The sequence below is a fragment of the Pedobacter sp. HDW13 genome (genome assembly GCF_011303555.1).
GTDB lineage: Bacteria > Bacteroidota > Bacteroidia > Sphingobacteriales > Sphingobacteriaceae > Pedobacter.
In genome coordinates, this window is sequence record NZ_CP049868.1 from 2,941,247 (window position 1) to 3,056,589 (window position 115,343).

Consider the following 115,343-nt stretch of genomic DNA (forward strand, 5'->3'; position numbering starts at 1 on the left):
CCACAATCAGCTCCGATCCTAAAATAAATGAAGAATCATCAGAGGCGAAGAAGGTAATTGTTTTGGCAATTTCTTCGGCATCGCCAAACCTGCCTACCGGAATTTTTTGGGTAAGGCTGTCGCCCATTTGCTTTAAATCTTCTGTCGATAAACCAAGCTTATCTGTACTATGTAAAGGCGTAACAACCGGGCCAGGGCTTACAGCGTTTACCCTGATTTTGCGATCGGTTAATTCGGCCGAGAGGTTTTTGGCCAGGGTTAGCAAAGCTGCTTTACTTGCGGCGTAAACCGTTGCACCTGCCATGCCAATGTGCGCGTTTATCGAAGTGTTTAGTATTATCGATCCACCATTATTAATTAATGGTAATAATTGTTGTAAACTAAAATAAGCACCTTTAAAATTGATGTTCATAATTTCATCAAATGTTTCTTCGGTCATGGTGACCAGCGCATCAAACTTTCCTACTCCTGCATTTATCACTACAATATCGAGTGTTGGTGTAATGGTTTTTACCTGCTCGGCCAGTTTGGTAACTTCTTCCATGTATGCGCTATCCGAAATTATGCCGTAAGCATTGTCACCCAGTTTGGCTAATGCTTCATTTACCGATTTCTCGTTTCTGCCTGTAATAATTACTTTGGCGCCCTGAGCTAAAAAATCTTTTGCTGTTGCGAAACCTATACCGCTGTTTCCTCCTGTAATGATGGCGGTTTTACCTGCTAATTTTTTCATATCTTTATGTTTTAATAGCTCAAAGAGACGGTAAATCCCCATGCCCATCAAGTAGGTACTTTTTGGTTCGGTACGTACTTTTTTGTAAGAAATGCCCCGAGTTTCTTTAAATACCTGTAGCAAAATTTTATATGACAAAGAAAAGACAAGCCTATTATACCTGTTCAATGGAAGCTGCCTTAAATGTAATTGGAGGGAAGTGGAAACTAACGATTTTAAACCGTCTATTATCGGGGCCTAAACGGTATGGAGAGCTTCATCGCAGCGTTGCAGGCATTACCGAAAAAATGCTTACCCAGCAGTTGCGCGAGCTGGAAGAAGATCGGGTAATTGCCCGCACAATTTATCCGGTAGTACCACCCAGGGTAGAATATGCTTTTACCGAATCGGGAGAAAAACTGAGCGATGTTTTTAAGGCTTTAGAAATATGGGGGAGTAATTTTCAGTACCGCATTAACCCGATATCAGGTAATGCAGATCACGATAAAAGCTGTTATGCCTTTAAAGAAGAAGAGCAGCCAGATCAACTTATCCACAACCCATAAGCACATGCCGGTTTAATTTAAAGGAAAATCGGATATTTGCAGCTGCTTATCCTTTATTCCTTTATGAAACCCTACCTGCAGCTTTTCGATTTTTCGAAGAAAATTAATTACCGGACTGAAATTCTTGCAGGCTTAACCGTTGCCATGACCATGATTCCCGAATCGTTGTCGTTTGCCATACTGGCTGGCTTCCCACCGCTAACTGGTTTATATGCCGCTTTTATTATGGGGCTGGTAACGGCCATTTTGGGTGGCAGGCCAGGTTTGGTTTCGGGCGGTGCAGGAGCAACGGTAATTGTGCTGATTGCTTTAATGAAAACGCAGGGTATCGAATACGTTTTTGCTGCCGTAGCCCTCGCGGGGTAATTCAGATTTTAGTTGGCTTGTTTAGGCTGGGCAAATTTGTAAGGTTGGTGCCGCAACCCGTAATGTTCGGTTTTGTAAACGGGCTGGCGGTAATTATTTTCATGTCGCAGTTGCAGCAGTTTAAAACGCTGGTTAACGGTACCGAAGTATGGTTAAGCGGTACTCCGTTATATATCATGCTTGGGCTGGTGTTGTTAACGGTTGCTATTGTAATTGTGCTACCTAAAATAACCAAAGCGGTACCGGCATCGCTGGTGGCCATTATTGCTGTGTTTATTATTGTATTGGGTTTCGGCATTCATACCAAACTGGTTAAGGATATTGCCTCTGTAGCGGGTGGTTTTCCGCCGTTTCATATTCCAAATGTGCCTTTAAACCTCGAAATGCTTAAAATTATTTTCCCTTATTCGCTGATTATGGCTGGGGTAGGCTTAACCGAGGGCTTGCTAACCTTAAACCTGGTTGATGAAATTACGGCCAGCAAGGGCGATAGAAACCGCGAAAGCATGGCACAGGGGGTAGCCAATATCTTAAATGGTTTTTTTACGGGTATGGGCGGCTGCCCGATGATTGCACAAACCCTGGTTAACCTTTCGGCAGGAGCAAGGGCACGCTTATCGGGCATTATTGCGGCGTTAACAATTTTGCTTATTATTTTAATTGGTGCCCCGGTAATAGACCGTGTACCCATGGCTGCCCTGGTTGGGGTAATGATGATGGTTGCCATTGGTACATTTGAGTGGATGAGCTTTAAGGTAATTAATAAAATGCCTAAGCAGGATATTGTAATCGGTATTTTAGTGGCATTAATTACCATCTGGCTACATAATCTGGCTCTTGCGGTATTGGTTGGGGTAATTATCTCAGCACTGGTGTTTTCATGGGAAAGTTCTAAGCGCATTAGGGCTAACCAATATATAGATGAAACTGGTACAAAGCATTATGAATTATTTGGTCCCTTGTTTTTTGGCTCGGTAGCCAATTTCAATGCCTTATTTGATATTGCAAACGATCCGCAAAATATAACAATAGATTTTAAGCACAGCAGGGTTTTTGATATGTCGGGGATTGATGCTTTGAATAAGCTAACCGAAAAATACCATGATGCAGAAAAGAAGTTGCAGTTAAGGCATCTGAGTGATGATTGCAAACGTCTGCTTAAAAATGCCGACAAAATTATTCAGGTTAATATTGTTGAAGACCCCACATACCGTGTGGCTACAGAAAGATAATTCAATCTACATTTCGTTTGCCAATCCGTTTTACCTTCTTTAATGGGTAACATAATTGCTAGGTTTTATCAAATCTTTTACAGACACTGAAAGGCTTAAGGCTTTCGTATCTGAAATGTTGCTTTTTGCTAAAACGTTTAACTAGTTCTGGAATTCGCAACTAAAAACCGGTTGTTTTATTGTGATCTGCTCGCTGTTTTTTCTTTAAATGCTGTTTTATAGGATGTTAAAATATCAATATATTTTATTAATATTTAATTTTTTATCTGTCCATTCGACAATTAAATTAGGACAATTAAATATTATGCCCTCATTTTATAAAAATTTCATAAAAATGACAATTCTATATTAAAACGTTTTAGTATTATATATATTTGATTTAACCAAATACTAATTATATGAGAATTACTAACCTTTACTATCAAAGTACCCGTCTTCTGAACTTGAGACCCATCTTGCCGTTTCCGAAAAAATAAGTTTTAGAAAATCATTTTTTTACCAATTAAAAGATCCATTAACTATGCGATACTTATGGGCGTGCCTTGTCTTTTTTGCAGTGTTTACGTTAAACGTTTTACCGGTTTTTGCTGGCGCTAATAAAATGCATAAAGGCCTATCAATTAAATCCTTTGTTCTTCAGGATACGACGAAAATCAAGTTCGTTTCCTTAAAAGATTCATTGAGAAAAGACAGCTTAAACCAGATTAAGCAAAAAACAATTTACAATAAGTTATCTGGTGGCGTACAGAAAAACACCGGCAACTTATCCCTTTTCCCTGCCATCTCATTACAGCAAAATTTAAAGGGCAATTATGCTGGTTTGTATGTTCAGGAACCATCGGGCGAACCTGGTACCATACAGAATATGTTTTTGAGGGGAGCACCTATGCCACTCTTATCCAAAAAGGATGTATATGCCTCGCAGCCTTTAGTGGTGCTGGATGGGATTCCGCTCATTGGCGAACATCCCTTCGCTTTTGATATTCAGCAGTACGATTTTAACAGGATTGGTCCGGCTACCAATTTGTTGAGCACCATCGATATTAACAATATCGCATCGGTTGAAGTATTAAGCGATTTAGCCAGTACGGCCATTTACGGGCCAAGAGGCGTAAACGGCGTAATTCTGCTCAAATCAAAATCGCCTGATGGCATTGCACGCAGCATTAGCTTTAACTCTTACATCGGTATGGTGCAAAAGCCAACCGTTAGTACCATTAATGGTAAGTACGAAAACACATTCAGACAGCGCTTTTATGATATTTATACCACAAACGGCAGGTACTCTGACGATGAGGCCTATCCGGTTTATTTAAGCGATTCGTTAAATAATGTATATAGCGGTAAGTCTGACTGGACCGATTTATACTATAAAAATGCACTTGTTTATGGTATCAATTTAGGTTTAACAGGAGGTTCGGACAGGGCCAGTTTCAGGTTCTCGCTCGGTAACACCAAAAGTGAAGGTGTGGCAGATGGAACGGGATTAGACCGTTACAGCGCCATGTTTAATATCAACATGAAACCGGTCAAATGGTTATTGTTCTCGGCAATGATTAACGGTAACCGTTTAAACCGCACCCGCAACAGAAGTTTAAGGGACCGCTTTGCACAGATTAACTATTTCCCGGATTTAAGCGCGCCACTGGCGCCCAATAAAGATTATTATGCCAGCTACCTGAACGAGTACACTAAAGGTTTTGACGATAATAAAACCAATAGTATACAGGGCTTTGCCAAGCTGGTGGGTACTTTGGGTAAATTTAAAATCAGCTCATCGTTTAATGTAGATTATAACGAAGGGTACCGTGATGTTTTTTATGCCCGTACTTTATTGCAGGGAAATAGCTATGCCTCTAACTATTACGGCTTTAATCAGCGTTTAATGATGGATAATAAGGCCACTTACGACCTTAACCTTAAAAACGTACACGATTTTCACTTTGAGCTGGGCCAATCCATGATGTGGGATATTTATAAGTATAACAATGCTTATGCTTATAAAGGCGCCAACGATTACATTAAAATTAACCTGTTAGATTCCAAGCCTAAAAACGATGATGGTTCGGATAATGGCAATTATTTAACCCCAACAGCTTTTCCAAGAGAATTAACTTATCGTTTCTTAGATAAAACAGCTGATAACCTGTTATCATTCTATGGTAAGGTAAATTATTCGTACAACGATAAATATTTCGTTTCGGGTACCTTACGCCTGGATGGTTCATCAAATGCGCAACCTACCAAACGCTGGTTTTACTCGCCGGTACTTTCTGCCGCATGGAACATTAAAAACGATCTGTTAAAAGATACTAAACTGGTTGATGATCTGGTATTGCGAGCTAGTGTAGGTAGAATGGGCCGCGCTTTTACATACGATAACTATGCACAAGGCCCGCAGTATACTGCATCAGTTGGTTATACCGGAAACTTAACCGTACCGGGTTATAACGCTATTGGTGTGCTTACTAGGCCTTACTCTTTTGGTTGGGTGGGTTATGGTGTGCCATGGTCATATTCCGATCAGCTTAACATCGGTGTAGATGTGGCGATGCTCAAAAACCGCCTGCATGTATCGGCCGATTTTTATACCAAGGCTGAGAAAAACCAGCTGCTGGGCATTCCATCGTATGCTGAGTATGGCTACAAACAATCGATAGAAAGTGGCCTGAATATGAGCAACACCGGGGTAGATTTAACCATTAGTGCTTTGGTAATTGCACAAAGCAAATTCTCATGGAATTCGGCCCTTAACCTTAACCACAACAGCAATAAGTTAACAGCATTGCCAAGAGGTTTAAATGAAATTATTATTGGCAACAGATTCTTAAAAGTTGGCCAACCGGTAGATCAGTATTGGTTATTGGAAAACGAAGGCATTTATACAGCAAATAGCCAGGTACCTGTAGTAAACGGACAACCTTTAAAATACAATGGTACGCCTTTAAAAGCAGGCGACCCACGCTGGAAAGACCAGAACGGCGATAACATTATCGACGAGAAAGATAAAGTATTGAAAGGCCATTCGCTACCGGTTTTATCGGGTGGTTTCGATAACTCTTTTACCTACGGTAACTGGAGTTTAGGTACCAACCTGTATTTCAACCTGGGCCGCAAACTCATTAACCAGGACATGGCTAATCGCTTTGATTTTGTAAACCGCGAAGGCAATACCGATGTATCGTCGGTAAAGGAAATTACTTTCTGGGAAAAAAGAGGCGATTACAGCAAATACCCACTGTACAATCCATGGAGCACTGTAATTCCTTACCGTACCGATCAGGATTTGTTTTTAGAAAATGCTTCATTCCTGAAACTGAGATCTGTTTCACTGGGATACGATTTAGGAGCGGTACTGAAAAAGAAGAACATCAAAATCAACAAGTTTTTTGTGTACGGATCGGTAAATAATGTATTTGTAATTACGCCTTACACCGGGCAAGATCCTGAGCTGGTAAGTTACGATGGTATTGATACCGGTTATGGCCAGCCTATACCAAGAACGTATACTCTGGGTGTTAAAATGGAATTATAATATGGAAAGCAATACGAACAAAACATCAACAATGATGAAGAAGATATTATACACATTTCTGCTGGCTACAGTGGTTTTATCAGGTTGTAATAAAGCCCTTGAAACCGATTCGACGCGCGTTGTGGGCGAGAAAAACATGTGGAACACCGTAGAAGATGCAAGGGCAGGTATTATGGGTGTTTATGCGCTTACACGTGCAGCACTATCTGATAACAATGGCCACTGGATTTACGGCGACGTGAGGCCTGGGGAGTTTACAAGCCCGAAAAGACAAGACCTGAAAGCCATTATCAGCAACAATTTAAATGCATCTTACCCGGTAGTAGAATCGCTTTCTGATTGGACCAGGTTTTATGCCATTGTAAATGGTGCGAATGTTTTTATGGAAAATGTAGCCCATGTAAAAGCGACCGATAAACGTTACTCGGATAACAACATGACGGTAGATATTGCTCAAGCTAGGTTTTTAAGGGCTTTTGCTTATTTCTACATGGTACGCATCTGGGGCGACGTACCTTTCATTATCTCATCAAACGAAGGGGTATTTGAAAACAAACCGCGTGAAAATCAGGCCAAGATTTTAGCATGGGTAGAAAGTGAAATGTTAAAGGCCGCAGCCGATTTACCTTACATTTACAGCGGAGGTGACATTCAGCAGCCCAGCAATTATTACAATGAAGACAGAAGCCGTTGGGGCGGTGCGTTGGCCACTAAAGTGACTGCTTATGCTGTTTTAGCACATGTTGCAGCCTGGACAGCCGATTATTCGAATGTGGCCAAGTATGCCAAATTTGTAGAAGATAATTATGGCAAAAGTGGTGGTGGTTTTACTTCGAGCACCGATTTGAGCAACTCAAATGGCTTTTTCTACAATAAAAACACCAGACAAATGTTTGGCTTTAACTCTGATTATGGCCACATCGATGGTTCATCAACCGGACATATCGAAGAGCTAACACTGGCCGAACCAATTATTACCAAAGCCATACCGGATATCTATTTACCGAAAGATTCGATTCTGAAATATTTTAACTGGCCAAATGATGAACGTTTTGCAGTGGATACCTTAGGTCAATCTAAGTACGACCGGTATTTCACTAATTTAAATGGTAAGTATCCCATTTTTAGTAAAATAAAGGTAATTCAGGGTGGAAGTACCGACCCCAACTTCAGGTACTTTACAAGTGCGCTTATTTTTACCCGCTTAGAAGATATTGTGCTTTTAAGGGCCGAAGCACTATCGGTTTTAGGCGACCAAACCGGCGCTGCTAATGAATTGCTGAGTATCCTTCTGCGAAGAACAGTACCGGGTACATCTATTAGTTTTAATGCGAATGGCGATTTGATCAAAATGATTTTTGAAGAAAGGCACCGCGAATTATTGGGTGAGGGGCAACGCTGGTACGATTTAATCCGCTACAATAAAATCAGACAGAACGATGCCAAATTTATGAACCTGATCAATTCGGGCGGTATTTACTGGCCAATTTCGCGTAGGCTTTTGTTGCAGAATAATTTATTAACACAGAACCCTTACTGGCGCTAAACAATAAAGAAATGAAACCATCATCATCTTTCAAATCGCACTGCGAAATGCTTAAGCTCATGATGGCTTCATCACCATTAAAATATAATCAGATGAAAAAATTTGTAAAATATGTGGGAGCCATAACCATGCTTTTATTGCTAGCCCTGGTGTATTCGGCTTGTAAAAAGAACGGAGGCTATTACGAAGCTGCCGGTGAGACCGCGCCGTTTTCGGGAAATATATATGAATATTTAAAAAGCAAGCCTGGTGTTTACGATTCGCTAATTGTAGCGGTTGACAGGATGGGGCTAAAAAAGACACTTACCGATAGTAATGTGACCTTGTTTGCCGTTACCAATCCTAGTTTTCAGCTGGCTTTACGTAATTTAAATGCCCTAAGAAAGCAATCGGATAAAGATCCCTTGTTTTTAGCCAATATTGATGGCGTACAGTTGGATACGATGATTTCTTACTACATCATCAGAGGGGTAAAACCAACCGATTCGTTAAAACTACAGGATGGTTTGAATTTAACCAGCGTAAAGGTTGCTTATCCCATGCATGCCAAATCGGTAAAAGGATCGGCATCGGGCCAGGTGGGGGCCGGACCCGAAGTAATTGAATTCAGTAATACCAAAAAAAGCAAGTTTATCAGAAACTGGTCTACCAGTACTACTGCTTCAAATAATATCCGCACCAAAAACGGAATTGTACATGTAATCAGTCCCGATCACCTTTTCGGTTTCGATGGTTTTGTTACCCGTTTAACCTTTGTTCCGCCTCCGCCAAACTTAATGACTATTGTAGGAGGTACATTTTCTACCAACCGCGAAAACGGTGGTGGGCCAACCAGTGGTGAGAACTCTAAAAAGGTAATCGATGGCGACGATCATACCAAGTTTTTATGCGATTTGAACGGCTTTTTAACGATGCAGTTTAAACTTAAAACACCAGAGGTGTCGTCTGTTTATACCCTAACATCAGCTAACGATGCGGTAGAAAGAGATCCGAAAGCCTGGACGTATGAGGGGTCTCAGGATGGTGTAAACTGGACCGAATTACACCGCGTTTCCAACTTCTTCTTCGAAGAAAGGTATCAGCAAAAAGTATTCAGGTGTACCAATACAGTGGCCTACCAGTACTACCGCGTAAATATTACCGAGTTAAGAAGCGGTGGTGTATTCCAGCTGGCCGAATGGACAATTAATAAAACGAAATAGATGATGGAGTACGGAAAAAATAAATTAGAAAAACTTATGAAGTCAATCCTAAAAAAGGAACATCTTTTTGTAGTGTTTGCGCTGGTTGTTTTTAGCGGATGTAAAAAACTATACAATTTGCCTGACGAAAAAGATTACTTAAGTAACAATGTAAATTTTAGCAATAAAATTCTGGAGCCGATTATTGGCCGTAATAATTTAATAGGTGGTTTTAATGGCGATAACTCAACAGCACCAATCACTTTCGAAATTTTAAATGCAAGGTTTGGAGATGGAAGGCCGGTGAACGATATTTTTCAAAAAGTACCTACTTACGTTTGGATCGCCCCATACACGGGTTTAGAAAAAAGCCTGGCTGAGATTGAGGCCAAAAGAAAACTCGAGGAGCATTCTTTATTGGAAATCCGTTCTTCAGGACAGTTTATTTTGTGGGCATCGGCAACGAACCAACTGATTAAGCCAAGGCCTATAGATAGTACCAACTTTTCGCAGGATACCCGTTTTTTCGATGTAAAAGTTAAAAATACAGGTGGCGAGCGATTAATTAAAGATTTCCAGATCAGGCCGTTCAGGGAGCGCCCTTATGAGCCTTCTAACGATTTTAATGCTTACACAGGCTTGCCTGCACCTGATCCTAAATTCCCGCTTGATAAAAAACTAAGGGATTATATCCGCCCTTATTTAAACAATGTAGTTGGCGCTAATAGTAATAAAAATCTGGTAAGCAATAACGACCTTAAAGATGTGGTGGTTTACATCCGTCCGTTTACAGGCGGCAATGGGCATTCGTTGCGAATCAAAGCTTTAAATAAAGATTCGGTAGAAATCAATCCGGCCTTTTTTAACGAAACCGTTTGGGATAAAATGATACATGGCTTTAACATGCAGAAAACCGATAAGTACGTACAGTATGATGTGGCTTATCCAATTCCACTGGTAGAAGTTCCAACCTCGTACGCCACTGGTGGTTCGAGAGCAAAGGCCGAGCTGAGCTATTCAAGAGGCGCTTTTGGTGGTGGTCGTATCATTGCCAATTTCGGTGTCGATTTCGCCATTTACCGGGCAGGAGATTGGGAAGTTGTATTTCACTTTAAAACAGATAACCCAAAATTTGCAAACGAGTAGGCAACATTTAAAGCTAATATTATGAGAAGAAATATACTTTTTTATGCATTGCTTATAGTATGCATAATGTTAGGCACGAGTGCTTATTCGCAAGAAAAATACATCATTGTGAATGGTACAGTTGTCGATAAAGAAACAAAACAAGGCGTACCCGGGGTTTCAGTAATTTTAGAAGAAACCAACAAAGGTTTAACCCAAACCAATGGTAAAGGCCAGTTTACGGTTAACGTACCGGTGGGTGGAACCTTATTGTTTAAATTTTTAGGTTTTAATACCCAGAAAACAAAAATTACAGGAGCTACCAATATAACAGTAACCATTAGCGAAGACCGCAAGGCACTGGATGAGGTAATTATTGTAGCTTATCAGAAAAGAAGTAAGGAAACCACTACGGGTTCGGCTACTTTAATACAGGCAAAAGAAGTTCAGGATATTCCGGTATCAAACGTAGAGCAGCTTTTGCAGGGTAAAGTTCCGGGCTTAAACATCCAAAATAACACCGGTGCACCTGGTTTCAGGGGTTCGGTGCAGGTGCGTGGTCTTTCGAGCTTAAGTATTTCGGGTAGTGGTAACGAATCTTTCTTACAACCTACATCGCCACTGTACATTATTGATGGTGTGCCTTTGGATGCCGATAAAGCTGCAGAGTTTGGTTTTCAGAGCCAGGGCCCGGGAGTAAGTCCGCTTTCATTAATTCCGCAAGAAGATATCGAAAATATCCAGATCCTGAAAGATGCCCAGGCAACTTCGATGTATGGATCAAGGGGTGCTTACGGGGTAATTATCATCACTACAAAAAGAGGTAATTCTAAAGTGCCACGCATTAGATATGTAACCAATGCCTTCGTTAATGCGCCACCTAAACTGCGCGAAACATTAGGCGGAAATTCCGAGCGCTCGTTAAAAATTCAGCAGATTATCCTTAATGCCCAAAACGTAAACGATATCCGCGCCATTTCTAACACGCCTTTTCTGGCCGACAGTTTAAATGCATACTGGAATAACTCTACCGATTGGCAGAGCGTATTTTACCAAACCACTTACAACCAGAGTCACAATTTGGCACTAGATGGTGGCGACCCTAAATTTAACTATAAAGCCAACGTAGGTTACTATACCGAAAAAGGGGTAATTAAAAATACAGGTTACGACCGTTACAACCTGAACATGAACATGGAGTTTAAACCAAACGATAAATTCAGGTTCTTTGGTTTCATTAACGGTTCAGTAGGTAAGCAAAATAAAGGTAACGGGGTAGGTTTACTTCAATCGGGTGTTGCTGCCAACGGGCAAGCTTCTACTTTGTTGCCGCCGCCATCTTTCTATCAGGCTTCGGGCGGGGTATTATCGGCTTTACAAACCTTAAACGATAACAACTCGAGGAACTTACGTACCAACGTAGAAGCGCGTTACGAATTTATACCAGGTTTAGCGGCCTCTTCTACCTTAAGTTACGATTATACTTCCGATACTGAATCAACATTTACACCTGCTGCTGCCAATGGTCAGTATGCTAAACTATATGATTATGTCGGCAGAAACTTTCAGTTGTATAACCGTAATGGTATCACTTACGCTAAAAGTTTTGGCGAAAAACACAACATTTTCGTAAACACCTTTAACGAGATTTACAAACAAGGTGCTCAGGCTGGTATTACCCGTCAGGAAAGATTGCCTAACGACCAGTTGCAGGGCCCAGCGGGTTACGATGCTTACAACTCAAGAGGTGGTGGTGTATTAAGCAATTACAGAAACGCAACCATTGCATCGTTTGCCGGATCACTTTCTTACGACTACGATAAAAAATATGTGGCCGAATTTTCATACCGTTTAGATGGTACCTCATCAAGCGGACTGGAGAATCCATATTCTAAAAACCCATCAATAGGTTTAAGGTGGAACTTCAACAAAGAAAACTGGTTAACCGATTTAAAATGGCTTTCGTATGGTAGTTTGAGGTTAACCTGGGGACAAAACATTGTACCAACCGGCAACCTGCAAAGTATTTATGGTATTTATAACCTTAATGGTAACTTTAACAACAACCCTACTATTGGTATCAATTACGATCTGGTTCCGAATCCGAATCTTAAACCAACCACAACTACGCAGTATAACTTTGGTTTCGATTTAGGTTTGTTTAACGACAGGTTATCGCTAAACTTCGATACCTATTACAAAAAGGTAGATAACCTGTTGTTCGATAGGTTTTTATCGAATACTACAGGTTTTAATAAACTGGCCAGTAACGATTTGGGTATTGCCAACTACGGTAGTGAGTTAATGGTAACCTTCAGGCCGGTAGTAAGCAAAGATCTCGATATTTCTGTATCGGTAAACGGAGCATTAAACCGAGATGTATTGTTGAAACTTCCTGCCGAATATAATGGCCAGTATATCAGGTTCGATGGTTCGGGTTATTTACAGCACAATGTTTTCCGTGTTGGTAGGAATACCCTGTCTAACTATTTAAGAATTAACCAGGGCGTTTACAGAACCGATGCCGATGTGCCGGTAGATCCGGTTACCGGAAAAAGGTACCAGAGCAGTGGTCAGTTTTTCTTAGGTGGCGATCCGATAATTAAAGATGTAAATGGCGATTATATTTTAGATAACCGCGATTACGAAATTACAGGTAACTCACAGCCTTTGGTTACAGGTGGTTTATCAACCAATATCAGGTATAAAAACTGGGGCTTAAACGTGTACGCAACCTACACTGCAGACCGTACCATTTTAAACAACGCCCTTGCTGATAGGATTGCCATTATGCGTAACCCTTTCTCGCAAACCTCGGTGGTGCCTTTAAACGATCTGGATATCTGGAGAGCACCAGGCGATGTAGCTAAATACCCTTACCCTTATGATTATGCCCGGTTCGATCAAATTCAGCCTTTGCGTGCCGACCAAACCCTTTGGCAGGAAAGCGGAAGCTATTTGAAAGTAAGTAACGTAACGCTTTCGTACATGTTTGATAAGAAATGGATCAGAAGATTTGGACTTAACCAATTGCGGATTTACGCTTCGACCAATAACCTGGTTACTTTTTCGAAATACAGTGGACCTAACCCTGAGAACGTAACCACATTAGGTCGCGATATTTCGAATGGTTATCCTGTACCACGTACTTATAACCTTGGTTTAAACTTAGAACTTAATACAGGCAACTAATCAATATTATTATGAAAAAAGTTATCATTTATACTATAATTATGGCGGCAACTTTCTGTTTGCCTTCCTGTAAAAAGTTTTTAGATGTACAGCCGCTCGATAAACTAACCGGAAACAATTTCTTCCAGTCAAAAGAAGATGTGGTGGCCAACATTTATAATTTATCGCGTATTGTTTTTGGCAAGTACAACGAAACACACTTTGTTGGTGCAACCGGCGAGTACCGTTCGGGCGAAGTGCTTTACGAAAGTCAGTCGGATTTGGCACCTGCCCGCGAGTTTGTTGAGATTTTGGGTAAAAACAACATCTTGTTTTTAATTTCTGGCGGCAGGCCATGGGATTTCTACAACTTTAGCCGCATTACCGATTGGACTGCCTATTATCAGGCCATTCAGGGTGCAAATATTTTAATTGCCAAATTGGATGAAGGTGTTCCCGGCGTTTCAGAAGCCGAGAAAAATTCTTTCAAGGCCGAAGCAGCATTTATCCGCTCGCTGAGCTATTTCACTATGGTGCGCTTATATGGCAATGTGGTTTACTATACCGATGCATTCCACTCTACCGCACAACCTAGAGAAAACTTTGTTTCCGTGTTGAATAAGTGCATCGCCGATTTAAAAACTTATAAAAACAGTATCGCCTGGACGTATACCGATCCGTCATTAAAAGGTGTACGTGCAAGCAGGGGCAGTATTGTGGCATTAATGATGGAAATGAACATGTGGAATGCAGGTTTCGATCCCGCCAATGCCCAAAAATACTATCAGGAAACAGCCGATTTAGGTAAAGAACTTATTGCAAGTAATGCTTACCGTTTATTGCCAATTAACGAATGGGCAACTGTGGTAAAAGGCCGTTCGGATGAGAGCTTATTTGAGTTTTACCGCAGTATTAACTACGGCGATGCAAACGCAAATATTGCCCCTATTGCCGATATGTTTCTGCACTATCCGTACAAAAGACCAGAATATACGCACCGCGTAAGTTTTGCCTACTACCGTGGAGAATACATGCAGAAACTTTTTCAGGATGGCAGCGACAAGCGGATTACAAGCTGGTTTAACGAAGATATTTTTGCCGATAATGGAAAGTTTATGATGCTGAAGTTTGCACAGAACTCATTTTCTACAGGCGAGGAAGATGCCAACCCTGATAACACCTTTATGGTTTTTCGGTATGGTGGCGAAATATTACTGGCTGCAGAGGCATTGGCAGACTTAGGCGAAGATGCAGAATCTATCAAGTTGTTAAATATGGTTAGAGATCGCGCACAAGCCTCAAAATATACTGGTGGTGGCGGTTCGGCCCTTAAAGATTTTATCTTTTACGAAAGATCGAGAGAGCTGATTGGCGAAGGCCACCATTATTTCGACCTGGTGCGTACCAAAAGGATTTTAAGCAACCAATGGTCGTACAACGTATTAACGGCCGATAAATTTAGCCGTGGTGCCTGGACCTGGCCAATAAACTCAAGTGCATTAAACAATAACCCCTTCATGGTACTGAACGAGTACTGGGTTAACGGCGGTAATTAATTTGATTAAAAAGATTAAGAAGAAGATATGAAAAAGCTAATGATGATATGTGCGGCACTTTTACTCTTGTTAAACGCTTGTAAACGTGACGAATATTATATAGATGGCGGCAGGGCCAACCCCGAATATCAGGGCAATATGTTGCAATACCTGAAAGATAAAAAAGTTCCTTTCGATACCGTAGCACAAATTGTTAAGCTGGCTGGTATGGAAGAGCAATTTAGTAAGGAAGACTTTACCTTTTTTGCTTTCGATGATGATGTGATTAAAAGAACAATTGGCGACATACACACTTTCGAGAGGAATAAAAATCCAAGGTTACAATCTTTAAACCAACTGCTTTACGAAGCAGGAAAAGATACCGTAAAAACACTTGATCAGATTAGTCCGCTAATTTGGCGCAAGTATCTGCAACGCTACATGTTTAAAGGTGTAAATGCATTAAAAGATTATCCGCAGATTGATATGGATTTAAAAAGCATTTACCCTGGAGCCCTCCATTATGATTACAATAACGATGTATCAAACATAGGGGTGGTTTATAACAGTGCCAACGGTATTAAGTACATAGGCTACAGGCAATTGGTACTTTCTTACATCCCTGATATTTCAAAACCAAGTGATAATTGGTACATCAGTTATGTGGCGTCATCCGATATTAAACCAACCAATGGCATGGTGCACAGCCTTCGCTATCAGGGCGCATACATTGGATTTAATCTCTACGAGTTTTTTAATGATGTGTACAATACCGGTTTAACACCAAGTAACAAATAATTAGCCTGTTGTAATTTTAAAAGAACAAAAACATGAAAAAAATAAAATACATGCTAATCGTATTTTTTCTTTGCTCCTTAGTTATTCAGGGATGTAAAAAAGAAGAAGAATTGGGTAGCGATCCGTATGCAGATGGAAAGGCTGCTTTGGGTATTGGTATTAGCCAGACTTTACTGCCTGTTCCGGCAGAAGGGATAGTAGGCACAACGGTTACCGTTAAGGCCACAGGGCTTTTACCTTATAAAGATCAGTTAAGCTTTATGTTTAATGGCGAAAAGGCACAGGTGTTAAGCGTAACCGCAACCGAAATTACGGTTAAGGTACCCGATGCCGGAAGTACAGGAATCACTTCAATTGCCATTGGCGATCAGTTAATACTTGGTCCGCAGTTCGTTGTAACAGGTATCATCAAAAATGATGTAACCTGGAAAGCAATAGCCGGTACAAATGGTTACGTAAGCCAGTTTTACGAAATGCTGGATGGCCGTGCACTGGTAATTGGTGCTTTTAACAACTACGATAATAAAGGGATTATTACCAATATTAACCGCATTGCCAGAACATCGTTAGATGGCGATTACGACCGTACTTTCAGAACGGGTAGAGGTGCCAATGGTTCATTATCTCGGGTAATCGAAATTGGCGGGAGGTTTATTATTGCCGGCGGTTTTAGTGGTTACAACCAGCGTACCGAAAACATCAGCAACATTACCAGCTTATACCCTAATGGAGCGATTGATACCATTAAAATACAAACCAAAAAGAAACCAACCTTAACCGATACGGTTACCCAAAAATGGTTTCCTAAATTTAATGGCGGTACCAACGAATATATTAACCGTGTTTATCCGCATCAGGGAAAAATTCTGGCAACAGGTAATTTCAGGTATTATGTAAAACGTACATACGATAAAGATAATTACGATTTTACACGCGATACGGTTATTCTGGATAGTACCGAAATCCGTCAGATATTGAGGTTCAATCTCGATGGTTCTTTAGATAAAACCTATCGTTTCAATACAGGAACAAACAAGGGTAACGTAAGCGCCAATGGCCCTATCGATACCTACATGCATACCGATGCAGCCAACCTCGAAAAGCTAATGGTCTTTGGTAATTTCAACACTTTCGACGGGCAACCTGCTGTACGGATATTAAGGCTTGCAGCCAACGGAACGGTAGACCAAAGCTTTAACCCGGGCAGCGGGGTAGATAATGGTATCGGCTCGCTTACTTACAATGCTACTACCCACAAGTATTTAATCACCGGAACCTTTACCCGTTACAATGGCAAACCTGCCAATGGAATGGCCCTGATTAACGAAGACGGAAGTTTAGACGAATCGTTTAGCGCGCGGGCATTTGAGGGTGGCTATCCTGGTTTTGCACGGCAAATTACAGGCGGACTGATTGTAGTAGGTGGAGGCTTTAAAAAATACAATAATGTAACCCGTAATGGTTTTATGGTACTTACCGCGGCAGGTTTACTTGCACCGGGATATAATGCCACAGGCCCATTCTCCGGAAACCTGTCGGATGTGGTTGAAACCAAATCTGCCGATGGTAAAAAAGCCTTGTTGCTGATTGGCGGCTTTAACCGTTTCGATAACCAGCCCTATAACAATATTGTAAGAGTAACTATTGAATAAGCCCAGTTAAATATAAATTAAGATGAGCATAATGAAAAAATATAAATTATTGATTGGTCTCATGGCCGCAATAATTACAACCGCCATATTTTCTTGTAACAAAGATTTCGATAGAACGCTTACCACTAAAGATGGTACCGATACTACCAAGGTAAGGTATGGCAGCCGTAAGGTTTTGTATCTGGTTGTTGATGGTGCAAGAGGACAATCGGTAGCGGCGGCCAATATTCCAAATATTACCGCTTTACTGCCAACCTCTATTTACAGTTGGGTGGCCTTAAACGAGCCTGAATCTACCCAGAACGCCAGCAATTGGGCAAACATGTTAACAGGGGTAAAGAAAACCAAAAGCCTGGTAAACGATGATGCGCTGACCAATAATAACCTGCAGAATTATCCGATTATTTTTAAACGGATTAAAGAAAGCAGGCCGCAGACTAAAATTGCGGCTTATACCTCGTCGGCAGTGTTTAAGAGCTTAACCACCGGTGCCGATATCAGCGATCTGGTAGCTGGCGACGATCAGGTAAAGGCAGCGGTAATTAATCAGCTGAATACCGATACAGCCTCTGTGGTTGTTGGGCATTTTACCGATGTAGATAAAGCTGGTGCCGCTTCTGGTTACGATAATTCATTTCCTGCATATAAATCGGCAATCGAAAAATTTGATGCCGGTGTTGGAGAGATTATCACCGCTTTAAAGAAACGTAAAAACTATGCAAATGAAGATTGGCTGGTCGTAATTGCCTCGAGCGATGGAGGTGCATTTACACTTCCACCGAACGCCGACGATCAAACCATTTTTAGTAAAACAGCCAATAACGCATTTGTAATTTATTACAGCGCAAGTTATAAGAAAAGGATACTTGTTAAGCCATTTACCGGTAACCGCTACCTGGGCAAAACAGTTAAACTGGTTGGACAAGATATCAGGGCAGAAATTGCAGGTACTGATGCAAGTGTTTATAACATAGACGATACCACAAAAATGACCATAGAGCTCAAGGTGAAAAAAAACAAAGAGCAGTTTTTCTGGCCAAGTATTTTGGGTAAAAGAAACGAGTGGTCGGGCGGTCACCCTAGCGTGGGCTGGGTAATTTACCTCGAAGACCGCTACTGGTATTTTGAGTGGAGAGGAACCAAAGACGGCGATTATAAGCAATGCAGAGGTGGCGACCTCATTCAGGGGCGCTGGGAAAATCTTTCGGTAAAATTAGAGCAGCGTGGCAATCAAAGGTTTATCCGTACCTACACCAACGGAACTTTCAATAACGAAGTTGAAATTACAGCTTCAGGCTCACTGGCTAATTCGAATGCACTTAAACTGGGCTATTTAAATGGTCAGGGTCACGGAGAACCTGATGTTTACGTTACCGATATCCGTTTCTTTAAACTAAGCGTACCCGATGGCGTTATTGGGCAATACGCCTGCGAAACAGCTATTGATCAAAGTCATCCTTCTTATAACTTTTTGGTTGGTTATTGGCCTGCAACCGACGGAAACGGCGATAAAATGATCGATCTTTCTTCTCAGGCCCGCGATTTTAAATTGCAGGGAGCATACGTTTGGGAGAATTTTAACGATCTAATCTGTCCGCCTGCTGCCAGTACTCTGGCAGTGATGGTACCACAAACAGCCGATATACCAGTTCAGGTAATTAACTGGTTAAAGATAGCCAACAAGCAAACCTGGGCGCTTGATGGTAGAGTGTGGTTAGATCAATAAAATTTTGCGGATCATTTAAAAATATCGAAAATGAAAAAAATTATATACACTGTATTAATAGGCCTAACCATTATTATTGGTGCCTATTCATGTAAAGAATCGCAGATAGAAGATTTGAAATTGCCTGATAACGAAAGTAGTAGTATCACAGGAGAAGGAATTGTTGTTGGTAATGTTTCTATTGATAATCAATTTGTTAGGGTGCCATTTAAAATTTCCCTAACAAATGCTGCACAAGAAGCTTTTCAGGTGGGTTTAACCTTAAATAACGATACCGTTGCACAGTTAATCAATAACGGTACTTTAACCAATGCTGTACTAATGCCTTCAACAGCGGTAGAATATCCTACTGTAATTAATGTATCGTACGGTGCAAATAGTGGCGAAGGTATTGCCATTGTGCGCAAGGCTGCACTAGAACGTTATTATGGTAAAAAAGTAGTTTTTGCCTTAAAACTGGCTGCACCTGGCAAAGGTAACAAAGTAGCCAATGGTAAATCGAACATTTTGGTTGTAATCAATACAAGCGAACTCTTTAAATCTACCGATATCCATTATTTAACTTTTCAAGGTGGGGGCATTTATAATGTTGCCCAAGGGCCTAATTATCAAGTGGGGCCTGCAGGTGTTACTATTCCTTTAATTATCAGTTTAGAAAATGCACCTACGACAGCCTTTAACGTAAAAATTAAAGATAATGTAGATACGATTGCAACGTTGCTTTCGGCAGGTACCCTTACAAATGCCATTCACCTTGCCGCTAAAGATTTTACGATTGATACTTTGGTGAGGTTTAATACCGGTGCAAGCAGTGCAACAGTCAGGTTATCCATTCCGTGGCCGGTTTTCGATGCCAACATTGTAGCCAATAAAAAATTCGCTTTTGCATTGAGCTTGTACGATAACACCAATCACGTAATCCACCCAACAAAAGGTAAGGTAATTGTAGTTGTAGATCCAAATGTAAACCTCGATAACAACTCGCCGATTATTGGCAATGGTACCGGTTTAATTGCCAAATACTATACCAATACCCAGCTGGCACCAGATGATGGCCGTGAGCCTTTTGCTACCCGCGTTGATGGTACGATTGAGTTTTCGGGCGATGGCTGGCCGGATAACGTAAAAAATACTTCTGGTACATCTTTAAGCCGTGATAATTTTGCCACAAAATGGTCTGGCGAATTTTTGGCACCGGTAAGAGGGGATTATGTTTTCTACCAAACCCGTTGGGATGATGGATCGCGGTTATTCATTAATGGTAAGGCAATTATTGATGACTATACCACGCAGTGGGATAAACCAGAAAGAAAAGCAACTATCCGTTTAGAACGCGGTATCAGATATAGGATTGAAGCGCACCACCGCGAAAATGTGGGTGGTCAACAAGCTTACCTCGAATATGAGGTGCCATCAGCTGGTATAACAGGTAAACGTGCTGTACCGAGAACACAATTATTTCCAACTCCATAAACATAAATAGATATGAAAAGTAACATGAAAAGATTATTCAACATCTGTGCGCTTTTACTGCTTATCGTTGTGTTAACGGTAAAGTGCAAAAATAGCGATACGGAGGAGGTTGTTCCCGTAGTGGAAGAACCCAAACCATTGGTAGCTTTCGATTACAAAATACCAGATCCGGTAAAATACCAGGAGGTACAGTTTACGGCCGAGCTGAAAAATTATAAAACCTTGTTGTGGCAGTTTGGCGATGACAGTACTTCGGTTGAAGTTTCGCCTAAACACGTGTACCGCTTTCCGGGCACTTACCGGGTAATTTTAACCATCCGTAACGGACAGGGCTACTCTGCAACCAAAGAGATTAATTTGAAAGTTGTCGATCCGAATTTCGACCCGACCAAATATGGCGAAAACTACATGAAAACCATTGGCGGTAAATTTTCGGTTAACCTCGAGGCCGGCGCCGGCCCCGATTCGAACGAGGGCTCTAAAAAGCTGGTTGACCAGGATATTAACACTAAATTTTTACAGGCAGGTTTTGATGGAACGCAGCGCTGTACTTTCGAACTCAATACCCCACAAGTGGTGGGTGCCTATACCATGACTTCGGGTAACGATGCAGCCGACCGCGACCCAAGGTACTGGATTTTACAGGGCTCGTTAGATGGTATTCAGTTTACCGATTTGCACACCGTAACAGTTTGTCCATGGGCCAATGAGAACAGTGGCGTAAGCAGGAAACAGACTAAACTTTTCCACTTCGATAATTACATTGCCTATAAGTTTTACAGGCTTTACATCAAATCGAACAGGGGAAGCCGTATATTCCAGCTTGCCGAGTGGACAATCAATAAAAAACAACCATAAGTAACATTCTCTCCACACCATTTGAAAATACATGAGGCCTAAAAACTTCATGTATTTTTTTTGAGAAGATTTTACTGATATCTATCGTTCAAATTTAATTGTCAATTTGACAATTAAAATCTGAATTCTCTCGTCTAATTAAATTATATTTTATACTTTAGTAAAACGTTTAACTAACGCTGTTTCTAACCGGAATATAAATTTCATTACACACACAATTATGAACAAAATCAAAACTTTAAAATTTTTAGGCTTACTGGGCTGCATGTTTGCAGGTGGTTTATTAAAAGCGCAGGACCGAAAGGCACCGGCTTATCCGTTAATTACGCACAATACCTATTTCAGCATCTGGTCTAACACCGATAAATTAAACGAATCGTCAACCGAACACTGGACAGGAGCAGAGCATTCGCTTTTAGGGCTTATTGATGTAGACGGGGGATTTACCGTTTTTTAGGTAAAGAAGCTACGAATTACAAAACCATAGTGCCTGCTTCTGACGAAAAAGGCTATCAGGTAAATTATACCGAAACCGAGCCAATAGGCGATTGGAAAGCTGAAAACTACAACGCTGGTAGCTGGCAAACAGGTACTGCACCCATTGGCGATGATGCCAAAACCGTTAAAACCTTATGGAAATCTCACGATATATGGGTGCGTCGAACATTTAATGTTGCCAACCCTAAATCAATAAACGAGCTGTTTTTAAAAATAAACCACGATGATAACATTGAGGTTTACCTTAACGGCAAGAAAGTATATACCAAAGAAGGTTGGACCAATACTTTCCAATACATTGCCTTAAGCAACAGCGATAAAAATGCATTAAAGGCTGGTTCAAATGTAATTGCAATCCATTTACTTAATACAGCAGGTGGCCGTTACCTCGATTTCGGCCTGGTTGATAAATTAAAAGATAACGCGGAAAAAGTACAGCTGGCTAAACAAAAAAGTGTTGATATTAATGCCACGCAAACCATTTACAACTTTACCTGTGGTAAAATCGATTTAAAATTAACCTTTACTTCGCCATTGTTAATGAACGATTTAGGTTTGTTTGCTCGCCCGGTTTCTTATGTTTCCTACCAGGTGAAAGCCAACGATGGTAAAACGCACCAGGTTAAGGTTTATTTAAGTGCATCAACCAATATTGCAGTTTACAGACCTTCACAAGTGGTAAATACTACAAAATATAACACGCCAAAATTATCGGTTTTAAAAGCAGGTACGGTAGAGCAACCAGTGCTTCAGAAAGCAAGCGATGACATGCGGATTGACTGGGGTTATTTTTATGTTGCTGCCCCAAAAACCAGCAATGCTATCCAGTTTGTAACTTCCGAAAAGGATGCTGCAGATGCTTTCAGAAACGGAAATTCAGCCTCAACAGCTAAGCAAGGCAAAATGCTGGCGCTAAATACCCTTATTCCTTTTGGCAATGTGGGCAAAACGGCTGTAGAAAAATTTGTTGAACTGGGTTACGATGAAATTTATTCAGTACAATATTTTAACCAGAATTTAAGGCCCTGGTGGAATACTTCTGGCAAGGAAACCATCGAAGGTCAGTTAACTGCTGCAGCTAATGAGTACAAATCGGTGATCGCCAAATGCGAAGCCTTTAATAAAACAGTGTATGCCGATGCATTAAAATCAGGCGGAAAAGAATATGCAGATTTGTGCCTTTTAGCTTACCGCCAGAGCATTGCCGCCCACACATTGGTAAAAAGCCAGCAGGGCGAAATTTTATGGCTATCAAAAGAGAACAATAGCGGCGGTTTTATCAATACCGTTGATGTAACTTATCCATCAGCACCATTATATCTGATTTATAATCCACAATTGTTGCAAGGTATGCTAAATGGTATTTTCTATTTCAGCGAAAGCGGAAAATATCCTCACCCTTGGGCTGCACACGATTTAGGTACCTATCCTTTGGCAAACGGTCAAACTTATGGCGAACCCATGCCGGTTGAAGAATCGGGCAATATGATTATTCTAACTGCTGCTATTGCTAAAGCACAAGGAAACGCCGACTATGCTAAAGCACATTGGAAAACACTAACTACCTGGGTTGATTATTTAACGAAAGAAGGTTTAGATCCAAAAACACAACTCTGTACCGATGATTTTGCCGGTCACCTGGCGCGCAACGCAAATTTATCGGTAAAAGCTATTGTAGGTATTGCCTGTTATGCGCAAATGGCACAAACTTTAGGTTATACAGATGTAGCTAAAAAATACCGTGACATTGCCGAAAGCATGGTACCAAAATGGATGGAAATGGCAGATGCTGGCGATCACTACGCTTTAACCTTCGATAATAAAAATACCTGGAGCCAAAAATACAACCTGGTATGGGATAAGGTTTTGGACTTAAATCTCTTCCCGCAAAAAATTTACGATACCGAAACCAAATATTACTTAACCAAACAAAATAGGTACGGTATTCCATTGGATAGCAGAAAAGCTTACACCAAAAATGATTGGATTTTATGGACAGCTACATTTGCACCAACCAGAGCAGAGTTTGAGGCTTTGGTACATCCGGTTTATAAACATGCTATAGAAACAGAATCAAGAGTACCATTAAACGATTTCTATGATTCGAATACCGGTATTCGCGATAATTTTAAAGCCCGCAGTGTAGTTGGTGGTTTTTACATGAAAATGTTTGCCGATAAACTAAAAGCCAAATAGGATTTAATTTAATACCCTTTAAACAATCGAAGGTCCTGTATTTAATGCAGGACCTTTTTTATTTAGCACTTTTGGCTTATGCGCGTTTATTAACGCGTGCACTTTAGCTTCGCGACTCTGTCGCATTTTTAATTCGTTGCAAATGAATAGCTATTTCTATACAACCTGTAAAAACGAACTTGAACGAATACGCTTATATGCCCTTAAATGTCTCATATGGTAAATAACAGCAGTAGACTAAAATTCAAACTCCAGCTGGTTGCTTTCCGGCTTCTCAACCGGTCCGTCCTCATAAAAGCGCGACAAAGTAATGCCGAGCAGCCTTACTTTTGATGCACCCAGCTCTGCTTCTTCAAGCAGCTTAACCGCTTCCTTATACATTACCTCTGCCTGGTAAATAGGTGTAGAAAACGACCTGCTACGTGTAATGAGCTTAAAATCGGCAAATTTTATTTTTAAGGTAACTGTTTTACCACTCAATTGGTATTTTTCCAAACGTTTGCTTACTGTTTCACTAATCTGTTTCAGCAAATCGTGCATTACAGCATCGTCGTTGGTATCTTCGGGGAGTGTATCTTCAGCACCAACTGATTTTGTTTCGCGGTGGGCTTGTACCGGTCGCTCATCTATTCCACGTACAATTTTATAATAAAACCTACCCGATTTACCGAACTGAGCAACCAGCTGCGATTCTGTTAAATTCTTTAAATCGGCTCCCGTGTTAAGCTGCATGGCTTTCATTTTGCCGGCGGTTACTTTACCCACACCAAAGAACTTTTCAACCGGAAGTTTTTCCATAAAAGCCTTAATCTTTGATGGGCCAATAAACGTTAAGCCATCTGGTTTGTTCATATCAGAAGCTACTTTGGCCACAAATTTATTAACAGATACCCCGGCTGAGGCTGTTAAGTTCAATTCGTTTTTAATGGCGTCTTTAATCGACTGGGCAATATCAATTGCCGATCCAATGCCCAATTTATCTTCGGTAACATCCAGATAAGCTTCATCAAGAGATAAGGGTTCTATAAGATCGGTGTAACGGCTAAATATTTCTCTGATGGCCTTTGAAACAGCAGAATAGGCATCGAAACGCGGATATACAAAAATAGCCGTAGGACATAGCTGGTAGGCTTTACTACACGACATGGCCGAACGGATCCCAAATTGGCGGGCTTCGTAACTTGCAGTAGCCACCACGCCACGACTATCGGGTTTACCGCCAACCACAATTGGTTTGCCCCGGTATTCCGGAAAATCGCGCTGCTCTACCGATGCATAAAAAGCATCCATATCAATGTGGATTATTTTCCTTAAAACCGTATTGTTTTCTTCCGACATGAATGGTTAAAACCTAACCCGCAGTAACTCCTAATGAAGGTTGCAAATTAAAAAAGCAAGCCAGAGTAGGGGGTAGCAGGGATTAATTTTGCTTAAATTTCGCTATTTTTTTTAGCATTATTGGATTAGATTTTTTTTCTTTACAAAAGATGGAAAGATCGATCCGCTTTTATAAAAATGCAAAACACGAATGGTATGCCGATATTCCAGAATGGGCCGGAGCTTCCGGCGACCTGCAAATGGTTGAGGGAGCCGATGATTTGCTAAACTGGATTGCTGCATCGGCAGGCGAATGTAAATTGCTCATGGCGGATCAGCATTTTGAGCAGGCCGAAATTTTAGAACTCGTTTACGTGCGCGATGAAAACCTGGGTGGCGGTGGCGATTATATACTGGAAACCTTTAAAGGCGAAGTTAAAAACCACAGGCTTTGGCTTTGCCATGTTACTGAATTTGTATTTAAACAATTGCCTGAGCGGATTTATTTTAAAGCGTTAGATTAGTAATGGCAAGACGCTTAGTTTAAAAGATGATCTACCTTATTGAGCAGAGAATCCATTTCGAAGGGTTTTTCCATAAAATCGTTGGCTCCGGCATCCATAGCTGATTGTCTGATATCCCTGCTGGCTGAAATCATCAGGATTGGGATTCCGCTGTATTTCGGATCATTTTTTAATTGTTTGCAGATATCCCTTCCGTCGTAACCACTCATCCAGATATCGAGCATAATTAAATCTGGCTTATTTTTTACCGCATCTATTACCGCCCCGCCGTCATAAGTATAATCAACATCATAGCCCATCACTTCCAAAATCATCGTCACAGCGTCAACAATGCCTTCGTCATCGTCTGCAATGAGTATTTTCTTATTTCCCATTTTGTAGTTTTATTTCCATTCAGTCTTCTTTACATTTTGTAAAAGCAAACATGATCATTAACCTTTAACTATTAATACATTAAATATGCTTTTTGTTTTAAAAAAGTAAATATTTATTTGCTAGTTCAGGGCCTTAAAAATGATATAATTTATTGGGAAAACAATTAAAAATCACGGGTAATTTAACTCGGTTTTCCTTTGTTTGGTTATGTGTTCTTAATTTTTTTTAGCCCTACTAAACAGATAATTTGCAGTGCTTATAAATTATTTAGGATTTTTATGCTTTATATTTACAGCATTAATTCAGGTTAATTGAATTTAATCGCCAAAAATGGATAGTATTAATATTAAGAAATTAGCGAAGGCTTTAAATTTATCTACTTCAACAATTTCGAGGGCTTTCAGGGATAATAGCGATATTAACGTGGCTACCAAAGAGCGCATACTAGCCAAGGCAAAAGAATTAAACTATCAGCCCAACCACTACGCCAGCAATCTGCGCGAGCAAAAAAGTAAAACCATTGCAGTTATTGTGCCCGAACTGGCCAATAACTATTTCTCGCAGGCTATACACGGCATAGAACGGGTAGCACGCGAAAACGGTTACCATATCCTCATTTACGTAACCGACGATGATTACAAAAAAGAGGTTACTTTTATCCGCCACCTGCACAATGGCAGGGCCGATGGTATTATCATGTCTGTATCTGGCGAAGCCAACGACCACAATTACCTGAATAAATTTGGGGCAAAACGGCTACCTCTGGTATTTTTCGATAGGATTTACGAAGATATTGATACCCCCGCGTAATTACAAATGATTATGACAGCAGTTTTCTGGCTACCGAACACCTGATAGAACAAGGCTGCAAGCGTATTGCCTATCTGGTGGTAAATAAAAGTTTATCTATTGGTAAAACCCGTATGCAAGGCTATATTGATGCGCTTGCTAAATACCAGGTTCCGTTTGATGAGCACTTGATTGTAGATTGCAGTAACAGTTACGAAGAAAACAGCATCATCATTAAAGATGCATTAACCGGATTAAAACCCGACGGGGTTTTTACTTCTGTAGAACGTTTGGCTTTTGCTACCTACTACGCATGTTACGATTTAAAGATCGATATCCCGACTGATTTAAAGGTGATCAGTTTCTCCAGTTTGGAGATTGCACCCTTACTCAACCCGTCACTTACAACCATAACCCAGCCGGCCACCGAAATAGGGGAAGAGGCGGCCCGGTTGCTGTTCTCTATTTTGGATGATAACGCCAATAAAAACACTGCAAATGAGGTGGTTTTGACCTCTAAAATCATCAAAAGAAATTCGACTTCAACAGGCTAAAAAACGGCCTGAAAATCCGCTCTTTTTTTAGCTCAAAAATTTCAAAAAAAATCGACACTTAGTGTAAAATACGCAGAATTTCGACTTGTTTTCGGGAACGTTCCCGAAAATTGACCCGAAAATGATTCCGATTTTTCGGGAACGTTCCCGAAAAATCGGTTAAAAGTGGCTTAGTGTAAAAAATACACTTTATTTTTAAATTTAACATTTATAATTAATTGATAATTAGATAATTAATGAATTAACAATAATTTAAAGTTGAATTTAGTTATGTCGAAAAATGAATTTTTTAGCCAGAAATTTCGGGCCAAAAAATGGTGCTAAATATATTTTTTAAATAAATTTTGAAATGTCATTATGTGCTGTAAATTAGGCCTATGTGTAAATCACTATAATATTTAACCAAATTTTTATACTTAAACGAGCTTCAAATATGAGAGTATTTTACCTGTTAAAACAGGGGCTTTTGGTGCTGTTAGTTTTTTCAGCATTAATGGTAAAAGCACAAACCGGATCGGTATCTGGTAAAGTGCTTGATGAAACCGGCTTACCATTACCTGGTGCTTCCGTAATTGTTAAAGGAACAACCAGAAGTACATCGACTGATGCGAATGGTGTTTTTAAACTGGCAGGATTATCAAACGGTTCTATAACCGTATCTGCAAGTTTTATCGGTTATCAAACCCTCGATAAAACGGTGAGCGTTTCGGCAAACGCTACTGTTAATTTCCAATTGGTACCCGATGCACAAAAACTCAACGAAGTTGTGGTAATTGGTTACGGTACTGCCGAGAAGAAAAACCTAACGGGATCTATCACTACTGTAAATGCCAAGGATTTTCAAAAAGGTACCATTACAACACCCGAGCAGCTTATCCAGGGTAAAGTAGCAGGGGTTAACATCGTTTCCAACAGCGGTCAGCCAGGTGTGGGAAGTACCATCCGTATCCGTGGTGGTGCATCGCTTAATGCCAGCAACGATCCTTTGGTGGTAATTGATGGGGTACCTTTCAGCGGAAACTCAATTGGCAATGCACCAAGTCCGCTATCATTGGTTAACCCGAACGATATCGAAACCTTTACCGTTTTAAAAGATGCGAATGCAACAGCCATTTATGGCTCGAGGGCATCGAACGGGGTAATTTTAATTACCACTAAAAAAGGTGCTTCAGGCGCTCCGGTAATCAATTTCAGTACGAATAACTCTATTGCAACTGTTGCTAAAAAGGTAGATATTTTATCTTCTGAACAAATCCGCAGTTTTGTAAATGCCAATCCAAATGCTTCGTATGATGATGGTAAGAAATTTACCGCCTTACTTGGTGGCGCTAATACCGACTGGCAGGACGAAATCTATCAGAATGCTTTCTCAACCGATAACAGCTTAAGTATTGCCGGTTCATTTAAAGGCGTGCCTTACCGTGTTTCGGCAGGTTATTTAGATCAACAGGGACTTTTACTTACCGATCATTTTTCGCGTGGTACAGGTGCAATCAGTATTTCACCAAAATTATTTCAGGATCACCTGAAAATTGATTTGAACCTGAAAGGAGCTTTAACAGATTCGCATTTTGCCAATTCTGGCGCTGTAGGTTCTGCTATTCAATTCGATCCAACCCAATCGGTTACCGCCAGCAACAAATTTGGTAATTATTTCGAATGGTTAAGAAGCGATGGTTCGGTAAACCCGAATGCACCACGTAACCCGGTAGCCCTGATTAGGCTTAACGATAACAATGGTAAAGCCGAAAGAAGTTTTGGAAATGCACGTTTCGATTACTCTTTTCACTTTTTACCTGAATTGCACGCTAATTTAAATTTAGGTTACGATGTATCTAAAGGTCACGGGGCTGTGCATGTTCCTATTTTTGCGGCTCAAAGTGTAGCCACACAAGGTTCCTACACGCATTCTTTAAATACTGAAACCAATAAGCTTTCTGAGTTTTACCTAAACTATGCACATACGGCGGCAAGTATTAAAAGCCGTTTCGATGTAACAGCAGGTTACGGTTATTACGATAACTCAAAAACAGGTTACAATTTTACCTCGTACAAAGGAACAGGTGAGGTGCAGGTAGTACCAGTTTTCCCTTTCTCTACTGATCGCGATAAATTGCTTTCATACTACGGAAGGTTCATTTATACTTTGGCCGATAAATATATTTTATCTGGTACTTTAAGGGCCGATGCTTCTTCTAAATTCTCGGAGAAAAACCGTTGGGGTTATTTCCCTTCAGCTGCCTTTACCTGGAGAATTTCGAACGAAAATTTCCTTAAAAACAGCGAATCGGTTTCTGACCTGAAATTGCGTTTAAGCTACGGTCAAACGGGTAATAAAGATGGTATTGGTTATTACGATTACCTATCTAAATATTATGCCAACAGCAACACCGGTCAGTATCAGATTGGTAATACTTTCTATAATTATTACACACCGGCTGCTTACGATCCGGATTTGAAATGGGAAACCACTACAACTTACAACGCAGGTTTGGATTACGGTTTTATGAAAGGCCGTTTATATGGAAGTATTGATGTGTACTACAAAAAAACTTCCGATTTGTTAAGTAAAATCAACATTCCGGTGGGTACCAACTTCAATAACGAATTAACCACCAATGTGGGTAATATGGATGTAAGGGGTGCTGAGGCCAGCTTAAATTTCGCTGCCATTAAAACCGAAAACACCAGCTGGGATCTAGGCGTAAACGTTGCATACAACAAAAGAAAGGTAACCAATCTAACACTTAATCCCGATCCGGCTTCGAAAGTTGGTGCTGGCGATATTACTGGCGGTACTGGTGTAACCTTAAAATACAATGCGGTTAATCAGATTCCAGGATCATTTTATGTGTATAAACAGGTTTATAATGCCGATGGCAAACCATTGGAAGGTGTATATGAAGATTTGAATAAAGATGGCGTAATCAATACCAGCGATCAGTATTTCTATAAATCACCAGATCCGAGTATTACTCTTGGCTTTAATACTTCTTTTTCTTACAAAAAATGGAGCTTTACGACATCACTTAGGGCCAATTTCGGCAACTATGTGTACGATAACGTTTCATCAAACTTTGGAATCAGATCAAATATCTTAAGTCCGTCGGGGGTAATCAACAATGCATCAACCGATTTCTTGTCTACCAATTTCCAGAACAACCAATTCCTGAGCGATTATTATGTTAAAAACGCTTCGTTCCTGAAAATGGATAATGCAGGTATTTCTTATAATGCCGGAAAATTATCTAAAAACGGAACTGCTTCGTTAAGGATTTCGGCAAACTGCCAGAACGTTTTTACGGTAACGAACTACAATGGAATTGATCCTGAGCTAAGTAGCGGTATCGATTACAACCTGTATCCACGTCCGCGTACATATACCTTAGGTTTTAATGTTGGTTTTTAATAAAGAGATAGAGATGAAAAATTCATTTAGAACGATATTGGCATCAGGTATTTTATTGTTGTCATTAAATTCATGCAAAAAAGGAGACCTGAACGTTTTGCCTACCAACGATGTTACTTCGGCAACCGTTTATGCTACTCCGGCAGGTTATAAACAAGGTTTGGTTAAACTGTATGCTACTTATGCATTAACCAGTTCTACCGGATCGGATAATAGTGATATTGGTGGATTAAACTCTGGTTTCGCAGATTTTTTACGCTTATTCTGGACCTCGCAGGAGCTGGTTACCGATGAGGCCATTTGTGCCTGGGGCGATACTGGTATTCCTGAACTGGATTATGGAACGCCAAGTGTAGATAACCAGTTTTTAAGAGGTTTATATTCGAGAAGCATTTTACAGATTACAGTTTGTAACGAATTCCTTCGCGAAAGTACGCCAGAAAAACTGGCCTCGCGCAATATTACAGGTGCCGATGCTACTGCTATTGCAAAGTACCGCGCTGAAGCCCGTTTTTTACGCGCATACCAATACTGGGTATTGTTAGATGCTTTTGGTAACCCACCTTTCGTTACCGAAAACGACGAGATTGGTAAAGTGGCTCCAAAACAAATTCAGAGAGCTGCATTGTTTTCTTATGTAGAATCAGAACTTAAAGCAATTGAAGGCGATTTAGCTGAACCACGTACCAATGAATATGGTCGTGCAGATAAAGGTGCCGACTGGGCTTTATTGGCGAGGTTATACCTAAACGCACAAGTGTATACCGGTACAGCTAAATATACTGAAGCCATTACTTATTCTAGTAAAGTAATTGCAGCTAACTATAGCTTAAAAGCTAATTATATGGATCTTTTCAAAGCTGATAATAACATCAACAACACCGAAAACATCCTGACAATTAATTATGACGGCGTAAATGGTACCAATTATGGTGGTACTACTTTCATCATCAACGCCGGTATTAATGCCGATATGGGTACTGCCTCTTACGGTGTGCCAAATGGTGGCTGGGGAGGAAACAGAACCCGTCAAAACCTGCCTGCGTTATTTCCTGATGCAAATGGAAATGCCGATAAACGGGGTACTTTTTTCGGTGCTAAAAGCACAGTTGATGAAATTGGTGTATTTACCGATGGATTGCGTGTAACCAAGTTTAAAAACATTATAGGTACCAATACTATTCCTGCATCATTAAACGGAACTTTCAGCTCGCTTGATTTTGCTTTGTTCCGTTTGGCAGAGCAATATTTAATTTATGGTGAAGCAGTAGCACGCGGTGGTTCTGGTGGTACAGTTGGTCAGGCATTAACTTATGTAAATGCACTACGCCAACGTGCTTACGGTAATGCAAATGGTAATGTTACTACAGCGGCTTTAACGGTCGATTTTTACCTGGATGAGCGTGGTCGCGAGTTGTATTGGGAAGGTCACCGCCGTACAGATTTGGTACGTTACGGAAAATTTACCGGTTCTACTTACTTATGGCCATTTAAAGGTGGTGTTAAAGCCGGAACATCCATTCCAGCTCACCGCAACATTTACCCGATTCCGGCAGCAGATTTAATTGCCAACCCGAATCTGGTTCAAAACACAGGTTATTAATCTTAATATTTAATAAGATATGAAATCAATATTTTTCAAAACCTTAGCCTTTTGCTTCATCGCCTTATCGCTTTGGTCGTGCAAAAAAGACGAAACCCAAACGGTTTCAGTGGTTGGAACGGCAGGAACGCTTACTGCATCAACTACTACATTAAATTTAGTACAAGCCAGCGGGGCACAGGTAGCGTTAACACTAAGCTATCCTTTGGCTACATCAACAGGCTATGTGGTACCTGTAAACACCACCTTGCAGTTTGCTTTAAAGGGTACCGACTTTGCTGCCCCGAAAGAGATTGTGGTTACCGCTAAAACCTATGCACCAACGGTAACCGAAATCAATAACATGATTTTAGCTTTAGGAGGAAAAATTGGAGTGGCTGCCCAGGTTGAAGTGCGTTTAAAATCGGGCGCAGCAGTAAACGATTTAACCTATTCGAATATCATTACCTTAAGTGCAACGCCTTATTTGGCCTCAGCCTGGATTTATGTTCCTGGTAACTATCAGGGCTGGAACCCGGCAACTGCCGATAGTCTGGTTTCACTAAGCAGTAATGGAACGTACGTGGGTATCATCAAGTTTGATGGTGGTAATTTTAAAATCACTCCCGAAAAGAAATGGGATGTAGCTTATGGCGATGCAGGTGGCGGAGCAATTAGCACTTCGGGTGGAGATATCGCTTCAGGTGTTGCCGGCTTAAAACAAGTAACGGTAAACATGACAGCCAAAACCATTAAAATAGAGGATGCTAAAGTTTGGGCAATTATTGGCGATGCAACTCCCGGCAAATGGGATACCGATACCGACATGAAATTTATCAATGATGGTAAAGGAACCTGGAAAGTAACAACAAACCTCACTGTTGGTTCAATTAAATTCCGACAAGATCACAAATGGGATGTTAACCTTGGTGGCAGTGGTGGCAATCTAACTGCTGGTGGCGCTGATATAGCAGTAGCTACTGCTGGTAATTATACCATTACGCTGGATGTAGCAGGGAATAAATATACCCTCGTTAAAAATTAATCATTAACTAAAATCGCCCTGTGAGGATCATTTGATCTTTGCAGGGTTTTTAAACCTTTTCAAAGTTTAAGCATGATCAGATTTCTTACCTCAGCTATTTTTCCTTCCGTTCTTTCTTTAAAAAATAATGCTCAAACTAAAATCCATGCCTGTACAAATGGTATGCGATTAACAAAAGTATTCCTTACCCTGGTTACGCTGTTAAGCAGTGTTAACCTATTTGCCCAAAAATTAGAACGTATCGAACCGATGTTCTGGTTTAGCGGTATGCAAAACCCGAAATTGCAATTGCTGGTACATGGCAATCAAATTGCCAATGCAACTGTTACCTTAAATTACCCTGGCGTTAAACTGGTTAAAATTAATAAGGTCGAAAACCCAAATTATCTTTTCCTCGATTTAAGCCTCTCATCAACCGTAAAGGCGGGAACGTTTCCAATCAATTTTCTGATAAACGGCAAAAAAATATTCAGTTACAGCTATGAATTAAAAAACCGCGATAAAAGCGCTGGCCGGATTCAGGGTATAACGCAAAAAGATTTCATTTACCTGTTAATGCCCGATCGTTTTGCCAATGGCGATAAAACCAACGATGTGGTTAAGGGTTTAAAGGAAACAGCTTTAAGCCGCGATAGTATGTACTACCGTCACGGTGGCGATATACAAGGGGTAATAAACCACCTCGATTACCTTAAAGATTTAGGCGTAACCACCGTTTGGATGACTCCGGAGGTAGAAAATGATATGGCACAAGCCTCTTATCATGGTTATGCCGTAACCGATCACTATAAAATCGACCCCCGCTATGGCACCAATGCACTCTACAAACAATATGTAGAACTGGCCCATACCAAGGGGGTGAAAGTGATTAAAGATATTGTACACAACCACATTGGTACCCAGCATTGGTTTTATAAAGATTTACCAATGAAAAGCTGGTTAAACCAATGGCCAAAATATACGCAAACCAGTTACCGCGATCAAACGGTAATGGATACACATGCCGCTACTGCCGACCGTAAACAAATGTTGAATGGCTGGTTTGTACCTTCTATGCCCGATTTAAACGAGCAGAACCCTTACGTGCAAAATTATTTAACTCAAAATCACATCTGGTGGATCGAATATGCCGGAATCGACGGCCTGCGTTTGGATACTTATCCTTATAACGACCCTGTTTATATGGCCGATTGGGCAGTTAAAATTAAAGCCGAATTCCCCAGACTGTCAATTTTTGGCGAAACCTTTGTAAACGGAGTGGCCAATCAGGCCTTTTTCACCCAGGGCAATACGGTAAACCGAGGTTTCGATACGCATTTACCAGGTATTACCGATATGGCAGTTAAAGATGCCATTTACGAAGCTTTGAATGGTAAAAATGGCTGGACAGATGGCATAAACCGTTTATACGATGTAGTTGCACACGATTTTTTATATCAGGATCCAACCCGGAACTGTATTGCACTCGATAACCACGACATGAGCCGTTTTTACTCGGTAGTAAACGAAGATTTCGATAAGTATAAAATGGGAATGGCCATATTATTAACCATGCGCGGCATTCCGCAAATGTATTATGGTACCGAAATTCTGATGAAAAACTTCTCCAATCCAGATGGTCTGGTACGTGCCGATTTTCCGGGTGGATGGGAAGGCGATAAGAAAGACAAATTCCTAGCCGATGGTCGTACAGGGAAAGAAAGCGAAGCCTTTAATTTTGTTAAAACCCTGGCCAATTTCCGAAAAAACAGTACTGCCCTGCATAGTGGAAAGCTAATGCAGTTTGTGCCACAGGATGATGTTTATGTTTATTTCCGGTACACAGCCAATGTAAAAGGTACGGTAATGGTAATTGTAAACAATACTGAAAAAGAGAAAAACTTAAACACCGAAAGGTTTGTTGAACGCACAGCCGGAATTACAGCAGCCAGAAATGTGCTTACCAACGAAACTATAGTTTTTAAAGAAATTAAAGTACCGGCCAAAACAACTTTGGTACTGGAGCTAAATTAAAAAAGCTAAAAGTAGAAAGACTAAAGCGGAAAGTAAAACCAGGTATTCTATCTCGATACTCACTACTTGATACTCGCTATATGATACTTGATAAAAATATAACAAAATGCAAGATACAAATCATACCCAACCTTCCACCTTTAACCTTTCGCCCTCAGCCTCCATTAAGGCCTGTCTTTTCGATTTAGATGGTGTACTGGTTGATACAGCTGTTTACCACTATAAAGCCTGGAAACGTTTGGCCAATACCATGGGCTTCGATTTTACCGAAGAGCAGAATGAGCAATTGAAAGGGGTAAGCCGGGTAGAAAGTTTAAACAAGATTTTGGCCTGGGGAGGTGTAGATAAAACCGATACCGAAAAAGAAGAACTGGCTACCTTAAAAAATAGCTGGTATGTAGATATGATTGCCAAAATGACACCTGCAGAGGTTTTGCCGGGCACAGTCGATTTTCTTACAACGATACATCAGGCGGGTTATAAACTGGCACTGGGTTCGGCAAGTAAAAACTCGGCAATCATTTTAGAACGTACCCAACTTGCGCATTTTTTCGATGAAATTGTAGATGGCAATAGGGTTACCAAATCAAAACCCGATCCCGAAGTTTTTTTAAAAGGCGCAGAACTCTTGGGCTTTAAGCCAGAAGAATGTGTGGTTTTTGAAGATGCCGTTGCAGGGGTAGAAGCAGCCAAAAGAGGTGGGATGAAAGCCATTGGAATTGGTGAAAAAAGCGTGCTTACCAAAGCCGACAAGGTAGTAAGCGGATTGGATAAATTAACAGTTAAAGATTTAGAGGAGTTGTAAAGGCGTAGCAAGTATCAGTTAAGTAATAAATATTAGGCTGGATTTTGAGGCGATATTTTAGCTAATCTTGATCCTCATTACTTGATACTCATAATACTAATTACCCGACACTCCCTTTAAATAATATAAAATAAAGTTTGGTCACGTCTTACAGCTGGATACAAACTACTTGATATTAGAAAATGAAAAATTACATTAAAGCAGATGAGTGGAACATTATCGAAGAAGGCTTTGATCCACATTTAAATAAAATTTCGGAAAGTATTTTCAGTTTGGGTAACGGCCGGATGGGGCAGCGAGCCAATTTTGAGGAAACTTACACCGGCGAAACCCTATTGGGTAATTATGTAGCAGGCGTTTATTATCCAGATAAAACACGTGTGGGTTGGTGGAAAAACGGTTATCCTGAATATTTTGCTAAAGTTTTAAATGCAGCAAACTGGGTTGGTATCGAAGTTAAAATAGACGAAGAAGTGCTCGATCTGGCTACTGCAGAAGTAAGTGATTTTAAACGTGTATTAAATATGCACGAAGGATACCTGGAACGTACTTTCACCGCGAAATTAAAAAGTCGTAAAACAGTTAAAGTTAAATCTACCCGCTTTTGCAGCATTGCCGATGATGAAGTAGGTGCCATCCGTTACAGCATTACACCTTTAAATTTCGATGGAACCTTAACATTAACCGCGTTTATTGATGGTGATGTTAAAAACCAGGATAGCAATTACGATGAAAAATTCTGGGATCAGGTAACTGACGAAATTTCGGGTGCTGAAGCTTACATTCAGTTAAGTACCAAGAAAACCCAATTTGAAGTTTGTACCGGAAGCCACATTCAGGTTTACCAAAACGGCCAGCAATTAAATATTGGTGCCACTGATGTACGCAAAGAAAAATTTGTGGGTCAAACATTTTCTGTAGCTGTAAACGCAAATGAAGAAGTAACACTAATTAAAATCGCGGCTAATTTATCTTCCGAAAATTACCCTAAAACAACTCTTTTAAAAGAAACCAAAGCAGTTATTGCCAAAGCCACAGCTAAAGGCTTCGACACCTTATTGCAAGAGCAAGCAACGGCCTGGGCAAGCAAATGGGAAGAAAGTGATATCGTTATTGAGGGCGATGTTTCTGCACAACAGGCTATCCGTTTTAATATTTTTCAGCTGTTTCAAACCTACACTGGTAAAGATGATCGCCTGAATATTGGCCCGAAAGGATTTACCGGCGAGAAATACGGAGGTTCTACCTACTGGGATACTGAAGCTTATTGTGTGCCTTTTTACTTGGCCACTGCTCCGCAGGAAGTAAGCAAAAACCTGCTGGTTTACCGCCACAAACAATTGGGTAAAGCTATTGAAAATGCAGCTAAGCTAGGTTTTAAAGATGGAGCAGCGCTGTATCCGATGGTAACTATGAACGGCGAAGAATGTCACAACGAATGGGAAATTACTTTCGAAGAAATTCACCGCAACGGTGCCATTGCCTTTGCCATTTACAATTATATCCGTTACACCGGCGACGAAAGTTACCTGTCTGATTACGGTTTGGAAGTACTCATCGGCATTGCCCGTTTTTGGAAACAACGTGTTAACTGGAGTAACGAAAAACAGCAATACGTAATGCTTGGCGTAACCGGACCTAACGAATACGAAAACAACGTAAACAACAACTGGTACACCAATTTGCTGGCTACCTGGTGCATGAAATATGCGACTGAAGCTGCTAAAACCGTAAAACAACAACAACCAGAAAAATACAACAGCCTGATTAAAAGCTTAAAATTCGATCAGAAAGAATTTGCAGATTGGGCCGATATCATCGAAAAGATGTATTATCCTGAAGATAAGGAACAGGGCATTTTCTTACAGCAGGATGGTTATCTGGATAAAGAGCAGATCCTGGTTAAAGATTTGCCAGCAAGCGAAAGGCCGATTAATCAGAAATGGAGCTGGGACCGCATATTACGTTCATGCTTTATCAAACAGGCTGATGTTTTGCAAGGTTTATATTTCTTTGAAGAAGATTACGATCTGGATACCTTGAAACGTAATTTCGATTTTTACGAACCGCGTACCGTTCATGAAAGCTCTTTATCACCTTGTGTGCATAGTATTTTAGCAGCAAAATTGAATGATGAGGCCCGTGCTTACGAATTTTATCTGCGTACCGCACGTTTAGATCTCGACGATTATAATAACGATACCGAAGATGGTTTGCATATTACCTCGATGGCAGGTACCTGGATGAGCGTGGTAGAAGGCTTTGCAGGCATGCGCGTGCGTAACGGCAAACTACAATTTAACCCTTTCTTGCCGGGCAAATGGAAATCGTTTTCGTTTACCATTGGTTTCAGGGGAGCTACCTTAAAAATCAATATCACCGAAAATGGTATCAGCATAAAAAATAATACCGCTGTAGGTTTAGAAATCGGAATCAGAAATCAGGTTTATAAATTGGAAGGAAATGCCGAAATTGAAGTAAATAACGCCGAGTTGGTATGATAAAGGTAGAGGGTTTAAAGATTGAAGGTAGAAGGGAAGCCCCGCAATCTTCAATTAACAAGAAAAATTTTCAAATATCACTCTTGTCTCCCTTTGGAAGGGGCAGGGGGAGGATGTTAACCCTTTTCTCTATCTTTATAATACTCGCTACCCAATCCTTTGCACAAAAACAGCACGGAAAAATGAACGATAAACAAATCGTTATCTATCAGTTACTGCCCCGTTTATTCGGGAATAAAAACATAGCCAATATTCCTTACGGTACCATCCAACAAAATGGTTCGGGTAAGTTTAACGATATAACCGATAAAGCTTTAGATGGCATTAAAGAGCTCCACGTAAATTATGTTTGGTACACTGGGGCCATTGCCCACGCCAGTTTAACCGATTATTCTGCTTATGGAATAAAGGTAGATGACGCCGATGTGGTGAAAGGAAGGGCCGGTTCGCCTTATGCCATCCGTGATTATTATGATGTAGATCCCGATTTAGCTGTTGATGTTAAAAACCGGATGAAGGAGTTCGAAGCACTGGTAAAAAGAACACATGCTAAAAACCTGAAAGTGATTATCGATTTCGTGCCCAATCATGTTGCGCGGAGCTACCATTCGTATGCCAAACCCAAAAATGTAGTGGATTTTGGTGCGCAGGATGATGTAACCAAAGGTTTTAGCCCTAAAAATGATTTTTATTACATCCCCCGTCAAAAATTTCAGGTACCTCAATATGAACCTAAACAAACGTCCGTTGCGGTTTTACAAGACGGAACATTTGATGAAAATCCGGCAAAGGCCACAGGGAATAATGTATTTGCGGCGCAACCTAAATACGATGACTGGTTCGAAACCATCAAGTTAAATTATGGTGTAGATTACCAGAATGGAGAGAAAACCTATTTTGATCCTATCCCACCGGTTTGGTTAAAAATGCGTGATATTTTAATTTATTGGACCAATAAAGGAGTTGATGGTTTCCGTTGCGATATGGCAGAAATGGTGCCCATTGCCTTTTGGAACTGGGTAATCCCGCAGGTTAAAAAAACAAAACCGGATTTAATTTTTCTGGGTGAAGCTTATAATCCACAAGTTTATAAACGATATTTAGACGAGGGTAAATTCGATTATTTGTACGATAAAGTTGGTTTGTATGATGGCTTAAAAAGGTTGATCAGGAACGAATCAAACGCTGATGTAAAAGATATAGGTAGGGTTTGGCAGAAAGAAAGTGCCGGGTTTGGCGATCGCATGTTACGCTTTTTAGAAAACCACGACGAAGAGCGTATTGCTTCTGCAGGCTTTGCAGGCAAGGCTGAATTGGCGCTCCCTGCTATGGTTATTTCGGCAACTTTAGGCGCAGGCCCTGTAATGCTTTATTTCGGTCAGGAAGTTGGCGAACCCGGAAAAGGCGAGGAGGGTTTTGGCGGCGACGATAACCGCACTACAATTTTTGATTATTGGGGTGTTCCAAATCAACAGCAATGGATGAACGGAGGTTTTTTCGATGGCGGCAAATTAACTGCTGATCAAAAAAAGCTAAGGGCCTATTATCAACAACTTTTAAAGGTAAGCACAAGTAGCGATGCTGTTTTACATGGCGAAATTTATGAGGTTCCGGTTAGTGGCAATATGAACAATCGCATGTATGCATTTATCCGTTACTCAGGCAAGCAGCGGCTGTTAGTGGTAGCCAATTTTGATCGAAGCCAAACTTTAACGGCCAGCATCGAAATACCCGATCACATTTTAAAAGTAAAATCTTCATCTCCGGTTACGGATTTGCTGAGTGATAAAAAATTAAATATTCCGGCAGGAACGGCTATACCAGTAACATTGGCGCCTATAAGCGCACAGGTAATAGAATTTTAACAATATTAACCACAGCGTACACAAAGAAAAAGCACAGACAAAACAGAGCAGATTTAATACTCAGTGTTTTCTGTGTAAAACTTAGTGCCCTCTGTGGTAAAACAAATTAAGTACCATGAGTTTAAAAACAGTATTCGAGAACCCGAAATTAACACTGGTTCAGATTATCAACATGAGCGTTGGATTTTTCGGTATCCAGTTTGGTTGGGATTTGCAACGGGCCAACATGGGGCGTATTTACGAAAACCTTGGTGCCAATCCCGATCAGGTTCCTCTATTGTTTTTAGCAGCTCCTTTAACCGGACTTCTGGTACAACCGGTAATTGGTTATCTGAGCGATCGTACCTGGCATCCTAAGTGGGGCAGAAGAAGGCCATATTTTTTAATAGGGGCTATTGTTAGTAGTATTGCATTGATTTTTATGCCGCACAGCAGTGTGTTGTGGATGGCTGCCGGTTTATTGTGGATTTTAGATGTTTTTGGCAATATCGCCATGGAACCTTTCCGCGCATTTGTAACCGATAAACTACCCGATAGTCAGGTAAACCGGGGCTTTATTATGCAAAGCATGATGATTGGTTTAGGTGGGAGTGTAGCTTCGGCTTTACCGTGGATCATGAACAATATTTTTCATTTAACCAATACTGCGGAGCAGGGCAGCATTCCCGAAAATGTAAAGTTCTCTTTTTATATCGGTGCATTTTTCTTTTTTGCCGCTGTAATGTGGACGGTACTTACAACCAAAGAATATCCCCCGCAGGATGTTAATTTCAAAGAAAAAGTAAAAGCAAGTAACAGTGGTTTTGGAGGTGGGATCAGAGAGATTTTTCATGCCCTGCGTAATATGCCTAAAAGGATGCAGGTGGTATCGCTTGTGCAATTTTTTACCTGGCCGGGCTTATTTTTAATGTGGTTTTATTATACCACCGCGGTTGCCGTTAATGTTTTTGGGGGTAAAGATGCGGCCGATCCGGTTTATGCACATGGTGCCGATTTTGGTAGTTTAACGTTGGCATACTACAGCGTGGTTACATTTCTCTTTGCCTTGGTACTTCCTAAAATTGCAGATGCTTTAGGTCGAAAAACCACACACGCCCTTTGTTTAATTTGCGGTGCTGTTGGTTTAATTAGCGTGGCCTGGGTGCACGATAAAAATATGTTGTATTTATGTATGACAGGGGTAGGCATTGCCTGGGCAAGTATTCTCTCTATGCCATATGCCATGCTAAGCGGTTCGTTACCGAAAGATAAAATCGGTATTTATATGGGGATTTTCAATTTCTTTATTGTACTGCCCGAAATTATTGCCTCACTAGGTTTTGGCTGGTTAATGCGCAATGTGTTAAATAACGACAGGCTGCTGGCCGTTCAGTTGGGTGGCGGCTTAATGATTCTCGCCGCTGTAATTTGTTATTTATTTATCCGCGAAAAGAAAACCGACCAGGTGCTGGCTTCTAAACTGGAAGTAGAAGAAAATAGAAGTGTTTAACCTTTTTACTTATAAGTTAAACGTCATTGCGAAGAGGAACGACGAAGCAATTTAATGCGGTCGTAGTAAGATTGCTTCGTTCCTCGCAATGACGAGAGTCTATAAAAAAATAATTTCTAACCAAATGAAAAAAGTATTTTATCTCTTGCTGTTAATGGCAGCAACGCATACCGCCTGCAAAAAAGCGACTAACAATACGCCTGAACCTACGCCGGTAAACCAAACATCCGATTTACCCGCCGGGGCAAAAGATGGCGTTATTTTTATTAATAATGGAACATCGGCCATTGTAACGCTTTATGCGCCAGGAAAAAAAACGGTTTCTTTAATCGGTGAGTTTAACAATTGGTCTACCACCTCATCGGCAATGAAAAATACTCCCAATGGAAATTACTGGTGGATTCAGTTAGATAACCTGAACCCTAATACAGAATATGCCTATCAGTTTTATGTTGATGGAAACCTTAAAGTGGCTGATCCGTATTGCGAAAAGATTTTAGATCCCGATAACGACAGTTACATTTCGGCGGCTACCTATCCCAATCTGAAAGCCTATCCAACCGGAAAAACGACCGGAATTGTGAGCATCATGCAAGCCAATCAGCCGGTTTACAGCTGGAAAAACACCAGTTTTAGCCGACCTGATAAAAACAACCTGGTTATTTATGAGCTATTGGTACGCGATTTTACTGCCGATCATAACTATGCTTCAACGCTGGCCAAATTAGATTACCTGATCGGTTTAGGCATAAATGCGATAGAACTGATGCCTGTTAATGAGTTTGAGGGCAATTTGAGCTGGGGTTATAATCCATCATTCTATTTTGCACCCGATAAATATTATGGTACCAAAACGGCTTTGCAAAATTTTATCGATGAGTGCCACGGAAAAGGTATTGCGGTAATTATGGATATGGTACTGAACCACTCCTTTGGTCAGTCGCCGATGGTGCAGCTATATTTTGACGGTTCAAAGCCAACTGGTTCGAGTCCATGGTTTAATGTTGATGCCAAACACCCTTTCAACGTAGGTTACGATTTGAATCACGAAAGTGCGGCAACGAAAAAGTTTTCAAAAGATGTCATCAAATTTTGGATGGAGCAGTACAAAATTGATGGTTTCCGCTTCGATCTTTCCAAAGGCTTTACCCAGAAATCATCAACCGATGATGCACAATTTAGGCTTTATGATGCCGGCCGTATTGCGATCTGGAAAGACTACAACAGTTATATTAAAAGTGTAGATCCTAATTTTTATGTAATACTGGAGCATTTTGCAGAAGAAACAGAAGAGAAGGTTTTGGCCGATGATGGTATGATGCTTTGGAACAACCTGAATCACGATATGAACGAAGCTACGATGGGCTGGCTGGGCGGTTCTAATTTTCAATGGGGCTTTTATACCAACCATGGTTTTGTTAAATCAGAAAACCTGGTAAGCTATGGCGAAAGTCATGATGAAGAACGCTTAAATTTTAAAAACATCAGCTACGGCAACGGATCAGGTAGTTATATGATAAAAGGCAATCTGGCTACTTCTTTGAAAAGGGAAGAATTAATCGCTGCCTTTTTATTCAGCATGCCGGGCCCTAAAATGATTTGGCAGTTTGGTGAGTTGGGTTACGATGTGAGCATCGATTTTAATGGCCGAACCGGCGATAAACCCATCAGGTGGGAATATTTTATCGATCCTAACCGCAAGGCGTTATACGATGCCTATGCAAAATTCATCAGGCTAAAAAAGAACAACAGTATTTTTAATTCAACCAGTTTTACTTATAATCTGGCCGGAGACGTTAAATACATTAAATTAACCGAAGGTACCAATACTGTAATTGTGGTAGGCAATTTCGACGTGGTAAATCAGGCCGCTAATATCGATTTTGGAGCCACCGGTGCATGGCTCGATGCTACTGGCACCAGCATGAGCTTATCTTCCAACACCTACACCGCAAATTTGGCTCCTGGTGAGTACCATATTTTCAGTAAAACGGCTTTAAAATAATTTCTACCCCCACAGGATTTAACGCCTGCGGGGATGGCTGGATCCTTTTAAAAACCTGCGCGCTTTATTAAGCAAGTTGGTAATAATCTTGTTGTTTTTAGTTAATATTGCTTTAACAACAACGCATTTTCAATGAAAGATAAACTAACGCATCACTTACTCTGGGAACGGCTACGCGCCGGCGATAAGGATGCGTTTTTTGATCTCTATGCAGAACTTTATTATCCGTTGGTTAATTTTGGGATTAGGGTATGCGCCGATGCCGATACTTCAAGCGAAGCTACCGATCAGGTTTTTACCACCATTTGGGAAAAACACGAAACCCTGGCAAGGGTCGAAAATGTGGAAGCCTATCTCCGAACCTTTCTTAAACGTAAACTGCTACGGATTCTCGAAAGAAAGCGCAAAATTAACGATGCCCTTTTTAATGCAGGTGCCGATGGCGATTGGATGGAAATGAGTTATGAAGAATTTATTGTAAAAGTACAAAGCGATGAACTGGTGAAACATCAGCTCAAAAGTGCTTTAGAAAAACTAACCTTCCGCCAAAAACAGCTTATCCATTTAAAGTTTTTTGATGGTTTTAGTTATGAGCAAATAGCCGAACAAACCAATCAAACTATTAAAACAGCCTACAATACCATTTACGATGCACTCAAAATATTGAGGAAAGAGTTTAAGGGCTAGTTCATTCGATCATTTGCTTACCGGTAATTCATTCACGGTTGTGCACCGTCCTATTTCACTTGCCATTAATTAGCGAATAAATAGACCATTTTGTTGAAATTAAATTTCCTTCTCCCGAGCTCTTCAGGGCATATATTTCGTTGTGTTAAAAAAAAGTTAAAATTTCCTTAGGAAAAAGTAAAGCTTTTAGGCACTGATATATAAAAGGCAAAAATAAAATGGTTGATAGAAGTAAATTCAATGCAGAAGACTTCCTTGTCGATAGTACTTTTCAGCAGTATTGTGCTGGAACAGATGCACTCTGCATTGGATATTGGGAGAAATACATTAATGCCCATCCCGAGCAGGCATTGGTGATAGCAGAGGCAAAAAAATTATATGTGATACTGAGTGGAAATAAACGCCCCTTAAATAAACAGCGCGAAAATTTAGCAGAAACGATGTTTCCGGTAATTGAAACTGTAAAGCTTAAAAGTTATGGTTGGTTAAAAATCGCAGCAGCGATAGTTTTGGTGTTGAGCTCAGCACTTTTATATCGCTTATATTTTAATAAAGGTAACCAGAACGCAGTACAGCAGTTATATAGTTTTACCACTAAAAGCGGCGAGCGTAAAAAAATTATGCTGCAGGATGGAACCTCTGTTTTGCTGAATGCGAAAAGTAATTTAACCATTACCAAAGGTTTTAACGATAAATGCCGCGAGGTAACCTTAACCGGAGAAGCTTTTTTTGATGTGGCGCACGATAAAAACAGACCTTTTAAAGTACATACCAGCGATTTTAACATCAATGTGCTGGGCACTGCATTTAACGTTAAAGCTTACCCCGACGAAATTACATCAGAAGCAACACTGATTCGCGGTTTAATTACCATGGAAGCCGTAAGTGGTAATGGCGGTACCATTACTTTAAAACCCAGCCAGAAAGTTACTTTTTATAAAATTGTGGCTCCAAAGCAGCATAACAAACTGGTTAAACCAACTACACCAAAGCCAGAAATTACTATAAACCATTACACTAAAATTAAAGATAGTACCATTGTAGAAACCGCCTGGACCCAGAACCGGATCGAAATTTACGATCAGGATTTTGATGAAATTAAAAACGTCCTCGAAAAATGGTATAACGTAGAAATCAGCTTCAAAGATCCTGAGATCGAAAAATACCGTTTTACAGCAACCATTACCAACGAGAGTATTGAAGAAGTTTTACACGCATTAAAAGCAACCGAAAATAATTTTAAATATGAGATAAAAGGAAAACAGATAACCATTTCGAAATAAGGCCAAAAAAAGGACGGTGTTGGAGCACCGCCCTTATAGGTTTCTTTCTTGATTAATTAATGGCAGTTTATGCGCAAACAGATTGCTGCCAAGAACTTATGCAACCAAAAAAAACAAAAATATGATTTATTATTACTTACTGCAAGGGCATCCGAGATACAGGATGCTTTTAAAATTCATTATGCTAATGAAACTAGCCTGTATTATGGTTTTCATTACTTGCCTTAATGTTTCAGCATCTGTTTTTTCCCAGGAAAAAATTTCGTTAGATGTCAAGAAAACAAAGCTGGCAAAGGTTTTACAGATTATTGAGCAGCAGAGCAGTTACCATTTTGTTTACAGCTCTTCTTACGTACCTGTAAACCGGGATGTAAGCATTACTGTAACCAATACTTTGGTTACGGATGTGCTGGCAGCTATATTAAATAGAACCAACCTGAAATATTCTGTTTCTGATGGCGGCTTAATTGTCATTAGCAAGAATAAGGAAGTCCCGATTTCGGGAACGATAAAAGATGCACTTGGAGGTGCTTTACCCGGTGCCAGTGTGCGGGTAAAAGGTACCGGTATTGGTACCTCTACTGATATAAACGGTAAGTTTGCATTAAATGCTCCCGAAAATGCAGTTCTGGTTGTGTCTTACGCAGGCTTTCAAACCAAAGAAATTTCAATCGGGACTAAAACCATTATTGATATTGTGTTAACAGAAGATACCAAGCAACTAACCGATGTGGTAGTTACTGCTTTAGGTATTAAGAAAGAAAGAAGAGCATTAGGCTATTCGGTTACACAAGTGGGCGGCGAAACCTTAACCCAGGCAAGAGAAAATAGTGTATTAAACTCATTGGTAGGTAAAGTTGCCGGCTTAGATGTTAGTTCAACGTCAGGTGGTGCTGGTGCAGCAACCAGTATTATTATCCGCGGTGTTTCCAGTCTGGGCCAAAGCAGTCAGCCTTTATATGTAATTAATGGTATTCCCATGGAGAGCGAGCCGGTGGGCAGATTCAACGCAAACTCCGTTGGTAACTCTGGCGGGCAATATGATAATGCGCCCGACCGTGGTGATGCCATCGGCAATTTAAATCCCGATGATATTGAAAGTATTTCGGTTTTAAAGGGGGCGGCAGCAGCAGCATTATACGGTTATCGTGCCAAAGCTGGTGTAATTTTAATCACCACAAAAAGTGGTAAGGGAAACAGCATAGAGTTTAACAGCAACTATGTGGGCGAGCAGGTGATGGACAGGACAAACTGGCAGTATGTTTATGGTCAGGGTGTAAATGGACAAAAACCAGCTACTCAACTCGCTGCAGCCTCTACGGGCGGATCGAGTTGGGGTGCGCGATTGGATGGCTCGAATGTGATACAATTTGATGGAGTAAGCAGGCCTTATTCCGCTCAGCAAAGTAATATCGAGGATTTTTATAAAACGGGAAATAGCTTTACCAATACTTTAGCATTAAATAAAACCTTTACCGGCGGGGTAATCCGCGTTTCGGGAAGCGACTTGCACAACAATTCTGTTGTACCTAACTCAGGCCTGAACAGACAGAATTTTACCCTGTCAAGTACTTTCGATCCGGTTAAAAACCTGGTTGTGGATGCGCGTTTTAACTATATTTTAGAGCAAGCTAAAAACCGTCCAATGGTTTCGGATGGTGCTGGTAATGCCAATTACAACGCTGCTTTTTTACCAACCAGTATAAATATTAATGATTTAAAACCATGGAAAAACGATAAAGGAAACGAAATCCTTTATAATACAGGTAATCCTTACGCAACTAATCCCTGGTTTGCAGCTTACGAATTTATCCATAACACCAAAAAAGAACGTTTACTAAGTTCGGCCAATGCAAAATATACTTTCGATAATGGATTATTTTTGCAGGCAAGAGCTGGTAGAGATGCGTATAACGAGACCTATTTGGGCGTAACACCTTCCGGAACGGCTTACGATCTGGATGGAGGTTACACTGAACAGTTAACAAATTTTTCTGATATCAATGTGGATGGTTTAATCGGTAAATCTTTCAAAATAGACGATTTTTCGATTACGCCAAATATCGGCGCTAGTTATCGCCGCACCAAATTAACGCAAACTACTAACCAGGGCGGTTCCTTCCAGATACCTGGAATCTATACCCTATCCAATACCGGCGGGAAAACGGTTAGCGTTACCCAAAGCGATCAGGAAACACAATCCATTTATGGTACTTTAGAATTTACTTATAAAGATATCTTTTACTTAACGGGAAGTGGAAGAAGCGACTGGTTTTCTACTTTAGCAACACCAGGAAAAGATAATAAACTAAGCGTATTTTATCCCGCCATTAGCGGTTCGTTCGTTTTTTCCGAACTATGGAAGCCATCTTTCTTAAGCTTCGGTAAATTAAGGGCAGGATACGCTGTAGTGGGGCAAGGAGCCTTACCGTTTAAAACGCAATTGTATTATAACCTGCGCAGCGAAACGGTTAACGGAAGTCCGATTGGGAATATCGTAAATTCATCTATCCCAAATGCATCATTATTTGCTTCGAAAGCGAAAGAGCTCGAAATTGGTACTGAGATGCGCTTCTTTGGCGATAGATTAAATCTTGATCTGACCTGGTATAACAAAAAATCGAGTGATGAAATTCTGGATGTACCTACTTCAACTACCACTGGTTACAATGGTGCCACTTTAAATATCGGCGAATTACAAAACAAGGGTGTCGAAGCATTAATCTCTGGCGTGGTGCTAAAAAATAAAGATTTCAGCTGGACATCAAGCGTAAACGGATCGTACAACGATAATAAGGTAATTACGCTGGCACCAGGTACCGCTTCTCAGCTACTGGCCACTTCAAGAAGTAATGTTGGTTTTTTACAAAACATAGCAGGCTTGCCAGTTGGACAGGTAATGGCTTACGATTTTAAATACGATGCCAGCGGAAATATTGTTAAGGATACCAACGGAGCGCCAGAAAGAGGCGAATTAAAAGCTTACGGTTCTGCCTATGGGAAATGGGGTGCAGGCTGGAATAACGAATTTAGCTATAAAGGTGTTAACCTATCTTTCTTAATTGATGGTAAATGGGGTGGAAAAATTTTCTCGGCAACCGATTACTACGGTTATGTTTTCGGACTTCACCAGGCTACTTTAGAAAACCGCGATGCATTGGGTATAAATGCAGCCAATTATTATACCACCTATGCCAACAACGTATCAAAACAATTTGTTCAGGATGCCAGCTTTGTCAAATTCAGACAGGTGATATTGGGATATAATTTCCCGGCAAAAATGTTCAACAATAAGATTAAAGGTCTCAATTTAAGTTTTGTTGGGCGTAACTTATTCATTATCATGAAAAAGACGGATAATATCGATCCCGAATCGAGTTATAATGCCACTTTTCCCGGTATGGAGTTAGGCGGTGTGCCGCCTGTGCGCACCTATGGTTTAAATTTAAGTGTTAAGTTATAATCCTTTAAACGAATTGAAAATGAAAACGATCATAAAATTATACATACCACTTATTTTATCTGGATTAGCATTGATAACTGGTTGTACAAAAGACTTCGAAAAAATTAATACAGACCCGGTTTCGGTTGGGCAAGAACAATATAATCCTAATTATTTATTATCAACAGCGCAGTTAAACTATACCGGAAGCATCGATTTTGCCTACGAAACCTGGCGGGGGAATTTAATTTATGCCTCTACAATGATGCAGGGAATGTCGTCGGTAATTGGGTATTGGGCAGGAGATAAATACATGTTAAACGAAGGTTATACAGCCGCTTACTGGGAAAAAGCCTATCCCGATCAGGTAAAATACGCTGCCGATCTGGTAGAATTTACCAAAGGTAAAACCCAATACAACAATGTTTACCAAATGGGCAGAATCTGGAAAGCCTTAATTTTTGAACGCTTAACCGATTTATATGGCGATGTGCCTTATTTTGATGCAGGTAAAGGTTATTATACCGGAAACTTGTACCCTAAATATGATGCACAACAAGCCATTTATGCCGATTTGTTGAAAGAGGTTGATGAGGCAGGGAATGCTTTAAGCGTAGGTGGAGATGCAGTAACTGGCGATTTGGTATTTGCCGGGGATATTGCAAAATGGAAACGATTTGCTGCCAGTTTAATGTTGCGTATGGCCATGCGTTTAACCAAAGCAGATGCGACTTTAGCACAAACTTATATTAACAAGGCGGTGGGTAAAACCATGACAGGCGATGCAGATAATGCTTTTTTCAAGCATGATGTTAACGGTAGCCGTGTTACCCAAAACAGAAATGCCCAGGTTTTATTGGGTGATGGCGGTCAGGAGAATTTTTATACCAGATGGAGCAGTACATTTATCAACTACTTAAAAACCAATAACGACCCGCGTTTAAGTAAAGTAGCAGTAACCAAATTGTATTTAACTGATGGGACTAAAGACCAGAACCCAGCTTATATTACCACAGCTTCGGTACAAAAGGGAATGCCAAACGGTAAAGATTTAAGTGGTATTGCTGGTAGAGATGTCCGTCAGGATCCATCTTATACCGATTTTACAGATTATTCTTCACCAAACCCAGGTATGCTAAAACGAAATGGCAATACCTTTATCCTTACCTATGCAGAAACTGAGCTACTTTGGGCCGAAGCTGCCCAACGTTATGGTATTGGAGGTTCGGCCGCTACACATTATAATGCAGGTGTAACATCTGCTATGACTTATCTTTCGCAGTACGATGCTGCAATGGCTGTTAGTGCAACCGATGCTGCTGCTTATTTAACTGCACATCCTTATGTACCAACAAATGGTTTAGATATGATTGCTACGCAATACTGGGCACATACCATCACCATGCTCGATTTTTACGAAACCTGGTCTAACTGGAGAAGAACTGGAATTCCAGCTTTAGTTCCTGTGGTATATCCTAATACCAACACCGGTGGCTCAATTCCCCGTCGTTTTCCTTACCCGCTTTTTGAAGGTGTATCTAATGCCACGAACTACAAGGCTGCATCAGCCGCTGTTCCGGGTGGAGATAAACTCGTAGGTAAAGTATGGTGGGATAAATAAAACAAATCATCCCTTTTTTACAGACCGACATTGCTAAAAACAGTGTCGGTTTTTTTTATGTGGTAAGGTATTGAAATCCCTGTTCAGTCAAACGTTTGTGCTATAATTTGTGGCGTTTTAGCGTTAATGTAGCCTTTACATTTTTATTTTGTAATAATCCCTCAAATATCCTTTAAAATAAACAATTACTAAATTTTTAGGTGAGGTTTTTTTGATTTATTTCATAGAATATCGATCAAACGTTTGCGCATTGTTTTGTAAAAAAATGTGATTTGTTTGACCTTACCTTTAAGATAACAAACAAAACTAACGTTCCCAAAATAATTACTGGTTATAATTTATTGTAAGCGGTAAAAATAACAACTAATCAAACCTAATTTTTTTTTCATGACCAAATTTTACATCCGAAAAATCGGCCTTCTTGCCGTTTTTCTGCTGGTTGTTACGTCCGTATCAGCCCAGTTAAAAATTACCGGAGTTGTCAAGGGCTCTGACGATGGCCTGTCGTTACCCGGCGTATCGGTAAAGGTAAAAAATGCCACAACAGCAGTAAGTACCGATGGAAACGGCCGGTATAGCTTAACTGCCTCAAAAGAGGCCACTTTAATTTTCAGTTATGTAGGCTACAAATTAAAAGAAGTACAGGTAAATGGGCGTAGCGAAATTAACGTTAACCTTAATCCCGATCAACAATCATTAACAGATGTGGTTGTGGTGGGTTATCAGCAAATAAAGCGAAAAAACTCTACCGCTGCACTTGCCACAGTAACCAGTAAAGATATCGAGAATCTTCCGGCTGCTAGTGTTGACATACTTTTACAGGGTAAATTACCTGGGGTGAACGTACAAAACTTTACCGGTCAGCCAGGGGTAAGTACCTCTTTAATGGTGCGTGGTAATACCCGGATCATGTCGGCAGGAGAATTTGATGGCGACAGGGCCTTCAGTAACCCGCTGTATGTTATAGATGGTTTACCGATATCAGAAGATGAGGTCGAATCATTCACCCAAACCGGAACCAATTTTTTAACCTCATTAAACCCTAATGATGTAGAATCTATCGATGTATTGAAAGATGCATCTGCAGCAGCCATTTACGGTTCGAGGGGTGCAAACGGTGTAATTTTGATTAAAACAAAAAGAGGAGTAGCTGGTGTCCCGAAAGTAAGTTTTAATACTTATTACGGAATAGTTAAGCAACCCGATTTTTTACAAACTGTTATTGGTGCTGAAGAAAGAAGAAGAAAACTCGATCTGATTTATAACTACGCAAACCCTACACAGTTAAGAGACCGGGTTCCGATTATGTTAACTGATAGTTTAAATCCTTCATTTAATAATAATAACAACTGGCAGGATTTATTTTACCAGAATGGCACAGTTTCTAATCAGGATTTGGCCGTATCAGGTGGAAGTGAAAAATTCAATTACCGTGTTGGTGTTGGCCACTACAATGAGAAAGGAATTATTAAAGCTACTGGCTACGAACGCTATTCTATTAATGCGAATTTAGGTGCAAACTTCAGTGAAAAATTTCAGATGCAAACTTCACTGCGTTTAAGCAGGGGGATAAGACTGGCAGGCAGGGTTAGGCCAGAAGAGCAGGGCTATCGCAATGCATTTAAAATTAATCCTGTAAGTATGCCCTCTTCATTGTTTTATTTATCCGATCAGGATAGGGCAGATATAGACGCACCTTATAACGCTGTACGGAATAACAACTCTGATAATAATGTGAGTATTGTAACGAAGTTAACCTATAATATTGTTAAAAACCTTTCTGTTAACACCGAGGCAGCCATTAACTATAGTTCGTCTAAACGAGATTTCTTTAGTCCGGCCAGAAGCGAATACAATGGGAGGGCTTATGCTTATTCGGGATATAGCGAAGGCTTAAAGTATTTAGTTACCAATACCTTACTTTATCACTTTAGCATTAACGAAACGCATAACTTAAATTTTCTTGCCGGACAGGCTTTTGAGAGCCGCGATAATAAATCGTTAAATGTAGCGGGTGAAGGGATTCCGAATGATAATATCAAAGTAGTGTCTGGTGTTGCGCAAGGAGATTTATCAGGTGGATCAGATCATTCTACTTATGCCAAGCTTTCGTTCTTTGGCAGTGCACACTATGATTATAAAGAAAAATACCTTTTCGATTCCTACCTCAGGGCCGATGCATCCTCAAGATTTGGACGTGATAACAGATGGGCCGTTTTCCCTTCGTTTTCTGCTGCTTGGGTAGCTACAGAGGAAAATTTCATGAAAAATATTTCATGGATTGATATGGCAAAAGTAAGGTTTAGCTGGGGTTTAAGTGGCGATGAGGCCAGTATTGGTGATAACGATCGTTATAATAGCTTTGCACTTGGTGGTGCAGGTTATAACGGTAGCAACGCCGGCACTTACGATGGTGTTCCGGTAATCTACCCAAACTTTAATAAATTAACCAACAATAATTTAACCTGGGAAGAATCGGCACAAACCAATATTGGTTTAGATTTAGACCTTTTTAAACACCGCTTAAGTATTACGGCCGATGCTTATGTAAGAAATACGACCGGACAAATGCTAAAGGTACTGGTACCCGAAACCTCTGGTTACAGCACCTCGCTAAGCAATGCTGCAGGTGTTAGAAACTCCGGACTTGAATTTCAGATTTCAGGTAGGGTTTTTAAACCGGAGTCTGCTTTTCAATGGAGCCCGTCAATTAATATTTCATTCAATAAAAATATAGTTACCGCGCTTCCAAACGGAAACCGCGATTTGTATAGCAATGGGACCATCTATGTAGTAGGTAAGCCGCTAAACATGTTTCAGATGTACATTACCGATGGCGTAATTAACTCTATAAACGATTTATTGGTAAACCCTTACACTGGGCAGGTAGGTAGCACCAAATGGGGTACATTAATTTTGGGTATGCCAAAATGGAGAGATATCAGTGGAGATTATAAAATTTCTGATAACAATGGTGAAAATGATATTACCTTTTATGGCGATCCAAATCCAAAGGCTACGGGTGGTATTAACAATGCTTTCAGGTATAAAAACTTCTCATTGTCTGTTTTTACCACGTTTACCCTGGGCAGAACCATTGTAAACAGCACTTTGGCACAGCGATTATCTAATGGCTTATTTTATGGTGATCCTGAAGATTTGGCCAGAGCATCAATTGGAGATTATGAGCAATACAATTACTGGCGTAAACCTGGCGATAATGCTACGTTCCCAGCACTCAATCCCTTTGCAGGTTTATATGTATTCAGGTCTAATCAGAGCTTTTACGTAGAACCAGGCTGGTATGTTAGGATTAAAAATGTAAACCTGAGTTACGATTTTACACCAAAAAATTATCCCTGGATGAAAAAGTTAAGCATTAACCGATTAAAACTGTACACTATGGTTGATAACCTGGTGATGTTCCAGAAATTCTCTGGAATTGATGCTGAGGCAGTAAATGCGCAAGGATATGATTTTGGCGATGGTTACCCTATCCCTAAAAAATACACCTTTGGTCTTCAGGTAGAATTTTAATAAATAAGCAGATGAAAACGAATTATAAAAAAACAAGAAGTAGTTTGCTCATTATAGCAACGCTACTAACCATATTAATTGCTCCATCCTGTAAAAAGGCTTTAGATAATGAATTAGATAATGCCACTTACGATGATAAATTCTGGAAAAATGAATCTGATGCCCAAGGGGCTATAGGTGGGCTTATGCGCTTTTACGTACCAGTTTATATACAGATAATGCTTTCTTTATTTGGGGCGATTTACCTTACGGTGAGTTTAAAACTGATGATACCAACATGCAGGGTCCTTATGTAAATGGAGGTTTAAATGCCGTTTATTATCGTGAAGGTGGTGCACATACATGGACCAACTGGTACAAAGTAATTAATGTTTGTAACCTTGTTATAGATAAGGTGCCAACTATAGCCGATGCTTCTTTTGCAGGTGGTGCTAAAGGGAAGAACTATATTATTGGCGAGGCGTATTTCTTGCGTGGCCTGTGCTATTTCTACCTGGCGAGGGTTTGGGGCGAAGTACCATTACAAAATGACGCGATTTATACTGCAGAACAAATTAAGTTATTGGCACAGTCGCCGGAAGAAAAGATTACCGATCAGGTAATCAGTGATGCTACAAAGGCATCGGCATTAATGACTTTTGAAGGCACCACGCAATATCAACGGGCAAGGGCTAATAAAGGCGCAGCTTTAGGACTGCTGGCGCACGTTACCGCTTGGCGACACGATTATGCTAAGACCCTGGTTTATACCGATTCTATTATTAACAGGGTAGATACCTACGGATTGGAAACTGGCGAGAATATCAGAATGCCATTTAAGAATACCAATTCAAAAGAGAATATTTTTGTAATCCCTTCTTCAAATGCAAAAAAGGAAGCTTATTTCTATGGAGGTATTGGTTTTCAAACCTTAATGGAGCCTTACACAAATAGTTTCGGTAAGCCTTTGTATTATGTTAATCCTGACTTTCTTTTCAATATCTATCCAAACACTGCAGATATCCGGTTAGAAAAATTTTATGGCTACAGTAGCAGCGCTGATATCGATCTCTTGATAAAATACAGTGATGTGGGTTACAAAACGCCAACCGAGCCTTACATCGAGAGTAATCTGATTATTTACCGCTTAGCAGATATGTACTTATTAAAGGCAGAAGCACTGAATGCGCTGAACAGGGATCCTGAATCGAAAACAGCTTTGAATGTGGTAAGAACAAGAGCAAATACTGGGGCGAGCAGTGCTGTGGGTAACCTCTTAAAAATTGACATTATGAACGAGCGTGTACGCGAACTTGCAGGCGAAGGGCAGAATTTCTTCGACGGAGTAAGGATGAACCGTAGCCCAATCTGGATGACTGATGCCCGTAAAACACTTAAAGGCTGGAGATGGCCAATTGCCAACAGTATTCTGCAAAACAACAACCTCATTAACCAAACCGAATTTTGGAAAGGTAAATATTAAGCATATACAACATGAAAAGATACATATTTATAATTTTTGCAGCTGTAGCGATTTTTTTCGGCTGTAAAAAAGGCAACGGCATTATCGATGGAGGGCTAAGCAATCCAAAGGTGAATTTTAATACTTACGATTTTTTAAAGTCGCATCCTAAAAAGGTTTTCGATACGACTTTAATGGTGATTGATAAAGCGGGTTTAAAAGATATCATTAACGGAGATGTGACCTTCTTTGTACCCAACAATTATTCGATTAATAACTTTCTGAACATTAAGCGTGATGAAGCCCGTCAAATCGATGAGAACAAAAAGTATACTTTAGATTCTCTTTTTAAATATTTTACACCTGCCATGCTTCGCGATTCGCTGGGGATTTACGTTTTTAAAGGTAAAATCTCCTACGGACAACTTACCGAAGCCGGAGAAATTTACCACTCGGTGGTGGCTCCTGCTGAAAATTTCCTGATCTCCTATACAAAAACAACAGGTTACCTTGTGGATGGGATTATAACCACTGACGCCAGGTTGGTCTATTTTGTAAAAGTACTGGGAGACAGAGATATTATGGTAAATGGTAAAATGGAAGATCCAACCGGAGATCCTGCGTTGTTAGATAGAAGTACTGTTTGTCAAACTTCAGGTATTCAAACCACAAACGGTATTGTTCATGTACTGAGCAATTCGCATCCATGGACATTTAAAGTAAAAGATTTTTAAAGCAATATTTTATGAAAAAGATATATTTATTTGGAGGCATACTTTGCCTTATCATAGCTGCCGTAAGCTTAAATGCCTGCAGAAAAGTAAAAGAAGGCTTTTTAAGTGATTACCTGCGCTATTCTTCAAATCCCTTAAGGGTTAATGCAGGCTCGTTTTATCTGTCGCAAGGATTAATACCAGATGCATCAACACCACCGTTTAAAGTAACCTTGTTAAATGTTCGGAATAAAGCAACGGGAAAACGTGCCGATGAATTTTTTAAAGAGTATGAGTTAGATGTTTGGAAGTTACCTTACGATCCCAGAACTGATACCACACTTGCTTTAATCAATGCGAAAAGAACTCGCGTTAAGAAAACGCCTTTCGAAGTAGCACCTGCCAGCGGGCAAATGGTTTTTAATGAGGGAAGTAACAATATCCCTCCGGGAGAGTATTTGCTGGATATCCAGGTTGAAAATCCAAACGGCACAAAAGTGTACAATAGTATATGTACCATTATATTGGCACCACAGGTAGAGTATGAGTATATTAATGCACCATACTCACTTGCTGTTGAGGCAACCAGCGAAACCGCAATCAGGTTTGCTTACGATGCAGATTGGATTGATGCTACCGTAGGTCGCTCAACTACAGCATGGTTGAAAATTAAGCGTATTGCCGATTCTCCAAATCAGGTTGTACTTAAATTTAAAGATAAAAACGGCGCGCTAATTACTCCGTCAGAGTACAAACAAAGACCAAGTGGTAATACTTACCTTAAAACCCTAGGTACTTTTGCATATAAAACTACTGTTACCGATACAGCTGTGCTTTACGATTATGCTACTAGTCCTTTCCCTGCGCTTTATTGGGATACACAAAGTAACGGTATAAACTGTTATTATCGGATTAATGCCAGCAACATTGCATCTATTGACACAGCAAACGCTCCAATTTGGGGACCGCCATCGCAATTACCTTACGGTACCTGGAGCAAAAGGCCAGTTAAACTGAATGTTAGGTTTAATACACGTATAAACAGACCGGGTAAATATTTGTACGAAGTTATTTTAGCAGCCACCAAAAAATAAATTTATAAACAACTTAATCTTAAAAAAACATGAAAACAACACGTTATTTTGCATTAATCCTGGCAGCTGCCATTTGTTTATTCAGTAGTTTTAAGCCGGATGTAGCCAAGAGTGCGGTCAAACATTTGCCTCCTATCGTAATTACCAAAAACTTTACAGCTGATAATAGTGTACCGGGAGTAGCAACTACCCAGTATAATGCGGGGCAACTTTATGGTGCTGTAACAACCACTATTCAAGGAGTTGGTACCGTTACTTTAACCAATGTTTCACATTCGGGAGGTACAATTAATGTAGATAAATTTGAGGGCTATATTTCAGATGGTACCTACGACTACCACATCTATGTTACCATTACCGGAAATACCACAAGTGGCTGGCAAATTTATAGTGCCACAGCGGAAGCAGTGATATAAATATTTGCATATAGCGAATTTAGATTTTAACATTTAAGCAGCCTGCATTGCCAAAAGCAATGCAGGCTTTTTTATTGGTAACATTTCTAATGCGATTTTTGATTAACCATACAATAGTTTGATATTTAGAAACCAAACCAACTAACGCAATGAAATTCAGATTTGTACTAGCCACCTTACTAATAGGAGGTCTTATGGTCCAGGCCCAACAAGGCCCAAAAAAAAATCAGTCAAAAGAAACTGTTACCGCCACACAGGTTACCGTTAAGGAAGAAGCCAAACCGGGTAACAACGAGCGGAATATAAAAGTAGAGAGTACAGTGGTAAGCAATCACTCTGTAACTATTGATGGTAGGGCCGTGCCCTATAAGGCAACTGCCGGCACCCTGCCAGTTTGGGATGAAGATGGAAAACCAATTGCAGGTTTGTTTTATACTTACTACGAACGCAGTGATGTACAAAACCGTGATAAAAGGCCTCTTGTGATTTCTTTTAACGGAGGTCCTGGTTCTGCATCTGTTTGGATGCACATTGCCTACACTGGCCCTGTGGTATTAAATATTGATGATGAGGGTTATCCCGTTCAGCCTTATGGTTATAAAGAAAACCCATATTCTATTTTAGATGTGGCCGATGTGGTTTACATCGACCCGGTAAACACAGGTTATTCGAGAGCGGTGAGCAAAGATATTCCCGGCAATAAATTTTTTGGGGTGCGTGCTGATATTAAATACCTGGCCGAGTGGATAAATACCTTTGTAACCCGCAATAACCGCTGGGCCTCGCCTAAATTTTTAATTGGCGAGAGTTATGGTACTACACGCGTTTCGGGATTAGCGCTTGAGTTGCAAAACAACCAGTGGATGTATTTAAACGGAGTTGTATTGGTTTCACCTACCGAGCTGGGTATTGAGCGTAGTGGCCCGGTTGATGCAGCTTTACGTTTGCCTTATTTCGCGGCCACGGCCTGGTACCATAAAGCTCTGGCAGCAGATTTACAGAGCAAAGATTTAACTGCAATGTTACCCGAGGTAGAAACGTTTACCATTAACGAGCTCATTCCGGCCATTTCGCAAGGCGGTATGCTTAGTGCCGATAAAAAGAAAGCCATTGCAGGTAAAATGGCCCGTTACTCAGGTCTTTCTGAAAAGGTAATTTTAGATCATAATCTCAACGTACCTACCGATTTTTTCTGGAAAGAATTATTAAGGGATAAAGGCTTTACTGTTGGTCGCTTAGATTCGCGCTATCGCGGTATAGATAAAATGAGTGCTGGCGAAGGCCCTGATTATAATGCTGAGTTAACTTCCTGGTTACACTCTTTCACGCCGGCTATAAATATGTATCTACGCAATGAGCTTAATTATAAAACAGATTTAAAGTACAACATGTTCGGCTCGGTTTATCCGTGGGATAAAAGTGGCGACCAAACCGGAGATAACCTGCGCCAGGCCATGGCTCAAAACCCTTATTTGCATTTGCTCGTACAATCCGGCTACTACGATGGTGCCTGCGATTACTTCAACGCCAAATATAGCATGTGGCAGTTAGATGCTGCCGGTAAACTACAAGATAGGGTGAGCTGGGAAGGTTACCGTAGCGGACACATGATGTATCTGCGTAAAGACGATTTAAAAACAGCCAATAACCATATCCGCGAGTTTATTAAAAAAGCCTTGCCAAAAGCTGGCGAATCGGCTAAGTTTTAATCAGGATTTTAAGGATATACCGATTTTAGGATTCACAAATCCAGAGTTGACAACTTTTATAGACGCAATGCCATTTAAGTTGTCAACTCTCACCGCCGAGGTTCGTGTCTTTACGGACCTCTTTTTTTGCTTTTTAATTTTTTGGAGCACAATACCAGTACAACAATTAATGTTGGTCCTGCTTTACATTACTCCCGATGAAAAAATCGGGATTCATTTCATCCGATAGCTATCGGATCAGAACTAAATAACCCATGGCAGTGCAGGGAAATTTCCCTGATAGTAGCAAAAGCCTGCGTAAACTAAACCCGACCATAGTGAGATGCTGTTTTAAGCATCTGTTTTATTTATTTATGGTATGCTTGCTTGTTTCACAGATTTCAACCGGCAGAACGGGGTGGGGCTACTTTAACTGAAAGATAGCTGCAATTGCTTTCCAGATCGTAGAAGATAATAATCTGCTTTGCGACAGGTATTTGTATAGTAAAACTGTAAACCAAAAACTCATCACTGCAAACTAAAAATAATTACTTATTTTTGTGGTTCAATTATGCAGCAGATAAAAACATCATTCGATTTTGAAAAACCTATTGCCGACCTGGTTCAGCAGATAGAGAAAGTTAAGCAAGTTGCCGAAAAAACTAAGGTAGATATGTCTGCCACTTTAGATGAGCTTGACGGTAAATTAGATGAAACTACCAATAACTTATATAAAAATTTAACCGGTTGGAATAAGGTTCAAATGAGCCGTCACCCAGACCGCCCGCAAACACTCGATTATATCAGCATGATCTGTGATGATTTTATTGAGTTGCACGGCGATAGAACGGTTAAAGATGATAAAGCTATTATAGGTGGTTTTGCTTCAATAAACGGCCAAACAGTAATGGTTATTGGTCACCAGAAAGGTAAAAACACCAAAGAGCGGCAGTACCGCAATTTTGGTATGGCTAACCCTGAAGGTTACCGCAAAGCTTTACGCTTAATGCGCCTGGCCGAAAAATTCAATAAACCTGTAATTTCTTTTATTGATACCATGGGTGCTTACCCGGGTTTAGAAGCCGAAGAGCGCGGACAAGGTGAAGCCATTGCACGTAACTTGTTAGAAATGTCAATCCTTCGCGTACCGATTATCTGTGTCGTTGTAGGAGAGGGCGCCTCAGGCGGAGCTTTGGGTATTGGTATTGGCGATAAGGTTTATATGCTTGAGCACACCTGGTATTCGGTTATTTCTCCTGAATCTTGCTCTTCTATTTTATGGAGAAGCTGGGATTTTAAGGAAAAAGCAGCAGAATGCCTTAAACTAACGTCTGACGATATGTTCGGCAATAAGTTAATTGACGGGATCATTCCTGAGCCTTTGGGCGGTGCGCACCAGGATCCTGAATTGATGGGGCAAACCTTAAAAGAATACATTCTTAAAGATTTAGCTTCATTAGGTAAGCTAAAAACCGATAAACTGATCGAACAACGGATTGATAAATTCTGTGCGATGGGTGTCGTTAACGAATAATCATCATTAACTAAAATAAATTTGAATCCTGTTTGGCTATGCCGGACAGGATTTTTTTGTTAAATTTCTGCTCACGCTCGTTTCTAACGATTGTGTTAGTAGCTTGTCGTCTTTTACGATGTTAAGGTGGTTTTTACTTGCGATTGAATCACAAAGCTGAATATGCACTCATTAGAAATGAGCGCAAGCGAACGTATTTGATATAAATAAAAAAGCAGCTACAAATTAATGCAGCTGCTTGTAAACTATTTTTAGAATCCCCTTACTATTGCGGACCTTGTTGCGGGAAGAACATCGATAAACGACCTTCCAATGTGTTAAATGTTTTTTGAAGCTTGTCGCTCAATTTATCCTGACCAGCTGCCTTACTGGTTTTAATCATCCTATCCAGATAATACAAGCCTGTTTGAATATTCTGCGAGCCTGTTAAGCTTTTTTTCGATTCAGAAATATCGGCCAGGTAATTTAATTCCTTAGTGATGTAATCACCCGATTTTTCTAAAATATCGTTCGCTCTGGCTGTTTCACCTAGTTTATATAAATTTTCGGCCATGTAGAACTTCACTACTACTGTACGGATCCCGAAGAATTTATCTGGCATTACCTCATAATATTTATCTACAACTTTTTTAGCTTCTGCTATTTTACCATCTTTAATCAGGCTGCTGGTTAAGCTGCTGAAAATGTTGGTGAAGATAAAAGTATCATCAGATGATTGTGGATCTAAATATTTAGCGGTTTTCATGTTACCCCACTTAAATTTAGTCATCACGTTATTGTACAAAGCTGGTGTATTTAACTGCTCCGGACGTTCATCTGTTGAGGTCGTATCAGCTTTGAATGGCAATAAACGCAATGCTAATCCTTCGCTGTATAAATACTTGTCTAAACCGTTGTATTGCTCAGAAGGTACTGTAGAAGCGAAATAAATCGGACGTTTCCAGTTGTTGTGCGCCAGGATATCGAACATCGCTAAAGTTCCTTTGGTAACATAACCTTTGTTAAATTTCCAGTCCATTTCGGTGGTAATTTTCGAAGCATCTGCCGCCGAAACTGTTCCGGTGCTTACTACCTGCTGCGGATCTACCGTAATTTTAAAGTTTTTGGTTGGTAGGAAGTTAGATTTCGATCCATCCTGCATTGGTACTTTATCGCTCTCATCGTTTGATAATAACAAGTCAACCACGTTTTTAAGCTCAACGTTGCCTGCAAGTTTATAATCATCGTAAGGCATTACATCGCGCTCGCCCTGTACATATTGTTCAGGTTTCATGGTAATTGGCAATGGAGCCGACTCATTTTGCTTTTGACGTAAGCCATTAATGTACCAATCAGTATCAAATAAACTCAGGTTTACAATACGCACATCTGGACGCACATTTTCTACTTCCTGAATATACCATAACGGATAGGTATCGTTATCGCCATACGTAAACAAAATAGCATTTGGCGCACATGATTGCAGGTAATCTAAAGCAATATCATGTGGAACCAGTTTGGTAGAACGGTCATGGTCATCCCAGCCTTGCTCGGCCATAATAACCGGTGCAGCCAATAAACCAATTACTGTTGCACCAATGGCACCGGCAGTTGGTGTTAATTTTTTAAATACCCATTCTTTGAGGGCGAGCGCACCCAAACCGATCCATATGGCAAAAGCATAGAAAGAGCCTACGTAAGCATAATCCCTTTCGCGCGGCTCAAGAGGCTTCTGGTTTAAATATAATACAATGGCAATACCTGTAAAGAAGAATAACAAGCCAACTACACCTGCATCTTTTTGGTTGCGCTTAAAGTGCCATAAGGCACCTATAATGCCCATAATTAAAGGTAAAAAGAAGAAACGGTTATAAGCTTTGTTATCAATGGTTGATGGTGGTAAGTTACTTTGATTGCCGCGTAACCATGTATCGATAGGTTTAACGCCACTAATCCACTCTCCTTCAAAACCGCTACCCTGACCTTGCTCATCATTTTGGCGACCAACAAAATTCCAGAAAAAGTAACGCATGTACATATAACCAATCTGATAGCTGGCTAAGAAACCTACGTTATCTACCAGGTTTGGTGTTTTAGAATCGTCTAAATGCATCCATTCTTTGTAAAACTGGGCATGTTTAGGGTCATCGCTATACATGCGTGGCAACAAAGTATTGTTGTTGTACTCGTAATCGGTTTTTTTGCCGGCTACTTCGTATTTTTCTTTTCCTTTTCTCCAGATGGTTTTTCCTTCAGTTACACCTGTTCTTTCTGAGTTATAGTTAGGGCCATAACCCAAAGGTCTGTCGCCGTATTGCTCACGATTCAGGTAGCTTAAGAAAGAGAAAGCATCTTTAGGAGCACTGTTATTTAAGTTAGGATCTGCTTTAGCCCTGATAATGATCATCGAAAATGATGCATAACCGAAAATAATCAGTACTGTAGAAATTAAACCTAAGTTTAAAAGTTTCTTTTGGTGTTTAATCGAATAACGAATACCCCAAACCAAGGCGCCGATTAATAGAATGGCAAAGAATAAAACCCCTGTGCCAAAGCCCATGCCCAATGTATTTACGAAGAATAAATCGAAATATGCACCGAACGAAACCAGGTATTGGATAATTCCATACTGGATAACAGCCAAAATTAAAATACCAACAATTAAGGTTTTAAAAATACCACCTGTAGTAGCTTTATCAGTTCTTTTGAAATAATAAACAAAAGCCAGCGCAGGGATAGTTAATAAGTTTAATAAGTGGATACCGATTGATAAACCCATAATATAGGCGATGAACAGCAACCAGCGATCGGCTCTTGGCTCATCGGCATGTGCTTCCCATTTAAGGATAGCCCAGAAAACGATCGCAGTAAATAACGACGACTGCGCATAAACCTCCGATTCAACTGCCGAAAACCAAAAACTATCAGAAAAAGTATAGGCTAGTGCGCCAACAGCTCCGGCACCCATAATACTGATCAGTTTACCACTGGTAAGTTCTTCACCAGCTTTAACAATGGTTTTTTTAGCCAGCGCAGTGATTGTCCAAAATAAGAATAAAATAGTTGCCCCGCTCGAAACCGCAGAACCTACGTTCATCCAGTAAGCAATCCGGGTTAAATCGCCGGTGGCAAAAATAGAGAAGAAACGTTGGATCATTAGGAATAAAGGTGCACCTGGCTGGTGAACTACCTGCATCCTGAATGCTGATGCGATAAATTCGCCGCAATCCCAGAAGCTAGCGGAAGGCTCGAGGGTTAAAACGTAAGTTATTGTAGCAATTAAAAAGCAGATCCAGCCTACTATATTATTAACTTTTGAATAATTCATTGGTTTGTTTAATGATATTAAAAATTGTTTTTACATAAAAATGCTGCCGAAATTAACTATTCTAGTCGATAAAACAGGTAATTTTTTAGATTGATTTAACAAAATTTAACGCCTTAATCCCGTTCACTTCAAGGATTTTGGCCAATCCGGAAAATAAAAAACCACGGGCCTGAAATGTAAAATCTGCCCGTGGGTTAAAATTTGAACTGTTTTTAGCTTAGCCCGTTGCAAATGGGGTAAACCTGATAATGTGGTTGTTATATTGTTTTTCGAGGTTTTTGCTTAACCCGTCTTGTTTAAAGGCTTCTGTAAGTTTTACCATTTGCCCTAAATAGGCCAGATAAAAGCGCACATCCTGCTCTGCAGCGAGCTGGTTTTTGCTTTCTGAAACATCTGCCAAATGCGTGAGTTCCTTATTTACATAATCAGCTGTTTTTCTAATCATTTCATTTGCCCGATTAAGGTCGTTTAAACGGTACAGGCTTTCTGTAAAATAATAGGTGCTCATTACCTGGCGCATGCTGTAAAATTTAGTGGGAATCACGTCCATAAATTTATTGGCTACCTTTTTGCTTTCCGCAATTTTACCTTCGTTTATCAGGCCATTTAATAAACCGTTAAACATGTTCGATAACATGGTTACATCATCTGATGACTGTCTGTCTAAATGGCTGGCATTTTTAATGTTACCATAACCATAAACGTTCATCAGGTTGTTGTATAAAGGTTTAATGTTAATGCGGTCAAAATCTTGTTCAATTGCCGTATCTGGTTTTAAAGGCAATAACCTTTTGTTCAGTCCTTCCGAGTATAGGTATTTATTCATTCCTACATATTGCTCATCAGGCATTGCTCCGGTAAAATAAATCGGGCGTTTCCAGTTGTTGTGTACCAGAATATCAAATAAAGCCAGCGTGCCTTTGGTCACGTAATTCTGGTTAAATGTCCACTCCATGCTATCGGCAATTTTGCCTGCATCCTCTTTGGGTACCGTGCCTGTATCTAAAACCTGCTGCGGACTTACCGAAAGTTTCAGGTTTTTGGTTGGCAACACATTGTATTTTGAACCATCGTTCATGGTTACCTTATCCGCGTCGTTATCCGATAGCAGTACATCTAGGATTTCTTTCAGCTCAATACGCTGTGCAATTTTATAATCCTGGTAATACATAATGTCGCGTGTTCCGGCTACATATTGGTTAGGTGTCAAAGTAATGGGCAGGGGCTCCGATTGGTTTTGTTTCCTTCGCATCCCGTCAATATACCAGTCGGCTGTAAACAGGCTTAGGTTTACTACGCGTACATCCGGACGGATGTTTTCGACTTCCTGTGCGTACCAAACCGGGTAGGTATCGTTATCACCATAAGTGAATAAGATGGCGTTTGGTGCGCACGATTTTAAGTAATTAACCGACATATCGTGGGCTACATGACTATCCGATCGGTTATGGTCATCCCAGCCTTGTTCGGCCATAATAAGTGGTGCAGCAAATAAAGCGATAATGGAGGCGAAGATACTTGCCCTTACAGGCGTTAGCTTTTTAAACGCCCAATCTTTTAACCCGAATACACCCAGGCCAATCCAGATGGCAAAAGCATAAAACGAACCTACATAGGCATAATCTCTTTCGCGCGGCTCAATTGGAACCGAGTTTAAATACACTACAATGGCAATGCCGGTAAAAACAAACATTAACCCAACAACACCAGCATCTTTCTGGTTGCGTTTAAAGTGCCAAACAGCACCGATTAGCCCGATAATTAGAGGCAAAAAGAAGAAACGGTTATAGGATTTGTTTTCTGCAATCGATGGTGGCAGGTTTTTCTGGTCGCCTAATCGGATGGCATCTATAGGTTTAATGCCGCTTAACCAGGTGCCTGGGCGGCCACCAAACTGGCCATCTTCATTATCCTGCCTGCCTACAAAATTCCACATAAAGTAGCGCATGTACATTTGGCCGGTTTGGAAAGAAAACATGTATTTCAGGTTATCCATTAAGGTTGGCTTATGCGTATCGTCAAAGCCCATGTAATTTTTATAAAATTTAACATGCTCAGGTTTATCGCTGTACATGCGCGGTGCAAGGGTTTTCTCGCCGAAAACATATTCAGATCTGGTTCCCGCCGATTCGTATTTTTTTTCTCCTCTTCTATATAACTGTCCGGTTTCTTTAATGTCGATCTTTTCCGAATTGTAATTCTCGCCATACAACAAAGGCCTGTCGCCATATTGGGCACGGTTTACATAGCTTAAAAAGTTAAACACATTTTCGGGATCGGTATTATTTAAATTGGGTTTGGCCTGTGCCCTGATAATTAAAAGCGCAAAAGAACTGTAACCGAATAAGAGCAATACAGTAAATAATAGGATTAAGTTTAAGGCCCTTTTGTTTTTAAGGATGGAATAGCGGATACCATATACGAGTCCTCCGATAAGCAAAATAGCAAAGAGCATTACACCGGTTCCAAATCCAAAACCTAAAGTATTTACAAAGAAATAATCAAATTTGGCTGCAGTGGCCACCAGATATTGGATCAGGCCAAATTGTACAACAGCCAATACTGCGATAGAAATAAAAAATACTTTTGCAATATTTTGCCATTTTGGCGATGGGTGCTTTTTAAAATAGTAAACAAATATTAAGGCAGGGATGGTAAGTAAATTTAGAATATGCACACCGATTGAAAGCCCCATGATATAAGCTACAAACAATAACCAGCGGTCTGCCTTAGGTTCATCGGCCTGCGATTCCCATTTTAAGATACCCCAGAATACGATTGCGGTACAGAGCGACGACAAGGCATAAACTTCAGCCTCTACTGCAGAGAACCAGAAGCTATCAGAAAAGGCATAAGCCAATGCACCAGCCAGACCTGCGCCCATTATGCTGATTATTTTTTGAGCGCTTATGGCTTCACCTTTTTTAATAATGGTTTTTTTAGCGAGGGCAGTAATGGTCCAAAACAGGAATAAAATAGTACCTGCGCTGGCCAATGCCGAAGCTACATTCATAAAATAGGCAATTTTGGTTTTATCACCTAGGGCAAGCGTAGAAAATAATCGCTGGATCATCGATACCATTGGTGCGCCAGGCTGGTGTACAACCTCCATCCGGAAGGCCGAAGCGATGAATTCGCCACAGTCCCAGAAACTTACAGATTGATCTAAGGTTAAAATGTAGGTGGTTGCGGCAACAATGAAGCATAGCCAGCCCCCAATGGTGTTAATCCTCGAGTAATTCATAGTGAAAATTTAGTCTTTGATAATAAATGATTTAAGTGGTTCGTAGTAAAAAAAGTCGCAGAAAAAAAGAAAATGTTGCACGCTATATGATGATTTTTTTATCTTTGCATCGCAATCAGGAAGAGCGGGAAAGAAATTAAAAATATTTTAAAATCACTCTTGCAAATTTGAAATAAGCTTCCTACATTTGCATTCCCTTTCGAGGAAATATCTTCGAGAAGTTTTTGTCCGATAGTATAAGGGTAGTACAACGGTTTTTGGTACCGTTTGTCTTGGTTCGAATCCAGGTCGGACAACAGAAATTTAACGTCGGATCATGTTTTAAACAGACATGATCCGATTTTTTTTAACAGCAAACTACACGGACCCATGCCATTGCAGTTCAACCCGGTTAAACTTTTTTCCGGAACAGGTTCTAAGGGATTATCACTTAAGATTGCCGAACATTACGGCAAACCACTTGGTAACGTAACCATTCACAAATTCAGTGATGGCGAATTTCAGCCTTCTTTCGATGAATCAGTTCGTGGTAGTGATGTTTTTCTAATCCAGTCTACTTACCAGCCTAGCGATAACTTAATGGAGCTTTTGTTAATGGTTGATGCCGCTAAAAGAGCATCAGCACATTACATTACTGCTGTAGTTCCTTACTATGGTTTGGCCCGTCAGGATAGAAAAGATAAACCACGTGTGGCTATTGGTGCTAAACTGGTGGCTAACTTATTAAAGTCGGCAGGTATTCACCGCATCATGACGATGGATTTACATGCTGCACAGATACAAGGTTTCTTCGATATTCCGGTTGATCACTTAGACGGCTCGGTTATCTTTGTGCCTTATATCAAAAGCCTAGGCTTAAAAAACTTAACTATCGCATCGCCTGATATGGGTGGTTCGTACAGGGCACGTACATTTGCCAAGTTTTTTAATGCAGAGGTAATTATTTGTGATAAACGCCGTAAACGTGCCAACGAAATCGAATCGATGTCGATTATTGGTGATGTGCAGGGACAGGACGTTGTATTGATCGACGATATTTGCGATACAGCAGGAACTTTATCAAAAGCTGCGGCTTTGATTATGGAAAATGGTGCTGCGAGTGTTAGAGCGGTTTGTACACATGCTGTATTATCAGGTAAAGCTATTGAAACGGTAGAAAATTCGGTATTAACCGAGTTAATTGTTACCGATACTATTCCTTTAAAACAGGAAAGCCCGAAAATTAGAGTGCTAAGTACAGCAAGTTTATTTGCAAGGGCAATTGCCAATGTAAACGAACACGGCTCAATTAGCGATCTGTTTAGAGTATAGTCGGTTAATTGTATAAACTGGTTAATCGGTTAATTGTAGATTTTGTGCTCAGTTAACCAATTAAACAAAAAAGAGAATAATAAAGGTAGAAAGTGATGCGTAGAAAGCTTTAAGTCTTGATACAAATTACCTATACTTAATACTAATAAATAAATAGAAAATAAAAATGAAAACAATCGCAATTAGCGGTTCTCCAAGAGAGAACGTAGGGAAACGCGATGCCAAGGAACTTCGTTACGAAGGTAAAGTTCCGGCGGTATTGTATGGTGGTAAAGAACAACAACATTTTGCTGTAGTTATTGCCGACTTAAGAGACGTTATTTATACCCCGGAAGTGAACTTTGTGGAGATCGACATCAACGGTACTAAAACTAAAGCTATCGTTAAAGATACTCAGTTTCACCCACTTACCGACGTATTATTACACATCGATTTTCTTCAATTATTCGACGAGAAAGAAATCGTTATGGAAATCCCTGTTAAATTAACCGGAACTTCTCCAGGTGTTAAAATGGGGGGTAAATTAATCCAGAAATTACGTAAACTACGTGTTAAAGCGTTACCAGCTAACATGCCACAAAACGTAGAAGTAAGCTTAGAGAAATTAGAAGTAGGTAGTTTATTCCGTGTTCGTGACCTTTCAGGTGATAAATACGTAATCACTAACACTCCTGAAGATACTATCGTTTCTGTTGCAATGTCAAGAGCATTAAAACAAGCAGAAACTGAAGCTGCTAAAGGTAAAAAATAGTAGCTGATTTCACAGATACTGGAAGCGGTAGAGAAGTAATTCTTTACCGCTTTTTTATTTTATTGATTTTTTATTATTTGAGCTTTATTCTTTGGTCTTTTCGCTTTAAGCTTAATCTTCCGCCAAATACTTAATGCTAATCGCCCAGCTTTCCATGATCTGTTTTCCATCTTCCATTAAACATTTTATCTTTGCGCCATGAAATATCTTATCGTAGGCTTAGGGAATATCGGTCCGGATTATGCGCATACCAGACACAACATTGGTTTTGATATTGCCGATGAACTGGTTAAGGGCTTAAACGGAAGCTTTGATAATATCCGCCTGGCTTATTATGCAGAAGTGGGTTTTAAAGGCAAGAAGCTACATGTAATTAAGCCAACTACCTTTATGAACCTAAGTGGTAAAGCGGTAAACTATTGGATGAAAGAGCTTAAAATAGCGCCCGAAAACGTGCTGGTGATTGTTGATGACCTGGCATTGCCACTGGGTAAGCTGAGATTAAAACTACAAGGCTCAAGCGCAGGCCATAACGGTCTTAAAAGCATAGAAGAGGTTTGCGGCGGGCAAAACTACGCACGTTTACGTTTTGGTATCGGTAGCGACTATCCAAAAGGCCGCCAGGTAGATTTCGTGTTGGGTTTATTTGATAAAAACGAGCAGTTAGAACTTCCTGCGTTAATTGATAAAAGCGTAGACCTGATTAAGAGTTTTGTTACCGTTGGCCCGGCTCACACTATGACGGCTTTTAATAAATAATTTAGGTTAACTGGTTAATTGTTTAGATCGGTTAACTGGTAGTTATTCCAATCCGTCATGCTGAATTTATTTCAGCACCTCCACCTTTAAAAGTTATAGGAACTAGGTTTCAGTTACTATGCTTTTTTGCTCTGCAAATGGCGAAGGATTATCAATACTAAACTATTCTTAAGATTGCGTTAAATCTTTCTGTCACCATGCAACCCCAAATAGCACTACTGACTTTGCTCCTTAAACCTGATTGAAGTGGTTCGGGGGCTTCTTCATTAACAACTTGTTTTACCAGGTAAATCAGCGCCGGAAAAAACGAAGAGCGGGACTGAACCAGGCCAAAAGCATCTTCAATTGATTTCCAAAAAAAAGAAACAGATCTCCTCCATCTTTACGGGTAGGCATTTCGCCACTGATATAAAGCTGGAACAGATCGCGCCCTATTGGAGCTATCGGATGGAATGAGACGAAACAAAAAAAGACCATCTTTCGATGATCTTTTAAGTAAAATATAGTTAATGATTATTTAACTTGCTCTTGTGCTCTTGCAATATACGCATCAATTAACTGTGCTTCTGCACTTTCAGGGTATTGTGTTTTTACTTTAGTGTAAGCATCAACAGCGCCTTTAAAATCTTTAAGGTTTTCGTTAACTAATCCTAATTTCTTTAAAAACATTGGCGAAGTAAATTTACTCGCTTTATCAGCTGCTTTTTTATAGTAAGTAGCTGCTTGTTTATAATCCTTTAACTCGCTGTAAGCATCGCCTAATAAGCCTAAAGCTAAGGGATCAGCAACCGGGCTACCAGTAGCGCTATATTTGCTTAACGATTCCACTGCTTGTTTAAACTCGCCTTTACGTAAATAAATACCACCTAAATAAAGGTTTGCTAAGTTTGCCGATTTGGTGTTATCGTATTCTTTAGCAATTTGCTCAAAACCCGGATAACCACTTTCGCCTTTAACGGCTTTGTTCGATAATGAATCTACACCAACATATTGCTCTGCTTTGTACATTTTGCTCGCTGCTTCTTCAGCACGGCCTTTTAAGTACACGCCCTGATACCAAAGGTAGATTAGAACTAATACAACTACAGCGCCTGCTATAAAAAGTAAGCTCTTATTATTCTCTTGTAAAAATGAACCTTTTTTAGTCGGTTGAATTGTCTGATTATCTGTTGTAGACATGTTTGTTTAAAAAATTAAGATTGCAAAAATACATTTTTCAATCAAAGTATCAATCTTTATTTTGAAGTATTTAATTAAACATTAGTTATTTAGGGGGCAAAAGTGCAAAATGTCCGTCACAATTAACGGAGCAGGCTAATTAGCGTGTTAAACCATGTTTGGTTGTCGCTAAAAATACCTGTACGGTTAATTACCAGGTAAACTGTTTGGCTTTCCGAACGACTGATGGTTGAGCGGATGCGGATAGGCTGCCAGAATAAGCCAAAGTTTTTGATGGCTGAAGCCGGAAACAGCTCGTCGAAACCCATATAAACTTCTTCTATATTCGATAAAGGCACTTCCAGCTGCTCGTCGCCCGTAATAAAAATCCCGTTCGAGGCAAGCAATATATTACCTTCGTGTTTGTGTCTCGGCTTTAAAAATGAAAATAAACCGGCTAATTTTTTAATCCAGCCAGTACCCTTTTCATTGGTCAGTTCATGATCGTAGGACCACAGAACATTTCCTTCTAACATTTTTTGTGCAACCATTGAAATTTTTCCTTGCTATGAAAGTACAATATTTTTAAATGTAATTAACGTTAATTTTAAACAATGAATGTTAAGCGGCTAAAAAACGGTAAATTTGTGACATATTTATGTGGTTAAAAAATATTACCCTGCTCAATTTCAAGAACTATACCGACGCCGGTCTCCGTTTTTCGGAAACGGTAAATGTTTTTACGGGTAATAATGGATCGGGCAAAACCAATATGCTCGATGCCATCCACTACCTGTGCCTGTGTAAAAGTTATTTTAACCCAATCGATACCCAGCAGATTAAAACAGGCGAAGAGGTTTTTATGATTCAGGGTGACTTTGACCGCAGTGAGAAGAATGAAAAAATTTCTTGCGGGGTAAAACGCAATCAGAAAAAGCAGTTTAAACGCAATAAAAAAGAATACGATAAACTGGCCGATCATATTGGCTTGTTTCCCGTGGTAATGGTGTCGCCATACGATGTGAACCTGATTATGGAAGGGAGTGAAGAACGCAGAAAGTTTATCGATAACGTAATCTCGCAAACCGACGGACATTATCTCGATCAGCTGATTACCTATAACCGTATTTTAGCTAACCGCAACGCTTTATTGAAACAGATTGCCATTACGCGCAGATACGATCCTGCATTGCTCGAAATTTTAGATGAGCAGCTGGTGTTGGCTGGCAACAAGATATTCGGTACCCGTAAGGCATTTATGGATGAGTTTATCCCAATGTTTAACCAGTATTACATTTACCTTACCGAAAACAAGGAAGTGGTAGAACTGAATTACCAATCGCAGCTCAACGATGCGACTTTTGAAGATTTGTTGAAAAAATCGGTGGAGAAAGACCGCGTACTCGAACGTACCACCACAGGTATACATAAAGATGAACTGGCTTTCGTAATCAGCAATATGCCACTAAAGAAATTCGGTTCGCAGGGACAGCAGAAATCCTTTTTAATTGCCTTAAAATTGGCGCAGTATGCCTACCTTGCCAAAAACAAAGGGTTTAAACCTTTACTCTTATTAGATGATATATTTGATAAGCTGGATGATAACCGCGTTCAAAAATTAATGCAAATGGTATCGCATCATGATTTTGGACAGATATTTATAACCGATACCGGAAAAGAAAGAGTAAAATCGATTTTCGAAAAAATAGAAGTTGATGTAACTTTGTTTGAAGTTGATAATGGAACTATAGAAAATGCGTAAACCTAACGATGTTACCTTAAAAGATGCCATAAGCAAAATGCTTGATGTGTATCGTATACGCCGAAAGTTCGATGAAACTTCCATTCTATCGGTATGGCCTGAAATTATGGGTACTGCCATTGCCAACCGTACCAAGCAGATTTATATTCACGATAAAAAGCTTTTTTTAAGGATCGAATCCTCAGTGATTAAAAATGAACTGATCTTAGTGCGCCAAGGTATTATCCAAAAATTGAATGAACACGCTGGAAGCGAAGTGATTACAGAAATGATATTTTTATAATAAAAATGTTGGGCATAGGTTTTTACCTATACCCTGAAAGACTTCGGATTATGGACTGAAGACTCCAGACTCCGAAGTCAAAACTAACTTTTCCCCCCGCCAAATACTTTGGATAATATCCAGATTAACAGTGCAACCACTACTACTACAATAATAATACCCGACCATACGCCGGCTTTAAATATACCTTCTACCAACTCGCAGCTGCTTAAGGTAGTGCACAAAAGTGCAATTAATGCTATTGGGAATATCTTTTTCATATTGATGTTGATTTTTAATAGGAACATCAAATAGTTAAGAAAGTTTTGCGGCGTTTCAATAATCGTTCTTGCGGTGGCATCAGATGTCACCATCAGATTGGGCTAAGTGCTGAGTTTAGGGCAAAAAAAAACGTCATTTCATTTGTTGCTTTGCTTCAAACGAAATGACGATCAGGAAGATGGATTAATCTTATATTTTTCATCCCCCATCTTACATCATGTTTTATTTACCGTTTACCTTCAACAGCTCTACCTCAAAAATCAAAGCGCTGTAAGGTGGAATATCTGCACCTGCACCACGTGCTCCGTAAGCCAGGTTGTAAGGGATATAAAATTTATATTTCGAACCTGCAGGCATTAATTGAACACCTTCAGTCCAACCAGCAATAACAGCATTTAGTGGGAAAGAAATTGGTTCGCCTCTGTCGTAAGAGCTATCAAACTGTTTTCCGTTTAATAATGTACCTTTATAGTGTACCAATACCGAATCGGTAGCTACTGGCTTAACTCCTGTACCAGCAGTTAAAACTTCGTATTGTAAGCCGCTTGCTGTGGTTTGTACGCCAGCACGTTTTTTGTTTTGTTCTAAGAAATCTTGTCCTTCTTTCATAATTGGTGCGTATTTAATTTTATTTGCTTCAGTTTCTGCCTTGTTTTTTACTGCCGAGGCTTTAGCCAATGCATCGTTAATACATTGTTGTGCCTGTTGTTGGTTTAGTACAACTTTACCGCCTGTAAATGCATCTTTTAAGCCTTTTAATAAGGCCTCGTAATTTAATGTTGATAATCCGGTAGTTTTTAAGCCCGCACCAATTGAAGTACCAAAGGCATAACTGGTAGAGTCTAAAGTAGATTTTAATGCAGTAACCGTTGAGGTTTTACTTACTGTGGTTGTTTTTTTTGCAACCGATTTTTTTGCTGCAGTTTTGGTTTGTGCGAAAGATGCAACAGCAATGCCCGAAAGACATGCCACTAAGAAAATTCTTTTCATTCGTATTAATTTGTTTTCATTTGTGATGAAGCTGTCATGATTTCTTAGTTTTTGATTATTAGTAAATCATGATGGTTTCACTGATTGTTTTATGGTGTAATTATTTTCAACAGGTTAAAGGATAGTAACTATTTTAAAGCACGAAAGATACAAAAATGCTAAAACAATAAAACCCCGAAAAATTCGAGGTTTCATTGTTTGTATTTTACATCAGAAATTAGAAACGCTCGTCTGCTTTGAAGAAAAAGTTTCCTTCAATTTCTGCATTCTCGTCAGAATCTGAACCGTGAACAGCATTAGCATCGATTGATTTAGCATATTTCTGACGGATAGTACCTTCTGCAGCTTCTGCAGGGTTGGTAGCACCGATCAATTTTCTGAAATCTTCAATGGCGTTGTCTTTTTCTAAAATAGCAGCAACAATTGGTCCTGAAGACATGAAGCTAACTAAATCTTTGTAGAAAGGACGCTCAGCATGTACTGCATAAAACTGACCAGCAGTTTCATCAGTAAGCTTAGTATATTTTAATGCAATGATTTTAAAACCTGCATTAGTAATGTCGTTAATAATAGATCCGATATGGCCGTTTGCTACTGCATCTGGCTTAATCATGGTAAAAGTTCTGTTAGTGCTCATTGTGCTTTGATATCAATTTTTCTGCAAAAATACGTTTTAATTGATGAATATAAAAGGATAAGCGTAAATACACCTTATTTAATATTAAAAATTACTTAGCTTTGCAGCGCAAAAAATATATGCTTACACTACCCGAATTAAAAACATTACTGGCTTCGCCACAGCGCATTGTAATTACTACGCATCATAAACCCGATGGTGATGCAATGGGCTCATCTCTTGGTTTATATGGATATTTAATTCAGAAGGGGCATCATGTTAAAGTAGTTACACCTACCGATTATCCTGCTTTTTTACATTGGATGCCAAACAACGGTGATGTAATTATTTTTACCGAGCAGCAAGAAGAAGCGGCCAGGTTAGTAGAAGAAGCATCGATTATTTTTTGCCTTGATTTTAATACCTTAAGCCGTATTAACGAACTAGGCGAGTTGGTTAGGGCTGCAAGTGCTAAAAAGATCATGATCGATCACCATTTAGAGCCTGAGGATTTTGACGATTACCGCTGCTGGGATATTAATGCCTGTGCTGCTGCGCAATTGGTGTACGAATTTATTGTAAATCAGTTACAGGATGGCGAGCTAATCAATAAAGACGTAGCTTCTTGCCTGTACACCGGTATCATGACCGATTCGGGGTCGTTCCGTTTCTCATCAGCAACATCAACTGTATACCGTATTGCCGCAAACCTAATCGATTTGGGAGCCGATCAATCAAAAATTCATGAGTTGGTTTACGATAACTCAAGCGAAAACCGCCTGCGCTTTTTAGGTTACTGCCTATCTAATAAACTGGAGGTTTTAAGAGATTACAACACGGCCATTATTTCGGTTACTAAAGAGGAACTGGCGCAATACCATAGCATTACCGGCGATACGGAAGGGGTAGTAAACTATGCACTTTCTATTAATGGCATCCGTTTGGCAGCACTCATTGTAGAACGTACCGATAAAGTAAAGCTTTCTGTGCGGTCAACAGGCGATTTTCCGGCCAACGAAATCTGTAAAAAGTATTTTAATGGCGGAGGGCACAGAAATGCCGCCGGTGGAGCATCAGAAAAACCGTTAGATGCTGTAGTTTCAGAATTTAAATCGATATTAGAAAATTATAAAGAACAATTGCTAGCCTAAAAGGCAGAAATAAAACAATCAAAACTTAAAAAGTCAAATTAAATAAATGAAAAAGGGAATTATTATTCTAGCAGCAGCCACTTTAGGCTTAGCAGCATGTAACAAAGAGAAAAAGGGAGCTGGAGGGTTATTGTATACCATTCACAACTCAGCAGGTAACGAAAAAATTAAAGAAGGCGATATCGTTAAAATGAATTTCATTCAGAAAAACGATAAAGACTCAGTATTATCAAGCACTTTTGACAGCGAAACTCCTGCAGTTTTTCCTGCACAAAAGAAAATGTATGCTGGTGATATGAATGATGTGTTAACTTTGTTCGGAGAAGGTGATAGTGCAACTTTTAAAGTGAATTTGGATACTATGGCTTTCCATAGCAAACAACCAAAACCAGAGCAGTTTAAAAACGATAAATACATTACTTTCACGGTAAAAATCGAAAAAGTATTCAAGAAAAAAACTGGTGAAGCAGATTCTACTTTCAACAAAAGAGCTTCTGAATTTTTCCAGGCTGATTACAAAGCAACAGCTGATAAAAAGAAAGCTGCTGAGCCTGCTAAATTAAAAGCTTATATCGACGATAATAAATTAACTACCAAAACTACTGCAAGCGGTTTACATTACATTATCGAAAACGCAGGTAGTGCAGAAAAACCAGCACTTGGCGATACTGTATTAATTGATTATACTGGTAGAGTTACTAAAAAGAACAAAGATGGTAAATACAAAATCTTTGATACCAGCGATGAGAAATTAGCTAAAGCTGAAAATGAATTTAAACCAGGTAAACCTTACGGCCCTCAAAAAATGCCAGTAGGTGGTACAATTCCTGGATTTACCGAAGCTTTACAATTAATTGGTAAAGGTGGTAAAATCAAAGTTATTATCCCTTCTAACTTAGGTTATGGCGAGCAAGGAGCTCCACAAGTTGGTATTATGCCATTTAGCCCAATTGCTTTCGAATTGGAAATTAAAGATATTATTAAAGGAAAGCCAGCACCGGTACAACCTCCGGTTCAAATGCCTGCTCCAATAGTTAAAAAATAATTTATAATATCAGATTAGAAAATCCTGCTTATTTATTTAAGCAGGATTTTTTTTGGTCGTTTTTTTGTGATAGCAACGAAATAAAACATTTCTACGATTTATTGAAGCTTATTATAGTCTATCTTTGTAGGGATTTATACCGATTAATGAAAATGAAAAAAGGAATTATAATGCTATTGGCGGTAGCCTTGGGCCTTTCGGCCTGTAACAAATTCGAAAAAGGCGAAGGCGATATGACTTACAAAATCTATAAAAGTGACGGTAAGCCAAAAATCCAGGACGGTGACTATGTAAAACTAAACGGTGTACAAACCGTAGAAACCAATACCAATCCCGATTCGGTAATGGTAAATACTTACGACAATGAACGCCCTGCTTTTTTTGCTATCAGTAAATCGATGTTTAAGGGAGATTTGGCTTCAGGGCTAAAACTATTGGGTGAGGGCGATAGTGCTGTTTTTAAATTAAATTTAGATTCGATGGAGAAATATTCAGGCCAACCGAAACCAAAAGGTTTAAAATCTAATATTGCATCCTTTACCATTAAAATTGAGAAGGTATTACACAAAGGGAATGATGCAGATTCGATTTTTGATGCTAAAAAACGACTTTTCTTCGAGGCAGAGTACAAAGCCTTAAATGAGAAAAATAAAGTAGTAGAGCCAGCTAAAATAGCTAAATACATTGCCGATAACCAACTTAAAGTTACTACTGCACCATCAGGATTGCAATATGTAATTGCTGCTCCGGGCAATGCTGAACGGGCTGTTTTAACAGATACGGTATTAATTGACTATACCGGACAGTTTACCAATAAAAAATCGAACGGGAGCATTAATGTTTTCGATACTTCTGATGCCAGGATAGCCAAAGAAGCAGGCGTTTTTTCAGAAAGTGTACAGTACATTCCCCGTAAATTACCTTTAGGCCAGTTGCCTCAGGGTGTTGTACAAGGCATCCAGTTAATTGGGGTGGGGGGTAAAATTAAAATGATTTTACCATCGCGCTTAGGCTTTGGCGAAAATGGCGGCGGGCCCATTAACCCTTTTACGCCATTGGTATTCGATGTAGCACTAAAAGGTATAATTAAGCCTGGTGTTGCGCTGCCTTTAAGTAAATAAAACCACAATAAAGCCTGAAAGCACAAGGAACCTCAATTTTGAGTTATTCTTTGTGCTTTTTTTATGCGTTGGAAATTGCAAAACTATAGCAGATAATTAAATAATTCATTAAATTAGTTGAAATGAAATTTTAATTATTCCATTTATCATGATGCGCTCAAACTTTGTTATTCTGTTTCTGGGCCTAAAAAGCTTACTGCTTAGTATAGCTTTTAATTTGGTATACGTGCCGGTTTACCACAGGCCGCAAAGAAGGATTTTGAGAGGTTCTCTGCTGAATGTAAAAAGTATCTTTCAATTTGATCGGCAAGATATGCACCACATATTGTTGCCTGCTAAAATCACATTACTGCCTATCCTATCTAAAAACATAAAATTTATGGCTTTTGATGAATTGTTTTTGTCATTGAGAAGAGATGTAAATTGATAATTGTCAGTTTGATTCAAACTATTATTGATAAAGCAAGTTATTAAGAGATAAATAGCTAAACTAAACTTTATGCAAAAGATTAAGGTCTTTCTGGTTGATGACGCGTACACGTTAATGGGATGTGTAGAAAAAATATTAAACAGAGTAGAGGTGGTTGGGAATGTAACTTTAATGGCTGCAAATCAAAAGACTATTCAGTTAAAGGCACCTGATGTTGTGATCGTAAATTTTAGTAGTAACGAAAAGGAAGGAGCTGAGTTATTGGGGATGATTACAAGAGAATTTCCTGCCTTGAAAGTTATTGTATTGTCGGTACAAGATGATTTTAACAGTATTTCGGCCAAGTTGAAAGCAGGAATTAAAGGATATTTACTGGCAGATGTAAAACACACCGAGTTGCATAAGGCCATTAATAAAGTAATGCATGGCGAAACCTATATACAAAGTTCTGTGGCCAATAAGTTTATTAATGGTTACCAAAAAGAAAACCATGTAATTGCCATCAATAATTTATCTCCACGGGAAGTAGAAATTATCAGGTTGATTGCAAAAGAGCATACCTCAGCTGACATTGGAAAAATGCTTTTTATTTCGGAACATACAGTAGAAACTCACCGTAAAAATATTTGGCGCAAAACCGGGGTAAAATCTATTGTTGGTTTGTTGAATTTCGCGCACGAACACCAGCTGATTTAAGAAATAAGCCCCCATAGTTTTACATCTATGAGGGCTATTATATTTTAAGCCTGAGCTTCTAAGTATTGTGCATAGCAATAACCTTCTTCACCATCATTGGTTCTTACCAGCCACCACAAATCATTGCTTCTGTTTACCAGGGTAATTACCTCGCCATGGGCAGCCTTACCTACAATGGGCTGATCGGTGCCCGGGCCCTTGCGGATATTTAAATTGCTGCTTTCTGTAACCACTTTTGCATGGGTAACGGCAGCATCAATGGCTACATTTACATTCAGAACAAGATCACCTGAAGTAAAGTTTGGATCAATCTGATTGTAAACTTCCCAAAGGGAATCTTTAGTGGCTCCATCAGCTGCAGTTCCATCTATATATAAAACCCCGTCTTGTTCCCTTACGGCTAAATCTGCTATACCTGCTGCAGTTGCTGCGTCAGTTAATGCTTTGTATTTATCTTCTAATGCCATGGCCTAGGTTATTTAATGATTAGTTTATTGTCGATTTTTTTTGGTTTTAATGCACTCAAATGCTGCATTAATGTAATTAGTGAAGCTTTTTTAAGCTCGCCTGTTAGCACAATCACACCATCTTTAACCTCAGCTTTCACCGTTGGGAAATCTTTGGTAGCATCGGCAACATTTTTAATCAGAACAGGATCTTCTGAAATAACCACAGGTGCTTCTACAGTTTTAATGGTTAAGCTGTTGATTACAGATTTTACTCCTTTTTCTGCTTTTGCAATTTCTTCTGCTTTGGCTTTTGCAGCTTCATCATCAACTACACCCGTTAAGGTTACGTCGCCTTTAGTAACGGCCACCGTAATACCTGTAGCTTCTTTGGCCTGGATCGCGGCCTGAATGGCAGCATCTTTCGGTTTACAGCCAGCAAAAAATAGCGTAGCTGCAATAACCATACTCATTAATAACTTAGTTGTTTTCATCCTTTTGGGGTTTATATTGATATTATTTGAAATTCAAGATATTGAAACTAAAATAACTATTTATCGGCGGGGATGAATCCGATTAATCTAATATATGAAATACGTTTAACTCATTTGTAAATAAAATTTAAATAAACTGTTAAATCCAGTTTTTAAAAGGAGTGATGGTGAGGTTCGAATTATAATATTTTTCTTCTTCGGTAACTTCTTTGCTTACCCAGTCGGGCAGGTTAAATGTTTCCGTTTCGCTTTCCAGCTCTATTTCTGCAACAATTAAACCTTCGTTATGGCCCGAAAATACATCAACTTCCCACACTTTCCCTTCAAACGCAATCTCATATCGTGTTTTAGAAAGTTCAGCTTGCGAGAAGTGATCTAATAATTCTACGGCTTCGGTAAGCGGAATTTCATATTCATATTCTAAACGGGTTGTGCCAACCGTTTGCCCTTTAATGGTTAAAAAGCCTTTTGCTTCTGTTGCCCTTACACGCACTGTTTTATTTTTATCGGTAAGCAAATAACCTTGTCTAACCAGCTTTCCAGCTGGTTTGCTCAGGCTATCCCACTTTTGTTGATTGATTAAAAATTTGCGCTCTATTTCTTTTCCCATTATTCGGAGAGTTGTTTTAAAATATCCATGGCTGCCACAGTATCTTTCAAATCTACAAATATATGGTCGTGATAATAGGCTGCGACTACATTGCAGCTTATGCCATGTTCTGATAGTGCAGTAGAAAAAGCTGCTGTTAAGCCTACGGCTGTTAAAGAAGAGTGTACTGTTAATGTGATCCACGAGGCGATAAAATCGTATTCTAAACCCAATTGATCAGCAATTTCTTTCTTTAAAATTATTGTAGTTGCTTCTTCTTCTTTGAATAGGCAAACCGCAAGGTTGACATCTATTGCATTTAGATTTTCAACCTTGCAAAATACAAATTCGCCAGGATTATGTACTGGTTTCATTGTTTTCAACAGCTTTTCCAAACTTTTTTCGCCTGTCATTTTATCTCGTTCTTTTCTGTAAATCGGCAACCGGCATACTGATCAATCTTCCGATAGGTTGTTTACCACGATATGTAATTACCCGCAGCATACTGGCATCTTTTGGAACTTGTAGCGCGGTGGTATATTTAGGGTAAAAACGATCAGGTGTCGAGTTATCAAAACTATAGTAAATGTCCAGTCCGTCTATTTCGGGGTTAATTCTACCATTAACTGTTTATCGGCACTACGTTTTACGGTAAAAATAGGGTCGTAAATAGCAGGCGAGTACTTAATTTCGGCAAAATCCAAACGTTTAAAATGCTGCTGGGTACGGTCAACAAAATTAATCCAGTTTTTCTTCTCAATCGGGCTCCATGCCGATTCTGAAATGGCAAAAGCACGTGGCCAAACCATGTATTCTACCTGGCGGAATGTAAAAACCTGCTCGGTCCAAAGGTTGGCTTGTGCACCAATAACATACTGTGCATTTACACTCGCCGGAACAGGGTTAAACTGGTAGGCTTTGTTTAGCCTAAGCGAAGCGTAAACTTTAGGTTCTGTAATGGCATCGGCCTGCATGTAATCCAGGTAAGCAAAATCGGTTGGGCTCATTACCACATTATGTTTATCATTAGCAGCCTGTATGCCGTATTTCATGCCCCGCCAGCTCATTACTGCTGCTGTGGGTGATACACCACCCTCTAAGATTTCGTCCCAGCCCATAAATTTTTTTCCTTTGGCCATTACAATCTGCTCTACACGTTTTTCAAAATAAGCCTGAACCTGTGGAATGGTTTTTAAACCTTCTCTTTGCATCAGTTGCTTAATCTGATCGTTTTTTTCCCAAAAATTATGCGAGGCTTCATCGCCCCCCATGTGGATGTATTCGAAAGGGAAAAGTTGTGCAACCTGAGTAATTACGGTATCTAAAAAGGTGTAAACTTTTTCATTGGCCGGACAAAGTGTATTATCAATCAGGGCTATCGGTGGTGCTCCACGACTCCAGTCCATTATTTTTTCGCCTGAACGTACTTTATAATTCACCGCATCCGGCGTGCACGATAGCTCGGGATAGGAGGCAATGATAGCTAAACTATGCCCTGGTACATCAATTTCGGGCAAAATGTTTACAAAACGCTCTTGTGCGTATTGCACCAGTTCTTTAATGTCTTCTTGTGTATAAAAGCCGCCATATGTGCGGGGTTCATCAGCAGTTGGTGGAATAAAATCGCCAAAAGTTCCTGTTTTTTTAACATTCCATGCACCTATTTCGGTTAATTTAGGCAAACCTTTAATTTCAATGCGCCAGCCTTCATCATCGGCGAGGTGTAAGTGTAGCAGGTTAAACTTGTAACGCACCATGCCATCAATAAACTGCTTTACTTCCTCCTTGGTAAAAAAGTGACGGGCAACATCAAACATTAAGCCCCGCCAGCCTAGCTTGGGGTAATCTACCACATCAACGCAGGGTGCTTTCCATTTAATATCATTTACCTGTTCTTTACTTTCTATTTCGGCAGGGAAGAGCTGTAATAACGACTGCACACCATAGAAAATGCCTGCAGGCTTGTTTGCCGTAATAACTATCTGTGTAGGATTTACATTCAGCTTATATCCTTCTGCTCCCAGTTGTGCATCATCTTGCGTGTTTAGGATAAGTTTAATAGTAGGGTGGGTTGAATTACTTAAAGTGCTTACAAATTTTCCGGTAGCGGTTGTAATCCGATCTGATAAATAAGCAATAGATTGCTTTAGCTCTGCACTTTTGGTGGTTTGTATAATTACATTTTCAGGTAAAGTAAATGTACCGGCCTTTTTCATTAGCGATACCGGCTCCGGAATAATGGCACAAGGAGTTTGAACAATGGTGCCTTCTGCGTCGCCGCTTTCAGTTTCAGAAACAATATTTTGGGCGAAAGTGCTGGCAGTAAAGAGGCAGCAGGTGATAATCAGGAATATTTTTTTCATTAAATAAATAACTGCGGATTAACCGAATAAGTATTAACCTGCAATTTATTAAAAAGATTTTAATCGGAGGTGTTTGTGCTAGGAGAAATGTGAAAGGTAGGGGGAATGGAGCATTAAGGGCTCCCGCAGATTTCGTTGATTACCGCAGAATTGTATTTCACAAAAAACGGGTCAGCCATTCTTTGGCTTTTTCATCATCAGTAAACGATTTTATGGGAATAGGAGGGCTTTGAAATTTAAAGAGCAGTCTCATTATAAGTTGCGCCAAGCCGGGTTTCGAAACCATGGCCATTGCAGTATAAATATTAGGCAACTGTTCGGTCGAAAATTTTCGGGTTGCTTTATCGGGTACCGGAGAGTTTTTTAGATAAATTAACAGTGGCACTTTCTTGTTGTTGGTAATTTTCTTAACCAGCGCAACATTGGCCTTAATGTTTGCTACCGTACGTAAAATACTTTTACTGTAAGCAACCAGTATGCCCGTGTCAGTTAGCAGGTAATCGGCAATTTCGCCTTCAACAAATTGATTATCTAAATTGTTCTCCATTTTAGCCTCTTAAATGATATGCTTTTGGTTTGGTAAAGGCCCTTAAGCCCTGGTGTGAAAGAGTTGCTCCAATGCCCGAATATTTTCTTCCGCTCCACGGGAGGGCAGCACTTACTCTATCGCAGCAATTCCAGTAACCGGAGCCTGCATCCAGTTGGGCCAGTATTTTTTCTGCCAGCGACTGATCGGCAGTATAAACAGATGCCGTTAACCCATAATCGGTATCTTGCATCATTTTTAAAGCTTCGGCATCGTCTTTAACTTTCATAATGCCTATAATGGGACCAAAGCTTTCTTCCTGCATCACCAGCATATCGTTGGTTACTTCCGTTAAAACCGTTGGCTCAAAATAATAACCTTTTCCGCTGAGGCTTTTGCCTCCTGTTAATAGTTTGGCACCTTTATCCAGCGCGTCTTTTATCTGGTTCTCTAAAATCGAAATCTGGGCTTTCCGGGTTAATGCCCCAATATATACGCCATCGGCTGTTGGTGAGCCACTTTTCCAGCTCTTTACCTCATTAACAAAGGCAGATAAATAGGCCTCATAATTTTTCTCGTGCACGTAAATACGTTCAACTGAGCAGCAGCTTTGCCCATTGTTGTAAAAGGCGCCGTCGGCAGTGCCAACAGCTGCAGCTGCAACATCGGCCACATCCTCGGCAATGTATAAAGGATCTTTACCACCTAGTTCCAGTTGGCAGGGAACCATTTTTGGAGCAACTTTTTCGTAAATGTATTTCCCGGTCTGGTACGAGCCTGTAAAGAAATAGCCGTTGAAATCCATTTCCAGTAATGCTGCTCCAGTTTCTTTTGCACCAATGGCAAGCTGAAACACCTGATCGGGTACACCTGCCTGCTTTAATAGTTTCTCGATTTGAAGTCCGGTTAAGCTGGCATATTCGGATGGTTTGTACATCACAGCATTTCCGCTAAGTAAAGCAGGGATAAAAACATTTACACCAACCAGGTAGGGGTAATTCCAGGCAGAAATATTACAGACTACACCCAGGGGTTCGTATTTGATAATTTCTTTTAAGCCGGGTTCATTAACCATCACCTCATCAGAAAGGTACTTTATGGAGTGATCGAGCATCCATTTAATCCGTGCTCTTGCACCATTAATTTCATTGCGCGATTGTTGCAAGGGTTTTCCAACTTCGCTGGTTAATATGTGCGCCAGTTCTTCTGTTTCAGATTCGAGTAAAGTACTGAAGTTTGAAAGGATGGAAATCCGTTTAGCTAAACTTTTATTGGCCCACAGTTGCTGTGCGCTTTTAAGCATTTCGAACTTGGATTGAAGACTTTCTTTTGAATCTTCGGTTAAGCTGGTTATAATTTCTTCGGTTGCCGGATTAATGATTTGCATCTTGTTTGCGGTTAACAATTGAATTTAAAAATGCGGTGTGTATATTTTTGCTAAAAGGACCTTGCTGGTCTTTTAACCTTTCGGGGTGCCATTGAACAAACAACAGGAAAGGTTTTCCTTCGGGCTGCATGCGCTCCATGGCTTCAACTACGCCATCGGCCGATAACGCACTGGCCACAAGGCCTTTTCCGGTTCTATCGGTACTTTGGTGGTGATTGCTGTTTACCAAGCCCTTATCGGTGTTTACAATATCGCTTAACCATGATGAGGGATTGATGATAATTTCATGGTACCTGTCCGATTTATCTGGCATTTTAGCGTGGTCGAATTTGCCCCAGGTTGGAATATCGGGGATGAGCGTGCCGCCAAAAAATACATTGCCAACCTGTATGCCTCTACAAATGCCCAGAACAGGAATGGCATTAGCTTCAGTATAAGCTAAAACCTTAAATTCGAACTCATCACGACTTTCGTCTATATCATCTTCGTAGCAAAACGGATAATATTCGGGATGCTGGTAAAAACGAGGGTGTACATCTTCACCACCGGTTAATACAATGCCCTGGCATTTTTTTATTTCGTCGAAATTATTGAGCTTATACCCCAGCTGGATCACTTCAACGGTTTCGTTATAAGATAATACCCAGTTGCGATAAATATCAAATTTACTGCAATCAGTAACCCCAATTATTATTTTATCAGACATCATTATTCATTTTTTTGCCATAGATTTAACCGATTGGCATGCTTGAAGTTTTTAAATCTAATCTTATTGTTCTAAGTTATAATGCATTTAGATACAGTTGTTTAAAATCTTCGCGACTTACCGACTTCGGATTGTTTGGGTGAGCGAAGTCGGCAAAGGCTAAATCGGCTAGTGTTTCTATATGTTCATTTTTAACGCCAATATCACTTAATTTATGTGGAATATTAACCCTTGTATTCAAATCGAACAGATATTTTACAACAGCATCGCCGCTTTGTTCAGGAAGCGCTAATGCAATGGCTATTTTCTTAAACCGGTCTTCGAAGCCTGCAATATTAAACTGCATGCCATAGGGAATATTTACGGCATTGGCCAGGCCATGATGGGTATCTAAAAGAGACGATAGCGGGTGCGCCAGCGAATGTACTACGCCGAGGCCTTTCTGAAAAGCAATGGCACCCATCATCGAAGCCATTAACATTTTGCTGCGGCTTTCTAAATCAGGATTATTAGTAGCCTGCACCAGCGAATCTTTAATCAATGAAATCCCTTCTAAAGCAATCCCATCGCACATGGGATGAAAATTTTTAGCCAGATAAGCTTCCATATTGTGTGTTAAGGCATCCATACCGGTTGCGGCAGTAATAAAGGGCGGTAAATCCATTGTTAACTCCGGGTCTGCAAAAACAATCTGTGCCATTAATTTTGGCGAAAACAGGATTTTTTTCTGATGCGTTTCATCATCGGCAATTATGGCACTGCGGCCAACCTCGCTTCCGGTACCAGACGTAGTTGGGATGGTGATAAAATGAGGGACATCGTTGGTTACGTAAACATCGCCGCCTATTAAATCGTCGTATTTAAATAAATCTTCGCGATGATTAACGCGGAGTACAATGGCCCGCGCAACATCTAAGGCCGCACCGCCACCTATACCCACAATGCTGTCGCGTTGGGTGGCATCCCAGGCATCGATACCATTGTAAACATCACTCTTTACCGGGTTTTTATGGATATCGCTAAATACCTCTACCGAAATATTTTTTGCGCTTAAATCTGCAACGATGCTTTTAAAAAATGGAAGCTGTGCTATGGTGGGATCGGTAACGATTAAGGGTGCTTTTAAATTGTTTTTAACCAGATAGGCTGGCAATTCTTTTGCCGCACCTGCACCGAAACGAATGGTGGTTGGAAAGTTAAACTGATGGATCTTATCGAATATCATGGAGTTTGTTTTTATCTTCTGAATTAAGTTCAAATGGTTCTCTCGGTTATATAATTTCTAAATACCTTTTCAATTCCCAGTCGGTTACCACTTTAGCATATTGTTTACATTCCCATTCGCGGGTCATGGTAAAATGATCGACGAAATCTGCGCCCAGTAATTCTTTGGCTACGTTAGAATTTTTCATCTTTTCTGTGGCTTCGAATAAATTGCGCGATAATGTTCCGTTTGATAAATCGGTATAGCCATTTCCCTTTGTTGCCGGCTGCTCCAGTTTTAGCTTGTTTTTAACGCCATACAGTCCGGCTGCCAAACAAGCAGAAATCGCAAGGTAAGGGTTGGTATCAGAGCCTACAATCCGAGTTTCTAAACGCGCGGCTTTTTTGCTTCCGGGCAGCGCACGCAATGCCGTAGTGCGGTTATCAATCCCCCAGGTTAAGGTGGTGGGTGCCCAGGCCCCTTCCACAAGGCGTTTGTAGCTGTTAATGGTTGGTGCAATCATAGGCAAAATATGTGGCAAACAATGCAACTGCCCTGCCATGTAGTTTTTCATCGTTGCACTTATTTTATCGACATCTTTTTCATCGTAAAAGAGATTGTTTTTGTGTTGATTATCCCATAAGCTCTGGTGCACATGACCACTGCAACCAGGTAGGTTTTCGTTAATCTTTGCCATAAAAGTAGCTAAGATACCGTGCTTGTAGGCGATTTCTTTAACAGCTGTTTTAAACAATATAGCCTGATCTGCGGCTTGCAGGGCATCGGCATATTTAATGGCCGCCTCGTAAACACCGGGGCCCGTTTCAGTATGCAGCCCCTCAATCGGGATATCGAATTTATTCAGCAACTCAAACAGGTCGCTCATAAATTCATTTTTATAGCTGCTTCGCAGAATGGAGTAACCAAACATGCCTGGACTTAGCGGTTTCAGGTTGTTGAAGCCTTTTTCGTGTATTGTTTCAGGCGTTTCATCAAAATTGAACCATTCAAATTCCTGCGCAAAAATTGGTGAGAAACCTTCGTTTTCACATTCGGCAATAATCTTTTTTAGCAGTTGCCTTGGGCAAACAATATTTGGCCTGTCGTGCTCATCAATAAAATCGCCTAAAAAGAAGGGCACATCGTTTTCCCAGGGGATTTTTCTAAAAGTGGTTAAATCTATTTTGACCTGCGCGTCGGGATAGCCGGTATGCCATCCGGTGTATTTACCATTTTCGTAAGCCAGGTCGGCGGCATCCCAACCAAAGGTAACATCGCAAAAACCTAAACGGCCTTCCACTAACGAGGCAAATTTTTCGGCGGCTACATATTTACCCCTTAAAATACCATCGATATCTGCAACAGCTAACTTTACTTTACCCGATGGATGATTTTTAACATAATCCAGAATTTCTTTGCTTGTACTCATTAATCAACCTTTTTAAAAAGTTTATATAGTAGAAATATGCCTAAAACAATGCCCGAATAAATTAATCCTAATTTAAGATTATAAATCAGCATTGCGATAAATGAAACACATGAAATAATTAGTGCAATAACAGGAAACAGCGGGTAAACAGGTGTCTTAAACGGTCGCAGCATTTCGGGTTTGCTTTTGCGGAGCACCATTACCGAAATCATTGAAATGATATAAAGTGTTAAAGCCCCAAACACCGATATGATGATAATTTCGGCCGTTTTGCCTGATAGCAGTGCTATAATTCCGATTACCATATTACCGATTAATGCATTGGCCGGTGTCTGGAATTTTGGCGAAATTTTGCCCAATATTGCCGGAATACTTTTAACCCGCCCCATTTCGTAAGTAGAGCGGCCGGCTGCCAAAACCAATCCATGGAATGAAGCTATCAGCCCAAATAAGCCAACGGTAATTAACAGGTGATACATTAAATGGTTATCACCGGTAATCATCGAAAGGGCAAGGGGAAGAGGAGAATCGGAAGTCTCGCCCGATTTTCCGTTTTTATAAACAATGGCCTCCCAACCACCAATACCAATAGTTGAAATGAAAACGAGTACACACAAGACCACCAGTGTAAATATGCCCCAGCCAAAACCTTTGCTGATATCGCGTTGCGGGTTTTTAGTTTCTTCGGCAACGTTGGCTACGCCCTCTATGCCCAGAAAAAACCAGATGGCAAAGGGGATGGCTGCAAATACACCGCTCCAGCCGTTGGGAAAATTATTGTGAATAAGGTTCTCTGAATGGAATTTTGGCAGGGTAATTCCCGAAAATAAAAGCAGCTCACCTACCGCTAGCACAGTAACAATAACCTCGAATGAAGCTGCGGCCTTTACGCCATATACATTTAAAGCTGTAAAGATAAAGTAAATGGCAATGGCAGAGGTAAGAATAGGTACCTGCGGAAAGAAAGCATTAAAATAGGCGCCAATGGCAAAAGCAATGGCGGGTGGGGCAAATATAAACTCGACCATTTGTGCAATGCCTGCAATAAAACCTACGTTTTTGCCTAAAGCGGTATTGGCATAATCGAAAACACCACCTGCTTTTGGAATGGCGCAGGCCAGCTCGGCGTAGCTGAAACTAAAGGTAACATACATTACCATAATAGCCACGGTGGCAATGGCCATGCCGAGCGTACCACCTTTTTCGAGGCCTAAATTCCAGCCAAAATACATTCCCGAAATAACATACCCTACACCCAGTCCCCATAACATAAACGGGGTAAGTGTTTTTTTTAAGCCCTTACTTTGCTCCATATGTGCCTGCCATATTAATTAGGTTTACAATGATTTGCTCGAAAATGATAAAACTATTGGCCTCGGTATCTGCTGTTTAAATTAGTGATTTTTTTATTCTTATCTTATAAATTAATGGGGTATTTCGGTTTAATTAACGGCGCTTAGTGTTATCGTTTTTTAATCAATATCCGGTTGGTGAATGAAAAGTACCATATAGGTTGAGGAGTTTAATTTTTTTGACAGAACTTATAGATGTGGACTTAAATAAAAAAAGCCAGTAGGTTTTTCTACTGGCTTTACTTACTATTCCGAATCCCGGTTTTTATTCACAATCTGACTATCCCTCGTATTCTTCTGCACCGTAATGGCACCAAATAACGAGAGTAGAAAGGCAAAAGCATAAAAACCTTTCTCGCTTGGTAAAAGTGTTGCATTCCACAAACCGATTACCAGTAGGGTGATGGTTAACAGTGTCGAAAACCAGCTTAACCCATAATAAATTTCTGTAACGGGAATGCCTTCCAGTTTATCGCGAACAGCTTTTTGTAAAGAAATTACGGCAAAAAGGCCAAACATCAATACGGTAAAATAATATCCTTTTTCGTTTAGGAGCATATCAGAACGCCACAAGCCTACAATAAAGCCGATCATTCCGATACCTAATGCAATCCAGGCGGCTGCCACGAATGCATTCGATGGTTTTTGATTCATTGTTTTGAGATTTAATTTAATTCAATTGAAAACGCTAAAGCATTATAAAAGGTATAAAAATAGAAATATTAGTTTAGCGTGAGCGAGATACTTTCGCCCAGATCAGCAGTCAAGGCGAACAATCGCAATTTTTAGCTAAAAATATTATATTAGTAATATGCTAACATTGCTTACTTCGGCGCAGATGCGCCACGCCGATCAGTTTACCATTGCCAATAAGCCCATTGCGTCCATCGATTTGATGGAAAAAGCTGCCCGTGCATTTGTACAATGTTTTATCAGGGATGAATTTGATGCGAGCAAGAGCATTGCAATTTTTTGCGGGAAAGGCAATAACGGTGGCGATGGTTTGGCCATCGCGCACCTGCTTTTGGTTAATGGCTACGATAACGTTAAAGTTTACGTCGTAAATTTTAGTGCGAAACAAACTGATGATTTTGCAATTAACCTGCAAAGGCTGGATGAATCGCGCTGTAAAAAAGCCATCATTAACCAGCCCGGTGATTTAAAACACATTAAGCCCGATTTAATTATTGACGCCATTTTAGGCTCGGGCTTAAATAAACCTTTAACCGGCGATTATGCCGAGTTGGCGCATGCCATCAATAAGCTAAATAAAAAGGTGTATGCAGTTGATGTACCCACCGGTTTTTTTGCAGAGGATAGATTAACAGACAGCTATAATGGAATAAAGGCCTATAAAACTATCTGTTTTCAACGGCCAAAAATAAATTTTTTCTTCCCCGAATCGGCCCTGGCGACTGAAAAGTATGAGGTAGCAGATATTGAGCTGGATGAAGATTTTATCAGGCACCAGGATACGGAGTTTTACCTCACTGAAGAAAAAGACATTCAAAAAATACTTAAAAAGCGCAAACTCTTTAGCCATAAAGGTACTTATGGGCATGCACTCATTATTGCTGGCAATACCAATACTATGGGGGCGGCTTTACTGGCCTCAATGGCTTGTTTGCATAGCGGAGCAGGTTTAACTACCACTTGCGTACCCGAAAGTGGACTAACAGCACTCAATACCACTTTGCCAGAGATAATGGCTTTGCCCAGGGTAGAATATATGCGCATTGAGCATCTGGCAAAATACCAGACCATTGCCATTGGTCCGGGTTTAGGCGTTGATGCTGAAAATGAAAGGCTGTTAGAAAGCCTGATTATGGCCAATCGCGAATTGATAATAGATGCCGATGCCCTGAATATTTTAGCAGAAAGACCAGATCTGACTAAAAAATTAGCTAAAAATTCAATTCTTACCCCGCATGTTAAAGAATTCGACCGTTTATTTGGCGAGCACAATACCTGGTGGGACCGAGTACAAACGGCCAGAGAACAAGCCCGGCTGCTGCAAATTGTAATTATACTTAAAAACCAATATACCTTTGTTTGTTTACCTACTGGTAAGGTTCACATCAACCCAACCGGAAACCCGGCCATGGCGCAGGGTGGTATGGGCGACGTTTTAACTGGGATTATTTCGGCTTTGGTAGCGCAAAAATATACAGCTGCTGATGCGGCTATCGCAGGCTGCTATATTCATGGCCAAACAGGCGACGATTTGGCAAAAGAACAATTTGTAGTTACCGCATCGCAGCTTGCCCTAAACATTGCAAAAGAAATTAAAGTGCTAATATCCAAATAGTTTGTTTAATAGGTCGTAGTGCGGTTGTGGAAAAAAAGCCAGCTTAAACTTTGTGCTTCCTGCCTGTAAATGTATAGTTTAAAGGGAAAATTAAAATAACAGATATCTTAAACTTACGGAAAACTTAAATTATTATGGCACAAAGGGAGTACACACTGAATGAACTAATTCAGGAATCGGCAGAAAATCCACACGAAAATGATTTTTTCGAATTAGAAAAGCCTGCCATGCTGGAGGTAAACTTAAAGAACCAAAAGATTTTGGCCAAAGCCGGTTCAATGGTTGCTTACATCGGCAATATCGACTTTAAAAGAGAAGGTTTATTGAGCAAAGGATTAGGTGGTTTGCTAAAAAAAGCCATATCGGGCGAAGGCACCTCACTGATGCATGCTGCGGGTACAGGTAAACTCTACCTGGCCGATGAAGGCAAGAAAGTAAAAATTATTAAACTACAGAACGAAGCCGTTTTTGTGAACGGTAATGATGTACTGGCTTTAGAAGAAAGCGTCAAAAACGAAATTAAAATGCTGAAAAGTATTGCTGGTATGATGAGCGGAGGTTTATTTCAAGTGAAGCTATCGGGCAGTGGTTATATTGCCATTACCACCCATGGCGAGCCTATTCTGTTGCGGGTTACCGGCAACCAGCCGGTTTATACTGATCCGAATGCTACTGTAGCCTGGTCTGAAAACCTTAGCCCAAATATTAAAACCAATTTAACCTTCGGTTCTTTTATTGGCAGGGGTAGTGGCGAATCTTTCCAGCTGGAGTTTTTTGGTGAAGGATGGGTATTGGTACAGCCTTACGAAGAAGTAAAATATGCAGCAAAATCTTAAGTTGGTTGTCTTTCGGTTGGTGGCAACATAAAGCAGGATTTTCTAAACCCATTATCACTGACAGACTTCAATAAAAAGCTTCGTCATTGCGAGGAGGAACGAGAAAGCAATCCTACAACAATCGCTATAACTTATAGTTTAAGATTGCTTCGTCGGCTGAAAAAAAGCCTTCTCGCAATGACGATCAGAAGAAAATGAAAACAAAAAATCCCTGCAGTTTCAATGCCGGGATTTTTTATATCGGTTTATAATTTCTATCTATACGCCACCCATTACGGTAAGCTTATCCATTGTAGGGTTTATGCTTCCGCCCATAGGTTCTATGGTTACTGCAAAAGCTTGTGCTTCCTGTATGGCCGGCATTTTAACCAGTGCTTCGTTCGAAGTAGAATCGTTTTTGCCAAATACGCCTAAGCTTACCGGTTTACCGTTTACCATGGCCCATAACTGATATTCGTGCTCCTTATCGGTTTTAGGTAAATCCATAGCCACATAGTTAATCAATACGCTTTTATCTTTTTTATTCCAATACACCTTCATTTTAGCGGTAGGACTAAAGGCCTGGCCTTTCATACTGATAGTTGCCCATTCCTGACTATCGGCCATTGCAGCCATATTGCCCAAACCCTGGTTTTCAAATTCCAGTTTGCTTACTACGCCGGCAAATTTTTGTTTATCCAGGTTTAAACTGGCAATCTGGTCGTGTGCATCAGTTAGCTTACTATAAGTAATAAACAGGGCGGCCATACTCACAATCAATAAAGCTACACAAGCTACAAGTGCGTAACGTAAAGTTCTCACTTTACCATCGCTTTCATCCAAACGTATAATTCTTGGTTCTTCTGTATTAATAGGAGCGGGTTGAAAAGGTTCCTGTACTTTAACTTCGCTTAATCCCAGTTTTTCGAATAATCTTGTTTCTACATCTGCAGATGGTTCTACAGCATTTTGCATAGCATATTGCTCAATAGCCTGCTCAATAGCGGCTATTTCATCCCTAACCTCAAGGTGTTGAGATGCCATTTCCTCTACCTGCAGCGCTTCTTCGGGTGATAAATCACCTAAAACGTACAACTCGAGTACTCCAGATTCTATATATGCCTTTAAATTTTCCACGCTCAATTAAAATTCCTTCTCAATTCTATAATAGCCAATCGTATACGTGTTTTTACCGTACCCAATGGCAGATCTAACTTTTCTGCAGCTTCTACATGTGTAAAGCCCTTGTAATAAACTAAATCAAGAACAGCCTGCAGATCCGGTTTTAGGTTCTCTACAAGTTGTTTAACCCCCAGTACATCAGGGTTAAACGTAACCTTGTTTTGTTCATCAACGAAACTTACGTTATTTTCTATATCTTGGTTTTTGAGTGAATTCTTAAAATCTTTAGAACGGAGTTTGTCGATCGATAAATTACGCGCAATATTCATCATCCAGGTAAACAAACGTCCTTTGGTATTGTCGTAGTGTTCTGCAGACTGCCAGATTTTTACAAAAGTTTCCTGTAAAACGTCTTCAGCAAGTTCGGTATGGGTAATAATGCGCGAAATAACACCGTAAATTGCCGATGAATACATACTGTACAGCGTTTTCAGTACCGCAGGATCTTTCGATTGCAGTGCTAGAACAAGTTCTGGCTCGGTTAGGGTTAATTTTTTAAATGCAGTCACTATTGGTTACTAAGTTACAATACAGAACAGCAAAAGCAAAAAAATGTTTTATAAACGCACTCCGTAGAGGAGTGAGGTTATAAAACATTTTTAAAATTAGGTTAATACCTTAATTATACTATCCCATCAATCGGGAAAAGATGTTTTTCTGCATGGTAAGATGAACGTACCAATGGTCCACTTTCTACATATTTTAAGCCTTTAGCCAAGCCAACTTCTTTGTACATGGCAAAAGTATCTGGGTGTATCCAATCTACCACAGGGTGGTGGTTACGTGTTGGTTGTAAATACTGGCCCAAAGTTAAAATATGCACGCCGTTGGCAACCAGGTCGTCCATAGCTTCAAAAATATCTTCTTCAGTTTCGCCTAAACCCAGCATAATACCGGTTTTAGTTCTTAAACCAAATTCCGAGATTCTTTTTAAAGCTTCTAAACTTCTATCGTATTTAGCTTGTATACGTACTTGTTTGGTCAGGCGTTTTACCGTTTCCATGTTATGCGATACTACCTCCGGGCGTTCTTCCAAAACACGGTATAAATTATCCCACTGACCTTTAAAATCAGGGATCAAAGTTTCGAGTGTGGTAATTGGGCTTTCCCTGCGGATAGCCTGTAAAGTTTCGGCCCAGATAATCGATCCGCCATCTTTTAAATCATCGCGATCAACCGAAGTAATTACGCAATGTTTAACGCCCATTAATTTTACTGAATTGGCTACACGGTTTGGTTCATCTACATCAACAGCCAAGGGGCGGCCTGTTGCAACTGCGCAAAAAGAACAGCTACGTGTGCAGATATTTCCTAAAATCATAAAAGTTGCCGTACCTGCACCCCAGCATTCGCCCATATTAGGGCAATTGCCGCTTTCGCAAATGGTATGAAGCTTATGCGTATCTACTAAACTCCGAACTTGTGCATATTCTTTACCAACAGGTAATTTAACACGTAACCAATCTGGTTTACGTTTAACTTCAGTTACAGCAGGTACTACCGGTAAATCAATCATGCCACAAAGTTAATGAATAGGATTGAATTGTTGCAATGCCGAAATGTTTGAGCGTTGTAATAAATAGTACAGGTGTTTAACTGGTTAATTGTTTAAACTGGTTAACCGGGGTAGCACTAAGCCAATTCCATTTCAAATGCAACCTGTTGTTTATTCTCTTTAAAGCCAATCGTTTCATAAAATTTATGGCTTTCGGTACGTTTCGTGTTACACCTTACCTTTAATTTTTTTACATTTTGTTTTTTTGCCCAGCGTTTTACGCCTTCAATCAGCTGTTTGCCTATCTGCTGGCCACGAAAATTAGCATCTACAATAAGGCCACCTATTTCGACAAAAGGATCAGATTCAATCCGTAGGGTGAAAAAGCCATGAATCCAGCCAACCACAGCCTGATCAAGTACGGCCACAAACGCACAGTTTTCGCTGCTGTTGTTAATCTGCACAATTCGGTTAAGGGTTTGGGCTGTGTTGCTTTCGTAACCCAAGGCTGTAGAAAGTTTGGCTATGCCCTCAGCATCTTGTTCTAAAATTTCTCTGATTTCGACCATTTTTTGTCACGCTTTACAAGAAAAACTAAATTACGTTAAATGTTATATAAAAATCATAAGCTAAACATTGCAACTTTAAACGTTCCAACTTTCTAACTAAATCTTACATTTGCAATATGAATACTGGCTTACAGCTTTACAACACGCTTTCGCGCAAAAAGGAAGTTTTTCAACCCTTAAATGCACCCAATGTTGGGATGTATGTTTGTGGTCCTACAGTTTATAGCGATGTGCATTTGGGCAATTGCCGTACTTTTATTTCTTTCGATTTAATTTTCAGGTACCTTAAATACGCCGGATATAAGGTGCGCTATGTACGTAATATTACTGACGCGGGTCACTTAGAGGGCGACAGGGATGAGGGCGACGATAAATTTGCAAAACGTGCCAAGCTGGAGCAATTAGAACCAATGGAAATTGTACAAAAATATACTTTGGGTTTCCACGAGGTATTGCGCATGTTTAACACTTTGCCTCCAAGTATCGAACCAACAGCTACCGGACATATCATTGAACAAATCGAAATGATTAAGGTGATTATTGCCAATGGTTATGGTTATGAAATTGATGGCAACGTATATTTCGATGTAGAAAAATACAGCAAAGAATATAACTATACCATATTAACCAACCGCAACCTCGAAGATATGCTGAACAATACCCGCGAACTGGGTGGTCAGGATGAGAAACGCGGCAGGTTGGATTTTGCACTCTGGATTAAAGCAAAGCCAGAAACCTTAATGCAATGGCAATCGCCATGGGGCATGGGTTTTCCGGGCTGGCATATCGAATGTTCGGCCATGAGTGCTAAATATTTAGGTTCAGAGTTTGATATTCATGGTGGTGGAATGGATTTAGCCGCAACCCATCATACCAACGAAATTGCGCAATCGGAAGCATGCAGCCATAAACAACCTGCACGTTACTGGATGCATACCAATATGCTTACGGTTAATGGTACACGTATGTCTAAATCAGCTGGTAACGGCTTTTTACCTTTAGAGTTATTTACCGGTGCACACCCACTGTTAAAAAAGGGTTATAGTCCAATGACGGTTAAGTTCTTTATGTTGCAGGCACATTACCGCAGTACTTTAGATTTTTCTAACGATGCTTTGGATGCTTCTGAGAAAGGATTTAGACGTTTAATGACGGCGGTTGGCCTTTTAGATAAACTACCTGTATCAGAACAAAACGATTTTGATATCGATGCACTGAAAGAGAAATGCATCCACGCAATGGACGATGATTTTAACAGTCCGATTTTAATTGCTGAATTGTTTGAAGCTGTTCGGATGATTAATACTGTTTACGATGGTAAAGGAAAAATTTCGGCCGAAGCTTTAGCTAAATTAAAACAACTGGTACACGATTTCGTATTCGATATTTTAGGCTTAAAAGATGAAGATGCCGGAAGTAACGACTTAAATGGCGTTTTAGAAATGGTAATTGATTTAAGAACCGAAGCTAAAGCGAATAAAGATTACGCCACTTCCGACCGGATCCGCATTGGATTGCAGGAGTTGGGCATTCAGCTTAAAGACGGTAAAGAAGGAACTACATGGAGTAAGGCTTAAGTCTAAATAACTTTTTATAATGAAAAAGATTGGTTTGGTAGGCGGAATAAGTTGGGTATCAACCATCGATTATTATAAATTTATAAATGAGGGAGTAAATGAACGCCTGGGTGGATTAAATTTTGCCGAGTGTTTAATTTACTCCCTTAATTTTTGCGATGTACAGGATAAAACCTGGGAAGGATCATTTGAATTGCTTTTAAATGCCTGCCAAAGTTTAAAAAACAGTGGGGTAGAAGCCATTGTGTTATGCGCAAATACGGCCCATTTATTTGCCGATGAAATTGAAAACCGTATCGCTGTGCCCATTATTCACATTGGCACTGAAACAGCTAAGGCCATAAATAATGTTGGGATTAGAAAAATTGGCCTTTTGGGTACCATATTTACCATGGAGAAAGATTTTTATATCAAAAAACTCCAAGCTACCGGATTGGACGTTTTGATTCCAAAGCAGCAGGATACCAGAAATTATATACAACATACACTAAAAGAAGAACTGGGCCGAGGATTGATTTTACCACATACCAAAGTGCGGTATGTAGAAATTGTTAATGAATTGGTTGCAGCAGGTGCCGAAGGTATTATTCTGGGCTGTACCGAAATTCCGATGCTTATTAGCCAGGATGATTTTGATATACCAGTATTCGATACCACTAAAATTCACTCAAAAGCGATCGTTGATTATATTGTTTCATAAAATAAACTCTATTTTAGACCAATTGAATCCGTTTTCCGTTAAATTGATCATGAATAAAAAAATATTTATCCTGCCTTTTATCGCCCTTATGGGGGTACAGGCTTGTAGAAATAAGCAAGCTGACACCAGCCAGAGCGAAGAGAAAATAACCCTGGTATCTCCTGATTTTAATGCTGATAGCGCTTATGCCTATACCAAAGCGCAGGTAGACTTTGGTCCGCGTATTCCGGGGACAGATGCCCACCAAAAATGTGCCGATTATCTGGTGGCCAAATTAAAGTCGTTTGGTGCAGATGTGAAGATACTAGGCGAAAAAACAACTACATACGATGGCAAAAGCTTTCAGCTTAAGAACATTGTAGCAGCTTTTAACCCAACACAAAAGAACAGGGTTTTAATTACTGCCCATTGGGATGCCCGTCCTTTTTCAGATCAGGATACCGACCCTGCCAACCATACCAAAGCCTTCGATGCCGCAAACGATGGTGCCAGTGGTGTTGCCGTGATTTTGGAAATGGCTCGCCAAATACAGCAGAAACAACCTAATGTAGGTGTCGATTTTATATTGTGGGATTTAGAAGATTATGGCAAAGCCAATGATGAAACACCTGATGAAACCACCTGGTGCCTGGGCTCACAGTATTGGGCTAAACAGGCTGTAGCCTCTGGTTATAAAGCACTTTATGGTATTAACCTCGATATGGTAGGCGGTGGCAATGCACAGTTTACACAAGATGAAATCTCCCGTCAGGCAGCGCCAGATGTGGCTAATAAAGTATGGGATATTGGCAATGAGATTGGCTACGCCTCTTATTTTACCAAAATTCCAAGCGGTAAACTGGTCGACGATCATTTCTGGATGAACAAAGCTGGAGTTCCCTCTATTGATATTATTCACTATAACGATAACAGTGGCTTTTACATCAACTGGCATACCCAGCTTGATAACTTAGCCAATATTGATAAAAATACTTTAAAAGCTACAGGTCAAACTGTTTTAGAAACCATTTACAGGGAGAAATAAGTCAATAATGTGAAATTGTTGATTACTTTTAAAACCATACCCTAAAGAAAATTTTATATTCGCCAAACTATATTTTTAAACTGATAATGAAACAGATATTTTCAACTGCCATAGCTTCACTTTTAGCACTGAGCACATTTGCTCAAAAAAGTGATGGAACAACCAAGTCTTTAGTAAGTGCTGAGAAAGATTTTGCCAAAGCGGTGGCCAAAAACGGAGATAAAGATGCCTTTCTTGAATACTCGCTGGGCAGTGCTTTGGTGTTTAGACCAAACCCGATTAATGCCAAAACTTTTTATACCAATAAGGCAAACAGTGAAAACGATGTTTCCTGGACTCCCAATTTGGCCAAAGTATCGCGTAGCGGAGATTTAGGTTTCACTACAGGTCCGTATGAAGTTGGTGCTGCCGATAAAAAATACGGTCAATACCTGTCTATCTGGAAATCAGAAAACGGCAAGTGGAAACTGGCTATCGATTTAGGTACAGAAAGCAATAAACCTTTGGCTAAAGTTACGCCACAGTTTGTTGAACCAAAAGACCACGTAGCGCCAAAATTCTTAAATGAAAAAGAAGTTAAGGCCGGCAAAGAAATTATTTTAACTACCGAGAAAACCTTAAATACCTTGTTAAAAACGCATGGTATTGCTGCATTTGGTGGCTTTTTAACTAACGATGCACGTTTACTTTTTCCGGGTAATGAAGCCATTGAAGGAAAAGGTAAAATTGTTGCCTTTTATAACAGCATGGTGAGCAAAATTAGCTTAAAAACAACTGGTGTAGATAAAGCAATTGGTAGTGATTTAGCCTATACTTACGGTGTGGCTACCATTGATTATAAAGCAGACTTAAGAGAAAGCTTTAACTATGTTTTTGTCTACGAAAAAGCTGCAGATGCAAGCTGGAACTTAATTGTACAGGCTTTTGTACCTGCCGAAAGATAAATAGCAAAATGTGAATTAAACAGGGCTCTCCGTAAAAAGAAGCCCTTTTTTTATTTCGGAACTTGTACTTAGCTGCGGTTTTAATCCAGAACTTTAAAAACAAGCCTAATGTTTGGGCTTCAAAGAAAAATACCACAAATAAAATTGTTCATTTTACGTTTAAAATTCATGCATAAAAAAATACTTCTACTCTCTGCTCTCGCTTTGTTATGTTTTAATGTCTCGGCACAGAAACAAAAGTTTGATGTGCAGGGTAAAGCCGGCGCAAGGGGAATTATGCCCGAAAATACCATAGAAGGGATGTTGAAAGCGCTCGATTTAGGTGTTACTACTTTAGAAATGGATGCGGTAATTTCGAAAGATAAAATGGTGGTGCTTTCGCAGGAACCTTATTTTAACAATGAAATTTCTTTACAGCCTAACGGGAAGCCCATTACCCTGAAAGACCAGAAGAAGTTTAACATTTATAAAATGGATTACGAGGAGGTTAAGAAGTTTGATGTCGGAAGTAAGGTGCACGACCGTTTTCCGGGCCAAATGAAATTTAAAGCTTACAAACCACTACTTACTGAAACCATTGATGCAGTGGAGGCTTATGTTAAGGAACATAAACTGGCCAAACCGGTTTACAGTATCGAAACCAAAACCATTAAAAATGGCGACAACGAATTCCATCCCGAACCAGCTGAATTTGTGGATTTGATTATGGAGATTATAAACGCTAAAAAACTAACGAAACGGGTAATTATCGAGTCGTTTGATATGCGCACACTGCAATACCTGCACGAGAAATACCCGAAGGTGCAAACTTCACTGTTGATTGATGAGAAAGAACCTTTCGAATCGTACATTGAAAAATTAGGCTTTAAACCTACCATTTACAGCCCATATTCGGTATTGGTAGGTAAAGGCCTGGTAGATCGCTGCCATGCCATGGGGATCAAAATTATTCCCTGGACCGTGAATACGATTAAGGATGTGAAATACTTTAAAGATTTAGGGGTAGATGGCATTATAACTGATTACCCGAACATTATGGGCCAGCTGGATAAATAGGCGCTGACTTTATATCTTATCTTTAGTTGATCTAAAAGCTTCCGAACAATATGATGTCTCCACCAACCGAATAGGGGAGCATCGTTTTACAAATAGCACTGCTGTAGTATGTTGATCTGCAATTATTGTGGCAACTTTGACGCACATAAGAAAAACGATCACAACTTTGTGTCCGTTTTTTTTGTGACAAATTTTTTAGGCACAAAAATATTGTCACAAAAGTTTTAAATGGTTAAAATAAAATATTAATAAGGCATTTATCCTATCGCTTAGTGTCTTCATCGACCGAAATAAGGGAGTATCGTTTTGCAGATAGCGCTACGTTAGTCTGTGGCTGTCGGTGAAGATGCCGACAGCTAGCTTAAGTTTATCCTATCGGTTGGTGTCCTCGCCAACCGAAACAAGTAATGGCCAAGCCTTTGGTACAGATACCAATTAGCATAAAAAAGACACAAAAAAAGCGCTGTAACTCAGCGCTTTTTTTGTGTTTATACTAGCAATGCCTAGTGGTGCGATTCAGTAGCTTCTGAGTGATGCACTTCAGTTTTTTCGTGCGAAGTACCTTCTTCTGCATGGTGGAAAATTGGTCTTGTGAAAGCCACAAGCAAGATTAAAACAATAATCCAGGCAGTTAATGGTAATGCCCAAATGCCTTTAGTTTGCTGAACTGGTGCGTGTGAATCGTGAGCTGACATATCGAAATATTTTGATTTTAAAAATTTATGCTTTGTAATTATGCAGTAAAGATAATAACAAAATTAAAATAAAAAGATTAAAAGCTGATTTGTATCGCCAAAAGGAAGAAGGATAAAGGCTTGCCTTTATCCCTGTAAATCATAAATCATTGCTTTGATACTGTTCATTTTATTTTTAATACGATCCTGATGTTCCTGCAATGCACTCTGTTTATCCTGAACAGCATTAAACAGCTCGGCCTTTTTGAAATAATTGGCTGCCCCTGCAAAATTTTGCTGCTGCTCGGCATGCAGACCCAAATTTTCGTAGATATGCGCTTCGCACACACCTGCAACAGTTAAGGCTTTATCTGCAATCTGCTTAGCCAGCTTATGCATTTTCAACGTAATAACCAGGTTTAAATAGGGCTCATAAACTTCAGGAAAATCAGCATCCAGTTCGATACAGCGCTTGTAATAATAACCCGCAGTTTTATAATCTTTAAAACGGTAGTGGTATAAATTTCCAAGCTGAAAATAACCTCTGGCGTAATCCGGATCAAAAGCAATAAGTTCGGTAAAATACTGAAGTGCTTTGGGCAGCTCGCCCCAGTTCAATTCTTCAATAGCCTGCAGATATTTTTCATCTGCAGTGGTATAAATGTCCATAACGGATATAAATAATTTTGATAAGCGCTTATGGCTTAGCAAAGGGTAATTAAAAAAGATTTGTTAAATGTAGATTTTATGGGTTGGCCCCTTAAACCTTAAGGATTGGAAAGGAAATTTACCTCAATACCCCAACCCTTTAAGCCACAAGACTGGCTAAAGTTTATTTGTTGGATATTTATTTGACGTAGCATTGCTGTGAAATTTGACGCAAATATATTTATTTCCAGCTAATTGCAAATATTAAATTAAAATTTTAATGGTTTACGTGCGCTAAATAAACAATACAATAACTGAGTAAACACACGACACTATTGAAATTGAAAGCATTAAATACGTTTTCCAGGCTGGCTTTTGTATGTGTTATTTTTAAAGCCAAAAGCCAGAAGAACAACGAAACCGTTATATCCAGTATATCGAAACGGCCATTGGTAATGTGAAGTAGTTGAAATAATTCGAGCCCTATAGCGAATACCGGCGGGATTAAAGAACAGTCGATTTGTCTGTTAAAAAGTTTAATGTAAAAGCCTTTTGAAGTTAGGGTAATGCAGAACACCCAAAGCCCTTCGGGTAAAGAATAAATAATGTATTTGTTTAATGGTAAGCTACTGGTAATGATATACTTTAAGTCTTCGTAAGTTTTTAAAGAACTCAGCTGGATGAAAATCTGGTTAACCAGTGTTTTATCTGTTCGGTAAAACAGGTAGATAAATAAACTGATTACTAACGCCGGGGCAATATACCAATAGTGTTTTTTCAAGATTTGACGAGCATTAAGATTTTAAAATAAGCACATGGTTTTAAGGCAATTTCTTTTTTGGGTTTAAACCGTTCAATAGCTTTAATATTGTTGATGTAAAATAAAGATTTCAATTGAAATAAGCCAGCGCATAAGTTAAAAGACCGGTCAACGTATTTTAACCAGTTATTTGGGGTAAAATGGTTTAATATCAATAATTTACCCCCTGTTTTTAATACCCTATGGCATTGCAATATGAGTTTCTCGGGGTGCTGAGCTACAGCAATTACGTGCGACAGTACAACATAATCAAAGCTATCTGCTTCAAAGGCCAGCTCTTCGCCATTCATCTGGAAAAGTTCAATATTGCCGGCCGCATGCTTTTTAGCTATGTTGAGCATAGCCGAAGAAATTTCTATTCCGGTAATTTGATGCTTTTGGTAAAGGTGGAAATGTGAGCCGTTACCTACACCAATTTCGAGCAGCTTTCCGTGGGGTAACTGATTAATTTCTTGGAAAAACTTTTTCTTTTGCGGTTTAAGAAAAATATCTACCAATGGATAGAAAAAAGCAAAACGATTATAAAAATTGGTTAGTGCACTCAATTTAATTCAGATTTAAATTTAACCAAAACGTTTTCAATTTGTCGCCTATGCCTTAATATATGAACAATGGCATGCTCCAATATTTGTTCAACATCGTATTCCTGTCCCCAGCGGGTATGTATTTTTTTGTCGGAGTTAAATTCTTCTAAAGTGATAGCGGGTTGCTCTGTGAATAGCGCTTCATTGTAGGCAAAAGCTTCATTCAGCCTGGGAATGTAGGGGCTAATTGTGTTAAACGATAGTCTTTCGGGCCTTTCTGTTTTAAGGCCAATAGCGTTTTCGATGTACACCGCATAACTAAAAATAGCAGCAGTTACATGGGTTAAAATGGTTTGGATAGAAATGCAATCGGTGTTGGTACTTTTCGGTTCGATGGTTTTTAGCAATTGCTCATTAGTGACAGGACTTATCACCATAATCAGTTCATCTATTGCTTTTTTATATTCAGCTAAGAGGGCAGCTTTTGCACCGGTAAGTTTTTGGTCAGGCATCGTTATCACAAATATAATTGTTTGCAACTACTTTCAACTCGTACAGGAAATGTAATGTGCTGGTCTGGATTTGCAATCCAGATCTGGGGTATTGTGGATTTTTAATCCACCTAAATAAATTAAGAAATGCTTATTAAGCAGTCGGGATTACAAATCCCGACTAACAGTTAAACTAAAAATTAAAACTGCTTAGGCTTTTTGTTTTGGCTGGCCAGCTCAACCAGTTCGGCAATTCTTTTTTGCCTGGTTTCGGACCGTTTGGCAAAAGTAATCCATTGTAGCATGGCTTTGCGTACCGATTTACTTAAGCCCATGAAAAATGCTTTTGAGTCTGCTGTACTTTCCAATGCTGTTGCTAAATCGGAAGGTATAACGAGTTCTTCCACTTCATCTAAAATGATCCATGAGCCGTTTTCTTTTGCACGATTGATACATTCGAGCCCGGCCTGCGCCATTAAGCCTGCAGCGGTTAACTGCTCGACCTTGGCCTTGTTAATTTTCGACCAGCCACTATTGGGTTTTCGCCTGCTAAAGAACTGAGTGAAACTTTCTTCATCAATTGTTTTTCTAATGCTGTCAATCCAGCCAAAGCAAAGGGCTTCTTCTACAGCATCACTCCAGGATAGGGTTGGTTTGTTTGCTTTGGCCTTGTAGCAAACCAGCCAAACCGATTGTTTGGTATCATGGTTTTTCAACAGCCATTCGCGCCAGGCTTTGCGGCCCGTAGGACAAAAAGTTTCAGTTGTTTTCTCAGCCATAGTTGTTTAAGCGTTAGGTTTTATTGAGCAAAATGTTTTGATCATATTGCTAAACAAACATCAACCTTTTAGTTTAAAAAGAAAAATCCCGCAGTCAGTTTTATCTAACTACGGGATTTTTTATCGGATATAACTTCTTTACAACAAATCTTTAATAATTTTTTCGATCGATAAGCCCTCAGCCTCTGCGCGATAATTACGTACAATACGGTGGCGAAGAATGGGTTCGGCAACAGCTTTAACATCTTCAATATCGGGCGAGTATTTGCCTGTTACTGCAGCATGGCATTTTGCACCGAGAACAAGAAATTGCGAAGCCCGTGGACCAGCACCCCAGCTGATGTATTTGTTTACTGCTTCGGTTGCAAACTCGGTATTCGGACGTGTTTTTGCCGCCAGTTTAACCGCATATTCTAAAACATTATCGGTAACCGGAATATCGCGGATTAACTTTTGGAAATACTGGATATCATCGGCATGGATGATTTTTTGCAGCTGTACAGTTTTGTTGCTGGTCGTATTTTTTACGATGTTTAACTCATCTGCAAAGGCAGGGTAGTTTAACTGGATGTTGAACATGAAACGGTCTAACTGCGCTTCGGGCAGTGGATAAGTTCCTTCCTGTTCAATCGGGTTTTGCGTAGCCAAAACGAAAAACGGTTTGGGTAGGCTATGGGTTTGGCCTGCTGCCGTAACCGATTTTTCCTGCATGGCCTCTAATAAAGCGGCCTGCGTTTTTGGTGGTGTACGGTTAATTTCATCGGCCAGGATAATATTAGAAAAGACAGGCCCTTTTATAAACTTAAAGTGCCTGTCCTCGCCTAAAATCTCTGCGCCAATAATATCGCTTGGCATTAAATCGGGGGTAAACTGAATGCGGTTAAAACCGAGGTCTAAAACCGAAGCTACAGTTTGAACAAGTAAAGTTTTAGCTAATCCGGGTACGCCAACCAACAAACAGTGTCCGTTGCTAAAAATGGCGATTAAAACAGATTTTATGATGTCATCCTGTCCAACAACTACCTTGCTTATTTCGGCTTTAATGTTATTGAAAGATTGATGAAGCGCATCAACAGCTTCTACTTCGTTCTTGTACTGCATTGGTATTATTTTGCGGCTGTGGTTTTAGTCCAGATTTTTAATTCATCGCAGGTATTGAACTCGTCGTCTATTTTAATGTAAGTACTTTCGCGACGTTTCTCAAACCATTCGCTTAAAGTACGATTAATTTTATCACTTTGTGCAGCATCCCTGATTTTTGAGAAATCCTGTAGCATGTTGGCTTTGTGCGGTGGTATTTTAGCTTTTAAGTATAAAATGCGGTAACCTTGTTTTCCATCAGCAGCTGTAAATAAATCAGGCTTAGAAATGCCACCAACTTTCATGCTATCGATTACTAAAAATACCGATGGATCTAATTTATCAACCGGAATTAAGGTACTTCTTGCCTGAACATTCTCAGCATTAAGCATCATACCACCATTGTATTTGGTTTCTTTATTATCTGAATACAGGTTTGCAGCAGCAGCAAAACTTAGTTTTTTGCCAATGATGTTGTTGTAAATACTATCGGCATGTAATTTTAAACGGGTTAAACTTTCGGGTGTGGTTTTAGGCATAATTAAAATGTGCCTAACGTGTACCTGCTCACCTCTACGTTCTAATACCTGTAAAAAGTGGAAACCATAATCGGTTTCGAACACTGGTGAAATTTCGCCAGCTTTTAGTTTAAATGCCCAGGCGGTAAACTCTTTTACCATGGTATTTCTGTCGATAAAACCATAATCACCACCATCGGCCGCTGAGCCCGGATCTTCTGAATAAGTTTTGGCCAAAACACCCATATCCTCGCCACTCTTAACCCTTAACCTTAAAGCTTCAATTTTATCGCGGAATTTTTGTTTTTCGGCACGGGTTAACTGAGGGTTTAACACCACCTCTCCAACTTCTACTTCTGTGTTAAATTCAGGGATACTATCGCCCAACGATTTGAAATACTTTTCAACTTCCATTGGGGTAACGTTAATGTTCTCTGTAATTTTTTGCTGCATTTTTTGTGCAATCAGCTCATCTTTTACTGATGGACGGATCTCATCTTTGTACTGAAGTACAGATTTGTTCAAAAACTGCTCTAAACGTTCTTGCCCACCAGCACGTTGCATGCTGAAACGCATACGCTTGTTTACCTCATCGTCAACAGCGCCATCTTCAACCATTACCGAATCGATTTCGGCTTGTTGTTTCAGTAGCTTTTGGGTAAGAGTTTGTTGCAAAATTTTACACTTAATGGTTTCATTAGGAGGGTTTCCCTGATAAAGATATTGGGTGTATTGTTGATTTAAATCTGACAGCAGGATAATATTACCTCCTACAACAGCAGCAACTTTATCTACAGTGTGCTTTTGCGCATAACTGTTTAAAAACAGGCCCATTAAAGCGGTTGCTACTAAAAAAACTTTTTTCATTCTATTGTTTATATTTTGCGAATTTAATACTTATTGGTTACTAAAAAAATGGCTTAATTATAGCTTGGCCAGCTTTTTTAGTTCACTTTCGTTAATTTTAGTCTGGTATTTTTGTTTAAGGCCAATCAACCATTTTTCTTCCAGACTTTGTTGGTAGTCGGCAATTACATCGCCTCTAGCCTCGCTCAATGGTTTATTGTAATTTTGTTTGTTTTTACTGTAAAACTCGTTTATTGCCTGCTCATCTTCCTGTGCCTTGTTCCAGATTTTTTGTTCAGAAACATTAAACATCAAAACACCTTCGCGGTATTCGTTCAATAAAAAATCATGGTCTTTGCTGCTGGTACCCGGTTTTTTATGGGTAGTTAGGGCTTCTTCATAATTTTTGATCTCTTCCTGGTAGCCAGGGGTTTTATCAAGCCCCATTTCGCGGGCATCTAAAACCTTAAGCTTAAAATTTATATAAAGGTTTAAATAAGCCTGTAGAGTATCGAACGAAACGCTGATATTTCCATTATGGCTTTTTTTGTACGCCCACATAAACTCTTTGGTACTTACTGGTTTGCCGTTAACTACAGCCACGTTTTGTGCAAACGAAATGCTATAAATAAAGCTAAAAACAAATAGGCAAAAAGCTTTTCTCACGTAGAGCAGTCTATAAATTTTAAGGGATAAAAGTAACAATTAGCGTCGCTATTATAAGATATTTAACTAATTTTAACAGAAATTATTATCCGGCAAAAATACGAATGGAAAACCAGCTTACCAACAATGCGAATGCTTTACGCTTATTTTTTACCGATGAGGTTTTTCTGGTAAAAGATGAAAGTATAGAAATTCAGCCTTTGCGTAATACTGAGCCTGTTTTTGTAGCCGAAAAGGTGGTTACCGAAGTAGAAAAAGAATCGGTTTTAAAGACAGAAGTAACGCAAATTCCAGGTATTAAAGCGCCCGAAATACCAAAAATTTACCCTCAGGCTCCTGAAATTACGCATGTTGCGGCCGAGCCTGCACCCGAAAAAACCTTTAAATTTTTAGGCAGTAATAAAAAATCGGTACTGATTCTGGTTAATGATGAAAGTAACGATGTGAGCACCGAACAGGGCCGCGAACTCTTGCGCAAAATTGTTAAAGCTGTAGATCTCGGTACACCAGATTTTGCCATCCTGAATTATTCCAAATACCAGGGCACCGGCTTTGCCGAACTTTACCAGTTTTTTAAGCCGGTTACGATGCTTTCGTTCGGGGTAGAAATTGCACATTTGAAATTAGATTTGGTTTGGCAAAACGAAATTATTGTCCACGGTACAACCCGCATCATTTTTGCCCCTAACCTGCATCATTTAGATAGCGATTTAACCGCAAAGAAATTGCTTTGGGGCAACCTGCAGAAAATTAAATAGAGGCTTAGTATTGTCGAATCAACTAGTTTTAGAATCAAGTATTTAGTACCAGAGATCATGATGTGGGATTTTAAATTTAGCAAGGGATGCTTAAGCCTTACACCCTAAACCTTTACCTCTTTTAAAATGAAAAAACTTGTTTTCGCAACCAACAATCAACATAAAACCGAAGAAATACGTTTGGCCCTGGCAGGCAGGTACGAGGTGTTAAACCTCGAAGATATTGGCTGCTTAACCGATATTCCGGAAACTGCGGATACTTTTGAAGGTAATGCCACTTTAAAAAGCAGTTATGTGGTTGAGCATTTTAACCTGGATTGTTTTGCCGATGACAGCGGTTTGGAAGTAGAAGCACTTAATAACGAGCCCGGCGTGTATTCTGCAAGGTACTCAGGGAGCCGAGATAGTTTAGAAAACATAGAACTTGTTTTAAAGAAACTTGAAGGAAAAGAAAACAGAAAAGCCAGGTTTAAAACGGTTATTTCTTTAATGCAGGGTGGAAAGAACCATATTTTTGAAGGGCTAATTGAAGGTACAATCAGAAGGGAATTATCGGGTTCGAAAGGTTTTGGCTACGATCCTATATTTCAGCCCAATGGTTATAATATTACTTTTGCTGAAATGGATATGGCCGAAAAGAATAAAATTAGCCACAGGGCCATTGCACTGAAAAAAATGATGGCTTTTTTGAAAGGGGAGTTATAGGTTCTTGCTAGTTTTTAATAAAGGAATCGTCATTTCGAGCGCAGTGTAACGTAGTCGAGAAATCTATTTACGCACATTTATTATAGATTTCTCCATTCCGCTACGCTTCAGTTGAAATGACGGTTACACTTTTAGAAGTTACTTGCCGCCCTCTTAACCACCGTAGAATCTTTTTTCCTCTGAGTCGAATCCTTTTTAGGTAAAATAGGCTTAATACCAAAGTTGGCTGTATCTGCAGGTTTAGTTGCCGGCAGTTTTTTATTCAGGTTTAGGCTATCTTTTACCACTGTTGTTTTTGGTTGCGCAACAATTGGTGTTGTTGTGGTTTTACCTGCAGCAGTTACTCCTTTGGTATTTACAGGTGCTTTGCCCGAAGGAGTTTTGCCCGCTACTGCCTTCGGTTTAATTTTAACCTTTGGCTTTCCGGCAGAACCAATAGCATCTTTTTTCGATTTAGGCCTTTCGGTAGGTTTCCATGAAAAGCCCTTTAAAACATGGTCTTTTGCAATTTGATTTTCGGGATTTAATGCACCCTCAACCCCTTTGATATAAACAATGTCTTCGATGGCATTTTCTTTATTCTTAAAAATAAATTTAATCCGACTACTCAGGGTCTGGTTCATTTCTTTATAAACCTTCGTGCTATCATCCTGGGTGTAATAAATACTTTCGGCATTACCATCCACATACAGGTTTTTGAGTTTGCCATCATGAAAAAAACCGGTCATCAGTCTGCCTTTTATCTGGTTAAACCTTAACGAATCTTTAGGTGTATTTACCAGAAAAGCATTTCTGAAAGCTTTTAAGTTGTTTAACTTTTTATTCTTAAACTGTACATAAATCGTATCACCTACCTGCTGTGAGCCTTCCGACCAGATGATCGGGTTACTGTAGCAACGTAGGGTAGAATCGGCACTGGTGTAAAAAAGACTGTCGGTTTTAGCCTGAATATTGGTTTTATATACCTTTACGCCGTGGTAGGCCTTAATAATACGGGCCTGTACAGTATCGGCAGGGCTAAACTTAGCGGTATCGTTCTTCAAGGCACCGGGTTTTAAATTGCCTATGGCTTTGGTTAAACTATCCTTAACTCCGGGTTTTAGTACTTTTTTACTTAAACTATCTATCTGGCTTTTACCAGTGGTTTTTACCAACGCATCTGCTTTGGTTATTATTTTTTTCTGGATACTATCTGTTTTAATTGCAGGTAGTTTTTTAATTATCGAATCAGCCTTGGCCTTTAAAACATTGTTCTTTTTCAGGCTATCAGTTAGAAGTGTAGGCAAAGTTTTTCCAGCCGAGTCTACCTTGGATTTTAAGCTATCAATGTTTTTATCTTTCGGCAGTTCTGTTGGATCAGTGGTATTGGTGTCGCCTTTACCTTTCTTTTTCTTATCTGCTTTGTTATTCCTTAAATTACGTTTACTGCGGTCTTCTTTTTGTGATGGCTCACTTTCTGGTTTGTACTTGGCTTCGCCACTGCCTTTTTTTGCAGCGCCTTCTTCATCGTCCTCTCCAACCTGGTTATCGGCTTTGATCGAAATTTTAGGAATTAATTTTAGCGTTTTTTGCAATACCATCTGTGTTTCGAGGGTATCGGCACCCATCCACAAACTATCAGGGCGCTTTTTATTTTTTACCATAATCGAATCTTCGGTACCAATGCCCAGATAAGCGTTTCGGGTAACCAGGGTTCTTTGGTCGACCTTGTAATAGTAACCCAAATCACCAAACATTTTCATTTTATCCTTGGTATCAGAAAAAACAATGTTTTTAACCGCTTTACCAATTCCTTTTTTGCCGTAATAATACAAACTATCACCTTTTAACGATCGGGTGCCCTGGGTGTAAAGATTTTTCTTCCCGAAAAAGGCATCTTCGGTCATGGTGTTATACTGGCCGTTTTCCGTGTAGAGATTGTCGTCTTTTCCTTTAATGTTTGTCGGGCCGTAAAAGAAAGTCCATTTGCTTTGCGTATTGTAGCTCATGGTATCCGATTTGATGGTCGATTGCGGCGTAACCACCACTACATCATATCGGAAGTAAGCGTCGTTCGAATTGCTGAAATAATAACCATTTTTACTGGTGAGGGTTACATCTTTGTTTACAATTTTACCGCCGCTGGTATATGTGCCTATTTTGCTCAGTGTATTGTAATCTAAAATATTGGTGGTTAAGATCGAAGTAGGATCGATCATTTTTACATTTCCGGTTAAGTGGGCATGTTTTTTATTTCCATCGTATTCCAGCTGATCGGAATAAATATCGGTTGTAAGCTGGTTGATGTGTACGTTTTTGTATGCCTCAAAATAGTTGCGCTCACTGTAAAAAACGGCGCTATCGCAGCTTAATGTTGCGTTGTCTTGCTGAAAAACAGGGTTGCGAAGATAGGTAGCATTGTTTTTCCTGTCACCGTTTACTTTTGTAAAGGAGATGATTTTAATTTTCGACGCGGTTTGCTGACCGAATAAAAATGCCGGACTGATTAAAAGGAATAAAAAGACAAATAGTTTTTGCACACTACAAAGTTAGTTTTTTGTTCCGAACGTTCGGAATACCAGTTAAAATTAAATATTTTTGGTGGATGTTACCCTTACAGCAATTTCGCGATTTTATTGAACAGCACCAGCTGTTTACCGGGTGTAACCGTATTCTTTTGGCAGTAAGCGGCGGTAAGGATTCTGTACTGATGTTACATTTGTTTAAGGCAATAGGCGTAGATATTGGTGTAGCACACTGTAACTTTAATTTAAGGGCCGATGAGGCGCAGCGCGATGAACATTTTGTAGCGCTCCTGGCCAGTAATTTAGGGTTACCTTTTTATGTAACGCATTTTGAGACCAAAAAATATGCTGCCGAGCATAAAATTTCGACACAAATGGCTGCACGCGAGTTGCGTTATAACTGGTTCGAAGAAATAAGGGGCCAGGAAGGTTACGATTACATTGCTTTGGCCCAGCACCAAAATGATGCAGTTGAAACGGTATTGATTAATCTGGTACGTGGCACCGGAATTAGCGGTTTACACGGTATTTTGCCTAAGCGCGATAAATTAATCAGGCCATTGTTGTTTTTGACCCGACAGCAGGTTAATGAAATAGTAGAAAATAACAACATCGCTTTCGTTGAAGACAGTTCGAACCTGAGTACACATTACACCCGTAATAAATTGCGGTTACAGGTGGTGCCGCATTTACAGGAAATAAATCCACATCTGGAAAAAACCTTTGCCGAAAACATGGAGCGCTTTGCGGAAATTGAAATCTTTTTAACCCTGGAGGTTCAGAAGTTACAGGCAACGCTTTTAGAAAAACGTGCTGACGGGATTTATATCGCCTTAAACGAGATTGCGAAGTTAAATCCGCAGAAACTATTGTTGTACGAACTGTTAAGACCTTTTGGTTTTGGTGAAAATGTAGTGCAGGAAATTCTGGATAGCCTGAAAGCATTAAGCGGAACGCATTTTTTTAGTGCCAGCCACCAGGCCATTATCAACAGGGACGATCTGGTTATTGTAGAAAAAGATGTCGCCGTAATAACGAATCAGTTTATACATCCCGATACTGCCAGCATTGAGTTTGCGAATGATGAAATTACTATGGCTTTTAGTGCTGAGGTAAAGTTTGATGTGGATGCGAACAAAGCTTTTGTAAATGCCGATAAACTGATTTATCCTTTGGTGTTGAGGAAATGGCAGAATGGCGATAAATTTATCCCGCTGGGGATGCGCAACCCTAAAAAAGTGAGCGATTATTTTATTGACGAAAAAGTGCCCTTGCATTTAAAAAATACAACGCCGATATTGGTAAATGGAAATGGCGAAATTGTTTGGATTGTGGGTATGCGACAGGATAACCGATATAAATTAACCACCACAACCAAAA

General features: G+C 39.9%; 94 protein-coding genes and 1 pseudogene (2 of these 95 running past the window's edge). 58 read left to right on the forward strand and 37 right to left on the reverse strand.

Features of this window, described 5'->3' with window-relative positions:
• A protein-coding gene (locus G7074_RS12585; protein WP_166208668.1) for an SDR family oxidoreductase crosses the window boundary here: on the reverse strand, positions 1 to 733 show its 5' portion. Its footprint begins 23 nt before the window's first position; 733 of the gene's 756 nt are visible here — the first part of the coding sequence; its start codon is at positions 731 to 733; its stop codon lies off the left edge, out of view.
• A 131-nt stretch (positions 734 to 864) separates the two neighbouring features.
• On the opposite strand from G7074_RS12585, the gene G7074_RS12590 reads away from it, so the two are divergent.
• The 15 genes and pseudogenes from G7074_RS12590 to G7074_RS12655 all read left to right on the forward strand — a co-directional run bounded on the left by G7074_RS12590 (position 865) and on the right by G7074_RS12655 (position 24,170).
• Positions 865 to 1,278 carry a helix-turn-helix domain-containing protein gene (locus tag G7074_RS12590; protein ID WP_124562106.1) on the forward strand — a complete coding sequence of 138 codons (414 nt, stop codon included), beginning with the start codon at positions 865 to 867 and terminating at the stop codon, positions 1,276 to 1,278.
• Positions 1,279 to 1,341: 63 nt separating this feature from the next.
• Positions 1,342 to 2,876 (forward strand): annotated as a pseudogene (locus G7074_RS12595) (SulP family inorganic anion transporter).
• A 679-nt stretch (positions 2,877 to 3,555) separates the two neighbouring features.
• On the forward strand, positions 3,556 to 6,411 hold the full coding sequence (locus G7074_RS12600; RefSeq protein ID WP_233603969.1) for a SusC/RagA family TonB-linked outer membrane protein: 2,856 nt from the start codon (positions 3,556 to 3,558) through the stop codon (positions 6,409 to 6,411).
• Between the two features lie 34 nt (positions 6,412 to 6,445).
• A complete protein-coding gene (locus tag G7074_RS12605; RefSeq protein WP_233603968.1) occupies positions 6,446 to 7,957 on the forward strand; it encodes a RagB/SusD family nutrient uptake outer membrane protein in 1,512 nt (503 codons plus the stop codon).
• 11 nt (positions 7,958 to 7,968) lie between these two features.
• Positions 7,969 to 9,159 (forward strand): fasciclin domain-containing protein, encoded by a 1,191-nt coding sequence (locus G7074_RS12610; RefSeq protein WP_233603967.1) that lies wholly within the window; start codon positions 7,969 to 7,971, stop codon positions 9,157 to 9,159.
• A 36-nt stretch (positions 9,160 to 9,195) separates the two neighbouring features.
• A complete protein-coding gene (locus tag G7074_RS12615; protein ID WP_166208671.1) occupies positions 9,196 to 10,284 on the forward strand; it encodes a DUF5007 domain-containing protein in 1,089 nt (362 codons plus the stop codon).
• 21 nt (positions 10,285 to 10,305) lie between these two features.
• Positions 10,306 to 13,455, forward strand: coding sequence for a SusC/RagA family TonB-linked outer membrane protein (locus G7074_RS12620; protein WP_233603966.1), 3,150 nt, complete (start codon positions 10,306 to 10,308; stop codon positions 13,453 to 13,455).
• A gap of 11 nt (positions 13,456 to 13,466) precedes the next feature.
• Positions 13,467 to 14,990, forward strand: a complete 1,524-nt coding sequence (locus G7074_RS12625; protein ID WP_124562102.1) for a RagB/SusD family nutrient uptake outer membrane protein — start codon at positions 13,467 to 13,469, stop codon at positions 14,988 to 14,990.
• Positions 14,991 to 15,017: 27 nt separating this feature from the next.
• On the forward strand, positions 15,018 to 15,767 hold the full coding sequence (locus G7074_RS12630) for a hypothetical protein (protein WP_124562101.1): 750 nt from the start codon (positions 15,018 to 15,020) through the stop codon (positions 15,765 to 15,767).
• Positions 15,768 to 15,799: 32 nt separating this feature from the next.
• Positions 15,800 to 17,419 (forward strand): DUF5008 domain-containing protein, encoded by a 1,620-nt coding sequence (locus tag G7074_RS12635; RefSeq protein WP_166208674.1) that lies wholly within the window; start codon positions 15,800 to 15,802, stop codon positions 17,417 to 17,419.
• A gap of 31 nt (positions 17,420 to 17,450) precedes the next feature.
• On the forward strand, positions 17,451 to 19,145 hold the full coding sequence (locus G7074_RS12640) for a DUF4983 domain-containing protein (RefSeq protein WP_158674118.1): 1,695 nt from the start codon (positions 17,451 to 17,453) through the stop codon (positions 19,143 to 19,145).
• Between the two features lie 30 nt (positions 19,146 to 19,175).
• A complete protein-coding gene (locus tag G7074_RS12645; RefSeq protein ID WP_166208677.1) occupies positions 19,176 to 20,618 on the forward strand; it encodes a PA14 domain-containing protein in 1,443 nt (480 codons plus the stop codon).
• 24 nt (positions 20,619 to 20,642) lie between these two features.
• The gene (locus G7074_RS12650) at positions 20,643 to 21,476 is read left to right on the forward strand and encodes a PKD domain-containing protein (protein WP_166208680.1); all 834 of its coding nucleotides are present in this window, start codon (positions 20,643 to 20,645) and stop codon (positions 21,474 to 21,476) included.
• Between the two features lie 220 nt (positions 21,477 to 21,696).
• A complete protein-coding gene (locus G7074_RS27205; protein WP_240916528.1) occupies positions 21,697 to 21,933 on the forward strand; it encodes a DUF4964 domain-containing protein in 237 nt (78 codons plus the stop codon).
• A 29-nt stretch (positions 21,934 to 21,962) separates the two neighbouring features.
• Positions 21,963 to 24,170 carry a glutaminase domain-containing protein gene (locus G7074_RS12655; RefSeq protein ID WP_240916529.1) on the forward strand — a complete coding sequence of 736 codons (2,208 nt, stop codon included), beginning with the start codon at positions 21,963 to 21,965 and terminating at the stop codon, positions 24,168 to 24,170.
• Positions 24,171 to 24,407: 237 nt separating this feature from the next.
• Here G7074_RS12655 and dinB read toward each other — a convergent pair whose 3' ends face one another.
• Positions 24,408 to 25,508: a DNA polymerase IV gene (gene dinB, locus G7074_RS12660; RefSeq protein WP_166208683.1), complete on the reverse strand. Its 1,101-nt coding sequence runs from the start codon at positions 25,506 to 25,508 to the stop codon at positions 24,408 to 24,410.
• 149 nt (positions 25,509 to 25,657) lie between these two features.
• Here dinB and G7074_RS12665 point away from each other — a divergent pair, with 149 nt between their 5' ends.
• Positions 25,658 to 26,011: a DUF6717 family protein gene (locus G7074_RS12665; protein WP_166208686.1), complete on the forward strand. Its 354-nt coding sequence runs from the start codon at positions 25,658 to 25,660 to the stop codon at positions 26,009 to 26,011.
• A 14-nt stretch (positions 26,012 to 26,025) separates the two neighbouring features.
• Here G7074_RS12665 and G7074_RS12670 read toward each other — a convergent pair whose 3' ends face one another.
• Entirely contained in the window at positions 26,026 to 26,385 is a 360-nt protein-coding gene (locus G7074_RS12670) for a PleD family two-component system response regulator (RefSeq protein WP_124561514.1), read from the reverse strand.
• A gap of 331 nt (positions 26,386 to 26,716) precedes the next feature.
• Between G7074_RS12670 and G7074_RS27605 the strand changes: the two genes are divergently transcribed.
• The 23 genes from G7074_RS27605 (at position 26,717) to G7074_RS12780 (ending at position 61,899) form a co-directional block, all read left to right on the forward strand.
• On the forward strand, positions 26,717 to 27,196 hold the full coding sequence (locus G7074_RS27605) for a LacI family DNA-binding transcriptional regulator (protein ID WP_255456801.1): 480 nt from the start codon (positions 26,717 to 26,719) through the stop codon (positions 27,194 to 27,196).
• Positions 27,197 to 27,240: 44 nt separating this feature from the next.
• On the forward strand, positions 27,241 to 27,729 hold the full coding sequence (locus G7074_RS27610) for a LacI family DNA-binding transcriptional regulator (protein WP_255456809.1): 489 nt from the start codon (positions 27,241 to 27,243) through the stop codon (positions 27,727 to 27,729).
• Positions 27,730 to 28,162: 433 nt separating this feature from the next.
• Entirely contained in the window at positions 28,163 to 31,138 is a 2,976-nt protein-coding gene (locus tag G7074_RS12680) for a TonB-dependent receptor (RefSeq protein WP_124561516.1), read from the forward strand.
• Between the two features lie 13 nt (positions 31,139 to 31,151).
• The gene (locus G7074_RS12685) at positions 31,152 to 32,741 is read left to right on the forward strand and encodes a RagB/SusD family nutrient uptake outer membrane protein (RefSeq protein ID WP_124561517.1); all 1,590 of its coding nucleotides are present in this window, start codon (positions 31,152 to 31,154) and stop codon (positions 32,739 to 32,741) included.
• A 19-nt stretch (positions 32,742 to 32,760) separates the two neighbouring features.
• Positions 32,761 to 33,765, forward strand: a complete 1,005-nt coding sequence (locus tag G7074_RS12690; protein ID WP_124561518.1) for a SusE domain-containing protein — start codon at positions 32,761 to 32,763, stop codon at positions 33,763 to 33,765.
• 72 nt (positions 33,766 to 33,837) lie between these two features.
• Positions 33,838 to 35,778, forward strand: a complete 1,941-nt coding sequence (locus G7074_RS12695) for a glycoside hydrolase family 13 protein (RefSeq protein ID WP_240916530.1) — start codon at positions 33,838 to 33,840, stop codon at positions 35,776 to 35,778.
• Between the two features lie 106 nt (positions 35,779 to 35,884).
• Positions 35,885 to 36,583, forward strand: a complete 699-nt coding sequence (pgmB, locus tag G7074_RS12700) for a beta-phosphoglucomutase (protein ID WP_124561519.1) — start codon at positions 35,885 to 35,887, stop codon at positions 36,581 to 36,583.
• 182 nt (positions 36,584 to 36,765) lie between these two features.
• Complete coding sequence (locus G7074_RS12705; RefSeq protein WP_166208689.1) at positions 36,766 to 39,084, forward strand: glycoside hydrolase family 65 protein; 2,319 nt, start codon at positions 36,766 to 36,768, stop codon at positions 39,082 to 39,084.
• On the forward strand, positions 39,081 to 40,949 hold the full coding sequence (locus G7074_RS12710; RefSeq protein ID WP_240916531.1) for an alpha-amylase family glycosyl hydrolase: 1,869 nt from the start codon (positions 39,081 to 39,083) through the stop codon (positions 40,947 to 40,949). The genes G7074_RS12705 and G7074_RS12710 overlap by 4 nt, the downstream gene beginning before the upstream one ends.
• A 115-nt stretch (positions 40,950 to 41,064) precedes the next feature.
• On the forward strand, positions 41,065 to 42,438 hold the full coding sequence (locus tag G7074_RS12715) for an MFS transporter (protein ID WP_166208692.1): 1,374 nt from the start codon (positions 41,065 to 41,067) through the stop codon (positions 42,436 to 42,438).
• Positions 42,439 to 42,562: 124 nt separating this feature from the next.
• Entirely contained in the window at positions 42,563 to 44,443 is a 1,881-nt protein-coding gene (locus G7074_RS12720) for an alpha-amylase family glycosyl hydrolase (RefSeq protein ID WP_124561522.1), read from the forward strand.
• 132 nt (positions 44,444 to 44,575) lie between these two features.
• A complete protein-coding gene (locus tag G7074_RS12725) occupies positions 44,576 to 45,130 on the forward strand; it encodes an RNA polymerase sigma factor (RefSeq protein WP_124561523.1) in 555 nt (184 codons plus the stop codon).
• A gap of 218 nt (positions 45,131 to 45,348) precedes the next feature.
• Positions 45,349 to 46,413 carry a FecR family protein gene (locus G7074_RS12730; protein WP_124561524.1) on the forward strand — a complete coding sequence of 355 codons (1,065 nt, stop codon included), beginning with the start codon at positions 45,349 to 45,351 and terminating at the stop codon, positions 46,411 to 46,413.
• Between the two features lie 187 nt (positions 46,414 to 46,600).
• Complete coding sequence (locus G7074_RS12735) at positions 46,601 to 49,876, forward strand: SusC/RagA family TonB-linked outer membrane protein (protein ID WP_240916532.1); 3,276 nt, start codon at positions 46,601 to 46,603, stop codon at positions 49,874 to 49,876.
• Between the two features lie 19 nt (positions 49,877 to 49,895).
• On the forward strand, positions 49,896 to 51,476 hold the full coding sequence (locus G7074_RS12740) for a SusD/RagB family nutrient-binding outer membrane lipoprotein (protein ID WP_166208695.1): 1,581 nt from the start codon (positions 49,896 to 49,898) through the stop codon (positions 51,474 to 51,476).
• A gap of 387 nt (positions 51,477 to 51,863) precedes the next feature.
• Complete coding sequence (locus G7074_RS12745) at positions 51,864 to 55,013, forward strand: SusC/RagA family TonB-linked outer membrane protein (RefSeq protein WP_124561526.1); 3,150 nt, start codon at positions 51,864 to 51,866, stop codon at positions 55,011 to 55,013.
• 11 nt (positions 55,014 to 55,024) lie between these two features.
• Positions 55,025 to 55,309 (forward strand): hypothetical protein, encoded by a 285-nt coding sequence (locus tag G7074_RS12750; protein WP_166208698.1) that lies wholly within the window; start codon positions 55,025 to 55,027, stop codon positions 55,307 to 55,309.
• Positions 55,291 to 56,475, forward strand: a complete 1,185-nt coding sequence (locus G7074_RS12755; protein ID WP_166208701.1) for a RagB/SusD family nutrient uptake outer membrane protein — start codon at positions 55,291 to 55,293, stop codon at positions 56,473 to 56,475. Before G7074_RS12750 ends, G7074_RS12755 begins: the two co-directional genes overlap by 19 nt.
• Before the next feature lie 11 nt (positions 56,476 to 56,486).
• On the forward strand, positions 56,487 to 57,188 hold the full coding sequence (locus G7074_RS12760) for a fasciclin domain-containing protein (protein WP_124561528.1): 702 nt from the start codon (positions 56,487 to 56,489) through the stop codon (positions 57,186 to 57,188).
• A gap of 11 nt (positions 57,189 to 57,199) precedes the next feature.
• Positions 57,200 to 58,261, forward strand: a complete 1,062-nt coding sequence (locus tag G7074_RS12765; RefSeq protein WP_124561529.1) for a DUF5007 domain-containing protein — start codon at positions 57,200 to 57,202, stop codon at positions 58,259 to 58,261.
• 29 nt (positions 58,262 to 58,290) lie between these two features.
• Positions 58,291 to 58,677: a hypothetical protein gene (locus G7074_RS12770; RefSeq protein ID WP_124561530.1), complete on the forward strand. Its 387-nt coding sequence runs from the start codon at positions 58,291 to 58,293 to the stop codon at positions 58,675 to 58,677.
• A gap of 149 nt (positions 58,678 to 58,826) precedes the next feature.
• Positions 58,827 to 60,386, forward strand: coding sequence for a S10 family peptidase (locus G7074_RS12775; protein WP_124561531.1), 1,560 nt, complete (start codon positions 58,827 to 58,829; stop codon positions 60,384 to 60,386).
• A gap of 550 nt (positions 60,387 to 60,936) precedes the next feature.
• The gene (locus tag G7074_RS12780) at positions 60,937 to 61,899 is read left to right on the forward strand and encodes an acetyl-CoA carboxylase carboxyltransferase subunit alpha (protein WP_124561532.1); all 963 of its coding nucleotides are present in this window, start codon (positions 60,937 to 60,939) and stop codon (positions 61,897 to 61,899) included.
• A 265-nt stretch (positions 61,900 to 62,164) separates the two neighbouring features.
• On the opposite strand, the gene G7074_RS12785 is transcribed toward G7074_RS12780, so the two are convergent.
• Both G7074_RS12785 and G7074_RS12790 read right to left on the reverse strand, forming a co-directional pair.
• On the reverse strand, positions 62,165 to 65,206 hold the full coding sequence (locus tag G7074_RS12785; RefSeq protein WP_166208704.1) for a DUF2723 domain-containing protein: 3,042 nt from the start codon (positions 65,204 to 65,206) through the stop codon (positions 62,165 to 62,167).
• Between the two features lie 217 nt (positions 65,207 to 65,423).
• The gene (locus G7074_RS12790; RefSeq protein ID WP_166208707.1) at positions 65,424 to 68,450 is read right to left on the reverse strand and encodes a DUF2723 domain-containing protein; all 3,027 of its coding nucleotides are present in this window, start codon (positions 68,448 to 68,450) and stop codon (positions 65,424 to 65,426) included.
• A 369-nt stretch (positions 68,451 to 68,819) separates the two neighbouring features.
• Between G7074_RS12790 and G7074_RS12795 the strand changes: the two genes are divergently transcribed.
• The 3 genes from G7074_RS12795 (at position 68,820) to pth (ending at position 71,271) form a co-directional block, all read left to right on the forward strand.
• Entirely contained in the window at positions 68,820 to 69,761 is a 942-nt protein-coding gene (locus G7074_RS12795; RefSeq protein ID WP_039479579.1) for a ribose-phosphate pyrophosphokinase, read from the forward strand.
• 166 nt (positions 69,762 to 69,927) lie between these two features.
• Positions 69,928 to 70,512, forward strand: coding sequence for a 50S ribosomal protein L25/general stress protein Ctc (locus G7074_RS12800; RefSeq protein ID WP_124561535.1), 585 nt, complete (start codon positions 69,928 to 69,930; stop codon positions 70,510 to 70,512).
• Between the two features lie 198 nt (positions 70,513 to 70,710).
• Positions 70,711 to 71,271, forward strand: coding sequence for an aminoacyl-tRNA hydrolase (pth, locus tag G7074_RS12805; RefSeq protein ID WP_124561536.1), 561 nt, complete (start codon positions 70,711 to 70,713; stop codon positions 71,269 to 71,271).
• Positions 71,272 to 71,784: 513 nt separating this feature from the next.
• Here pth and G7074_RS12810 read toward each other — a convergent pair.
• The gene (locus tag G7074_RS12810) at positions 71,785 to 72,450 is read right to left on the reverse strand and encodes a tetratricopeptide repeat protein (RefSeq protein WP_124561537.1); all 666 of its coding nucleotides are present in this window, start codon (positions 72,448 to 72,450) and stop codon (positions 71,785 to 71,787) included.
• Between the two features lie 122 nt (positions 72,451 to 72,572).
• A complete protein-coding gene (locus G7074_RS12815; protein ID WP_124561538.1) occupies positions 72,573 to 72,965 on the reverse strand; it encodes a hypothetical protein in 393 nt (130 codons plus the stop codon).
• Between the two features lie 122 nt (positions 72,966 to 73,087).
• Here G7074_RS12815 and G7074_RS12820 point away from each other — a divergent pair, with 122 nt between their 5' ends.
• Both G7074_RS12820 and G7074_RS12825 read left to right on the forward strand, forming a co-directional pair.
• The gene (locus G7074_RS12820) at positions 73,088 to 74,191 is read left to right on the forward strand and encodes a DNA replication/repair protein RecF (RefSeq protein ID WP_124561539.1); all 1,104 of its coding nucleotides are present in this window, start codon (positions 73,088 to 73,090) and stop codon (positions 74,189 to 74,191) included.
• Positions 74,184 to 74,474, forward strand: a complete 291-nt coding sequence (locus G7074_RS12825) for a DUF721 domain-containing protein (protein ID WP_124561540.1) — start codon at positions 74,184 to 74,186, stop codon at positions 74,472 to 74,474. The genes G7074_RS12820 and G7074_RS12825 overlap by 8 nt, the downstream gene beginning before the upstream one ends.
• 83 nt (positions 74,475 to 74,557) lie before the next feature.
• On the opposite strand, the gene G7074_RS12830 is transcribed toward G7074_RS12825, so the two are convergent.
• The 3 genes from G7074_RS12830 to G7074_RS12840 form a co-directional block, all read right to left on the reverse strand.
• Positions 74,558 to 74,734 (reverse strand): hypothetical protein, encoded by a 177-nt coding sequence (locus G7074_RS12830; protein WP_199748394.1) that lies wholly within the window; start codon positions 74,732 to 74,734, stop codon positions 74,558 to 74,560.
• Between the two features lie 223 nt (positions 74,735 to 74,957).
• Entirely contained in the window at positions 74,958 to 75,725 is a 768-nt protein-coding gene (locus tag G7074_RS12835) for an FKBP-type peptidyl-prolyl cis-trans isomerase (RefSeq protein WP_124561541.1), read from the reverse strand.
• Positions 75,726 to 75,942: 217 nt separating this feature from the next.
• Positions 75,943 to 76,362, reverse strand: coding sequence for a nucleoside-diphosphate kinase (locus G7074_RS12840; protein WP_025144153.1), 420 nt, complete (start codon positions 76,360 to 76,362; stop codon positions 75,943 to 75,945).
• Positions 76,363 to 76,481: 119 nt separating this feature from the next.
• On the opposite strand from G7074_RS12840, the gene G7074_RS12845 reads away from it, so the two are divergent.
• The 4 genes from G7074_RS12845 (at position 76,482) to G7074_RS12860 (ending at position 80,784) form a co-directional block, all read left to right on the forward strand.
• On the forward strand, positions 76,482 to 77,492 hold the full coding sequence (locus G7074_RS12845; protein WP_124561542.1) for a bifunctional oligoribonuclease/PAP phosphatase NrnA: 1,011 nt from the start codon (positions 76,482 to 76,484) through the stop codon (positions 77,490 to 77,492).
• Positions 77,493 to 77,538: 46 nt separating this feature from the next.
• The gene (locus G7074_RS12850; protein ID WP_124561543.1) at positions 77,539 to 78,537 is read left to right on the forward strand and encodes an FKBP-type peptidyl-prolyl cis-trans isomerase; all 999 of its coding nucleotides are present in this window, start codon (positions 77,539 to 77,541) and stop codon (positions 78,535 to 78,537) included.
• A gap of 152 nt (positions 78,538 to 78,689) precedes the next feature.
• A complete protein-coding gene (locus G7074_RS12855) occupies positions 78,690 to 79,658 on the forward strand; it encodes an FKBP-type peptidyl-prolyl cis-trans isomerase (RefSeq protein WP_124561544.1) in 969 nt (322 codons plus the stop codon).
• 499 nt (positions 79,659 to 80,157) lie between these two features.
• Positions 80,158 to 80,784 (forward strand): response regulator transcription factor, encoded by a 627-nt coding sequence (locus G7074_RS12860; RefSeq protein ID WP_166208710.1) that lies wholly within the window; start codon positions 80,158 to 80,160, stop codon positions 80,782 to 80,784.
• A gap of 44 nt (positions 80,785 to 80,828) precedes the next feature.
• Here G7074_RS12860 and G7074_RS12865 read toward each other — a convergent pair whose 3' ends face one another.
• The 13 genes from G7074_RS12865 to yiaA all read right to left on the reverse strand — a co-directional run bounded on the left by G7074_RS12865 (position 80,829) and on the right by yiaA (position 91,934).
• Positions 80,829 to 81,251: an SH3 domain-containing protein gene (locus tag G7074_RS12865; RefSeq protein WP_124561546.1), complete on the reverse strand. Its 423-nt coding sequence runs from the start codon at positions 81,249 to 81,251 to the stop codon at positions 80,829 to 80,831.
• An 8-nt stretch (positions 81,252 to 81,259) separates the two neighbouring features.
• A complete protein-coding gene (locus G7074_RS12870; RefSeq protein ID WP_124561547.1) occupies positions 81,260 to 81,724 on the reverse strand; it encodes a BON domain-containing protein in 465 nt (154 codons plus the stop codon).
• Between the two features lie 139 nt (positions 81,725 to 81,863).
• Entirely contained in the window at positions 81,864 to 82,334 is a 471-nt protein-coding gene (locus G7074_RS12875) for a CYTH domain-containing protein (RefSeq protein ID WP_166208713.1), read from the reverse strand.
• On the reverse strand, positions 82,334 to 82,726 hold the full coding sequence (locus tag G7074_RS12880; RefSeq protein ID WP_124561549.1) for an ACT domain-containing protein: 393 nt from the start codon (positions 82,724 to 82,726) through the stop codon (positions 82,334 to 82,336). The genes G7074_RS12875 and G7074_RS12880 overlap by 1 nt, the downstream gene beginning before the upstream one ends.
• 1 nt (position 82,727) lies before the next feature.
• Positions 82,728 to 82,928 carry an FN3 associated domain-containing protein gene (locus G7074_RS27210; protein WP_370526648.1) on the reverse strand — a complete coding sequence of 67 codons (201 nt, stop codon included), beginning with the start codon at positions 82,926 to 82,928 and terminating at the stop codon, positions 82,728 to 82,730.
• Positions 82,913 to 84,676, reverse strand: a complete 1,764-nt coding sequence (locus G7074_RS12885; protein ID WP_240916533.1) for a beta-N-acetylhexosaminidase — start codon at positions 84,674 to 84,676, stop codon at positions 82,913 to 82,915. The genes G7074_RS27210 and G7074_RS12885 overlap by 16 nt, the downstream gene beginning before the upstream one ends.
• A gap of 157 nt (positions 84,677 to 84,833) precedes the next feature.
• Positions 84,834 to 85,223 carry an STAS/SEC14 domain-containing protein gene (locus tag G7074_RS12890; protein ID WP_124561551.1) on the reverse strand — a complete coding sequence of 130 codons (390 nt, stop codon included), beginning with the start codon at positions 85,221 to 85,223 and terminating at the stop codon, positions 84,834 to 84,836.
• 1 nt (position 85,224) lies between these two features.
• Positions 85,225 to 86,589: an aldehyde dehydrogenase family protein gene (locus G7074_RS12895; RefSeq protein ID WP_166208716.1), complete on the reverse strand. Its 1,365-nt coding sequence runs from the start codon at positions 86,587 to 86,589 to the stop codon at positions 85,225 to 85,227.
• Complete coding sequence (locus tag G7074_RS12900; RefSeq protein ID WP_124561553.1) at positions 86,576 to 87,295, reverse strand: gamma-glutamyl-gamma-aminobutyrate hydrolase family protein; 720 nt, start codon at positions 87,293 to 87,295, stop codon at positions 86,576 to 86,578. Before G7074_RS12900 ends, G7074_RS12895 begins: the two co-directional genes overlap by 14 nt.
• Positions 87,296 to 87,371: 76 nt before the next feature.
• Entirely contained in the window at positions 87,372 to 88,520 is a 1,149-nt protein-coding gene (locus G7074_RS12905) for an iron-containing alcohol dehydrogenase (protein WP_166208719.1), read from the reverse strand.
• 46 nt (positions 88,521 to 88,566) lie between these two features.
• The gene (locus G7074_RS12910) at positions 88,567 to 89,928 is read right to left on the reverse strand and encodes a glutamine synthetase family protein (RefSeq protein ID WP_166208722.1); all 1,362 of its coding nucleotides are present in this window, start codon (positions 89,926 to 89,928) and stop codon (positions 88,567 to 88,569) included.
• The gene (gene eat / locus G7074_RS12915) at positions 89,928 to 91,241 is read right to left on the reverse strand and encodes an ethanolamine permease (protein WP_124561556.1); all 1,314 of its coding nucleotides are present in this window, start codon (positions 91,239 to 91,241) and stop codon (positions 89,928 to 89,930) included. The genes G7074_RS12910 and eat overlap by 1 nt, the downstream gene beginning before the upstream one ends.
• A gap of 285 nt (positions 91,242 to 91,526) precedes the next feature.
• Entirely contained in the window at positions 91,527 to 91,934 is a 408-nt protein-coding gene (gene yiaA, locus G7074_RS12920) for an inner membrane protein YiaA (RefSeq protein ID WP_113950314.1), read from the reverse strand.
• Between the two features lie 157 nt (positions 91,935 to 92,091).
• Here yiaA and G7074_RS12925 point away from each other — a divergent pair, with 157 nt between their 5' ends.
• Both G7074_RS12925 and G7074_RS12930 read left to right on the forward strand, forming a co-directional pair.
• On the forward strand, positions 92,092 to 93,588 hold the full coding sequence (locus G7074_RS12925) for an NAD(P)H-hydrate dehydratase (protein WP_240916534.1): 1,497 nt from the start codon (positions 92,092 to 92,094) through the stop codon (positions 93,586 to 93,588).
• A 134-nt stretch (positions 93,589 to 93,722) separates the two neighbouring features.
• Positions 93,723 to 94,424 (forward strand): AIM24 family protein, encoded by a 702-nt coding sequence (locus G7074_RS12930; RefSeq protein ID WP_124561557.1) that lies wholly within the window; start codon positions 93,723 to 93,725, stop codon positions 94,422 to 94,424.
• A 258-nt stretch (positions 94,425 to 94,682) separates the two neighbouring features.
• Here G7074_RS12930 and G7074_RS12935 read toward each other — a convergent pair whose 3' ends face one another.
• From G7074_RS12935 to G7074_RS12950, 4 genes are all read right to left on the reverse strand, one after another.
• Positions 94,683 to 95,540, reverse strand: a complete 858-nt coding sequence (locus G7074_RS12935) for an anti-sigma factor domain-containing protein (RefSeq protein ID WP_124561558.1) — start codon at positions 95,538 to 95,540, stop codon at positions 94,683 to 94,685.
• A 2-nt stretch (positions 95,541 to 95,542) separates the two neighbouring features.
• A complete protein-coding gene (locus G7074_RS12940) occupies positions 95,543 to 96,094 on the reverse strand; it encodes an RNA polymerase sigma factor (RefSeq protein ID WP_124561559.1) in 552 nt (183 codons plus the stop codon).
• Positions 96,095 to 96,207: 113 nt separating this feature from the next.
• Complete coding sequence (gene lipA / locus G7074_RS12945; RefSeq protein WP_124561560.1) at positions 96,208 to 97,101, reverse strand: lipoyl synthase; 894 nt, start codon at positions 97,099 to 97,101, stop codon at positions 96,208 to 96,210.
• Positions 97,102 to 97,217: 116 nt separating this feature from the next.
• Positions 97,218 to 97,649: a GNAT family N-acetyltransferase gene (locus G7074_RS12950; RefSeq protein WP_124561561.1), complete on the reverse strand. Its 432-nt coding sequence runs from the start codon at positions 97,647 to 97,649 to the stop codon at positions 97,218 to 97,220.
• A gap of 116 nt (positions 97,650 to 97,765) precedes the next feature.
• Between G7074_RS12950 and cysS the strand changes: the two genes are divergently transcribed.
• From cysS to G7074_RS12975, 5 genes are all read left to right on the forward strand, one after another.
• On the forward strand, positions 97,766 to 99,226 hold the full coding sequence (gene cysS / locus G7074_RS12955; protein ID WP_124561562.1) for a cysteine--tRNA ligase: 1,461 nt from the start codon (positions 97,766 to 97,768) through the stop codon (positions 99,224 to 99,226).
• Between the two features lie 19 nt (positions 99,227 to 99,245).
• Entirely contained in the window at positions 99,246 to 99,926 is a 681-nt protein-coding gene (locus G7074_RS12960) for an aspartate/glutamate racemase family protein (protein ID WP_124561563.1), read from the forward strand.
• 49 nt (positions 99,927 to 99,975) lie between these two features.
• Positions 99,976 to 100,950 (forward strand): M28 family peptidase, encoded by a 975-nt coding sequence (locus tag G7074_RS12965; protein WP_124561564.1) that lies wholly within the window; start codon positions 99,976 to 99,978, stop codon positions 100,948 to 100,950.
• An 86-nt stretch (positions 100,951 to 101,036) separates the two neighbouring features.
• Positions 101,037 to 101,894 carry a nuclear transport factor 2 family protein gene (locus G7074_RS12970; RefSeq protein WP_124561565.1) on the forward strand — a complete coding sequence of 286 codons (858 nt, stop codon included), beginning with the start codon at positions 101,037 to 101,039 and terminating at the stop codon, positions 101,892 to 101,894.
• Positions 101,895 to 102,062: 168 nt separating this feature from the next.
• Complete coding sequence (locus tag G7074_RS12975) at positions 102,063 to 102,950, forward strand: glycerophosphodiester phosphodiesterase family protein (RefSeq protein WP_124561566.1); 888 nt, start codon at positions 102,063 to 102,065, stop codon at positions 102,948 to 102,950.
• 503 nt (positions 102,951 to 103,453) lie between these two features.
• On the opposite strand, the gene G7074_RS12980 is transcribed toward G7074_RS12975, so the two are convergent.
• The 9 genes from G7074_RS12980 to G7074_RS13020 all read right to left on the reverse strand — a co-directional run bounded on the left by G7074_RS12980 (position 103,454) and on the right by G7074_RS13020 (position 109,933).
• Positions 103,454 to 103,645 carry a hypothetical protein gene (locus G7074_RS12980; RefSeq protein WP_124561567.1) on the reverse strand — a complete coding sequence of 64 codons (192 nt, stop codon included), beginning with the start codon at positions 103,643 to 103,645 and terminating at the stop codon, positions 103,454 to 103,456.
• A gap of 126 nt (positions 103,646 to 103,771) precedes the next feature.
• Positions 103,772 to 104,293: a hypothetical protein gene (locus G7074_RS12985; RefSeq protein WP_124561568.1), complete on the reverse strand. Its 522-nt coding sequence runs from the start codon at positions 104,291 to 104,293 to the stop codon at positions 103,772 to 103,774.
• A gap of 256 nt (positions 104,294 to 104,549) precedes the next feature.
• A complete protein-coding gene (locus G7074_RS12990) occupies positions 104,550 to 105,053 on the reverse strand; it encodes a hypothetical protein (RefSeq protein WP_233603947.1) in 504 nt (167 codons plus the stop codon).
• Positions 105,050 to 105,637, reverse strand: coding sequence for a class I SAM-dependent methyltransferase (locus G7074_RS12995; protein WP_166208725.1), 588 nt, complete (start codon positions 105,635 to 105,637; stop codon positions 105,050 to 105,052). The genes G7074_RS12990 and G7074_RS12995 overlap by 4 nt, the downstream gene beginning before the upstream one ends.
• Positions 105,634 to 106,128 carry a DinB family protein gene (locus G7074_RS13000; protein ID WP_166208728.1) on the reverse strand — a complete coding sequence of 165 codons (495 nt, stop codon included), beginning with the start codon at positions 106,126 to 106,128 and terminating at the stop codon, positions 105,634 to 105,636. Before G7074_RS13000 ends, G7074_RS12995 begins: the two co-directional genes overlap by 4 nt.
• 179 nt (positions 106,129 to 106,307) lie before the next feature.
• Positions 106,308 to 106,886, reverse strand: coding sequence for a YdeI family protein (locus G7074_RS13005; protein ID WP_124561570.1), 579 nt, complete (start codon positions 106,884 to 106,886; stop codon positions 106,308 to 106,310).
• Between the two features lie 138 nt (positions 106,887 to 107,024).
• A complete protein-coding gene (locus G7074_RS13010; RefSeq protein WP_124561571.1) occupies positions 107,025 to 107,987 on the reverse strand; it encodes a MoxR family ATPase in 963 nt (320 codons plus the stop codon).
• A gap of 5 nt (positions 107,988 to 107,992) precedes the next feature.
• Complete coding sequence (locus G7074_RS13015) at positions 107,993 to 109,351, reverse strand: peptidylprolyl isomerase (RefSeq protein WP_124561572.1); 1,359 nt, start codon at positions 109,349 to 109,351, stop codon at positions 107,993 to 107,995.
• 57 nt (positions 109,352 to 109,408) lie between these two features.
• Positions 109,409 to 109,933, reverse strand: coding sequence for a hypothetical protein (locus G7074_RS13020; RefSeq protein ID WP_240916535.1), 525 nt, complete (start codon positions 109,931 to 109,933; stop codon positions 109,409 to 109,411).
• A 167-nt stretch (positions 109,934 to 110,100) separates the two neighbouring features.
• On the opposite strand from G7074_RS13020, the gene G7074_RS13025 reads away from it, so the two are divergent.
• Together G7074_RS13025 and G7074_RS13030 are read left to right on the forward strand one after the other, a co-directional pair.
• On the forward strand, positions 110,101 to 110,754 hold the full coding sequence (locus tag G7074_RS13025; RefSeq protein WP_166208732.1) for a hypothetical protein: 654 nt from the start codon (positions 110,101 to 110,103) through the stop codon (positions 110,752 to 110,754).
• A gap of 126 nt (positions 110,755 to 110,880) precedes the next feature.
• Positions 110,881 to 111,459 carry a non-canonical purine NTP diphosphatase gene (locus G7074_RS13030; protein WP_124561574.1) on the forward strand — a complete coding sequence of 193 codons (579 nt, stop codon included), beginning with the start codon at positions 110,881 to 110,883 and terminating at the stop codon, positions 111,457 to 111,459.
• A 131-nt stretch (positions 111,460 to 111,590) separates the two neighbouring features.
• Here the strand turns inward: G7074_RS13030 and G7074_RS13035 are convergent, their stop codons facing one another.
• Positions 111,591 to 113,978: an OstA-like protein gene (locus G7074_RS13035; RefSeq protein ID WP_124561575.1), complete on the reverse strand. Its 2,388-nt coding sequence runs from the start codon at positions 113,976 to 113,978 to the stop codon at positions 111,591 to 111,593.
• A gap of 65 nt (positions 113,979 to 114,043) precedes the next feature.
• Between G7074_RS13035 and tilS the strand changes: the two genes are divergently transcribed.
• On the forward strand, positions 114,044 to 115,343 hold the 5' portion of the coding sequence (gene tilS / locus G7074_RS13040) for a tRNA lysidine(34) synthetase TilS (protein WP_124561576.1). It continues 32 nt past the right edge of the window; only the first 1,300 of its 1,332 coding nucleotides appear in the window; its start codon is at positions 114,044 to 114,046; its stop codon lies beyond the right edge, outside the window.

Bases quoted from the DNA above. Each gene is read 5' to 3' on its own strand.
- G7074_RS12710 (WP_240916531.1), top strand. From the start codon at position 39,081: ATGATAAAGGTAGAGGGTTTAAAGATTGAAGGTAGAAGGGAAGCCCCG.
- G7074_RS13030 (WP_124561574.1), top strand. From the start codon at position 110,881: ATGAAAAAACTTGTTTTCGCAACCAACAATCAACATAAAACCGAAGAA.
- G7074_RS13010 (WP_124561571.1), bottom strand. From the start codon at position 107,987: ATGCAGTACAAGAACGAAGTAGAAGCTGTTGATGCGCTTCATCAATCT.
- G7074_RS12870 (WP_124561547.1), bottom strand. From the start codon at position 81,724: ATGAAAACAACTAAGTTATTAATGAGTATGGTTATTGCAGCTACGCTA.
- G7074_RS12590 (WP_124562106.1), top strand. From the start codon at position 865: ATGACAAAGAAAAGACAAGCCTATTATACCTGTTCAATGGAAGCTGCC.
- G7074_RS12610 (WP_233603967.1), top strand. From the start codon at position 7,969: ATGAAACCATCATCATCTTTCAAATCGCACTGCGAAATGCTTAAGCTC.
- G7074_RS12635 (WP_166208674.1), top strand. From the start codon at position 15,800: ATGAAAAAAATAAAATACATGCTAATCGTATTTTTTCTTTGCTCCTTA.
- G7074_RS12885 (WP_240916533.1), bottom strand. From the start codon at position 84,676: ATGAAAAAAATATTCCTGATTATCACCTGCTGCCTCTTTACTGCCAGC.
- G7074_RS12725 (WP_124561523.1), top strand. From the start codon at position 44,576: ATGAAAGATAAACTAACGCATCACTTACTCTGGGAACGGCTACGCGCC.
- G7074_RS12685 (WP_124561517.1), top strand. From the start codon at position 31,152: ATGAAAAATTCATTTAGAACGATATTGGCATCAGGTATTTTATTGTTG.
- G7074_RS12680 (WP_124561516.1), top strand. From the start codon at position 28,163: ATGAGAGTATTTTACCTGTTAAAACAGGGGCTTTTGGTGCTGTTAGTT.
- G7074_RS12620 (WP_233603966.1), top strand. From the start codon at position 10,306: ATGAGAAGAAATATACTTTTTTATGCATTGCTTATAGTATGCATAATG.
- G7074_RS12905 (WP_166208719.1), bottom strand. From the start codon at position 88,520: ATGATATTCGATAAGATCCATCAGTTTAACTTTCCAACCACCATTCGT.
- G7074_RS12910 (WP_166208722.1), bottom strand. From the start codon at position 89,928: ATGAGTACAAGCAAAGAAATTCTGGATTATGTTAAAAATCATCCATCG.
- G7074_RS12900 (WP_124561553.1), bottom strand. From the start codon at position 87,295: ATGTCTGATAAAATAATAATTGGGGTTACTGATTGCAGTAAATTTGAT.
- G7074_RS12895 (WP_166208716.1), bottom strand. From the start codon at position 86,589: ATGCAAATCATTAATCCGGCAACCGAAGAAATTATAACCAGCTTAACC.
- G7074_RS12715 (WP_166208692.1), top strand. From the start codon at position 41,065: ATGAGTTTAAAAACAGTATTCGAGAACCCGAAATTAACACTGGTTCAG.
- G7074_RS13000 (WP_166208728.1), bottom strand. From the start codon at position 106,128: ATGCCTGACCAAAAACTTACCGGTGCAAAAGCTGCCCTCTTAGCTGAA.
- G7074_RS12975 (WP_124561566.1), top strand. From the start codon at position 102,063: ATGCATAAAAAAATACTTCTACTCTCTGCTCTCGCTTTGTTATGTTTT.
- G7074_RS12855 (WP_124561544.1), top strand. From the start codon at position 78,690: ATGAAAAAAGGAATTATAATGCTATTGGCGGTAGCCTTGGGCCTTTCG.
- G7074_RS12845 (WP_124561542.1), top strand. From the start codon at position 76,482: ATGCTTACACTACCCGAATTAAAAACATTACTGGCTTCGCCACAGCGC.
- G7074_RS12730 (WP_124561524.1), top strand. From the start codon at position 45,349: ATGGTTGATAGAAGTAAATTCAATGCAGAAGACTTCCTTGTCGATAGT.
- G7074_RS12735 (WP_240916532.1), top strand. From the start codon at position 46,601: ATGAAACTAGCCTGTATTATGGTTTTCATTACTTGCCTTAATGTTTCA.
- G7074_RS12785 (WP_166208704.1), bottom strand. From the start codon at position 65,206: ATGAATTATTCAAAAGTTAATAATATAGTAGGCTGGATCTGCTTTTTA.
- G7074_RS12650 (WP_166208680.1), top strand. From the start codon at position 20,643: ATGAAAAGATTATTCAACATCTGTGCGCTTTTACTGCTTATCGTTGTG.
- G7074_RS12705 (WP_166208689.1), top strand. From the start codon at position 36,766: ATGAAAAATTACATTAAAGCAGATGAGTGGAACATTATCGAAGAAGGC.
- G7074_RS12670 (WP_124561514.1), bottom strand. From the start codon at position 26,385: ATGGGAAATAAGAAAATACTCATTGCAGACGATGACGAAGGCATTGTT.
- G7074_RS12625 (WP_124562102.1), top strand. From the start codon at position 13,467: ATGAAAAAAGTTATCATTTATACTATAATTATGGCGGCAACTTTCTGT.
- G7074_RS12810 (WP_124561537.1), bottom strand. From the start codon at position 72,450: ATGTCTACAACAGATAATCAGACAATTCAACCGACTAAAAAAGGTTCA.
- G7074_RS12640 (WP_158674118.1), top strand. From the start codon at position 17,451: ATGAAAAAATATAAATTATTGATTGGTCTCATGGCCGCAATAATTACA.
- G7074_RS12760 (WP_124561528.1), top strand. From the start codon at position 56,487: ATGAAAAGATACATATTTATAATTTTTGCAGCTGTAGCGATTTTTTTC.
- G7074_RS12745 (WP_124561526.1), top strand. From the start codon at position 51,864: ATGACCAAATTTTACATCCGAAAAATCGGCCTTCTTGCCGTTTTTCTG.
- dinB (WP_166208683.1), bottom strand. From the start codon at position 25,508: ATGTCGGAAGAAAACAATACGGTTTTAAGGAAAATAATCCACATTGAT.
- G7074_RS12750 (WP_166208698.1), top strand. From the start codon at position 55,025: ATGAAAACGAATTATAAAAAAACAAGAAGTAGTTTGCTCATTATAGCA.
- lipA (WP_124561560.1), bottom strand. From the start codon at position 97,101: ATGATTGATTTACCGGTAGTACCTGCTGTAACTGAAGTTAAACGTAAA.
- G7074_RS12630 (WP_124562101.1), top strand. From the start codon at position 15,018: ATGAAAAAGCTAATGATGATATGTGCGGCACTTTTACTCTTGTTAAAC.
- G7074_RS27605 (WP_255456801.1), top strand. From the start codon at position 26,717: ATGGATAGTATTAATATTAAGAAATTAGCGAAGGCTTTAAATTTATCT.
- G7074_RS12835 (WP_124561541.1), bottom strand. From the start codon at position 75,725: ATGAAAAGAATTTTCTTAGTGGCATGTCTTTCGGGCATTGCTGTTGCA.
- cysS (WP_124561562.1), top strand. From the start codon at position 97,766: ATGAATACTGGCTTACAGCTTTACAACACGCTTTCGCGCAAAAAGGAA.
- G7074_RS12775 (WP_124561531.1), top strand. From the start codon at position 58,827: ATGAAATTCAGATTTGTACTAGCCACCTTACTAATAGGAGGTCTTATG.
- G7074_RS13005 (WP_124561570.1), bottom strand. From the start codon at position 106,886: ATGGCTGAGAAAACAACTGAAACTTTTTGTCCTACGGGCCGCAAAGCC.
- G7074_RS12825 (WP_124561540.1), top strand. From the start codon at position 74,184: ATGCGTAAACCTAACGATGTTACCTTAAAAGATGCCATAAGCAAAATG.
- G7074_RS12925 (WP_240916534.1), top strand. From the start codon at position 92,092: ATGCTAACATTGCTTACTTCGGCGCAGATGCGCCACGCCGATCAGTTT.
- G7074_RS12615 (WP_166208671.1), top strand. From the start codon at position 9,196: ATGAAGTCAATCCTAAAAAAGGAACATCTTTTTGTAGTGTTTGCGCTG.
- G7074_RS13015 (WP_124561572.1), bottom strand. From the start codon at position 109,351: ATGAAAAAAGTTTTTTTAGTAGCAACCGCTTTAATGGGCCTGTTTTTA.
- G7074_RS12740 (WP_166208695.1), top strand. From the start codon at position 49,896: ATGAAAACGATCATAAAATTATACATACCACTTATTTTATCTGGATTA.
- G7074_RS27205 (WP_240916528.1), top strand. From the start codon at position 21,697: ATGAACAAAATCAAAACTTTAAAATTTTTAGGCTTACTGGGCTGCATG.
- G7074_RS12605 (WP_233603968.1), top strand. From the start codon at position 6,446: ATGAAGAAGATATTATACACATTTCTGCTGGCTACAGTGGTTTTATCA.
- pgmB (WP_124561519.1), top strand. From the start codon at position 35,885: ATGCAAGATACAAATCATACCCAACCTTCCACCTTTAACCTTTCGCCC.
- G7074_RS12765 (WP_124561529.1), top strand. From the start codon at position 57,200: ATGAAAAAGATATATTTATTTGGAGGCATACTTTGCCTTATCATAGCT.
- yiaA (WP_113950314.1), bottom strand. From the start codon at position 91,934: ATGAATCAAAAACCATCGAATGCATTCGTGGCAGCCGCCTGGATTGCA.
- G7074_RS12970 (WP_124561565.1), top strand. From the start codon at position 101,037: ATGAAACAGATATTTTCAACTGCCATAGCTTCACTTTTAGCACTGAGC.
- G7074_RS12780 (WP_124561532.1), top strand. From the start codon at position 60,937: ATGCAGCAGATAAAAACATCATTCGATTTTGAAAAACCTATTGCCGAC.
- G7074_RS12800 (WP_124561535.1), top strand. From the start codon at position 69,928: ATGAAAACAATCGCAATTAGCGGTTCTCCAAGAGAGAACGTAGGGAAA.
- G7074_RS12850 (WP_124561543.1), top strand. From the start codon at position 77,539: ATGAAAAAGGGAATTATTATTCTAGCAGCAGCCACTTTAGGCTTAGCA.
- G7074_RS12830 (WP_199748394.1), bottom strand. From the start codon at position 74,734: ATGAAAAAGATATTCCCAATAGCATTAATTGCACTTTTGTGCACTACC.
- G7074_RS12790 (WP_166208707.1), bottom strand. From the start codon at position 68,450: ATGAATTACTCGAGGATTAACACCATTGGGGGCTGGCTATGCTTCATT.
- G7074_RS12960 (WP_124561563.1), top strand. From the start codon at position 99,246: ATGAAAAAGATTGGTTTGGTAGGCGGAATAAGTTGGGTATCAACCATC.
- pth (WP_124561536.1), top strand. From the start codon at position 70,711: ATGAAATATCTTATCGTAGGCTTAGGGAATATCGGTCCGGATTATGCG.
- G7074_RS12695 (WP_240916530.1), top strand. From the start codon at position 33,838: ATGATCAGATTTCTTACCTCAGCTATTTTTCCTTCCGTTCTTTCTTTA.
- G7074_RS12645 (WP_166208677.1), top strand. From the start codon at position 19,176: ATGAAAAAAATTATATACACTGTATTAATAGGCCTAACCATTATTATT.
- G7074_RS12930 (WP_124561557.1), top strand. From the start codon at position 93,723: ATGGCACAAAGGGAGTACACACTGAATGAACTAATTCAGGAATCGGCA.
- G7074_RS12860 (WP_166208710.1), top strand. From the start codon at position 80,158: ATGCAAAAGATTAAGGTCTTTCTGGTTGATGACGCGTACACGTTAATG.
- G7074_RS12865 (WP_124561546.1), bottom strand. From the start codon at position 81,251: ATGGCATTAGAAGATAAATACAAAGCATTAACTGACGCAGCAACTGCA.
- G7074_RS12820 (WP_124561539.1), top strand. From the start codon at position 73,088: ATGTGGTTAAAAAATATTACCCTGCTCAATTTCAAGAACTATACCGAC.
- G7074_RS12840 (WP_025144153.1), bottom strand. From the start codon at position 76,362: ATGAGCACTAACAGAACTTTTACCATGATTAAGCCAGATGCAGTAGCA.
- G7074_RS12980 (WP_124561567.1), bottom strand. From the start codon at position 103,645: ATGTCAGCTCACGATTCACACGCACCAGTTCAGCAAACTAAAGGCATT.
- G7074_RS12985 (WP_124561568.1), bottom strand. From the start codon at position 104,293: ATGGACATTTATACCACTGCAGATGAAAAATATCTGCAGGCTATTGAA.
- G7074_RS12755 (WP_166208701.1), top strand. From the start codon at position 55,291: ATGCAGGGTCCTTATGTAAATGGAGGTTTAAATGCCGTTTATTATCGT.
- G7074_RS12875 (WP_166208713.1), bottom strand. From the start codon at position 82,334: ATGGGAAAAGAAATAGAGCGCAAATTTTTAATCAATCAACAAAAGTGG.
- G7074_RS12690 (WP_124561518.1), top strand. From the start codon at position 32,761: ATGAAATCAATATTTTTCAAAACCTTAGCCTTTTGCTTCATCGCCTTA.
- G7074_RS12665 (WP_166208686.1), top strand. From the start codon at position 25,658: ATGGAAAGATCGATCCGCTTTTATAAAAATGCAAAACACGAATGGTAT.
- G7074_RS13025 (WP_166208732.1), top strand. From the start codon at position 110,101: ATGGAAAACCAGCTTACCAACAATGCGAATGCTTTACGCTTATTTTTT.
- G7074_RS12880 (WP_124561549.1), bottom strand. From the start codon at position 82,726: ATGACAGGCGAAAAAAGTTTGGAAAAGCTGTTGAAAACAATGAAACCA.
- G7074_RS12720 (WP_124561522.1), top strand. From the start codon at position 42,563: ATGAAAAAAGTATTTTATCTCTTGCTGTTAATGGCAGCAACGCATACC.
- G7074_RS12770 (WP_124561530.1), top strand. From the start codon at position 58,291: ATGAAAACAACACGTTATTTTGCATTAATCCTGGCAGCTGCCATTTGT.
- G7074_RS12890 (WP_124561551.1), bottom strand. From the start codon at position 85,223: ATGGAGAACAATTTAGATAATCAATTTGTTGAAGGCGAAATTGCCGAT.
- G7074_RS12950 (WP_124561561.1), bottom strand. From the start codon at position 97,649: ATGGTCGAAATCAGAGAAATTTTAGAACAAGATGCTGAGGGCATAGCC.
- G7074_RS12795 (WP_039479579.1), top strand. From the start codon at position 68,820: ATGCCATTGCAGTTCAACCCGGTTAAACTTTTTTCCGGAACAGGTTCT.
- G7074_RS12815 (WP_124561538.1), bottom strand. From the start codon at position 72,965: ATGTTAGAAGGAAATGTTCTGTGGTCCTACGATCATGAACTGACCAAT.
- G7074_RS12965 (WP_124561564.1), top strand. From the start codon at position 99,976: ATGAATAAAAAAATATTTATCCTGCCTTTTATCGCCCTTATGGGGGTA.
- eat (WP_124561556.1), bottom strand. From the start codon at position 91,241: ATGGAGCAAAGTAAGGGCTTAAAAAAAACACTTACCCCGTTTATGTTA.